At 70.5% G+C, this 95415-nt stretch carries 94 protein-coding genes, 3 tRNA genes, 2 pseudogenes and 1 riboswitch; of the genes and pseudogenes, 43 read left to right on the top strand and 56 right to left on the bottom strand.

Annotated elements, in window-relative coordinates:
* Both ABZ297_RS10770 and ABZ297_RS10765 read right to left on the bottom strand, forming a co-directional pair.
* Positions 1 to 205, bottom strand: a 205-nt coding sequence (locus ABZ297_RS10770) for a hypothetical protein (protein ID WP_355342745.1), incomplete at its 3' end; no start/stop codon positions are given.
* A 191-nt stretch (positions 206 to 396) separates the two neighbouring features.
* Positions 397 to 1434, bottom strand: coding sequence for a thiamine-phosphate kinase (locus ABZ297_RS10765; RefSeq protein ID WP_355342742.1), 1038 nt, complete (start codon positions 1432 to 1434; stop codon positions 397 to 399).
* 47 nt (positions 1435 to 1481) lie between these two features.
* On the opposite strand from ABZ297_RS10765, the gene ABZ297_RS10760 reads away from it, so the two are divergent.
* Positions 1482 to 1715: an Lrp/AsnC ligand binding domain-containing protein gene (locus tag ABZ297_RS10760; RefSeq protein ID WP_355342739.1), complete on the top strand. Its 234-nt coding sequence runs from the start codon at positions 1482 to 1484 to the stop codon at positions 1713 to 1715.
* 13 nt (positions 1716 to 1728) lie between these two features.
* A complete protein-coding gene (locus ABZ297_RS10755) occupies positions 1729 to 2166 on the top strand; it encodes a DUF3515 domain-containing protein (protein WP_355342736.1) in 438 nt (145 codons plus the stop codon).
* Positions 2167 to 2188: 22 nt separating this feature from the next.
* Here the strand turns inward: ABZ297_RS10755 and ABZ297_RS10750 are convergent, their stop codons facing one another.
* The 3 genes from ABZ297_RS10750 to ABZ297_RS10740 form a co-directional block, all read right to left on the bottom strand.
* On the bottom strand, positions 2189 to 3283 hold the full coding sequence (locus ABZ297_RS10750; protein WP_355342733.1) for a D-alanine--D-alanine ligase family protein: 1095 nt from the start codon (positions 3281 to 3283) through the stop codon (positions 2189 to 2191).
* 112 nt (positions 3284 to 3395) lie between these two features.
* On the bottom strand, positions 3396 to 4406 hold the full coding sequence (locus ABZ297_RS10745) for an NAD(P)H-dependent glycerol-3-phosphate dehydrogenase (protein ID WP_355342730.1): 1011 nt from the start codon (positions 4404 to 4406) through the stop codon (positions 3396 to 3398).
* 4 nt (positions 4407 to 4410) lie between these two features.
* Positions 4411 to 5073 (bottom strand): lysophospholipid acyltransferase family protein, encoded by a 663-nt coding sequence (locus ABZ297_RS10740; protein WP_355342727.1) that lies wholly within the window; start codon positions 5071 to 5073, stop codon positions 4411 to 4413.
* A gap of 120 nt (positions 5074 to 5193) precedes the next feature.
* On the opposite strand from ABZ297_RS10740, the gene cofC reads away from it, so the two are divergent.
* Positions 5194 to 5829, top strand: coding sequence for a 2-phospho-L-lactate guanylyltransferase (gene cofC, locus ABZ297_RS10735; RefSeq protein WP_350808465.1), 636 nt, complete (start codon positions 5194 to 5196; stop codon positions 5827 to 5829).
* On the opposite strand, the gene ABZ297_RS10730 is transcribed toward cofC, so the two are convergent.
* Positions 5804 to 7009: an MFS transporter gene (locus ABZ297_RS10730; RefSeq protein WP_355342724.1), complete on the bottom strand. Its 1206-nt coding sequence runs from the start codon at positions 7007 to 7009 to the stop codon at positions 5804 to 5806. The genes cofC and ABZ297_RS10730 overlap by 26 nt on opposite strands.
* Before the next feature lie 56 nt (positions 7010 to 7065).
* Here ABZ297_RS10730 and ABZ297_RS10725 point away from each other — a divergent pair, with 56 nt between their 5' ends.
* Positions 7066 to 7269 (top strand): hypothetical protein, encoded by a 204-nt coding sequence (locus tag ABZ297_RS10725; protein WP_355342721.1) that lies wholly within the window; start codon positions 7066 to 7068, stop codon positions 7267 to 7269.
* Positions 7270 to 7339: 70 nt separating this feature from the next.
* On the opposite strand, the gene ABZ297_RS10720 is transcribed toward ABZ297_RS10725, so the two are convergent.
* The 4 genes from ABZ297_RS10720 to leuC all read right to left on the bottom strand — a co-directional run bounded on the left by ABZ297_RS10720 (position 7340) and on the right by leuC (position 9946).
* Entirely contained in the window at positions 7340 to 7639 is a 300-nt protein-coding gene (locus ABZ297_RS10720; RefSeq protein ID WP_350808462.1) for an HU family DNA-binding protein, read from the bottom strand.
* 99 nt (positions 7640 to 7738) lie between these two features.
* Positions 7739 to 7978 carry a hypothetical protein gene (locus tag ABZ297_RS10715; RefSeq protein ID WP_355342718.1) on the bottom strand — a complete coding sequence of 80 codons (240 nt, stop codon included), beginning with the start codon at positions 7976 to 7978 and terminating at the stop codon, positions 7739 to 7741.
* A complete protein-coding gene (leuD, locus tag ABZ297_RS10710) occupies positions 7957 to 8544 on the bottom strand; it encodes a 3-isopropylmalate dehydratase small subunit (RefSeq protein WP_355342715.1) in 588 nt (195 codons plus the stop codon). The genes ABZ297_RS10715 and leuD overlap by 22 nt, the downstream gene beginning before the upstream one ends.
* 16 nt (positions 8545 to 8560) lie before the next feature.
* Positions 8561 to 9946: a 3-isopropylmalate dehydratase large subunit gene (leuC, locus tag ABZ297_RS10705; RefSeq protein WP_355342712.1), complete on the bottom strand. Its 1386-nt coding sequence runs from the start codon at positions 9944 to 9946 to the stop codon at positions 8561 to 8563.
* Positions 9947 to 10210: 264 nt separating this feature from the next.
* On the opposite strand from leuC, the gene ABZ297_RS10700 reads away from it, so the two are divergent.
* Complete coding sequence (locus ABZ297_RS10700; protein ID WP_355342709.1) at positions 10211 to 10927, top strand: IclR family transcriptional regulator; 717 nt, start codon at positions 10211 to 10213, stop codon at positions 10925 to 10927.
* Positions 10928 to 10985: 58 nt separating this feature from the next.
* The gene (locus tag ABZ297_RS10695) at positions 10986 to 12701 is read left to right on the top strand and encodes a hypothetical protein (RefSeq protein WP_355342706.1); all 1716 of its coding nucleotides are present in this window, start codon (positions 10986 to 10988) and stop codon (positions 12699 to 12701) included.
* A 121-nt stretch (positions 12702 to 12822) separates the two neighbouring features.
* On the opposite strand, the gene ABZ297_RS10690 is transcribed toward ABZ297_RS10695, so the two are convergent.
* From ABZ297_RS10690 to ABZ297_RS10675, 4 genes are all read right to left on the bottom strand, one after another.
* A tRNA-Glu gene (locus ABZ297_RS10690) sits at positions 12823 to 12895 on the bottom strand.
* A 19-nt stretch (positions 12896 to 12914) separates the two neighbouring features.
* A tRNA-Glu gene (locus ABZ297_RS10685) sits at positions 12915 to 12990 on the bottom strand.
* A gap of 257 nt (positions 12991 to 13247) precedes the next feature.
* Entirely contained in the window at positions 13248 to 13451 is a 204-nt protein-coding gene (locus ABZ297_RS10680; protein ID WP_355342703.1) for a hypothetical protein, read from the bottom strand.
* 41 nt (positions 13452 to 13492) lie between these two features.
* Positions 13493 to 13564 (bottom strand) — tRNA-Gln (locus tag ABZ297_RS10675).
* Positions 13565 to 13725: 161 nt separating this feature from the next.
* Here ABZ297_RS10675 and ABZ297_RS10670 point away from each other — a divergent pair.
* A complete protein-coding gene (locus tag ABZ297_RS10670; protein ID WP_355342700.1) occupies positions 13726 to 15693 on the top strand; it encodes a M3 family metallopeptidase in 1968 nt (655 codons plus the stop codon).
* On the opposite strand, the gene ABZ297_RS10665 is transcribed toward ABZ297_RS10670, so the two are convergent.
* Positions 15690 to 16877, bottom strand: a complete 1188-nt coding sequence (locus ABZ297_RS10665) for a cytochrome P450 (protein ID WP_355342697.1) — start codon at positions 16875 to 16877, stop codon at positions 15690 to 15692. The genes ABZ297_RS10670 and ABZ297_RS10665 overlap by 4 nt on opposite strands.
* A 392-nt stretch (positions 16878 to 17269) precedes the next feature.
* On the opposite strand from ABZ297_RS10665, the gene ABZ297_RS10660 reads away from it, so the two are divergent.
* Together ABZ297_RS10660 and ABZ297_RS10655 are read left to right on the top strand one after the other, a co-directional pair.
* Positions 17270 to 17758, top strand: a complete 489-nt coding sequence (locus tag ABZ297_RS10660) for a MarR family transcriptional regulator (RefSeq protein WP_355342694.1) — start codon at positions 17270 to 17272, stop codon at positions 17756 to 17758.
* Between the two features lie 388 nt (positions 17759 to 18146).
* Entirely contained in the window at positions 18147 to 18698 is a 552-nt protein-coding gene (locus ABZ297_RS10655) for a hypothetical protein (protein ID WP_355342691.1), read from the top strand.
* 154 nt (positions 18699 to 18852) lie between these two features.
* Here the strand turns inward: ABZ297_RS10655 and ABZ297_RS10650 are convergent, their stop codons facing one another.
* Positions 18853 to 19551, bottom strand: a complete 699-nt coding sequence (locus ABZ297_RS10650; RefSeq protein ID WP_355342688.1) for an alpha/beta hydrolase — start codon at positions 19549 to 19551, stop codon at positions 18853 to 18855.
* A 157-nt stretch (positions 19552 to 19708) separates the two neighbouring features.
* Here ABZ297_RS10650 and ABZ297_RS10645 point away from each other — a divergent pair, with 157 nt between their 5' ends.
* The 3 genes from ABZ297_RS10645 to ABZ297_RS10635 all read left to right on the top strand — a co-directional run bounded on the left by ABZ297_RS10645 (position 19709) and on the right by ABZ297_RS10635 (position 21908).
* On the top strand, positions 19709 to 19975 hold the full coding sequence (locus ABZ297_RS10645; protein WP_355342685.1) for a hypothetical protein: 267 nt from the start codon (positions 19709 to 19711) through the stop codon (positions 19973 to 19975).
* Between the two features lie 102 nt (positions 19976 to 20077).
* Positions 20078 to 21106 (top strand): CU044_5270 family protein, encoded by a 1029-nt coding sequence (locus ABZ297_RS10640; protein WP_355342682.1) that lies wholly within the window; start codon positions 20078 to 20080, stop codon positions 21104 to 21106.
* Positions 21107 to 21473: 367 nt separating this feature from the next.
* Positions 21474 to 21908, top strand: coding sequence for a nuclear transport factor 2 family protein (locus tag ABZ297_RS10635; protein ID WP_355342757.1), 435 nt, complete (start codon positions 21474 to 21476; stop codon positions 21906 to 21908).
* Between the two features lie 17 nt (positions 21909 to 21925).
* Here ABZ297_RS10635 and ABZ297_RS10630 read toward each other — a convergent pair whose 3' ends face one another.
* The 3 genes from ABZ297_RS10630 to ABZ297_RS10620 are packed head-to-tail and all read right to left on the bottom strand — an operon-like array spanning position 21926 to position 23764.
* Positions 21926 to 22375 carry a YdeI/OmpD-associated family protein gene (locus ABZ297_RS10630; protein ID WP_355342679.1) on the bottom strand — a complete coding sequence of 150 codons (450 nt, stop codon included), beginning with the start codon at positions 22373 to 22375 and terminating at the stop codon, positions 21926 to 21928.
* A gap of 13 nt (positions 22376 to 22388) precedes the next feature.
* Positions 22389 to 22937, bottom strand: a complete 549-nt coding sequence (locus tag ABZ297_RS10625; RefSeq protein WP_355342676.1) for a dihydrofolate reductase family protein — start codon at positions 22935 to 22937, stop codon at positions 22389 to 22391.
* Positions 22938 to 22987: 50 nt separating this feature from the next.
* Positions 22988 to 23764 carry an alpha/beta hydrolase gene (locus ABZ297_RS10620; RefSeq protein ID WP_061259861.1) on the bottom strand — a complete coding sequence of 259 codons (777 nt, stop codon included), beginning with the start codon at positions 23762 to 23764 and terminating at the stop codon, positions 22988 to 22990.
* Positions 23765 to 23863: 99 nt separating this feature from the next.
* On the opposite strand from ABZ297_RS10620, the gene ABZ297_RS10615 reads away from it, so the two are divergent.
* Both ABZ297_RS10615 and ABZ297_RS10610 read left to right on the top strand, forming a co-directional pair.
* A complete protein-coding gene (locus ABZ297_RS10615) occupies positions 23864 to 24505 on the top strand; it encodes a TetR/AcrR family transcriptional regulator (protein WP_355342672.1) in 642 nt (213 codons plus the stop codon).
* Between the two features lie 304 nt (positions 24506 to 24809).
* Entirely contained in the window at positions 24810 to 25289 is a 480-nt protein-coding gene (locus ABZ297_RS10610) for a hypothetical protein (protein WP_355342669.1), read from the top strand.
* Here the strand turns inward: ABZ297_RS10610 and gltX are convergent.
* Complete coding sequence (gene gltX / locus ABZ297_RS10605; RefSeq protein ID WP_355342666.1) at positions 25183 to 26556, bottom strand: glutamate--tRNA ligase; 1374 nt, start codon at positions 26554 to 26556, stop codon at positions 25183 to 25185. The genes ABZ297_RS10610 and gltX overlap by 107 nt on opposite strands.
* Positions 26549 to 27325 carry a fumarylacetoacetate hydrolase family protein gene (locus ABZ297_RS10600; RefSeq protein WP_355342663.1) on the bottom strand — a complete coding sequence of 259 codons (777 nt, stop codon included), beginning with the start codon at positions 27323 to 27325 and terminating at the stop codon, positions 26549 to 26551. Before ABZ297_RS10600 ends, gltX begins: the two co-directional genes overlap by 8 nt.
* A 204-nt stretch (positions 27326 to 27529) precedes the next feature.
* Between ABZ297_RS10600 and ABZ297_RS10595 the strand changes: the two genes are divergently transcribed.
* The 5 genes from ABZ297_RS10595 to ABZ297_RS10575 are packed head-to-tail and all read left to right on the top strand — an operon-like array spanning position 27530 to position 29841.
* Positions 27530 to 28021 (top strand): Asp23/Gls24 family envelope stress response protein, encoded by a 492-nt coding sequence (locus ABZ297_RS10595; RefSeq protein ID WP_355342660.1) that lies wholly within the window; start codon positions 27530 to 27532, stop codon positions 28019 to 28021.
* On the top strand, positions 28018 to 28311 hold the full coding sequence (locus ABZ297_RS10590) for a hypothetical protein (RefSeq protein ID WP_355342657.1): 294 nt from the start codon (positions 28018 to 28020) through the stop codon (positions 28309 to 28311). The genes ABZ297_RS10595 and ABZ297_RS10590 overlap by 4 nt, the downstream gene beginning before the upstream one ends.
* On the top strand, positions 28308 to 28703 hold the full coding sequence (locus ABZ297_RS10585; RefSeq protein WP_355342654.1) for an Asp23/Gls24 family envelope stress response protein: 396 nt from the start codon (positions 28308 to 28310) through the stop codon (positions 28701 to 28703). Before ABZ297_RS10590 ends, ABZ297_RS10585 begins: the two co-directional genes overlap by 4 nt.
* Positions 28700 to 29272: a DUF6286 domain-containing protein gene (locus tag ABZ297_RS10580; protein WP_355342651.1), complete on the top strand. Its 573-nt coding sequence runs from the start codon at positions 28700 to 28702 to the stop codon at positions 29270 to 29272. Before ABZ297_RS10585 ends, ABZ297_RS10580 begins: the two co-directional genes overlap by 4 nt.
* Complete coding sequence (locus ABZ297_RS10575) at positions 29269 to 29841, top strand: alkaline shock response membrane anchor protein AmaP (RefSeq protein WP_355342648.1); 573 nt, start codon at positions 29269 to 29271, stop codon at positions 29839 to 29841. The genes ABZ297_RS10580 and ABZ297_RS10575 overlap by 4 nt, the downstream gene beginning before the upstream one ends.
* 53 nt (positions 29842 to 29894) lie before the next feature.
* On the opposite strand, the gene ABZ297_RS10570 is transcribed toward ABZ297_RS10575, so the two are convergent.
* Positions 29895 to 30491, bottom strand: a complete 597-nt coding sequence (locus ABZ297_RS10570; RefSeq protein ID WP_355342645.1) for an HD domain-containing protein — start codon at positions 30489 to 30491, stop codon at positions 29895 to 29897.
* Between the two features lie 108 nt (positions 30492 to 30599).
* On the opposite strand from ABZ297_RS10570, the gene ABZ297_RS10565 reads away from it, so the two are divergent.
* Positions 30600 to 32234: a heparinase II/III family protein gene (locus tag ABZ297_RS10565; RefSeq protein ID WP_355342642.1), complete on the top strand. Its 1635-nt coding sequence runs from the start codon at positions 30600 to 30602 to the stop codon at positions 32232 to 32234.
* Between the two features lie 39 nt (positions 32235 to 32273).
* On the opposite strand, the gene cimA is transcribed toward ABZ297_RS10565, so the two are convergent.
* Both cimA and ABZ297_RS10555 read right to left on the bottom strand, forming a co-directional pair.
* Positions 32274 to 33851 carry a citramalate synthase gene (gene cimA, locus ABZ297_RS10560; protein ID WP_355342639.1) on the bottom strand — a complete coding sequence of 526 codons (1578 nt, stop codon included), beginning with the start codon at positions 33849 to 33851 and terminating at the stop codon, positions 32274 to 32276.
* Positions 33852 to 34031: 180 nt separating this feature from the next.
* Positions 34032 to 34676: a thioredoxin domain-containing protein gene (locus ABZ297_RS10555; RefSeq protein WP_355342636.1), complete on the bottom strand. Its 645-nt coding sequence runs from the start codon at positions 34674 to 34676 to the stop codon at positions 34032 to 34034.
* A 114-nt stretch (positions 34677 to 34790) separates the two neighbouring features.
* Here ABZ297_RS10555 and ligD point away from each other — a divergent pair, with 114 nt between their 5' ends.
* Together ligD and ABZ297_RS10545 are read left to right on the top strand one after the other, a co-directional pair.
* Entirely contained in the window at positions 34791 to 35780 is a 990-nt protein-coding gene (gene ligD / locus ABZ297_RS10550) for a non-homologous end-joining DNA ligase (protein WP_355342633.1), read from the top strand.
* A gap of 37 nt (positions 35781 to 35817) precedes the next feature.
* Positions 35818 to 36462: a class I SAM-dependent methyltransferase gene (locus ABZ297_RS10545; protein WP_355342630.1), complete on the top strand. Its 645-nt coding sequence runs from the start codon at positions 35818 to 35820 to the stop codon at positions 36460 to 36462.
* A 21-nt stretch (positions 36463 to 36483) separates the two neighbouring features.
* Here ABZ297_RS10545 and ABZ297_RS10540 read toward each other — a convergent pair whose 3' ends face one another.
* Both ABZ297_RS10540 and ABZ297_RS10535 read right to left on the bottom strand, forming a co-directional pair.
* The gene (locus tag ABZ297_RS10540; protein ID WP_355342627.1) at positions 36484 to 37581 is read right to left on the bottom strand and encodes a branched-chain amino acid aminotransferase; all 1098 of its coding nucleotides are present in this window, start codon (positions 37579 to 37581) and stop codon (positions 36484 to 36486) included.
* 175 nt (positions 37582 to 37756) lie between these two features.
* Positions 37757 to 38803: a 3-isopropylmalate dehydrogenase gene (locus tag ABZ297_RS10535; RefSeq protein ID WP_355342624.1), complete on the bottom strand. Its 1047-nt coding sequence runs from the start codon at positions 38801 to 38803 to the stop codon at positions 37757 to 37759.
* 99 nt (positions 38804 to 38902) lie between these two features.
* Positions 38903 to 39039, top strand: a riboswitch (cyclic di-AMP (ydaO/yuaA leader).
* Positions 39040 to 39091: 52 nt separating this feature from the next.
* Here ABZ297_RS10535 and ABZ297_RS10530 point away from each other — a divergent pair.
* The gene (locus ABZ297_RS10530; protein ID WP_355342621.1) at positions 39092 to 39649 is read left to right on the top strand and encodes a C40 family peptidase; all 558 of its coding nucleotides are present in this window, start codon (positions 39092 to 39094) and stop codon (positions 39647 to 39649) included.
* Between the two features lie 12 nt (positions 39650 to 39661).
* Here ABZ297_RS10530 and ABZ297_RS10525 read toward each other — a convergent pair whose 3' ends face one another.
* Positions 39662 to 40825 (bottom strand): ROK family transcriptional regulator, encoded by a 1164-nt coding sequence (locus ABZ297_RS10525; RefSeq protein WP_355342618.1) that lies wholly within the window; start codon positions 40823 to 40825, stop codon positions 39662 to 39664.
* Between the two features lie 100 nt (positions 40826 to 40925).
* Here ABZ297_RS10525 and ABZ297_RS10520 point away from each other — a divergent pair, with 100 nt between their 5' ends.
* Genes ABZ297_RS10520 through ABZ297_RS10505 form a run of 4 tightly spaced genes read left to right on the top strand, consistent with a single transcriptional unit; the run spans position 40926 to position 44805 of the window.
* Entirely contained in the window at positions 40926 to 42011 is a 1086-nt protein-coding gene (locus tag ABZ297_RS10520) for a sugar ABC transporter substrate-binding protein (protein WP_355342615.1), read from the top strand.
* Positions 42012 to 42731: an ATP-binding cassette domain-containing protein gene (locus ABZ297_RS10515; protein ID WP_355342612.1), complete on the top strand. Its 720-nt coding sequence runs from the start codon at positions 42012 to 42014 to the stop codon at positions 42729 to 42731.
* Complete coding sequence (locus ABZ297_RS10510) at positions 42728 to 43912, top strand: sugar ABC transporter permease (RefSeq protein WP_350808423.1); 1185 nt, start codon at positions 42728 to 42730, stop codon at positions 43910 to 43912. The genes ABZ297_RS10515 and ABZ297_RS10510 overlap by 4 nt, the downstream gene beginning before the upstream one ends.
* The gene (locus tag ABZ297_RS10505; protein WP_355342609.1) at positions 43909 to 44805 is read left to right on the top strand and encodes an ROK family protein; all 897 of its coding nucleotides are present in this window, start codon (positions 43909 to 43911) and stop codon (positions 44803 to 44805) included. Before ABZ297_RS10510 ends, ABZ297_RS10505 begins: the two co-directional genes overlap by 4 nt.
* A 598-nt stretch (positions 44806 to 45403) precedes the next feature.
* Here the strand turns inward: ABZ297_RS10505 and serA are convergent.
* On the bottom strand, positions 45404 to 46993 hold the full coding sequence (gene serA / locus ABZ297_RS10500; RefSeq protein WP_355342606.1) for a phosphoglycerate dehydrogenase: 1590 nt from the start codon (positions 46991 to 46993) through the stop codon (positions 45404 to 45406).
* Positions 46994 to 47231: 238 nt separating this feature from the next.
* Between serA and ABZ297_RS10495 the strand changes: the two genes are divergently transcribed.
* A complete protein-coding gene (locus ABZ297_RS10495) occupies positions 47232 to 48086 on the top strand; it encodes a hypothetical protein (RefSeq protein WP_355342603.1) in 855 nt (284 codons plus the stop codon).
* A gap of 199 nt (positions 48087 to 48285) precedes the next feature.
* Here the strand turns inward: ABZ297_RS10495 and ABZ297_RS10490 are convergent, their stop codons facing one another.
* The 3 genes from ABZ297_RS10490 to ABZ297_RS10480 are packed head-to-tail and all read right to left on the bottom strand — an operon-like array spanning position 48286 to position 52039.
* Entirely contained in the window at positions 48286 to 50853 is a 2568-nt protein-coding gene (locus ABZ297_RS10490) for an FtsX-like permease family protein (RefSeq protein WP_355342601.1), read from the bottom strand.
* On the bottom strand, positions 50850 to 51530 hold the full coding sequence (locus ABZ297_RS10485; RefSeq protein WP_355342598.1) for an ABC transporter ATP-binding protein: 681 nt from the start codon (positions 51528 to 51530) through the stop codon (positions 50850 to 50852). The genes ABZ297_RS10490 and ABZ297_RS10485 overlap by 4 nt, the downstream gene beginning before the upstream one ends.
* Positions 51527 to 52039: a PadR family transcriptional regulator gene (locus ABZ297_RS10480; protein WP_355342595.1), complete on the bottom strand. Its 513-nt coding sequence runs from the start codon at positions 52037 to 52039 to the stop codon at positions 51527 to 51529. Before ABZ297_RS10480 ends, ABZ297_RS10485 begins: the two co-directional genes overlap by 4 nt.
* An 88-nt stretch (positions 52040 to 52127) precedes the next feature.
* Here ABZ297_RS10480 and ABZ297_RS10475 point away from each other — a divergent pair, with 88 nt between their 5' ends.
* From ABZ297_RS10475 to ABZ297_RS10465, 3 genes are all read left to right on the top strand, one after another.
* Positions 52128 to 52679, top strand: a complete 552-nt coding sequence (locus ABZ297_RS10475) for a DUF1707 and FHA domain-containing protein (protein WP_355342592.1) — start codon at positions 52128 to 52130, stop codon at positions 52677 to 52679.
* 131 nt (positions 52680 to 52810) lie between these two features.
* Positions 52811 to 54355, top strand: coding sequence for a D-alanyl-D-alanine carboxypeptidase/D-alanyl-D-alanine-endopeptidase (gene dacB, locus ABZ297_RS10470; RefSeq protein WP_355342588.1), 1545 nt, complete (start codon positions 52811 to 52813; stop codon positions 54353 to 54355).
* A 145-nt stretch (positions 54356 to 54500) separates the two neighbouring features.
* A complete protein-coding gene (locus ABZ297_RS10465; protein ID WP_355342585.1) occupies positions 54501 to 54911 on the top strand; it encodes a hypothetical protein in 411 nt (136 codons plus the stop codon).
* Positions 54912 to 54925: 14 nt separating this feature from the next.
* Here the strand turns inward: ABZ297_RS10465 and ABZ297_RS10460 are convergent, their stop codons facing one another.
* From ABZ297_RS10460 to ABZ297_RS10435, 6 genes and pseudogenes are all read right to left on the bottom strand, one after another.
* Positions 54926 to 55324: an STAS domain-containing protein gene (locus tag ABZ297_RS10460; protein WP_355342582.1), complete on the bottom strand. Its 399-nt coding sequence runs from the start codon at positions 55322 to 55324 to the stop codon at positions 54926 to 54928.
* 280 nt (positions 55325 to 55604) lie between these two features.
* Positions 55605 to 56588 (bottom strand): ketol-acid reductoisomerase, encoded by a 984-nt coding sequence (gene ilvC, locus ABZ297_RS10455; RefSeq protein ID WP_355342754.1) that lies wholly within the window; start codon positions 56586 to 56588, stop codon positions 55605 to 55607.
* 22 nt (positions 56589 to 56610) lie between these two features.
* Entirely contained in the window at positions 56611 to 57135 is a 525-nt protein-coding gene (ilvN, locus tag ABZ297_RS10450; RefSeq protein ID WP_355342579.1) for an acetolactate synthase small subunit, read from the bottom strand.
* A pseudogene (locus ABZ297_RS10445) lies at positions 57132 to 58886 on the bottom strand (acetolactate synthase large subunit); the annotation flags it as partial. The pseudogene ABZ297_RS10445 and the gene ilvN, both read right to left, overlap by 4 nt.
* A 190-nt stretch (positions 58887 to 59076) precedes the next feature.
* The gene (locus ABZ297_RS10440) at positions 59077 to 61707 is read right to left on the bottom strand and encodes an EAL domain-containing protein (RefSeq protein ID WP_355342576.1); all 2631 of its coding nucleotides are present in this window, start codon (positions 61705 to 61707) and stop codon (positions 59077 to 59079) included.
* A 213-nt stretch (positions 61708 to 61920) separates the two neighbouring features.
* A complete protein-coding gene (locus tag ABZ297_RS10435; protein ID WP_355342573.1) occupies positions 61921 to 62829 on the bottom strand; it encodes a 2-hydroxyacid dehydrogenase in 909 nt (302 codons plus the stop codon).
* Between the two features lie 38 nt (positions 62830 to 62867).
* Here ABZ297_RS10435 and ABZ297_RS10430 point away from each other — a divergent pair, with 38 nt between their 5' ends.
* Entirely contained in the window at positions 62868 to 63941 is a 1074-nt protein-coding gene (locus ABZ297_RS10430) for a PQQ-dependent sugar dehydrogenase (protein ID WP_355342570.1), read from the top strand.
* Here the strand turns inward: ABZ297_RS10430 and ABZ297_RS10425 are convergent.
* The 3 genes from ABZ297_RS10425 to ABZ297_RS10415 all read right to left on the bottom strand — a co-directional run bounded on the left by ABZ297_RS10425 (position 63931) and on the right by ABZ297_RS10415 (position 68270).
* The gene (locus ABZ297_RS10425; protein WP_355342567.1) at positions 63931 to 65922 is read right to left on the bottom strand and encodes a VanW family protein; all 1992 of its coding nucleotides are present in this window, start codon (positions 65920 to 65922) and stop codon (positions 63931 to 63933) included. The two genes, ABZ297_RS10430 and ABZ297_RS10425, sit on opposite strands and share 11 nt — an antisense overlap.
* Positions 65923 to 66015: 93 nt before the next feature.
* Positions 66016 to 66690 (bottom strand): response regulator, encoded by a 675-nt coding sequence (locus ABZ297_RS10420; RefSeq protein WP_355342564.1) that lies wholly within the window; start codon positions 66688 to 66690, stop codon positions 66016 to 66018.
* The gene (locus ABZ297_RS10415; protein ID WP_355342561.1) at positions 66687 to 68270 is read right to left on the bottom strand and encodes a sensor histidine kinase; all 1584 of its coding nucleotides are present in this window, start codon (positions 68268 to 68270) and stop codon (positions 66687 to 66689) included. The genes ABZ297_RS10420 and ABZ297_RS10415 overlap by 4 nt, the downstream gene beginning before the upstream one ends.
* 137 nt (positions 68271 to 68407) lie before the next feature.
* Between ABZ297_RS10415 and ABZ297_RS10410 the strand changes: the two genes are divergently transcribed.
* From ABZ297_RS10410 to ABZ297_RS10400, 3 genes are read left to right on the top strand one after another with little or no spacing between them, the layout of a single operon-like run.
* Positions 68408 to 69379, top strand: a complete 972-nt coding sequence (locus tag ABZ297_RS10410) for a tripartite tricarboxylate transporter substrate binding protein (RefSeq protein ID WP_355342558.1) — start codon at positions 68408 to 68410, stop codon at positions 69377 to 69379.
* Positions 69379 to 69888 carry a tripartite tricarboxylate transporter TctB family protein gene (locus ABZ297_RS10405; protein WP_355342555.1) on the top strand — a complete coding sequence of 170 codons (510 nt, stop codon included), beginning with the start codon at positions 69379 to 69381 and terminating at the stop codon, positions 69886 to 69888. The genes ABZ297_RS10410 and ABZ297_RS10405 overlap by 1 nt, the downstream gene beginning before the upstream one ends.
* Positions 69889 to 71424, top strand: coding sequence for a tripartite tricarboxylate transporter permease (locus tag ABZ297_RS10400; protein ID WP_355342553.1), 1536 nt, complete (start codon positions 69889 to 69891; stop codon positions 71422 to 71424). It begins immediately after the preceding gene.
* 315 nt (positions 71425 to 71739) lie between these two features.
* On the opposite strand, the gene ABZ297_RS10395 is transcribed toward ABZ297_RS10400, so the two are convergent.
* Positions 71740 to 73026 (bottom strand): ATP-binding protein, encoded by a 1287-nt coding sequence (locus ABZ297_RS10395; RefSeq protein ID WP_355342551.1) that lies wholly within the window; start codon positions 73024 to 73026, stop codon positions 71740 to 71742.
* Positions 73027 to 73357: 331 nt separating this feature from the next.
* Here ABZ297_RS10395 and ABZ297_RS10390 point away from each other — a divergent pair, with 331 nt between their 5' ends.
* Positions 73358 to 73840 carry a hypothetical protein gene (locus ABZ297_RS10390; protein ID WP_355342549.1) on the top strand — a complete coding sequence of 161 codons (483 nt, stop codon included), beginning with the start codon at positions 73358 to 73360 and terminating at the stop codon, positions 73838 to 73840.
* Positions 73841 to 73950: 110 nt separating this feature from the next.
* On the opposite strand, the gene ABZ297_RS10385 is transcribed toward ABZ297_RS10390, so the two are convergent.
* On the bottom strand, positions 73951 to 74856 hold the full coding sequence (locus ABZ297_RS10385; RefSeq protein WP_355342546.1) for a TIGR03564 family F420-dependent LLM class oxidoreductase: 906 nt from the start codon (positions 74854 to 74856) through the stop codon (positions 73951 to 73953).
* Between the two features lie 56 nt (positions 74857 to 74912).
* On the opposite strand from ABZ297_RS10385, the gene ABZ297_RS10380 reads away from it, so the two are divergent.
* Positions 74913 to 75275 carry a hypothetical protein gene (locus tag ABZ297_RS10380; RefSeq protein ID WP_355342544.1) on the top strand — a complete coding sequence of 121 codons (363 nt, stop codon included), beginning with the start codon at positions 74913 to 74915 and terminating at the stop codon, positions 75273 to 75275.
* Between the two features lie 25 nt (positions 75276 to 75300).
* On the opposite strand, the gene gatB is transcribed toward ABZ297_RS10380, so the two are convergent.
* The 9 genes from gatB to ABZ297_RS10335 form a co-directional block, all read right to left on the bottom strand.
* On the bottom strand, positions 75301 to 76788 hold the full coding sequence (gene gatB, locus ABZ297_RS10375; protein WP_355342751.1) for an Asp-tRNA(Asn)/Glu-tRNA(Gln) amidotransferase subunit GatB: 1488 nt from the start codon (positions 76786 to 76788) through the stop codon (positions 75301 to 75303).
* Between the two features lie 8 nt (positions 76789 to 76796).
* Entirely contained in the window at positions 76797 to 78287 is a 1491-nt protein-coding gene (gene gatA / locus ABZ297_RS10370) for an Asp-tRNA(Asn)/Glu-tRNA(Gln) amidotransferase subunit GatA (RefSeq protein WP_355342542.1), read from the bottom strand.
* Entirely contained in the window at positions 78284 to 78583 is a 300-nt protein-coding gene (gatC, locus tag ABZ297_RS10365; RefSeq protein ID WP_355342539.1) for an Asp-tRNA(Asn)/Glu-tRNA(Gln) amidotransferase subunit GatC, read from the bottom strand. Before gatC ends, gatA begins: the two co-directional genes overlap by 4 nt.
* A gap of 97 nt (positions 78584 to 78680) precedes the next feature.
* Positions 78681 to 80117, bottom strand: a complete 1437-nt coding sequence (locus ABZ297_RS10360; RefSeq protein ID WP_355342536.1) for an ATP-binding protein — start codon at positions 80115 to 80117, stop codon at positions 78681 to 78683.
* A 106-nt stretch (positions 80118 to 80223) separates the two neighbouring features.
* Positions 80224 to 82296, bottom strand: coding sequence for an EAL domain-containing protein (locus ABZ297_RS10355; RefSeq protein ID WP_355342533.1), 2073 nt, complete (start codon positions 82294 to 82296; stop codon positions 80224 to 80226).
* A gap of 204 nt (positions 82297 to 82500) precedes the next feature.
* A complete protein-coding gene (locus ABZ297_RS10350) occupies positions 82501 to 82644 on the bottom strand; it encodes a hypothetical protein (RefSeq protein ID WP_355342530.1) in 144 nt (47 codons plus the stop codon).
* Between the two features lie 16 nt (positions 82645 to 82660).
* Positions 82661 to 84805 (bottom strand): NAD-dependent DNA ligase LigA, encoded by a 2145-nt coding sequence (gene ligA, locus ABZ297_RS10345; RefSeq protein ID WP_355342748.1) that lies wholly within the window; start codon positions 84803 to 84805, stop codon positions 82661 to 82663.
* A gap of 277 nt (positions 84806 to 85082) precedes the next feature.
* Positions 85083 to 85502 carry a hypothetical protein gene (locus ABZ297_RS10340; protein WP_355342527.1) on the bottom strand — a complete coding sequence of 140 codons (420 nt, stop codon included), beginning with the start codon at positions 85500 to 85502 and terminating at the stop codon, positions 85083 to 85085.
* A gap of 14 nt (positions 85503 to 85516) precedes the next feature.
* On the bottom strand, positions 85517 to 86509 hold the full coding sequence (locus ABZ297_RS10335; protein ID WP_355342524.1) for a methionine synthase: 993 nt from the start codon (positions 86507 to 86509) through the stop codon (positions 85517 to 85519).
* Between the two features lie 23 nt (positions 86510 to 86532).
* Here ABZ297_RS10335 and ABZ297_RS10330 point away from each other — a divergent pair, with 23 nt between their 5' ends.
* Positions 86533 to 87165: an MBL fold metallo-hydrolase gene (locus ABZ297_RS10330; RefSeq protein WP_355342521.1), complete on the top strand. Its 633-nt coding sequence runs from the start codon at positions 86533 to 86535 to the stop codon at positions 87163 to 87165.
* A gap of 3 nt (positions 87166 to 87168) precedes the next feature.
* Here ABZ297_RS10330 and mnmA read toward each other — a convergent pair whose 3' ends face one another.
* A complete protein-coding gene (gene mnmA / locus ABZ297_RS10325) occupies positions 87169 to 88230 on the bottom strand; it encodes a tRNA 2-thiouridine(34) synthase MnmA (RefSeq protein WP_355342518.1) in 1062 nt (353 codons plus the stop codon).
* Positions 88231 to 88319: 89 nt separating this feature from the next.
* On the opposite strand from mnmA, the gene ABZ297_RS10320 reads away from it, so the two are divergent.
* Positions 88320 to 89372, top strand: a complete 1053-nt coding sequence (locus ABZ297_RS10320) for a DUF695 domain-containing protein (protein WP_355342515.1) — start codon at positions 88320 to 88322, stop codon at positions 89370 to 89372.
* Positions 89373 to 89446: 74 nt separating this feature from the next.
* Here the strand turns inward: ABZ297_RS10320 and ABZ297_RS10315 are convergent, their stop codons facing one another.
* Complete coding sequence (locus tag ABZ297_RS10315; protein ID WP_355342512.1) at positions 89447 to 90610, bottom strand: cysteine desulfurase family protein; 1164 nt, start codon at positions 90608 to 90610, stop codon at positions 89447 to 89449.
* A 53-nt stretch (positions 90611 to 90663) separates the two neighbouring features.
* Between ABZ297_RS10315 and ABZ297_RS10310 the strand changes: the two genes are divergently transcribed.
* The 4 genes from ABZ297_RS10310 to ABZ297_RS10295 all read left to right on the top strand — a co-directional run bounded on the left by ABZ297_RS10310 (position 90664) and on the right by ABZ297_RS10295 (position 93001).
* Positions 90664 to 91182 carry a TetR/AcrR family transcriptional regulator gene (locus ABZ297_RS10310; RefSeq protein ID WP_355342509.1) on the top strand — a complete coding sequence of 173 codons (519 nt, stop codon included), beginning with the start codon at positions 90664 to 90666 and terminating at the stop codon, positions 91180 to 91182.
* A gap of 92 nt (positions 91183 to 91274) precedes the next feature.
* Positions 91275 to 92462: an MFS transporter gene (locus ABZ297_RS10305; protein ID WP_355342506.1), complete on the top strand. Its 1188-nt coding sequence runs from the start codon at positions 91275 to 91277 to the stop codon at positions 92460 to 92462.
* Between the two features lie 71 nt (positions 92463 to 92533).
* Entirely contained in the window at positions 92534 to 92674 is a 141-nt protein-coding gene (locus tag ABZ297_RS10300; RefSeq protein WP_355342503.1) for a hypothetical protein, read from the top strand.
* An 84-nt stretch (positions 92675 to 92758) separates the two neighbouring features.
* The gene (locus tag ABZ297_RS10295; RefSeq protein WP_355342500.1) at positions 92759 to 93001 is read left to right on the top strand and encodes a hypothetical protein; all 243 of its coding nucleotides are present in this window, start codon (positions 92759 to 92761) and stop codon (positions 92999 to 93001) included.
* A gap of 3 nt (positions 93002 to 93004) precedes the next feature.
* Here the strand turns inward: ABZ297_RS10295 and ABZ297_RS10290 are convergent, their stop codons facing one another.
* The 3 genes and pseudogenes from ABZ297_RS10290 to ABZ297_RS10280 all read right to left on the bottom strand — a co-directional run.
* Positions 93005 to 93958 (bottom strand): electron transfer flavoprotein subunit alpha/FixB family protein, encoded by a 954-nt coding sequence (locus ABZ297_RS10290; protein ID WP_355342497.1) that lies wholly within the window; start codon positions 93956 to 93958, stop codon positions 93005 to 93007.
* 19 nt (positions 93959 to 93977) lie between these two features.
* The gene (locus ABZ297_RS10285; RefSeq protein ID WP_355342494.1) at positions 93978 to 94757 is read right to left on the bottom strand and encodes an electron transfer flavoprotein subunit beta/FixA family protein; all 780 of its coding nucleotides are present in this window, start codon (positions 94755 to 94757) and stop codon (positions 93978 to 93980) included.
* A gap of 237 nt (positions 94758 to 94994) precedes the next feature.
* Positions 94995 to 95415: pseudogene (locus ABZ297_RS10280) on the bottom strand (hypothetical protein); the annotation flags it as partial.

Genomic DNA, 95415 nt, shown 5'->3' with positions numbered 1-95415 from the left:
GACCGGTGTCCGGGCCGGCGCCCGCGCGGGGCGGCGGGGCGAAGGCCCCGGTGGTCTCGAACGGGTCGGGCTGCGGCCGCTGCGCGACAGGCTCGTCGCGGCGCGGCATCGGCGCCCACTGGCCGGTCACCTCGACCTGGTCGGGAAGCGCTGGCCAACCGGGCTCTTCCGGCAGGTGCTCGTCCGGCCCCCAGAAGGCGCTCACCGAGTCGTTCGACTCGTCGTTCCCCTGATCGCGCCCGTCTTCGGATCCACCTGTGCCGTGGCGGCCCATGGCTGCCCTTTCTCCCGGTTGCAGTGGCCGCCAATCTTCATAACACCTTTGCTACGTCTTTGTCTCATCAATCCCGCGAGTCACACCCCAATTCAGGAAAATTTTACGCAAATCCGGACAAGTCAGCTGCGGAAGTGGTCCCAGCCGCCGGGCCCGGCCTCCCGTCCCGGCACCACCACGCCCCGGCCTGCCAGGACCCGCCCCACCACGTGCCAGGACGGCGGCAGCCGGACCTCCTCCGGGAAGGTCGCCGCGAGCGCGTGATCCTCTCCGCCCGTGAGGACCCAGTCGAGCGGATCGGCCCCCAGTTCCTCGGCCGCGGCCGCCACCGGCTCCCCGATCTCGAAGGCGCCGGGGTCGAGCTCGATCCGCACGCCGCTCGCCTCCGCGACGTGCCCGAGGTCCTGCAGCAGGCCGTCGCTCACGTCCAGCATGGCGCTCGCCCCGAGCCTGGCGGCCTCGGGCCCGCACGGATAAGGAGGGCACGGCCGCTGGTGGGCCGCCACCGCCGCCTGCAACGCCGCCTCCCGCTCCGGGGTCTCCCGGGCCGTCGTGCCGTTCCGCGTTCCCGGCGCGTGCCCCTGCCGGGCCGGAGCGGGCAGCACGCCCGCCTCCAGGAGCGCCAGCCCGGCGGCGGCGTGGCCCAGACGGCCCGCCACGGCCACCACGTGGCCGGGACGGGCTCCCGCGCGGGTCACGGCCGGCCGGCCGCCCAGGTCGCCGAGCGCGGTCACGCCGAGGACCACCAGGTCGCCACGGGTGGTGTCGCCGCCCACGACGCTCGCCCCGACCATCGCGCACTCGTCCCTGAACCCCTCGGTGAGCGCGTCGAGCCAGGACACCGGCACGTCGGCGGGCATCCCCAGGCCGACCACGATCGCGGTGGGCACGGCACCCATGGCGGCGACGTCCGCGAGGTTCTGCGCGGCGGCCTTGCGCCCGATGTCGTACCCGCTGGACCAGTCGCGCCGGAAGTGCCTGCCCTCGATCAGGAGATCGGTTGAAACCACCACACGCCCGTCGGGCGCGCTCACCATGGCGGCATCGTCTCCCGGGCCGAGTAGAACCGCCCGACCTTGGGGTAGACGTCCGGATATGCGAGAAACTGCTCCGAATTCGCCGAGATCTCCGACTGTGATGACACACCTCCTGACGCACACAGGGTACGGTGGCCCTTCTGCGTGATCCAACCGCCTGGGAGGACGTAATGGTGCAGGCCTACATCCTTATTCAGACCGAGGTCGGCAAGGCCGCGAACGTGGCCCAGGAGATCTCCGGGATACCCGGGGTCACCCAAGCGGAGGACGTGACGGGCCCGTACGACGTGATCGTGCGCGCGGAGGCCCGCAACGTCGACGAACTGGGCAAGCTGGTCGTCGCCCAGATTCAGGCCGTGGAGGGCATCACACGTACGCTTACCTGTCCGATCGTGCATATCTGAAAGTAGATCTTCCATGCGTGCCGCCGCCGTCCTGATGGTCCTGCTCGCGCTCGCCGGGTGCGGCGGCACGGTCCAGGTGGAGCCGCCCACCCCGCAGGGCGAGGTGGCGGCGGCCTGTGTCAAGCTCGCGGGGCTGCTGCCGAAGACGCTCGACGGCGTGGAACGCGGCACGTCCACGCCCGAGTCGCCATACGTCGCCGTCTGGGGCGAGGCCGACATCGCGCTGCGCTGCGGCGTGCCGCGCCCCGCGCGCATGGCGGCCACGGACCAGCTCCAGGAGATCGACGGCGTGGGCTGGTACGCCGACCCCGAGAAACCCACCCTCTTCACCGCCGTCGCCGCTCCGCTCTACGTCGAGGTGACGATCGCGGGGACACACGTCGCGCCGGAGGTCCTGGCCGATCTCTCCGGCGCGGTCGCCAAGGTCAGCAAGGGCCTGACCGGCAGCTGAGCGCGCAGGTCCAGCGGGTAGGTCAGCGGAGACCGGGCGAGCGGTTGAGCGCCAGCTGGATGAGCCGCTCGACCAGGTCCGGGTACGGCAGCCCCGACGCCGCCCACAGCTGCGGCGCCACCGACAGCGAGGTGAACCCGGGCATGGTGTTGATCTCGTTGCAGACCAGCTTCCCCTCGGGCGTGTAGAAGAAGTCGACCCGCGACAGCCCCTCGCAGTCGAGCGCCTCGAACGCGCGCACGGCCATCGCCCGCAGCTCCTCGGCCACCTCCTGGGGGATGTCGGCCGGGACGGTCAGCGACATCTGGTCGGGATAGTACTTGGCCTCGAAGTTGAAGAATTCGTGACCGCCCTCGACCCTCACCTCGCCGGGCATCGAGGCGACGGGCGGCTCGTCGCCCAGCGACTCCAGCACCGCGCACTCGATCTCGCGCCCCTCGATCGCCGCCTCGATCAGCACCTTCGGGTCGTGCTGCCTGGCCAGCTCGACGGCCTCCTCCAGCGACGCCCTGTCGTGCGCCCTGGAGATGCCCTGCGACGACCCGGCCCTGGCCGGCTTGACGAACACCGGCCAGCCCAGCGCCTCGGCCTCCTTGACCACCCGGTCGCGGTCGAGCCGCCAGTCGCGCTCGCGGACCACCACGTGGCGGCCCACCGGCAGCCCGGCGGCGGCCAGCACGGTCTTCATGTACGCCTTGTCCATGCCGACGGCGCTGGCGAGCACGCCCGAGCCCACGTAGCGCACCCCGGCCATCTCCAGCAGGCCCTGGATCGTGCCGTCCTCGGCGAACGGGCCGTGCATCACCGGGAAGACCACGTCCACCGCGCCGAGCTCGACCGGGATGCTGCCGGGGGCGTAGGCCACCAGCGAGCCCTCGCCGGAGGGCAGCGCGAGCGCCGTGCCCGAGGTGTCGACGGCCGGAAGCTCCCCGGCCTCGATGGCGTACCGCTGGTCGGACGCGGCCAGCACCCACCTGCCGTCCTGGGCGATCCCGATCGGGATCACCTCGTACCTGCTCCTGTCGATCGCTTCCAGCACGCTGCCCGCGCCCATCAGGGACACGGCGTGCTCCGAATTGCGACCACCGAAAACGACGGCGATGCGTGGCTTGCTCATGTCGTCCGAATCTACCGGCGTGTCCTCAGGACAGCGAGCCGAGCACGCGGGTGATGTCCGCAATGCTCGGCCAGATGTCCGTAATCGGCGTCCAGAAGGGCGGCAAAACCGCTCAGACCCCGTACCGCTCAGGCTTGGGCGAACGGGACATCAGCAGCATGCCCGCCTCGGCCGGCGACATACCGTCGTGCACCACGCCCACCACGACCTCGGTGATCGGCATCTCCACGTCGTGCTTCCTGGCCAGCGCCAGCACGGACTCGCAGGACGTGACACCCTCGGCGGTCTGCCGGGTGATCGCGACGACCTCGGCCAGCGTCATGCCGCGCCCCAGGTTCTCGCCGAACGTGCGGTTGCGCGCCAGCGGCGAGGTGCAGCTGGCCACCAGGTCGCCCATCCCGGCCAGCCCGGCGAAGGTGTGCGGGTCGGCGCCGAGCGCCGCACCGAGGCGGGAGATCTCGGCCAGCCCCCTGGTCATCAGCATGGCGGCGACGTTGTCGCCCATGCCCATGCCCACCGCGACGCCGACGGCCAGCGCGATCACGTTCTTGACCGCGCCGCCCAGCTCCACGCCGACGACGTCCGGGTTGGTGTACGGCCGGAACCACGGCGGCAGGTGGCAGGCCTTCTGCAGCCGGGCCGCGACGGCCTCGTCGGTGCAGGCCACGACGGTGGCTGCGGGCTGCCGCATGGCGATCTCCTTGGCCAGGTTCGGCCCCGACACGACGGCCACCCGCTCCTCGGGCACCCCGGCGACCTCGCGGATCACCTCGCTCATCCGCTTGGTCGTGCCGAGCTCGACGCCCTTCATCAGGCTGACCAGGACCGCGTCGGGCGGGATGTGCTCCCGCCAGGCCGCCAGATTGGCCCGCAACGACTGCGACGGCACGGCCAGCACCACGAAGTCGGCCCCGTCGAGCGCCTCGGCCGGGTCGGTGGTGGCGCGCAGCGAGGTGGGCAGCGAGATGCCGGGCAGGTAGTCGGGGTTCGTGTGGGCCCGGTTGACGGACTCGACGATCTCCGGGCGCCGCCCCCACAGCGTGGTGCGGTTCCCGGCCTCGGCCAGGATCATCGCGAACGTGGTGCCCCACGAGCCGGTGCCGAATACGGCCGCGTTGGTCATGCCATCACCGCCTGGCGGGGTCGTAGGGAGTGTCGGGCGCCTTCTCGCCGCGCAGCTCGGCGAGCTGCGCGGTGATCGCCGCCATGATGTCGGCCGTCGCCTCGCGCAGCACGTCCGCGTGTGGCGGCCTGCCCTGGTACTTCGACAGGTCGACCGGCGGGCCCACCTTCACGCGGAACGTCTTGCGCGGGAACAGCCTGGGCCTCTTCTCGCCGTACGGCAGCAGCTCGTGGGCGCCCCAGTGCGCCACCGGGATCACCGGCGCGCCGCTCTCCAGCGCCAGCCGTGCGGCGCCCGTCTTGCCCACCATCGGCCACAGTTCGGGATCTCTGGTGCAGGTGCCCTCAGGGTAGAACAGGATCGCGCCGCCGTCGCGCAACCGCTCCTCCGACTCCTGCAGCGAGTTGATCGCCTCGCTGCTGCCCCTGGCGACGGGGATGGCCCGCAGGGAGCGCACGGCGTGGCCGAGGAGGGGTACGCGGAACAGCCCGGCCTTGGCCAGGATGATCGGCCAGCGCCCGCGGTTGTACAGGAAGTGTGACAGCAGGACGGGATCGGTCCACGACAGGTGGTTCGTCGCGATGATCACGCCACCGGTGCGCGGGATGCGCTCGCCTGACCGCCAGTCGTGCTTGACCAGAAGCCGCGACAGTGGTTTCACGATCACGACGGCCAGGGTCTCCCAGAATCGCGATGGTCGCGTGGGGCGCCTCATGCTCTCCTCCATCGGTTGAGCCCCAAGTCTCCCGGTTGGCCGCGCGGGATGTCGAGGCGCGATGCTTAGCCTATGAGCATCCGCTGGTCACTGGTCATTCCAGTGAAGACGCTGGTCGCGGCGAAGACCCGGCTGGCCGCCGCCACGGGCCCGCACCGCACGCGGCTCGCCGTCGCCGTCGCCTGTGACACCGTCTCGGCGGCGCTCTCCTGCCCGCTGGTGGCGCGGGTAGTCGTGGTGACGGCCGATCCCGCCGCCGCGGGCCCCCTGGCGGCCCTGGGCGCGGACGTCGTCCACGACCCCGACCGCGGCCTGAACACCGCCCTGCGGACGGGCGCCGCGCACGCCGTGGAGGTCGCGCCCGGCGACGCCGTCGGCGCGCTCCAGGCCGATCTACCCGCGCTGCGCCCCGGTGAGCTGGCCACGGTGCTGGCCGCGGCGGCGGAGTTCGACCAGGCGTTCGTGCCCGACGCGCTCGACGTCGGCACCACCTTCTACGGGGTGCGGCCCGGCCTGCCGTTCACGCCGCGTTTCGGTGGCGAGTCGCGGGCCAAGCACCTGGCGGGCGGCGCCAAGGAGCTGTGCCTCGACGGCGTCGACTCGGTCAGGCGCGACGTCGACACCCCCGACGACCTGCGCGCGGCCGTCGCCCTCGGCCTCGGACGGCACACCGCGGCCGTGGTCAGCCAACTGTGGCCAGCGTCCTGATCCTGGGCGAGGTGACGACCGCCAGGTGCGACAGGCCGAGGACGGCCGCGCCCACGGCGAACGCCGCGTGCGCCCCCAGCCACTCCCCCAGTACGCCCCCCGCCAGCCCGCCCACCGGCCCCGCGCCCCACATGAGGAAGCGCATGCTGGCGTTGACCCGACCGAGCAGGTGCTCGGGGGTGACGCGCTGGCGGTAGCTGAGCTGGGTGACGCCGAACATCACGCTGGCCGCCCCGAACAGCAGGGAGGCCAGCGGGAAGAGCAGCAGCCGCCAGCCCGGCCCCGTCGCCAGGGCCGGGAGGTAGAGGAGGGTGGCGAGCACGGCGGAGCCGTACAGGGTCCTGCCGGTGCCGAAGCGGGCGGTGACCCGTCCGACGAGCAGTGCGCCCACGAGGGAGCCGACGGCCGAGGCCGACAGCAGCAGGCCGTACTGGGCGGCGCTCACGCCCAGCTCCCTGATCAGGTAGAGCGGGAGGGCGACGGAGATGACGCCGTTCGCCGTCATGACGAGCGCGCCGCCGACCGCGATCCTGCGCAGCACCCGGTCGCGGACGACGAACCCGACGCCTTCCGCGACCTGCCTGCGCAGCCGGCCGTCGCCGCGTCCCGGCGTCTCGGTGGCGCGCACGCCTGACAGCAGCAGCGCGGAGAGCAGGTAGCTGGCCGCGTCGGCGAGCAGCGCGATGGGCGCGGTGAGCAGGTTGACCAGCCAGCCGCCGAGGCCCGGCCCGGCCAGGAGGGAGACCTGCCGGGTGACCTCCAGCGTCCCGTTGCCGCGTTCGAGCCCCTCCCTGGGGACGACGGCAGGCAGGAAGCTCATGTGCGCGACGTCGAAGAAGACCGTCCCCAGGCCCAGGATCAGGGCGACCGCGAAGAGCTGCGGCAGGCCGAGCACGCCGAGCCAGGCGGCGACGGGGACGGTGAGCAGCGCCAGGCCGCGCACCACGTCGGACCAGATGAGGATCGGCCGCCGCCGCGCCCTGTCCACCCACACGCCCGCGGGGAGCCCGAGCAGCAGGAAGGCGGCCACCTGGGCGGCCGACAGCAGGCCGAGCTGGAAGGCGCCCGCGTCCAGGGTCAGGACGGCGGTGAGCGGCAGGGCGACGGTGGTGACCTGTGTGCCCATCTGGGTGACGCCGTTCGCCCAGACGAATCGCCGGAAGTCCCTGTTTCGCCGCATGACTGGCGATCCTCGCCCCTCGCTGGCCGGGGGGCAAACCGTTTACGCTGGTCTGCGTGCAGGCGACGGTGCGTAGTTTCGACGAGGCGACACGGTCCGGCTCGGTCTTCCTCGACGACGGGACCGTGCTGGAGTTCGACCCGCCCGCCTTCGACGCGGGCCCGCTGCGGCTGCTGCGCACGGGCCAGCGGGTCAACCTGGGAATGACGGGCGACCGGATCACCTACGTCACCCTGTCGACGTTTCCCGTCCCCGACTGAACGGGGAGCCCCTGGAAAGGCGAACGCCCGAGCGCCATTAAGGCGGCTCGGGCGTCGGCTTCCGCTGCGCTTACTTCTTCTTAGCGGCCTTTTTGCCGCCGGCGTTCACCATTTCCTTGAAGTCGGAGCCGGGGCGGAACTTCGGCGCCCAGCTCTCGACCACCTTGATTTCCGCGCCGGTTGACGGGTTCCTGGCCGTCCTGGCCGGCTTGTGCGCCATCTCGAACGCGCCGAAGCCCGTGATCGAGACCTTGTCCCCATTGGCGACAGCCTTCTGGATGGCGTCGATGACCGCGTTCACAGCCTCCGTGGCCGTCTTCTTGTCGCCCACCCGGTCCGCGATGGCGTCGACGAGTTCCCGCTTGTTCATGAAAGTTGTGCTCCCCCAGTTACGGCGCGGGGTTCCAGCTCACAAGTTCGACGTAGAAACCCCTTACGCGCTCGAAAGTAGGCGGGATTGCGGGGGAACTCAATCACCTAGCGTGTTTTCGGGTGCGCGTGGCGTGTCTTCCATGGAAGCGAGAAAGACCGCCAGCCGGGCCGCCGCCCTTTCCGGGTCGCGCTTGGCCAGGTCGCAGATCGCGAGATAGCGGCGGGCCGGCCGCTCCCTTTCGGCGGCGGGCAGCGCTTTGACGCGGCGGTGCGCCTCACGCAACCGCCGCGCCAGCTCGTCGTCTTCGAGGTCGACTAGACGGTCTTCGGCAGCCATGGCTGCCGACCATTCTCGTACGCCGCCACCTCGTCGGCGTGACGCAGGGTCAGCCCGATGTCGTCGAGGCCCTCCATCAGCCTCCAGCGGGTGTAGTCGTCGATCTCGAACGCGACGACCTCGCCGGCCCAGCGCACCTGGCGGTTCTCCAGGTCGACGGTCACCTGGACTGCCGGGTCGGCCTCCACGGCGGCCTGCAGGGCCTCGACCTTCTCGCCCGGCAGGACGACCGGCAGCAGGCCCATCTTGGTGGAGTTGTTGCGGAAGATGTCGCCGAACCTGGCGGCGATCACGGCGCGGAAGCCGTACTGCTGCAGCGCCCACACGGCGTGCTCGCGCGAGGAGCCGGTGCCGAAGTCGGGGCCGGAGACGAGGATCGAGCCGCCCTCGTAGGACGGGTCGTTCAGCACGAACGTCGGGTCCTCGCGCCAGGCGGCGAACAGGCCCTTCTCGAAGCCGGTGCGGCTGACCTGCTTGAGCCAGACGGCCGGGATGATCTGGTCGGTGTCGACGTTGCTGCGGCGCAGCGGCACCGCCGTACCGGTGTGGGTGACGAATGCGTCCATCGGAGCGGTTCTCCTGTCAGAGGTCGGCGGGGGCGGTCAGGCGGCCGGTGACGGCGGTCGCGGCGGCGACCTGCGGCGACACCAGGTGGGTGCGGCCCCCCTTGCCCTGCCGGCCCTCGAAGTTGCGGTTGGACGTGGACGCGCTGCGCTCTCCCGGCTGCAGCGTGTCGGGGTTCATGCCGAGGCACATCGAGCAGCCCGCCTCGCGCCACTCGGCGCCGGCGGCCTTGAACACCTCGTGCAGCCCCTCCTGCTCGGCCTGCAGCTTGACCAGCATCGAGCCGGGCACGATCAGGGTGCGGGTGGTCACCTGGCGTCCGCGCAGGATCTCGGCGGCGGCGCGCAGGTCCTCGATGCGGCCGTTGGTGCACGAGCCGACGAAGACGGTGTCGACCTCGATCTCACGCAGCGGCGTGCCCGCGGTCAGCCCCATGTACTCCAGCGCCCGCTCGGCGGCGGCGCGCTCGATCGGGTCGCCGAAGCTCTCGGGGGCGGGCACGGACTCGCCCAGCGGCAGACCCTGGCCCGGGTTCGTACCCCAGGTGACGTACGGCGTGAGCGTCGAGGCGTCGATCTCGACGACCTTGTCGAACACGGCGTCGTCGTCGGTGCGCAGCGACTTCCAGTACTCGACGGCCTGGTCCCAGTCCTCGCCGGACGGCGCGTGGGGGCGGCCCTTGAGGTACTCGAACGTGGTCTCGTCCGGCGCGATCAGGCCGGCGCGGGCGCCCGCCTCGATCGACATGTTGCAGACGGTCATGCGGCCCTCCATGGAGAGCTTGCGCACGGCCTCGCCCCGGTACTCGACGATGTAGCCCTGGCCGCCGCCGGTGCCGATCTTGGCGATGATGGCCAGGATCAGGTCCTTGGCCGTGACGCCGGTGGGCAGCTCGCCGGAGACCTCGATGGCCATCGTCTTCGGCCGGTAGGCGGGCAGGGTCTGGGTGGCCAGCACGTGCTCGACCTCGGAGGTGCCGATGCCGAACGCGATACCGCCGAAGGCGCCGTGCGTGGACGTGTGGGAGTCGCCACAGACGATCGTCATGCCCGGCTGGGTCAGGCCGAACTGCGGGCCGATGATGTGCACCACGCCCTGCCCGGCGTCGCCCATCGGGTGGAGCCGGATGCCGAACTCGGCGGCGTTCTTGCGCAGGGTCTCGACCTGGGTCTTCGACACCGGGTCGGAGATCGGGCCGAGCACCGTCGGCACGTTGTGGTCTTCGGTGGCGATCGTGAGATCGGGCCTTCGCACGGTCCGGCCGGCGAGACGGAGACCGTCGAACGCCTGCGGGCTGGTCACCTCGTGGATGAGGTGCAGGTCGATGTAGAGCAGGTCGGGTTCGCCGTCGGCACGGCGCACGACGTGCTGCTCCCAGACCTTCTCGGCCAGTGTGCGGCCCATGATCTCCTCCTGCTTATTTGCGATGCTCCGCATCGCGGTTCGGTCGCTCGGACCCGGTCTCTTCCCTCGTCGCTTCGGTCGCTGCGCTCCCTACACTCCTCAGTCCAGAGACCGGCGCTCCCTCACGGCATATGTGCGATGCTCCGCATCGCGGTTCGGTCGCTTCGACCCGGGTTCTTCCCTCGTCCAGAGACCGGCGCTCCCCCGCGTGTGGAGTTTGCCTCCGACTTGCTTTCTCATATGTCGAGACGGCAGTATCGGTCTATGGACAACTCTAGCGGAGTCGGAGTACTCGACAAAGCCGTTCTGGTTCTCAACGCCCTCGAAGCCGGCCCGGCGTCGCTTGCTCAGCTGGTCCAGGCCACCGGTCTGGCCCGTCCGACGGCCCACCGGCTGGCCGTCGCTCTTGAGCATCACCGCATCGTGACCCGCGACACACAGGGCAGATTCGTCCTCGGCCCGCGTCTGTCGGAGTTGTCCACGGCGGCCGGAGAGGACCGGTTGCTGGCGGTCGCCGCGCCGGTGCTGATGCAGCTTCGTGACCTGACCGGCGAGAGCGCGCAGTTGTATCGCCGCCAGGGCGACGAGCGGGTCTGCGTGGCGGCGGCCGAACGGGCCAGCGGCCTGCGCGACACCGTCCCCGTGGGGTCCGCGTTGCCGATGGTGGCGGGGTCGGCGGCGCAGATCCTGCTGGCGTGGGAGGAGCCCGACCGGCTGCACCGCGGGCTGCGCGGCGCCAAGTTCACGGCCGCCACGCTGGCGTCGGTGCGGCGCAGAGGGTGGGCGCACAGCGTAGGCGAGCGCGAGCAGGGCGTGGCCAGCGTGTCGGCGCCGATAAGGGGCAGCGGGGGCAAGGTGGTCGCCGCCGTCTCCGTGTCGGGGCCGATCGAACGGCTGACCAGGGCGCCCGGCAGGCTGCACGCGGTACCCGTGATGGCAGCGGCCGAACGTATCACGGAGGCCATGCGGCGCACGTCATGATCAGCAAAACCGCTTATTTGGGGAGCCGACAGCCTCGCGGGCGCACTAGCCTGAGTGGGTGACCGATCGCATCGAGGTAGCCGCCACTGAGCTGCGACCCCTGCTCGAAGAGTTCATCATGTGGGCGCGTAAGCACGCGCCCGACAGCGACCCCGAGCTCGTGGGGCCGGCCGCACTCTGGCACCGCCTCGCCTTCTCGCAGGACCTCGGCACGTGGAAGCGTGCCGACCTGCGCAACCTGCTGCTCGACCGCATCCCGAAGGTCGTCGACGACCCCGACGCGGCCGCCGACGGGATGCTGCCCGCCGTCGACGCGTACCTGACGTTCCTCGACCAGACGGGCCGGCTGAGCAAGGGCTCGCACTCCCTCGCGGAGCTGCGGGCCGAGCTCGACGACGTCGAGGACGAGTTCGTCGAGCTCATGGAGGACCTGCTCGACGAGGGCGACGACGACGGCGACGGCGACGAGGAAGCCGGCGACCTCGGCGACTTCGAACCGTTCGCCGACGAACTGGCCGACCTCGACACGATCAGGCTGCGTCCCGACTCCGAGTTGGCGGCGGCGGCCCGCGAGGCGCCGCTGATCGCCAAGGCGCGCGACCTGGCCCTCTGGGTCGGCTCGGGCCGCAAGGTGGGTGAGGAGACCCTGCTCTCCGACGCCGAGGTGGAGGACGCGCTGACGGCGGTCGGCCTGCCGAAGCCCGAAGCCGACGGGGCGCTGGCCGAGGCCGTGCCGCAGCTGTGGAACATCTGGAACCTCGCCGTCGATCTGGAGTTCCTGGAGCCCGGCGAGGCCAACACGGTCGCCGTCCAGGACGACACGGCCGAGTGGCCGTTCGACGACGACGAGGACGTCCTCGACGCCTGGATGCTGGGCCTGCACTCGGTCGACTACGGCGACCCCGAGCTCGACGACGAAGATCTGACGATGGCGCTGACGGGGCTCACCCGCGGCGTGCTGGTCAGGTTGCTGCTGGCAGGTGGCTCGCGCGAGCGCGCCGAGCTGGAGCAGGAGCTGTCCGAGGCGGCGGCCGACCTCGACGAGCTGGGGTCCGACGCCTGGGAGGCCGCGGGCGACCCGCTGGCCACGGCGATCGACTGGCTGGTCGGCTACGGCATGGCCGAGGTCTCCGGCACCACCGTCAGTCTCACCGCGCTGGGCACGGAGGGCGTGGTCCACCTCGTCGACGACTCCGACATCGAGCTCGACGCGCGTCCAGCGATCGAGTCGATGAGCGCGCACGAGCTGCTGGCGCTCAGCGCCGAGCTGCCGGAGGAGGAGGCCGACGCCGAGTTCGCCGCCTGGATGCGGCTGCGCGAGCCCGGGAAGGCCGCCGAGGAGCTGCTGGCGGCCGCCTCCGAGGACGAATCGGACGCGCTCATCCGGGTGCAGGCGGCCAGCGTGGTCGGCACGCTGGGCGAGGCGGCCGTCCCCGCCTGGCAGGAGGCGCTGAAGGTGTCGTCGCTGCGCCCGTACGCGGCGACGCATCTGAGCCAGCTGGAGGTGGAGGGCGCTCCCGAGCCGACGCAGGACGACACGCACTGGCTGATTCTCGACATGTGGACGATCTCGGCCGGGCTGGGCCGCTCCGAGTTCGTGAGCAGCCTGCGCGACATCGGGCCCGAGCTGCTCAACAACCTGCTCGAGGTGATCTGGAAGATCCCGCACGCGCATGTGGAGGAGCTGCTCGACCTGATCTCGCAGGTCCATCCCGACAAGCAGGTCGCCAAGGCGGCCCGCCGGGCGCTGTTCAAGGCTCGTTCCAACGCGTGAGCCCGTGGGGGGCTGGAGGCGAACTCGCGCCCAGCCCCCCGGCCGGGTCGCTCCGGGAATCGGCGGCAGGAAAAAGAAAAACCGCCCGGCGAACAACGCTGGGCGGTGATGAGAAGAGACGTAGTCCCGACCGGATTCGAACCGGCGCTACCGCCTTGAGAGGGCGGCGTCCTGGGCCACTAGACGACGGGACCTTCGCAGCTTGTTGGACAGTGGTAGTCCCGACCGGATTCGAACCGGCGCTACCGCCTTGAGAGGGCGGCGTCCTGGGCCACTAGACGACGGGACCCTGTCCACAAGCGATTTTGCCGGGCCTCCCCGGCAACGGAGGTAACTCTACCGCACCCCATGGAGCACTCCAAACCACTATCAGGCCAGCAGATCGGGCCTGTGGCCGCGCACCCAGCCGCCCATCGGCCCGCGCTCCCAGAGCGGATCGACGGCGCCGAGCGGGATGCCGAGCCACTGCAGGCCGGTCTCCGGTCGACGGGCACGCGGGCGAGGTGGTCGCGCATCCAGCGGGGCATGCGGGCGGGGACGTCGCGCTCACCCCAGCCGACGAGCCCCACCGACCACCAGGACGGCGCCGAGCGCGGCCGTGGCGGCCACGGCGATCAGCAGGCCGGCGATCGAGCTCTGCGTGAGGAGCGCACCGAGCAGCAGGCAGACCGGGAAGAAGAGCACCAGCGGGGGGACGAAGGTGGCGGTGAAGGAGAGGAACGAGCCTCTTCTGCTCCGAAATTCATCCATAAACCAAAAAGCGGACATCTCAATGAGATGTCCGCTGCAAGCTGGGGTACCAGGACTCGAACCTAGACTAACTGAACCAGAATCAGTCGTGCTGCCAATTACACCATACCCCACCGTTCCGAACCCCTTGGGGCGCGTTCGGCGACGCTCGAAAGAATAGCCCAGCTTGGCGACATCACCAAAACGATTAGCCAACGAGCTCTCCACGGCGCGCCGCGCGTGCCCGGCATGCGAAGCTGAGGAGGACAAAACACCACGTGGAGGAGCTCAAGCGTTGGCCGAGAACCCGTTGTTCGCCCCCAGCAGCCTTCCCTACGAACTGCCGCCGTTCGAGGAGATCCACGAGGACCACTTCCTGCCCGCCTTCGAGCGCGGCATGGCCGAGCAGCTCGCCGAGGTCGACGCGATCACCTCCAACGCCGAGGCGCCCACCTTCGACAACACGATCGCGGCCCTGGAGCGCTCCGGGCGGACACTCGACCGCACGGCCACCGTCTTCTACAGCCTGTCCGCGTCCCACGCCACCGACGGCATCAGGGAGATCGAGAAGCGGATCTCGCCCGAGCTGGCCAAGCACAGCGACGCCATCAGGCTCAACCGCGCACTGTGGGCCCGCGTCAAGCAGGTGAGCACGGAGGACGCCGAGGAGGCGTGGCTGCTGGAGAAGTACCGCGAGGACTTCGTCAGGGCGGGGGCCGACCTGTCGGAGGACGAGCAGGCCAGGCTGAAGGAGCTCAACGAGGAGCAGTCGAAGCTCTCCACCGAGTTCTCCCAGAATCTGCTCGCGGCGCTCACCGGCTCCGCGCTGGTCATCACCGACGCCAAGGAGCTCGACGGGTTCGACGAGGCCACGATCGAGTCGCTGCGCAAGGACGGCGAGTACGTCCTGCCGCTGCTCAACTTCACCAACCAGCCCGCCCTGGCCCAGCTGACCGACCGCGACGTGCGCCGCAGGCTCTACACGCTGAGCGTCGAGCGGGCGCCGGAGAACTTCGAGCTGGCCGTCAGGCTCGCCACGCTGCGGGCCGAGCGGGCCGCGCTGCTCGGCTTCCCGACCCACGCCGCCTACAAGGTGGCCGACCAGACGGCCAAGACCGTCGAAGCGGTCGAGGCCATGCTCGGGCAGCTCGTCGGCCCGGCCGTGCGCAACGCCCACAAGGAGGCCGAGGCGCTCAGCGAGCAGGCCGGGTTCGCGATCGAACCGTGGGACTGGTCGTTCTACTCCGAGAAGGTGCGGCAGGCCCGCTACGACTTCGACGCCGCCGCGATGCGCCCGTACTTCGAACTCGACCGCGTCTTCCGCGACGGTGTGTTCTACGCGGCGACCCGCCTGTACGGGGTGACGTTCACCGAGCGTCCCGAGCTGAAGGGCTACCACGAGGACGTCAGGTTCTTCGAGGTCCGCGACGAGGACGGCGGCGAGCTGGGCCTGTTCGGGCTCGACCCGTACGCCAGGCCGACCAAGCGCGGCGGCGCCTGGATGAACAACCTGGTCGACCAGTCGTACCTGTTCGGGACCAAGCCGGTGGTGCTGAACAACCTGAACGTCACCAAGCCGGCCTCCGGGCCGACGCTGCTGACGTACGACGAGGTCAACACCGCCTTCCACGAGTTCGGGCACGCGCTGCACGGGCTGTTCTCCGCGGTGCGCTTCCCGCGCGTCTCCGGCACCCGCGTGCCGCGCGACTTCGTGGAGTACCCGTCGCAGGTGAACGAGATGTGGGTGACGTGGCCGGAGGTCCTGGCCAACTACGCCAAGCACCATGAGACGGGCGAGCCCATGCCCGCCGAGCTGGTGGCGAAGATGAAGGCCGCCGAGCAGTTCAACCAGGGCTTCATGACGGTCGAGTACCTGGCCTCCACACTGCTCGACTGGGCCTGGCACAAGCTGACCCCCGGCCAGAGCGTCGAGGACGCCGAGGCGTTCGAGACGGCGGCCCTCCAGGCCGCCCAGATCGACGTCCCGCTCGTCAGGCCGCGTTACCGGACCAACTACTTCCAGCACGTCTTCTCCGGCGGCTACAGCGCCGGCTACTACTCCTACATCTGGAGCGAGGTGCTCGACGCCGAGAGCGTGGAGTGGTTCAAGGAGAACGGCGGGCTGAAGCGGGAGAACGGCGACCACTTCCGGCGGGAGCTGCTGTCGCTCGGCGGCAGCCTCGACGCGCTGACGGCCTTCCGTAACTTCCGCGGCCGCGAGCCGAGCATCCAGCCCCTCCTGGAACGCCGCGGCCTCCTCTAACCTCGCAGCGTGATCGGGAGGGCGGTCAACCGGCTTCCCTGGATCCCGCCGACGCCGACCTGCCGGAGTTCGGCGAACGGCACCGCGAGGCGCGCACCGGGAAAGTCGTTGCGCAGGACGTCCACGATCGCGCCCAGCTCCAGCTGGGCGAGCTGCGCACCGGTGCAGTAGTGCGGGCCGGCGCCGAAGGTGAGGTCCGGCCCGGACGACCTGCCGGGGTCGGTGTTGATGCCCTGGATGTCCACGAGGACGGGCGACCGGGCGGGCAGCCGCACCCCGGCGAGCTCGATGTCGGTGGCGGTGAACCGCCAGAGAGTGAAGGGCGCGGGCGGGTGCCGTCGCAGCGCGTCCAGGACGAGCTCGCCGGTCGCGATCCTGTCCGATATGTCACGGTCGGCTCTGTCACGGTCGGCTCTGTCGCGGTCGGCGTCCAGGACGTACGCGAGCAGGAAGCCCAGCGCGGCGTCGGTGGTGAGCTGACCGGCGTAGATCAGCGTGAAGAGCAGGTAGTGCACCTGCGCATCGGTGAGCTCGTCGGGGACCCGCTCACGCAGCTCGACGGCGAGGCCGTCCCGGCCGCCCTGGAGCGCGGCGGCGGCCAGTTCCGCGAACATGGCCATGGCCATCCCCACTTCCTCGGGGTTGTCGCTGTACATCCGCCGGCAGGCCACGATGGCCTGGTCGACCCTGTCGAGCGGCACGCCGAGCAGGTCGCAGACGACGCTGAGGGGGAAGCGCGTGGCGAAGTCCGCCATCAGGTCGACCGTCCCGCCGGCCGCGGCGAGCCCGGTCAGCAGCTCGCGGGCGATCGTGGTGATCCGCGCGGAGTAGTCGTGCATCCGCCGGGCGGTGAAGAGCGGGGCGTGCGCGCGGCGCAGCGCCTCGTGCGCCGCGCCGTCGAGGGTGGTGAGGGACGGTTGCGCCGCGGCGGCCGGTTCGAGACCCGCGGTCCGCGGGTCCCACTCGACCGGCGCGTAAGCAGGGTCTTTGACGATGCCCGGGTGAGTGAGCACCTCGCGGGCCAGGGCGTAGTCGGTGACGATCCACACCTGGCCGCCGGCCGGGGCGTCGGCGCGGACGATCGGGCCCAGGGCACGCAGGGCGGCGTGGGCGGGATGGGCCTCGCCGATGCCGCGGACGGTGACGGCGAACGGGTCGATGCCGGCGTGCGGCGCGTTGAACATCAGGCTCCTTGAACAGTTCGTGGGCACTGCAGAGAGTCAGCGGGCCGGTTCCGTCCGGGAAGCGGCGGGATGGCGGCGGTGGCGAGGAGCCCGAGGACGAGCACGGCGTCCGAAGACGGTCGGGCGCCGCGACCCCACCGGCGGTTACGGCCGCCGACGCCCGCGAGGAAGACCCTCCTGGCGCCGAGGAGGTCCGCCAGCCGGCCGGCCAGCAGGTGCGGCGCCGCGACGACGATCAGCCCCAGCCATCGGCGAGCGGGAGATGGACCACGCAATCGAGATACCTCCATGGTGAAGTAATTCCATGGTGAAGGTATATTTGGAGGCGATAGGTTGTCAAAACGTGCCGCTGGCGGGAGTCGCCGGCACGAGAAGGGAGATCGGAGGGCCAGATGGAGAAACCGATGGCCGGCGGCGTCGCGGCGCAGCGTGAACGGCTGGCGAAAGGACTCAGGGCCTACGGCGCGAGCTTCACCGAGTTGGGCCGCCGCTTCGCAGCTCTGCTGGGCGTGCACTCCACCGACGCCTTCGCCCTCCTGGAGATCGCTTCGTCCGAGGCGAGGGGCGCCCCGCTGTCGCCCGCCCTCCTCAGCAGGCGCATCTCACTGTCCTCGGGCGCCATGACCGCACTGCTCAACCGCCTCGAACAGGCCGGGTACATCACCCGCAGCCGCGAACACACCGACCGGCGGATCGTCACCCTGCGCAGCAGCGCACGCGTCAGGGAACTCGCCGACGACTTCTTCAGGCCTGTCAACGAACGCCAGGACGCGATCCTGTCCCAGTACCCGCCGGAGCTGCTCGAACAGTTCGAAGCGGTACTCGACCAGCTGAGCACCACCATGGACGACGCCCTCGCCGAACCTCCCCCCGGCTCCTGACCCACCGCCCAGCCCACCTCGCCCCGCCCGGCGAGCCGCCCGCCCAGCCCACAGCACTCGCGAGCGAACTTCACACTCCGGTTCGAGTACGGACGAGGTCGTGGAGGATTCGCACGATTCGCAAGCGGTCAACGGCCGGGAGGTCAGGAGGCTTCCGTACTCCACGGCCCGAGCCGATACGCGTGGCGCTGCCGGCGCGGTCTTGGCTGATCTCCCGAGCAAGGTCGGCGTCGTGACCGTCGAGATCGAGATCCTGCGCGAGGCGAGCGACGAGGTGATGGCCGCGTTCGGCCGGCTGCTCGCACGCGCCGGTCAATCGCGTGAACCCTCCACGAGCGGCCCCACACCCGAACTATGGTGTGGAACTCTCGATCATGGAGGAAGCACTATGAAGCACACGATTACCCTGCGTATCGGTCGTTCGGCACTGGTGACCGCGCTGGCTGGAGGGGTCGCGCTGGCCGGCGTCGCACCCGCGGCGAACGCCGCCGCCTCAGCCGCCCCCACCGCCTCCGCGGCCCAGCAGATGACGATCGGGCCGTTCGGGTACGGCCCCCTGAAACTCGGGATGTCCGCCGCGCGGGCCAAGGCGACCGGGAAGATCGTCCGCAAGACCATCAACGCCCCCACCACGTGCTCGGCCTGGGACCTGAAGGAGCAGAAGTACGACGGCGACCGGGCGGGGGTGTTCATCTCCAAGACGCAGGGCGTGGTCACGATCTCCGCGCCCGGCAGCGTCAAGACGCCCCAGGGCATCGGCAGGGGCTCCACGCCCGCGCAGCTGAAGGCCGCCTACCCCAACCTGAAGCAGAGCCGGCTGTACGGCACCCCCGTCGCCGCCGTGCCGGGCAACCCGAAGGCGATCTACGTCTTCCTCGCGTCGAAGAACATGGTCGTCGGTGTGACCCTGGTCCTGACCGCACAGACCTGCCTCAGATAGTGGCCTGTCGCGCGAGTTAGGCGGGCGTCTTCGGCACCAGTTCGCAGGACGCCACCGGGCCTTCCAGTGCTGCTCCACCTGTAGACGGGATCTTCGAGAGCCCGATCACATGTGTTCGACACGAACGGGATGCGCCCGCGTCAGCGCGAAACGATCACACCGCCGCGGCGTCGAGCAGGATCCGCGCCAGCTCGCGCGGCTGGGAGAACATCGGCCAATGACCGGTGTCCATCTCCACCAGCCGCCAGCGCTCGCTGGTCAGCAGCTTGGCGACGTCGCCGTTCGGCTCGTCGCCGTCGAGCAGGCACTTGACGTACGTCGCCGGAAGCTCGCCGAGCGGGCGTGCCAGCACGGCCGGCTCGGTCAGCGTGGCGCCCGGGTGCGGCGTCGAGCCGCCCACGATCCGCGCGATCTGCTCGTCGGTGAGCCCCTGGCCTTCGCAGTCGGCCGCGGTCAGCGGGGCCCAGAAGCCCCCGTTCTCGGCGATCGAGGACTCCACCATCGCCCGCCCGTCAGGCCAGGGGGACACGAACGACTCGCCGTCGGCCGGCACGTTGGAGTCGACGAAGACCACCCGAGCCAGCCGGTCGCCGATCCGCTCGGCGGCCTGCCCGACCGGGATGCCCGAGTAGCTGTGCCCGACCAGGATGACGTCGCGCAGATCGTGCCGTTCGACCTCGTCGACGATGTCCTGCACGTGGGCCTGCTGCCCGGCCGGCACACCCTGCTTTTCGGCGAGACCGGACAGCGTCAACGGGTGGACGCTGTGGCCTGCCGCACGCAGCTCCGGCACCACCTCGTCCCACGCCCACGATCCGAGCCACGCGCCTGCTACAAGTACGTATTCCGCCATGGCGGCAACCTAGCGAAGACGTCCGACAATCTCAGGCCCGGTTGCTACGCGAGGCCCCACGCGGCCAAGTCCGCACGGGTTCGTGGGAACCGGGGGGCTGGTGCGGGTGAGTTAGGGGTGAAGGGTGCGAACGCGCCCTGTGGAAGGACTTCCCCCTATGAGAGGACTCACCCAAGTGGCGGTGATCACTGACGCCGCCCTCATCGAGGAGTCGATGGCCGACCCTGAACGGTTCGCCTGCCTCTTCGACAGGTACGCGGATGAGATCCACCGCTATGCCACCAGGCGCCTCGGACAGCAGAACGTCTCCGCGGCCGACGACGTGACGGCGGAGACGTTCCTGGCGGCGTTCCGCAAACGTTCCGCTATGACCTGTCCAGACTGGACGCCGCGCCCTGGCTGTACGGCATCGCCTCCAACCTGATCGCCAAGCACCGCCGTACCGAGCTGCGCAGGCTGCGGGCCCTGGCCAGGCTTCCCAGCGACGAGGACCACCCCTTCGAGCAGCGCAGCATCGACAGGATCGATGAACGAGTTCGACCTGATCAACGAGGCGCGGCCCGAAGTGACGTCCTACGACCCCGCCACCAAGGCCATGGCCAGGGACCGGCTTCTTACGGCCGGCAGGGCCCGGTGGGCCTGGCGCAAGCCGTACACCTTCGCCGTCGCTGGAGGGCTGGCGCTGGCCGTGGGCTTGGTCGTGGTGCAGGTCCCGCCCGCCTCGAACCCGCCTCACGAGCTGACGCTGCTGTCGGCCGCCGAAGTACTCCACCGCGCGGCGGGGGCCGCTGTTGACGAGATCGAGCCGCGCGACGACCAGTACATCGTGGTGAAAACGCAGGAGACCGCCGACTACTCGCTGGCGCCCTTCGACAAGTCCCGGCAGCACTACTACCGGCGCGTCAAGGACACCGTCTGGTTGCGCACCGGCGAAAGACAGCAGGGGCAGCTCGCCGACGGTGTGCACGAACGGACGACCATCGAGCCCCTAGCCTACGCCGGCCAACCGATCCCGAAGTCCGCCTACAAGGACATGGGCACCAGGGTCGACCCCGTCGTCTACTGCAAGGGCATGAAGAGCGACTACGCGACAATCAGGAGGCTGCCCACCGACGTGGAGGGCATGCGTGCCCACCTCGACGCCATGTGGAAGCCCAAGGCGGACAAGCTGACACCGTTTCTCGCCTTCCTCGCGGCACGTGAGTTGCTGTGGCAGACGTACTTGCCGGCCGCGCAGCGCAGTGCGCTGTACGAGGCGCTGAGCACGTTCCCCGGCATCACCCTCGACGAGGAGGTGCAGGACGCGGCGGGCCGCAAGGGCATCGGCGTGGGCTTCGTGAGCCCGGACGGGGTGCGCTGGGAGCTGATCTTCGACAGGGACACCTACGCGCTGCTCGGCGACAGGACCGTCGTGGTCGACGCTGAGGCGGCCAAGTCGCCGGTCGGCACCGTGGTGGGGGCCACGGCGCAACTCGAGATCTCGGTCGCCGACTCAGCGCCCAAGGTCAAGGTCGACGACCGCTTCAAGGACGGGAAAGGGTGCACCGGTGACTGAGCCGTCTTCTTGATGTGCCCCAGCCGGCACCTGATCCCGCAGAGGCACAGGAGGTTCGCTGGGTCGCGCCCGACGATCTCGCGCGGTACGACATCCATCCAGCGATACGTCTGCGAATCGGCCGGGGTCTCGAAGACGGGGCGGAGCCCTATCTCGGTTGAAGCCCGCGCGCCCCACGATCAGACACGGGTGCCTGAGAGCGGCCGCACCTCCCACGGTGGCGACCGGCAACTAACCTACTCTCCGGCGATAGGCCCTGGCCGGCGTCCAGGACGCCGGGTGAGGCATGTGGCCGGGGTTCGAGGCAAGAGCGGGTGCCGAAATCTCGGGCGGCGAATCGCAGCAAAGGTGTAGGAATTAGCGCGTGATGATGGCTGAGCACGCTCAATCCCTGTCCCCGGTCAACTCGCAGGTGCGGCGGAAGGCCCTGCGGCCGCAGGATCTCCAGCCGCTCTTCGTCGAGCGGGTCAACGCCCGCGATCTGGAGGGGCTCGAAGAGCTCTACGAGCCTGACGCGGCACTGCACTATCCGGCCGGGCACATCGCCCAGGGGATCGAGGAGATCCGGCTGGTGTTGAGGGATTTCCTGGCCGCCGAGCCCCTCATGACGGCCGAGCCCGTCAGCGCGGTCCTCGCTGGTGACCTGGCACTGACCTCGGGGGTGTGGACCATGGAGATCGCCGGGCCCGATGGTCGGCCGTTCCACGCGACGGGGCAGACGGCCGAGGTCGCGCGCCGCCAGGCCGATGGGACATGGCGGATGATCATCGATGATCCGGACTTCGTCAGGCCTCAGGACTGACATGGCGCCCTGCTCCGTCAGCGGGTACGCCCGTCCCGGAGCAGGGCGATCGTCTCGATGAGACGTCGCTGCCTGGTCTCGGGCTTCTTGGCTCCCTCGACGGAGAGAACGAACCACTGCTTCTTGGTATAGGAGAGCGTGTCGAAGAACCTCTTGGCCTCGGCGTCGCGGTCGAGGGCCTCGGCGAGATCGGCTGGCACGGCGACCTCGCGGGGTTCGGTGTCGAGTTCGAGGTTCACCACGACGTCGTCGCCCGCGGAGACCTCCGCGTGTGTGCGGTTCTCCGCGCTGATCCCGACCATGTATCTGCCGCCCATGGACGCCACGGTCGAGCGGTAGGTGTGACCGTTGATCGTGACGCGGACGGGGGGCCGCTTGCCCGCTCCGAGGTCGGCGACGACCTCGTCGGGCACCTGGAACCCCGTGGCGGTTTTGCCGGCCAGCTCGAGTGTGACTCGGAATCTCATCACTGTCGTCTCTCTACGGGTGGAGCTCGGGCTGATAGGTCAGATGAACGACACCGGTGCTGAAGGTCGCGGAGTCGATCAGCCGCAACGGTGTCTGCCGGTCGTCGTCGAAAAGGCGCCGGCCGCGGCCCAGGACGATGGGGTGGACCAGCAGCTGGAGTTCGTCCAGGACGCCCTGACGCAGCAGTGACCGGACCAGGGTGGGACTGCCGCTGATGGTGACGTTGTTTCCGGGTTCCTCCTTGATCTTGGTGAGCTCGGCGGCTACGTCGCCGCCGAGCAAGGTGGTGTTGTGCCACCGCACCGTGTCCAAGGTCGTGGAGGCGACCAGTTTGGGCATCGTGTTGATCCGCTCTGCCAGCGGCACCTCGCTGCCGCGCTGCGGCCAGGAGGCGGCGAACACCTTGTAGGTGGTCCGCCCGAGCAGCAGGATGTCGGACTCGTGGAATTGTGCGGCTACCACCTCGCCCATCTGCTCGTTGTAATAGGGGAAGTGCCAGTCCTCAGGTGCTTCCATGACACCGTCCACGGACACGAACAGCTGCGCGACGATCTTCCTCATGACCTCTCCTCGGTGGGTGGTGTCTCTGGGGATGCCTGGGCGACGCGGTCTCAGGCGGCGAAGAACTCCGCCAGGACGGGGGCGATGGCCGCCGGGTCGACGTTGTGGGGCTGACCGTGCAGGGTGCGGCGCTGGGGGGTGGGCAGGGCCGCGGTGATCGCCTCGGCGGCGGTGCTGACCCAGGGGATCGTCCCGCCGTCGATCACGATCGTGGGAACGGTGATGGAGGCCAGCTGGTCGGCGGGCAGGGAGAAGTCACCGGCGACCTCGGCGTCGTAGGCCAGGGCGGGCGCGGTGGAGCCCATCGCCTCCCAGAACGGGCCGGCCTTCATTCCGGCGACGAACTCGGCGGGCATGAGCACGGCCTCCAGGAAGAACAGTTCGAGCATGTCGCCGTGACGGCCCTGCTCGCGCAGCGCGAACTGCTGGTCGCGATAGTCGGCGGGGACGGCCGGGCGGGTGCCAGGGAGGATGTAGGGCACCTCCCACAGCGCCAGCCTGGTGATGGCCAGACCACGAGCCGCGGCCTGGACGGCGAGGATCCCGCCGCCGGAGGTCCCGTACACCATCGCCGATCCGCCCGCTTCGGTGATCAGGGCCTGGATGTCCTCGAACTCGCGGTCCACTGAGTACGGCGCGGCGTCGCCGCTCTGGCCCCGGCCGCGCCGGTCGTAGTTGTACACGGTGTAGTCGCCCGCAAGCAGGTCGGCCACCGGCGCGTTCGCCGATCGGTCGGTGGGTCCGCCGCCGATCAGGATGACTGCCGGTCCCGAGCCGATCCGGTCGTACGCGATGGGGGTCCCGTCCGTGGAGATGACCTTGTTCATGGCGTTTCCTCTCGAGTTCGTTCGGTACTGGACCGTACAGTACTTGTTTGAGTACTGGGCCGTCTAGTACTAAACTGAAAATGAGGAGAGGAGCGGACGATGACAGACGTGGCACAGACGACGCCGCAGGTGGAGGGCCGTTCAGCCCGCAAACGCAGGGCGATCATGGAGGCGGCCACCGGGCTGTTCCTGCGTAACGGCTATCAGGGCACCAGCATGGACGAGGTCGCCGCCCTCGCCGCAGTGTCCAAACAGACCGTCTACAAGAACTTCACCGACAAGGAACAGTTGTTCCGCGACATCATCCTCGGCGCTACCGACCGAGTCGGCGAGTTCACCGAGGTCGTCGCCCAGCTCGTCGGCACCGAGGACCTGAAGGAGGACCTGGGTGAGCTCGCCCGCCGATACATCACCGTGGTCATCCAGCCGCGAACGCTGCAGCTGCGCAGGCTTCTCATCGCCGAGGCGGGCCGCTTCCCAGCGGTGGCGCGTGACTATTACCAGCGGGCGCCGGGACGCACGATCGACGCGTTCACCGACTGCTTCCAGAAGCTGGCGGACCGGGGGCTGCTGCGGATCGACGATCCGTCCCTGGCCGCCAGCCACTTCGCCTGGCTGATCTTGTCCCAGCCGATGGACAAGGCCATGTTCTTCGGGGACGAGCAGCAGTACACCCCCGCGGAACTCCACCACTTCGCGGACGAAGGGGTCCGCGTGTTCCTCGCCGCCTACCGGACCTGAGCGAGACGGCCCGCCGGACCTCGACGGCTGAGCGGCGCCGGAGTCGCGGTCGCTGCGCCAGCGCGGGGTGGCCGTGCCCGACATCGCCCTCAAGCTGGTCATCCCCACGGGCAAGAACAAGGGTCGGCATCCCTCCGTCGCCAGCGATTATCGGGTGCTGGCCGACGCCGACGGCGGCTAAGGGGGGCCCAGTCGGGCCCCGAGGACTCGGGGCCGGGCAACGGCCTTCATAACGCCCACCAGTCCCATCAACCAACTGCCGAACCACCACGACAAGAGCGCGGCAGAAACAGCGACCTCAATCGTGGCACGTCACAACCTGGGGGTCCGGGGTGCCGCGCTGGCCACCGTGCTCGCCCGCGCCGTCACGCTCGCGATCTCCCTGGCGACCATGGGACGGGTCCGCGACGCGGGCCCGTCCTTCCCGGCCACGGCCATCCTCAGGACCGGCCTGCCCATGTCCGCGGCCGTGAGTTTCCTGCGCTGGATGACGCTCTACCTGGTGCCCTTCGGCGGCCTGATCGCCGTCGGCGGGGCGCTCCAGGCGAGCGGGAGGGGCGGCCGCCTGCTCGCCGCCACGCTGGCGGGCTTCGCCGTGCAGCTGCCCCTCGCGTACCTGCTGAGCTCGTGGCTCGGGATCGAAGGCGTGTGGCTGTCGATGGCCGCCGGGGCCTCGATCAGCCTCGCAGGCGCGCTAGGGCGGTCCGGATCCGCTCTTCGGTCCGCTCCCGACCCAGCACCTCGATCGACTCGAACAGCGGCAGGCCGACAGTGCGGCCGGTGACCGCGACGCGGACGGGCGCCTGGGCCTTGCCGAGCTTGAGCCCGTGGGCGGCGCCGACCTCCTCCAGCGCCTCCTTGAGCGACTCAGGGTCCCAGCTGAGCGCGGGGAGGCGCTCCAGATAGCCGGTGAGGATCTCCTCGGCGGCGGTCTTCATCGCCTTGTCCCAGGACGCCTGGTCGAACACCGGCTCGTCCAGGAAGAGGAAGTCGACGTTGTTCCTGATCTCCGACAGCACCGAGATGCGGGTCTGGGCCAGGGGGGCGACCTTGCTGAACAGCTCGCGGTCCCAGTCGGCGTCGAGGTAGGTCGCGCAGCGCTCCTCGAACGTCTCGACCGGCAGGGCGCGGATGTACTCGCCGTTGAACGCACGCAGCTTCTTCTCGTCGAAGAAGGCGCTGGACGCGTTGACGTCCTCCAGCTTGAACAGCGGGACCATGTCCGACCACGGCATGATCTCGCGGTCGTCGCCGGGACCCCAGCCGAGCAGCATGAGGTAGTTGACCATGGCCTCGGCCAGGTAGCCCTCGGCGCGGTAGTCCTCGAGCGCCACCTTGTCGCGGCGCTTCGACAGCTTCTTGCGCTGTTCGTTGACGATCACCGGCAGGTGCGCCCAGACCGGCGCGCTCGCGCCCAGCGCGGGCCACAGCAGCTCCTGCTTGGCCGCGTTGCCCAGGTGCTCCTCGCCGCGCACCACGTGCGTGATGTTCTGGGTGATGTCGTCGACGGCGTTGGCCAGCACGTACAGCGGGGAGCCGTCGGTGCGGGCGATGACGAAGTCCTCCTGGGCCTCGTTCGGGAACTCCACGCGGCCGCGGACGACGTCGTCGACCACGGTGACGCCCTCGTCGGGGGTGCGGAAGCGGACCGCGCCCTCGGTCAGGCCGCGCTCGCGGCAGTGGCCGTCGTAGCCCTTGTGCTCGGAGCCGGTGCGGGCGACGAGCTGCTCACGGGTGCAGTCGCAGTAGTACGCCTTGCCGTCGGCGAGCAGCTTGGCCACGGCCTCGCGGTGCTGCGGCTCGTACGCTGATTGGAAGTACGGCCCCTCGAAGGCAGGGTTCGTGCCGTTGATGCCGATCCAGTCGAGTGCCGAGATGATGCCCTCGGTCCACTCGGGACGGTTCCTGGTGGCGTCGGTGTCCTCGATGCGCAGCACGAACCTGCCGCCGGACTGCTCGGCCAGCGCCCAGTTGAACAGCGCGGTGCGGGCGCCGCCGACGTGGAACATGCCGGTGGGAGACGGGGCGAAGCGCACCCGTAGATCAGTCACGGGAGACCACCTTGTTCGTGAGAGTGCCGATGCCTTCGATGCCGACGCTGACCTCGTCGCCGACCTCGAGCGGGCCGACGCCGGCCGGGGTGCCGGTCAGGATCACGTCGCCGGGGATCAGCGTCATGACCGCGCTGACGTAGGCGACCAGTGCGGGGATGTCGTGGATGAGCTGGTTGGTGCGCCCGCTCTGCCGCACCTCACCGTTGACCGTGGTGGTCAGCGCCAGGTCGCTGGGGTCGAGGTCGGTGCGGATCCACGGGCCGAGCGGGCAGAAGGTGTCGAAGCCCTTCGCCCGGGTGAACTGGACGTCCTTCTTCTGCAGGTCGCGAGCGGTGACGTCGTTGGCGCAGGTGTAGCCGAAGATGACGTCCTTGACCCGCTCGACGGGCACGTCGCGGCAGAGCCTGCCGATCACGACGGCCAGCTCGCCCTCGAAGTCGACGCGGTGCGACAGCGCGGTCGGGTACGCGATCGCCTCGCCGTGGCCGATCACGGAGGTGGACGGCTTCATGAACAGGAGCGGCTCTTCGGGCACCTCGTTGCCCAGTTCACGGGCGTGCTCGGCGTAGTTCCGGCCGATGGCGACGACCTTGCTCGGCAGCATCGGCGCGAGCAACTTCACCTGGGACAGCGGCAGCCGCTCCCCCGTGAGCTGCACGTCGCCGAACGGGTGACCAGACACGCCGGAGACGAACTCCTCGCCCGGGCCGCCCTCGACCACGCCGAACGACACGCCTTCGCCTGTGGAGTACCTCGCTATACGCACCCGACAAGGCTATCGCCGCCGCCACTCGAGTCGGCCCATCGCACGCCCTCGTCATCGGAAGGCCGCTACCGCGACACCTGAGTAACACGCAAGTCAGAACGTCCCAAAATCACCCCTAAAGTCTGTTTTGTCGGACATTATCCCTGGTCGGCCGGATATCTCGTCAGATGAGGGGCAAACGGCGAACGCTGGAGGTGACGGATCGTGGCGGACACGGTACTCAAGAATCAGACGTCGACCGTCCCGAAGCAGGCAGGCGGCCCCGGCAGCGCGCTCGTCACCGACAAGGGCACCACCAGCATCGACGACGTCGTCGTGGCGAAGATCGCCGGGCTCGCCGCGCGCGAGGTGTCCGGCGTGCACGCCATGGGCGGCGGCGCGGCCAGAGCGCTGGGCACCATGCGCGGCATGGTCGGCGCCGAGACCAGCGTCACGCAGGGCGTGTCGGTGGAGGTAGGCGAGCGGCAGGCGGCCGTCGACCTCGACCTGGTGGTCGAGTACGGCATCGCCATCCCCGAACTGGCCGCGGCCGTGCGCAGGAACGTCATCAACGCGATCGAGCGCATGTGCGGCCTGGAGGTCACCGAGGTCAACATCAGGGTGGACGACGTCAACCTGCCCGGCCAGGAAGAGGCCAGGAAGAAGGAGCGCAAGAAGGAGGAGCCGGAGCCGGAGCAGGAGTCGAGGGTCCGATGACGGACGCCCGGAAGATCGCCGACCGCGCCCGCTCCTGCCCCGGAGTGGCGGGGCTGTCGGGCGGCCCCTTCGGGGTGGTGGCCACGTACCTGCCCGGCGAGCGAATCACCGGCGTCTCCGTGACCGACGACGAAGTGGACATCGCCATCGTGGCCCGCCTCACCGAACCGCTCCTCGAAGCCGAGCCGTTCCCCGAGACGGCGGACCGGCTGCGCCAGGCGATGGCGGACCTGACCGGGGACCGCCGGGTGAACGTGCGGATCCACGACGTGGTGGAGGAGCCCCGATGACCACCCCGTCCACCGCAGACCCGCGCGCCGCGGCCCGGCCGCAGGTGCCGGTGCAGCGACCCGCTCCTGCGCGCCTTCCCGAGGAGCGACGGGGACGCACCGAGGTGAGCGACAGGGTCGCCGCGAAGATCGCCTGCCGCGTCGCGAGAGAGCTGCCCGAGGTGCTCGACGTGGGCGAGCGCGGCGGTCTGCCGTGGACGCGCTCGCCCGGCGCCGAGGTACGCGACGACCACGTGACGATCGCCCTGGACGTGGTCGTCGCCTACCCGGCGCCGCTGCGCTCGACCACAGGACGGATCAGGCGGCACGTGGCCGCGCGGGTCGGCGAGCTGACGGGGCTGCGGGTCCGGCGCGTGGACGTGGCCGTGACCGACCTGCGGGTGACGCCATGATCGCGCCGGTGAACCGGGCCGCCGACCGGGCGGCGGTGCGCGCCTTCCGCCCGCAGCGGACGATCCCGGCCGTCGTCGTGGCCGTGCTGCTCACGCTGCTCGGGCTGGCCGTGGTCGTCGAGACGATCTCGGCGCTGGCCGGTCACCCGCTGCGGTGGATCCCGTACGACCGGATGCTCGCCTGGGCCACCACGACGCCGTGGCGGTCACCGGCCTTCCTGTCGATCGCCGCGCTCGTGACCCTCGTCGGCCTCGCGCTGCTGGCCCTCGCGGTGGTGCCCGGACGGCCGCGCATGGTCCCGGCGCGCACCGGCGACGCCGACCTGATCATCGGGATGCGGCCCAGGAGCTTCACCAGGGCGCTGGCCCACGCCGCCGAGGAGGTGTCCGGCGTCCACTCCGCCACGGCCAGGATCCACGGCCGCGCCGTCGCAGTCACAGCGACCACGTCCGGCTGGGACGAGCAGCACTTCGAGGCGGCCGTGCGCGACGCGGTCCTGACCAGGATGGCGGCGCTGAGCCCGGTCGAGCCGTACCAGGTCAAGGTCAAGCTGAAGGAGCACAGGTGAACCGCAGGACGGGACGCGGCAACAGGCTGGGCCTGGCCCTGGTCGGGCTGGTGCTGACCATCCTGGGCGTGCTGGCGTTGATCAGGGCGGCGTCCGCGCCGACGGGCACGCCGGTCGTGTACGGCGGTGCCACGGGGCCGTTCTTCGCCGCCGCCTCCCCGTGGATCTGGTGGGCCGTCGCCGTGCTGTCGATCGTCGTGGCGCTGCTCGGCCTGCGCTGGCTGGTCGTCCAGGGGCGCGGGCAGGCGCCCCGCGCGCTGCGGCTGGAGAGCGGCCCTGGAGGCGTCACGGACGTCTCAGCCGGCGGCGTGGCGCACGCGGTCGCCGCCGACCTGACGTCCAGCCCTGCCGTGCTGCGCGCCGACGCGGACCTGGCGGGCACGGGCCGGCGTCCGGAGGTGCGGCTGCGCCTGGTCACGGACGAGCAGGCGCCGATGCGCGCGCTCACCGACCACCTGGCCGGGGTGACGCTGCCACGCATGCGCAGCGCTCTGGAAACCGACCGGGTGCCGACCGTGGCCCGCGTCACCCTGGAGCCACCGCAGACCCCCTACCGCATGGTGCGCTAGCTAGCGCCAACGCGCCGATCGCTGGGATGTGTCCTCGAATCCGAGAGCTGGAACTACCGGTCGAGGGGGTTGGCGGCGATGCGCTCGACGATGCCCGCGCGGACGAACTGGCCGGCCAGGCTCGACGGCTTGCGCATGCCCTGCTCGGTGACGCAGGCCGTGAACTCCTTGGCGATCTCCAGCCGGGGGTGGCGTTCCAGGACCTCCTCACGCAGCGGCGTGGGGATCTCCTCGGTGCGGCGGCCGGAGATGTCCATGCCGGTCGAGAGCTCCAGCAGGTGGCCCTCCGGGTCGTCCTCCAGCGGCACCTCGTCCCACATGTGGCGGACGATCACCTCGGCGGCCCTGACCCGCCGCTCGACGGACCAGCCCGCGCCCGCGCAGAACGCCCACGCGACGTACCCGCCCGCCTCCTCGAACGGCACCGTGTGGCTGTCGAACTCCGCGGTCAGGCCGAGGTCGTGCAGCATCGCCGACACGTACAGCAGCTCCGCGTCGAAGGTGATGTCGTGCGTCGCGGCGTAGGCCGCCGCCCACAGGTAGGCCCGCACGGAGTGGTTGAGCAGCGAGGGCGAGTGGAAGCGGGTGGCCACTTCCAGCGCGCCGCGGCACGCCGGGGTGTCGGGAATGACGAGGTCGTCGAGCTTCATGCGTCAAGCATGTCGTGGAATGCTAACGATCTGGAACTCAACTTGACCAGTTGATCGCGATTCGTACAGCATGTTCCGCCCCCATCTTTTGGTCCGGAAGGAACTGGCGTGCGCCGCGTCGCGATCCCCCTTGCTCTTACGCTCGTCCTAGGCGGCGTGGTGAGCCCAGCGCAGGCCGACACGTCGGTGAAGCGCACCGCGCAGTGCCAGGGCGACTGGATCCCCGGGACACCGACCGCCGATGACGTGATGCGCGGCGAGATCTCCCTCGTCGGCCTGCCCGAATACAAGATCGGCAAGACGATCAACTGGGGGGCGAGCCCGTACCACAACCGCTCCTGGGAGTTCGTCTTCCAGTCGCTGCGCTGGATGGGGACGCTCGTCGTGGCCTACGAGAACACCGGCGAGGAGCGCTATCTCGACCGGGCCAAGGAGATCGCCAAGGACTGGGTCACCCACAACAGGCGCGGCGCCAAGGGCACCAAGCCGTACGTGTGGAAGGACCACCCGGTCTCGCTCCGCTCGCAGGCGCTCGTCTGCCTGAGCATGCACGTCAAGGACGACTGGCTGAAGCAGAGCCTGGCCGAGCACGCCAAGCTGCTGTCCGACCCGAGGCTCTACAAGAAGGGCCACAACCACGGGATGGACCAGGACATCGCGCTCATGGGCATCGGCTGCCGCTACGGCCGCAAGGACTGGGCCGACCTCGCGTCCCGGCGGCTGACCGGCACGGTCAAGCTGGACGTCGACTCGCAGGGCGCGCTCATGGAGCAGGCGCCGCGCTACGCCGTCTACGTCCACGGCAGGCTCCAGGTGGCGATGGCCAACATGAAGGCGTGCGACCGCAAGGTGCCCGGCGAGATCGCCAAGCGCGCCGACGCGCTGAAGGACTTCGTCGCCCACTCGACCGAGCCGAGCGGCTACATGGCGCCGATCGGCGACGGCAGCGCCGAGACCGAGCCCAAGATGGAGACGGGCACGCCCAAGGAGAAGGTCAAGGTCTACAAGGCCGGCTACGTGTACGGCCGGACCGAGTGGGGCAAGCCCGACTCCGCGTACTACACGATCAGGTTCGGCCCCGGCATGAAGTTCCACGGCCACGAGGACCACCTGGGCGTCACCTACTACGCCCAGGGCCGCGACATCCTGGTGGACGCCGGGTTCCACTCCTACGAGAAGAGCGCCTACCGGTACTGGACGCTCTCCCCCGAGGCGCACAACGTCCCGATCGTCGCGGGCGAGCGCTTCCGCCCCCGCACGGCCAGCAAGCTCACCAAGACCAGGTACGGCAAGGACCAGCAGGCGTTCCAGCTCACCGACAAGGCGTACGGCGCCGCCCGCACCCGCTCGGTCCTGGTCGACCACGGCCAGGACCTGATGGCCGTGCTCGACACCGCGTCCGGTGGCAAGAAGATCAGTAACCTGTGGCGGTTCGACCCGTCGCTCAAGGTCGTCTCCAACCGGGGCGGCCGGGTCGTCCTCGGCGACGGGAAGTTCAAGGTCACGCTGGTGCAGCTCACCGCTTCCTGCTCGCCGGTCGGCGGGCAGAAGGTGGAGCGCGGCGGCAAGCTCGGCTGGGCCTCGCCGACCTACCTGTCGAAGCAGCCCGCCACCGTGGTGGTCTCGCCGTCCGCCGAGTCACTGCTCACCGTGATCGTGCCGGGGACGGACGCGCCGAAGGTGTCATGCTCCGGCTCGAAGATCGAGGTCCAGGGCGTCACCTTCTCCACCAGGCTCCTCTGACCGGTACGGCCCGCACCGTGCGGGCCGTACCGGGCGGGATCAGGTGGTCTCGCGGCCCGCGCGCAGCAGGCCGTACGTGACCGCCTGCTCCAGCGCCTGCCAGGACGCGTCGATGACGTTCTTGCCGACCCCGACCGTGGCCCACTCGGCCGTGTCGTCGCTGGACGTGATGAGGACGCGGGTGATCGCCCCCGTGCCGTGGGTGCCTTCGAGGATGCGCACCTTGTAGTCGACCAGCTCCAGCCTGGCCAGCTCCGGGTAGATCTTCTCCAGCCCCAGCCGCACGGCCCGGTCGAGGGCGTTGACGGGGCCGTTGCCCTCGCCGGTGGCGACGATCCGCTCGCCCTTGGCGTGCAGCTTGACCGTGGCCTCGCTGACGAGGTCGCCGCCCTTGGTGCGCTCGACGATCACCCGCCAGGACTCGACCTCGAAGTGCCGCCTGCGCTCGCCGTGGACGGTGTCGCGCAGCAGCAGCTCGAAGGAGGCGTCGGCGGCCTCGAACGTGAACCCCTGGGCCTCGAGGTCCTTGACCCGGTCCACGAGGGTCTTGGTGGACTCGGGAGTGAGCTCGTAGCCCAGCTCGCGGCCCTTGAGCTCGACGGAGGCGCGGCCCGCCATGTCGGAGACCAGCATCCGCATGTCGTTGCCCACGGCGGCGGGGTCGATGTGCTGGTAGAGGTTCGGGTCGACCTTGATGGCGCTGGCGTGCAGCCCGGCCTTGTGCGCGAACGCGGACGTGCCGACGTAGGGCGCGTGCGAGTTCGGGGTGACGTTGGTGACCTCGGTGATCGCGTGGGCGATGCGGGTCATGTCGGCGAGGGCGGCGGGCGGCACGAGGTCGAAGCCGCGCTTGAGCTGGAGGTTGGCGACGACGGTGAACAGGTTGGCGTTGCCGGAGCGCTCGCCGTACCCGTTGGCGCAGCCCTGCACGTGCGTGGCGCCCGCCTTGACGGCGGCGAGCGTGTTGGCGACGGCGCAGCCGGTGTCGTCGTGGCAGTGGATGCCGACCCTGGCGCTGGTCTCGACGGCCCGCGCCACGACCTCGCCGAGTTCGTCGGGGAGCATGCCGCCGTTCGTGTCGCACAGGGCGATGACGTCGGCGCCCGCCTCGGCGGCGGTGCGCAGGACCTCCAGCGCGTAGGCTGGGTTGGACTTGTAACCGTCGAAGAAGTGCTCGGCGTCGAGGAAGACTCGCTGCCCCTCCGCACGGAGGTGAGAGACCGTGTCGCGGATCATCGCGAGGTTCTCCTGGAGAGTCGTGCGGAGGGCCAGCTCCACGTGCCGGTCGTGACTCTTGGCGACAAGGGTCACGACCGGCGCGCCGGATTCGCGCAGTGCGGCCACCAGTGGGTCGTCGGCTGCCTTCACACCGGCCCGGCGGGTCGCGCCGAACGCGGCTAGCTGCGCGTGCTCCAGGTGCAGCTCTGTTCGAGCGCGCCTGAAGAACTCGGTGTCCTTGGGGTTGGCGCCGGGCCAGCCCCCTTCGATGAAGCCGACGCCCAGTCCGTCCAGATGGCGCGCGACGGCGAGCTTGTCGGCGACGGTGAGGTTCAGGCCCTCCTGCTGTGCGCCGTCACGCAGCGTCGTGTCATAGACGTGAAAGCGGTCGTCGGCCATGGTGGTTCGTCTCCCTGGAAACAAAAAGACCCCTCACGGACGTGAGAGGTCTGCGCGCTGGCGGTGCCCTTTGTCAGCCAGCGCGCCTGCCGATAATGAGCAGACCGTAGAACATGGTGCTTGTGAGTCTGCCATACGAACTCACCATTTGGCACATCGATCTCATGCTCTGGGACACCCTCAGACCGTGACGCCGTCTCCGCCGGTGATGGCGCGCTCCAGCGCGACGGGGTCGAAGGCCAGCTCACCCAGCATCTGACCGTTGAGCAGGACGGTCGGCGTGCCGTCGATCTTGATCTTCGCCGTCTCCTCGAGGTGCGTCTTCGCGTACGACTGCGAGGTGACGCAGTCGTCGACCGAGGCGCCCGCCCTCCTGGCCGCGCCGACCAGCTCCGTCACGGTGAAGCCCGAGGCGACTCCGTGCGGGGCGGGCTGCATCGCGAACAGCTCGTCGCGGAAGCGCAGCCAGTTGGCCTCGGGCACGCACCTGGCCGCCGCCGCGGCCCTGATGGAGTTCGACCGCATGGGCTCGTCCTGGAAGATCGTGACGGTGTGGAAGACCACCTTGACCTTGCCTTCCAGGGCCAGCTTCTCAAGGGTGGCGTTCACCCTGGAGTGCAGCTCCTTGCAGACCGGGCAGTCGAAGTCCTCGTACAGGTCGAGCACCGGCGCGCTGCCGCCCTTGTCGGCCAGCACCATCGTCCCGTCCGGTTGCCGGGTCAGCCTGACGCCCTGCGCCGACTCGCCCGGCTGCGTGAAGGCCATCACCACGACCACGGCCAGCACCGCGATGGCGGCCACCACGGCCGCCAGCCTCTTCGTCATCCGCCGCCCCTTCGTTGATCGCGCAGACCCTATCCGAAACGCGGGACAGCGGGCATGACGGGGTATTCACCGAGCTTTGCCAAAAACTGACTTTCGCCGGGGTATGCCGGGTTCATGGCGCACCTGCCCGCCTACCAGCCCATGCTGGCACAGCTCGGAAGCCTGCCACCGCCCGCCCAGGAGGACAGGTGGTGCACCGAGATGAAATGGGACGGGGTCAGGGCGCTGGCCTACGTCGAGGGGCGGGCGCTGCGGCTGACGTCCCGCAACGGCAAGGACATCACGCCCGCCTACCCCGAGCTGTACCCGATCGCCGGGGCGGTCGGCGGGCACGACGTGGTGCTCGACGGCGAGATCGTGGCCTGGGACGAGCAGGGCAGGCCGTCGTTCGGGGCACTCCAGCCGCGCATGCACCAGCGCAACCCCGCCCAGGTGGCCGAGCTGGCCAGGTCCACGCCCGTCACGTACCTAGTGTTCGACATCCTGCACGTGGACGACACGCCGTCGGTGCGCAGGCCGTACACGGAGCGGCGCGAGTTGCTGAAGACCCTGGTGATGCCGGGGTACCGCTGGGAGGTCCCGGTCGAGTTCGAGGACCACGCGCAGCAGGCGCTGGAGGCGAGCATGCGGCTGGGGCTGGAAGGCGTGGTGTGCAAGCTCCGCTCGGCCCCCTACCGGCCCGGCAGGCGCTCCGCCGAGTGGACGAAGGTGAAGAACGTCCGGACGGCCGAGGTGGTGATCGGCGGCTGGAAGCCCGGGGCCGGGCGGCGCTCCGGCATGATCGGGTCCCTGCTGCTCGGCGCGTACGACCCCGCCGGACGGCTCGTCTACGTCGGGCACGTCGGCACCGGCTTCACCGAGGCGATGCTGCGTGACCTGCGGGAACGGCTGGCGCCGCTGGAGCGGCCGGACTCGCCGTTCACCGTGCCCGTGCCGCGCGAGTTCGCGAGGGACGCGCGCTGGGTCGAGCCGCGCCTGGTCGGCGAGGTGCAGTTCATGGAGATCACCGAGGACCACCGGCTGCGCCACCCCTCCTGGCGTGGGCTGCGGCCCGACCGGCTCCCGTCGGAGGTCGACTGGGCCGAGCGGCGCGACGTGGGATGAGCTCGCTTCACCCCCTCGCGCGGACGACAATGATCCGATGAAGGGAAACCTGCTCGGCCCCAATGTGGCCCAGTACATCCTCGACCACACCACCAAGCCTGACCCGCTGCTCGAAGCCCTGGCGAAGGAGACCGTCGCGGCGACCGGCGACAGCGCCGGCATGCAGATCACCGCGGATCAGGGCAGGCTGCTCACCATGATCACGCAGCTGGTCGCGCCGGACGTCGCCGTCGAGGTCGGGACGTTCACCGGCTACTCCTCGCTCTGCATCGCCCGCGGGCTGTCAGGTGGCACCCTGCACTGCTTCGACGTGAGCGAGGAGTGGACGTCGATCGCCCGCCGCTACTGGGAGACGGCGGGCGTGGCCGACCGGATCACGCTCACGATCGGCCCCGCGCGCGACACGCTCGCCGCCTTCCACGAGCGCGTCGACCTGGCCTTCCTCGACGCCGACAAGCCCAACTACCCGGCCTACTACGAGCTGCTGGTGGATCGGCTGCGGCCCGGAGGGCTGCTCATGGTCGACAACACCCTCTGGAAGGGCCGCGTCGCCGACCCGGCCGACAACGAACCGGCCACCGTGGTGATGCGCGAGTTCAACGACCTGGTGGCCGAGGACCCGCGGGTGACGGTCGTCGTGCTGCCTGTCGCTGACGGGCTCACGCTCGTCCGCAAGAACTAGCCGCCACCCGCGCGGCCCGGGTCAGCTGATCTTGTGGACCCAGCCGTGCTTGTCCTCCCTGGTGCCGTACTGGACGCCGACCAGCTCCTCGCGGATCCGCATGGTCACCGGGCCGGGGGCGCCGTCGGCGATGGTCCAGGCGCGGTCGGCGCCCTTGACCGAGCCGACCGGGGTCACCACCGCGGCCGTGCCGCACGCGAACACCTCGGTCAGCTCGCCCGACTCGCTCGCCGCCTGCCACTCGTCGGTCGAGATGAGGCGCTCCTCGGCCTCCAGGCCGAGTTCGGCGGCCATGGACAGGATGGAGTCGCGGGTGATGCCCGGCAGCAGGGTGCCGGTCAGCGCGGGGGTGACGAGCTTGTCGCCGAAGACGAAGAACAGGTTCATCCCGCCCATCTCCTCGACGTACTTGTGCTCGTGCGCGTCGAGCCAGACCACCTGGTCGCAGCCCTGCTCGACGGCCTGCCGCTGCGCGACGAAGGCCGCCGCGTAGTTGCCGCCGCACTTGGCGAAGCCGGTGCCGCCGGGCGCGGCGCGGGTGTACTCGGTCGACAGCCACACCGAGACGGGCTTCACACCGCCGGCGAAGTACGAGGCCGCCGGTGAGGCGATCACCATGTACCTGTATTTCCGCGAGGGGTAGTTGACCCCCAGCCCGACCTGGGTCGCGATGATGAACGGCCGCAGGTACAGGCTGTGCCCCTCGGCGGTGGGCACCCAGTCGCGGTCGGTCTGGACGAGCACTTCCAGCGACTCGACGAACGTCTCCTCCGGCAGCTCCGGCATGGCCATCCGGACGGCCGACTGGTTGAAGCGGGCCGCGTTGGCGTACGGGCGGAACGTCACGATCGAGCCGTTGCCCTGCCGGTACGCCTTGAGCCCCTCGAACAGCTCCTGCGCGTAGTGGAAGACCGCGGTGGCGGGGTCGAGCGAGAGCGGCCCGTACGGCTGGAGCCGCGCGTCGTGCCACCCCTCGCCCTCGGTGTAGTCGATGGTGACCATGTGATCGGTGAAGACCTGTCCGAATCCGGGACTCACCAGTGCCTGCTCCCGCTCGGCCACGGTGCGCGCGTGGTCGGATAGCTGCACGTCGAAGCTGAGCTTCTGAGCAATGGTCATGGCGAAGGTCCTTCTCTCTGCGATCTCGACAGCACTGCGCGGGGCAGTCCGTACTTCCTATTGTCTCGCTATTTGGGATGGCAAGGGGTAGGTGGGGTGTTTTGACCGTGCGGACACCAAAAAGCGCCCGGCAGTCCGTCACCGGACCGCCAGGCGCTTGCGGAGCTAGGCGGCCCTAGCTCGATACTCGCGCGGTGATGTCGTCGCCGATCTCGTGCGTGGTGCGGCCCGCCCACCCGGTCAGGCGCTCCAGGATGTCGTCGGCGACGGCCTGCTCGACCTTGGCCGCCTCGGCGTGCAGGCCGAGGTGGTCGAGGAGCATGGCGGCCGACAGGATGGTCGCGGTCGGGTCGGCCTTGCCCTGGCCGGCGATGTCGGGGGCGCTGCCGTGCACCGGCTCGAACATGCTGGGCGCGGTGCGCTCGGGGTTGATGTTGCCGCTGGCGGCCAGGCCGATGCCGCCGGCGATGGCCGCGCCGAGGTCGGTGATGATGTCGCCGAAGAGGTTGTCGGTGACGACGACGTCGAAGCGCTCGGGCTGGCTGACGAAGAACATCGAGGCCGCGTCGATGTGGTAGTAGTCGGTGCTGACCTCGGGGTACTCCTCCGCCACCCGGTTGACGGTGCGCTGCCACAGGTCGCCGGCGAAGGTCAGCACGTTCGTCTTGTGGATGAGGCTGAGCTTCTTGCGGGGGCGCGACTTGGCCTTCTCGAAGGCGTACCGCACCACGCGCTCCACGCCGTAGGCGGTGTTGAGCGACTCCTGGGTGGCGATCTCGTACGGGGTGCCGCGGCGCATGACGCCGCCGGTGCCCGCGTACAGACCCTCGGTGCCCTCGCGGACCACGATCATGTCGATGTTCTCGGTCGGCGTGTCGGCCAGCGGGGTCTCGACGCCGGGGAAGAGCTTGACCGGGCGCAGGTTCACGTAGTGGTCGAACGCGAAGCGCAGGCGGAGCAGCAGGTCGCGCTCCAGGATGCCCGGCGGGACGCTGGGGTCGCCGACGGCGCCGAGCAGGATCGCGTCGTAGCCGCGCAGCTCTTCGAGCACGGAGTCGGGGAGCGTCTCGCCGGTTCGGTGGTAGCGGGCGGCACCCAGGTCGTAGTGGGTGGGCTCCAGCTTGACGCCGACCGCTTCGAGGACCTTCAGCCCCTCTGCCACGACTTCGGCGCCGATGCCGTCGCCGGGGATGACCGCCAGGCGGATGTTACGCGACTCCATGGACGGTACCTTACCGGCTCGTCTCGGCTGACGAACACACCATCTCACTGTCCGGACAGTCCAATTTAGGCTATTTGCGACCTTTTGACCGTTTCGTTAGAGTCCGTCAGGCCTAATCCACGCAACGGCTGCGTGGAGCCGGGGACCCACTTCACCTGGGGCGAGTCGGCATCGCCGTAGGGCTACTTCCAGGCCCGAGCCCGTCAGCTAACCCGGTCGGCCAGATGGAAGGACACTCCCCTGTCTCGCATCGCCGTCCTCGTCGTCCTGGGAGCAACAGCCGCCGGAATGGCCCTCGCCTCCCCTGCCAACGCCGACACCGACACCCCCGACAGCATCCCCAGTTCCTCTCCCACCTCTACCCTCACCGGCCCTCAGGTCAAGCAGCTCCAGCTCAAGAAGACCCCCAACCCGGCCTGGAAGGTCGCCCTCAACTTCGCCATGAAGAAGCGCGGCATCCCCTACGTCTGGGGAGGGACGAGCGACAGCGGCTACGACTGCTCCGGGCTCACGCTCCGGGCGTACGAGAAGGCGGGGATCGAGCTGCCGCGCACCGCCGCCGAGCAGTACAACGCCTTCTCCAAGAAGATCAGCTGGGACCACCTCAAACCCGGTGACCTGGTCTTCTTCCACGGCCTCGGCCACGTGGGCATGATCTCCCGCCCCGGATACATGGTCCACGCCCCGCACACGGGCGACGTCGTGAAGGAGGAGCAGCTGTCGGACTGGCGCAAGGACTCCTTCGTCGGCGCCGTCCGTCCCGACCCCAAGGGCGTCAAGCTCTGGAAGGAGATCAGCAAGCAGCGCGCAACGCCGGCCCCTGCCATGCCCACGGCGACGTTCTGACCCGTAGCGGCCTCATCCCCTGCGAGCGTCGAAGATGAGGTCCCAAGCGCGGGCGCGCGCGTGGGCGACAGCGCCGAGCAGGACGCCGCTGTCGCCCAGCGCGCTCGCCACCACCACCGGCCGCAGCGGCCCCAGCTCGGCCACGCGGCTCTCGATCGCGGCCCCGAGCAGGTCGAGGTTGCGCCCGACGCCGCCGCTCAGCACGATCACCTCAGGGTCGAGCACCGCCGCCACCGCCACCAGCAGGCCGCCGATCCGCCGCCCCTCGGCCTCCACGACCGAGCGGGCCACCGGATCACCGGTCGCGGCGGCGGAGAACACCTCCTTGGCCGTGGCGAGGTCGAGCCCGGCCGCGCTGGCCGCCCGCACCACGCCGGGCGCGGCGGCCACGGCCTCGGTGGCGCCGTGCGCCAGCGCGTCGTCGGACGGGATCGGGTCTTCGGCCGCTGGGACGTACGACACCTCACCGGCGGCGCCCCGCGCCCCGACGTACAGCTCGCCGTTGACCACGATCCCCATGCCGACCCCGGTGCCGATGGAGACCAGCGCGAAGTTCGCCTTGCCCTGCCCCTCGCCGTAGGCGTGCTCGCCCACGGCCGCCAGGTTGATGTCGTTCTCGATGACGAGATCGACCTCCAGCGCCGAGCGCAGCCGTTCGGCCAGGTCGGGGCCCGGCAGGTTGGGGGCGAACTCCAGGCGTCCGAGCGCCGGGTCGTACACGCCGGGCGAGCCGACGACCGCGCAGGTGATCGAGGACCAGTCGAGCTCGGCCTTCCCGGCAGCAGCCCTGGCCAGGTCGCCCACCAGCACGGCCAGCTCCGCCGAACTGCGCGCGGTGTTGCGGCCGTCGGTGCGGCCGGCGAACGTGCCGCGCAGGTCCGCCACCGCCACCCTGATCCAGTCGCGGCCGATGTCGACGCCCGCCACGTGCGCGGACGCCGCGTTCATGTCGTAGAGCGAGGTCACCGGCCCCGGCCTGCCCGACACCTCGCCGACCAGGTGCACCAGGCCGTCCTCTTCCAGCCCGGCGAGCGCGGCCGAGACCGTGGGCTTGGACAGCCCGGTGATCTTGGCCAGGTCGGCCCGCGACGCGGGGCCGTGCTCGTGGAGGTGGTCGAGCAGACGGCGCTCGTTCAGCACCCGCAGCAGCCGCGGATTACCCAGCTCACCTCGCATGTGACGTCCTCCTCCAGGCAAACTCTAGCCAACACGCTGGTAGTAAACTACCTTTCTTACCAGCACCGGGGGCCGGCACACTCGAAAGGGACGATGTGCGATGCACCGAGCCTGGCGACTCCTCCCCGCCGCAGCGGTCCTGCTGGCCGCCGCCTGCGGGAACACCACGACGACAGCGAACCAGAAACCCCAGGACCAGCAGGGCGGCAAGACCATCGCGCTCTTCCTGCCCGAGTCGAAGACCACGCGCTACGAGGCCTTCGACCGCCCGCTGTTCGAAGCGAAGGTCAAGGCGCTCTGCGCCGACTGCAAGATCCTCTACAGCAACGCCGAGCAGGACGCCGCCAAGCAGCAGCAACAGGTCGAGGCCGCGCTGACCCAGGGCGCGAACGTGCTGGTGCTCGACGCCGTCGACGCGAACGCGGTGGCCCCGCTGGTCAACCAGGCCAGGCAGAAGAAGATCCCGGTGGTCGCCTACGACCGGCTGATCTCCGGCATCGACTACGCCTACTACGTCTCGTTCAACAACGTCAGGGTGGGCGAGATGCAAGGTCAGGCCCTGCTCGAGGCGATGAACGCCAGGGGCACCACGGCCAAGGGCCAGATCGTGATGATCCACGGCTCCCCCACCGACCCCAGCTCGGCCGACTACAAGAAGGGCGCCAAGAACGTCCTGGACGGCAAGGTCAAGGTCGGCAGGGAGTTCGACACCCCCGACTGGAGCCCCGACAAGGCCCAGCAGCAGATGGAGCAGGCGATCACCGCTATCGGCAAGGACAACATCGTCGGCGTGCTCTCGGCCAACGACGGCATGGCGGGCGGCGCGATCGCGGCCATGAAGCGCGCGGGCTACAAGCAGCTGCCGCCCATCACCGGTCAGGACGCCGAGCTGGCGGCCGTCCAGCGCATCCTCACCGGCGAGCAGTACATGACCATATATCTGGACATCAGGGCTGAGGCGGAGAAGTCCGCCGAGCTGGCCGTCTCCCTGGTCAAGGGCGAGCAGCCGGCCGCCACCAGCGAGGTCAACAACGGCACGGCCGACATCCCCGCCTTCCTCCTCGACCCCATCGCCGTCACCGCCGACAAGGTCAAGGACACCATCGTGAAGGACGGCTTCTACACGGCCGACCAGATCTGCACCGGCGAGGTCAAGGCCGCCTGCGCGAAGGCGGGCATCCAGTAAATGCTCTCGGCGACAGGCATCTCCAAGCGGTACGGCGCGGTCCAGGCCCTCGACGGCGCGAGCCTGGACCTGCGCGCAGGCGAGGTCACGGCCCTCATGGGCGACAACGGCGCCGGCAAGTCCACCCTGGTCAAGACCGTCTCCGGGGTCGTCGTCCCGGACGAGGGCACGATCACGCTCGACGGCCGGCGCGTCAGGATCACCAACCCGCACGACGCCCAGGCGCTCGGCGTCTCGACCGTCTACCAGGACCTCGCGCTCTGCGAGAACCTCGACGTGGTGGCCAACCTGTTCCTCGGCACCGAGCGGCGCCGCTGGTCGCTGCTGCGGCACATCACCATGGAACGCGCCACCCGCGAACTGCTCGACCAGCTCGACGTCCGCATCAGGGACATCAGGGTGCCCGTGGCCATGCTGTCGGGCGGTCAGCGCCAGTCGGTGGCGATCGCCAGGGCGCTGATCGGCGAGCCGCGGCTGGTCATCCTCGACGAGCCGACCGCCGCCCTCGGCGTCGAGCAGACCGCCCAGGTGCTCGCCCTCATCGGGCGGCTGCGCGAGCGCGGCCTCGCGGTGCTCGTCATCTCGCACAACCTGGCCGACGTGCGAGCGGTCAGCGACCGCGTGGTGGTGCTGCGCCTGGGACGCAACGCGGGCGACTTCAGCACGGCCGAAGCCTCGCAGGAGGACATCGTGGCCGCCATCACGGGAGCAGGGGCATGACCGACACCTTGGTACGCAAGCCGTACACCCCGAAAGCCACGGTCGAGCGGCTGCGACAGGGCGACGTCGGCGCGTGGCCCGTCGTCGGCGGGCTGGTCGCCATCGCGATCGTGTTCAGCCTGCTCAACGAGCGCTTCCTCGCGCCGGAGAACCTCACCAACCTGGCCCTGCAGATGGCCGCGACCGGGACGATCTCGCTCGGCATCATCATGGTGCTGCTGCTCGGCGAGATCGACCTGTCGGCGGGCTCGGTCAGCGGCCTGTGCGCGACCGTGATGACCATCGTGCACGTCAAGCAGGGCTGGAACCCCCTGCTGGCCATCGGGCTCGCGCTCGCGGTCGGCGCCGGGATCGGCCTGGTCCACGGGCTGATGTTCACCAAGCTGCGGATGCCGTCGTTCGTGGTCACGCTGGCGGGGCTGATGGGCTGGCTCGGGCTGCTGCTCTACCTGCTGCGCGAGGGCGGCACGATCAACCTGCCGTTCACCGGGTTCATCTCGAAGCTGAGCGACACCTGGTTGCCGTCCTGGCTGTCGTGGGTGCTGGTCGCGGGCCTGGTGGCCGTCTCGGGAGGGGTGGCGCTGGCGTCGCGGCGGCTGCGGCTGGCCGCCGGGCTGTCGGTGACGCCGCTGTGGTGGCTGCTCGTCCGGACGGGCGGGCTGCTCGTGCTGCTGGCCGCCGCAGTGGTGATCATGTCGGCGGACCGGGGCGTGCCCCTGCTGCTGATCATCTTCGGCGCCCTGGTCGTGCTCTTCGACCTCATGCTCAGGCACACCGTGTTCGGCCGCCACCTGTACGCCGTCGGGGGCAACGCCGAGGCCGCCAGGCGCGCGGGCATCAACGTGACGCGGATCAGGATCCTGGCGTTCATGCTGGCGTCCACGCTGACGGCGGCGGGCGGCATCCTCGCGGCCAGCCGCCTGTCGGCGGTCAACCAGCAGTCGGGCGGCAGCGACATCCTGCTCATGGCGATCGCGGCGGCGGTCATCGGCGGCACCTCCCTGTTCGGCGGGCGCGGGCGCGCCTACGACGCGCTGCTCGGCGTCCTAGTCATCCAGTCGATCACCAGCGGCATGTACCTGCTCAGCGTCGACTCCTCGGTGCGGTTCATGGTGACGGCCGCGGTGCTGGCGCTGGCGGTGGCGATCGACTCGCTCGCCCGCAGGGGCGCCGCCCGGTGAGCCGGGTCCTGGGCATCGACGTGGGAGGCACCAAGGTCGCCATCGGCCTGTCCGGCTCCGACGGGCCGGCGTTCTCCGAGCGCGTCCGGCTCGACACGGGGGCCGACACGCTCGCGCGGGCGCTCGCCGCCGCCCGCGCGCTCGACGCCGCGCCGTCCGCCGTGGGCTTCTCGACCTGCGGCGTCATCCGGAACGGCGTGGTGCGGCTGGCGCCGAACGTCCCGGGGTGGGAGGGGCTGGAGCTGCCGAGGCTGCTACGGGAGGAGTACGGCGCCGTCCCGGTGGCCATCGACAACGACGTCAACGCGGCGGCGGCGGCCGAGCTGAGGTGGGGGGCGCTGCGCGGCGTCTCGACCGGCGTCTACCTCAACCTGGGGACGGGCCTGGCGGCGGCGCTGGTGGTGGACGGCCGGGTGGTGCCGGGTGCGCACGGCGCGGCGGGCGAGATCGGGTACCTGCAGGTGGCACCCGGCGAGCCGGCCTTCGCCGACGGCCGCGTCCCCTTGGAGGAGCGCATCTCGGGCAGCGCACTGGCCGCCCGCGGCACCGCCCTCCTCGGCCGGACGACGACGGCGGCGGAGCTGCTCCACCTGTCCGGCCGACCGGTCTCAGCGCCGGCCACCGGACGACAGGCGCAGGCCGTCGCGCTCGTGGACGAGGCGCTGCGGACGCTGGCCATGAGCGTGGCCAACCTGTGCGTGGCGCTCGACCCCGAGCTGCTGGTGGTGGGGGGCGGGATGATGGGGGCGGCCGAGCTGATCCTGCCGCGGCTCACCGCCGAGCTACGCAGGGCGGTCCCGTTCCCGCCGGAGGTGCGGGCCGCGCGGTTCACCGACGACGCGCCGCTCCTCGGCGCCCTGGCCCTCGCCCACGCTGCCGCACCGTCGGCCTGATCAGTGGCGGCCTGATCAGCGGCGAACCTCGCACAGCCCGCGCGGACACGGGTCGGCCGAAGGTCGACGAGCGGGCTGTGCCGGTCGGGACGGGCGGCTGGTCGGCCGCCCGCTGCCCGCGGAAGCTCCGGAGGACGCGCTAGCGGACAGAGTCCTGGGGGGCGCCGCCGTTGTCGCGGCGGTCCAGCGCGGTCTGCAGCGCCTCGGTGGCCTCGTTCTCGTGGTCGTCGGCGTGGTTCCAGGAGTACATCTCGTACATGGTGTGACTCGTCTCTTCTCGCGGAGGCGTCATGGGAGAGCCGGACTCCGGTCGCGACTCCAACCGGGCCTGAACTCGTGAGGTCCGGATCACGGACCGGACGAAAGGGACTTAATGGCCGACGCAACGCCGCAGCACCGCGGCGGGTCGTCGACCTGCCCTAACAGGCCCCGCCGCGGCAGGTAATAAGTACGAGAACCTGGCGCATTTCTCGTAACAGTACCTGGTGGGTGCGAGGCTGTCTCGTAGGATGTCCAACTATCTCGCATGCTGAGACAAGAAACGGCTGCCGCCCGGGACGATCCGGGCGGCAGCCGTGGGCGTGAGCGGAGGAGGCGGTCAGTCCTCCAGGTCCACCGAACGGCCGCTCTCGGCGCCGATCTCGGCCACGATCTGCTCGGTCACGTCGGCGGGAATCGCCGAGTCGACGGTCAGCGCGATCAGCGCCTTGCCGCCCTTGACGTCGCGGGCCACCTGCATCGAAGCGATGTTGATGCCGTGCTCGCCGAGCAGCCGGCCGACCACGCCGACGATGCCGGGACGGTCGGTGTAGGTCAGGAACGACAGGTGCGCGGTCGGCTCGATCTCCATCTCGTAGCCGTTGACCTCGACGATCTTGGTGATCTGCCGGGGGCCGGAGAGCGTGCCGGAGACCGAGACCTGGCGGCCGTCGGCGAGCACGCCGCGCACGGTCACCACGTTGCGCCAGTCGGGGCTGTCCGAGCTGGTGACCAGCTCGACGGTGACACCGCGGTCCTTGGCGAGCAGCGGAGCGTTGACGTAGGTCACGGAGTCCTCGACCACGTCCGTGAAGACGCCCTTGAGCGCGGCCAGCTCGATCACCCGCACGTCGTGGGAGGCGATCTCGCCGCGCACCTCGACGTCCAGCTTGGTCGCGACCTCGCCCGCCAGCGCGGTGAAGACCCGGCCGAGCTTCTCGGCCAGCGGCAGGCCGGGCTTGACGTCCTCGGCGACCGCGCCGCCCTGGACGTTCACCGCGTCGGGCACGAACTCGCCCGCCAGCGCCAGCTTGACACTCCTGGCGACCTGGGTGCCGGCCTTCTCCTGGGCCTCGTGCGTGGAGGCGCCCAGGTGCGGGGTGACGACGACCTGGTCCAGCTCGAACAGCGGGCTGTCGGTGCAGGGCTCCTTGGCGAACACGTCAAGCCCCGCCCCGGCGACGCGCCCCTCCTTGATCGCCGAGTACAGCGCGCCCTCGTCCACGATGCCGCCGCGGGCCACGTTCACGATCCGCACGCTCGGCTTGACCTCGTGCAGCTCCTTGTCGCCGATGAGCCCGATCGTCTCCTTGGACTTGGGCAGGTGCACGGTGATGAAGTCGGCCTGCTTGAGCACCTCGTCGAGGCTGAGCAGCTTGACGCCCATCTGCGCGGCGCGGGCCGGCGGCAGGTACGGGTCGTAGGCGATCAGCTCGACGCCGAACGGCTGGAGGCGCTGGGCCACCAGCTGGCCGATCTTGCCAAGGCCGAGGATGCCCACGACCTTCTCGTCGAGCTCCACACCGGTGTACTTGGACCGCTTCCACTCGCCGTTCTTGAGCGCGGCGTGGGCCTGGGCGGTGTTGCGCGCGCTGGCCAGGATGAGCGCGATCGTCTGCTCGGCCGCGCTGGTGATGTTGGAGGTCGGCGCGTTGACGACCATGACACCGGCCTTGGTCGCCGCCTCGACGTCGACGTTGTCCAGGCCGACACCGGCGCGGGCCACCACGCGCAGCTTGGGCGCCGCGGCGATCGCCTCGGCGTCCACCTGAGTGGCGGAGCGGACGATCAGCGCGTCCACGTCCGCGAGGGCGGGCAGCAGCTGGGAACGGTCGGCGCCGTCGGTGTGGCGGACCTCGAAGTCGGTGGCCAGCACAGCCAGGCCAGCCTCGGACAGCTCTTCTGCGACCAGTACGACGGGCTTGTTCACGGGTGTGGATCCTTAGGGCATGCGGCGGGCGGGAGGGACACGGCGACGGGTCCCTCGGATCCCACCGATTCTATCCGCGCTTGTGAATGTGTTCACGAGGGACCCCAGGATTGGAGACGGCCTGGGCCGTACCCAGACGAGAGCAAAGTCATCCACTCCGCTCCCATCTTTGTCTTGATCGGGAGATTTATTAACCATTAGCCTGATAAGCCGTGACCGACTACCTATGGTTCGTCATATGAGCATCGGGAATCCTGCGCTTGCCGACGTGCTCGCCCAGCACGGCGGCCCGCACCGCCTGCTGGCAGCTCTTGCTGACAGCGGAGTCCTGGTGGCCGTGCGACCAGACCGCTCCGTCGTGCTGGGAACGACCCAGGCCGGCGATCGTGTGCTGCTCGGCTACACCAGCTTGGCCACCTACGCCAGGCACCGCGGCAGTCATTCCCTGTCGGCCTGCGACGCCGACACCATCCTCGACATCCAGCGCGTCACCGGCGTGCGGGAGATCGTGATCGACGCCGCGGGGCCGGCGGCCGCCGCCGTCCCCATCGACGACCTCCAGCGCTTCCTCACCACGACCAGGACGGGGCCCACGCCGGTCCTGTCGGGCGCCGCCCCCGCCGCCTACGCGACGGGCGCGATGGCCACGGTGTCGCGGGGAGGCACGCTCGCGCAGGTCGCCCCGCCCACCCCGGACGCGCCCGCGCTGCCCTGGATCCCGGCGCCCCGGCCGCACCTGTCGGGCCCGATGCAGCAGGTGGACCCCGGCTACCGGCGGTGCACGCACCCGATCCTGCCCGCGCTGCGCCAGGCGATCGCGCAGTTGCTCATGGACTACCCGCTGGTGCACCACATCTGGATCTCCGAGGCCCGCACCGCGTCCGGCGTCACCGGCATCATGCTGCACGTCAAGGTGCACATGTCGGCCGCCGAGGACGTGGTCCGCGACCTGCACCGCGGCGTCCGCGCCCGGCTGCCGCAGTTCGCGGCGAGCGGCGCGCCGATCCTCATGGCGCGGGTGGCGGACTCACGCAGCGAGCGCCGGATGATCGAGATCGGCGCTCACGTGGTCTGCGCGAACGTCTGCGACTAGCCAGGACGACGGCGACACCCCGGCGGTTTCGGACCGACGGCAGTGCGGCGACCCCAGGCGGTTTCCGGCGGAAGGCGGTACGGCGCTCCAGGCGGGCTCACCGCTGACGGCTGTGCGCGGACAGCGCGACGACCGCGGCCCTGATGGCGGGCCGCGGTCCTCGCGCCGGTCGTCTCTCTGGCGTGCCGGTGCCGCCGCGTCACGCCAGGCGGCGTCCCAGCACCAGGCGGGTCCGCGTGAACAGCCCGGCCACCAGCGCCGCCAGGACGGGCAGGCCCAGGACGACCCCGGCCAGAAACAGCCAGGGCACGGCGATCGTGGTGGACTCTCCGGGGGACCCGCCCATCCGCGTCATGGGCCAGGTGAGCGCGATCCCCACGGCCCCGCCCGCGACCGTCCCGACCAGCGCGCCGAGGCCCGCGACGTAGCCGGCCTGGGCGGCCACCACCAGCCTGCGCGTCCGTGACGGACCGCCGACGGCTGACAGGGTGTCGAGGTCGCGGCGCATGTCGGCCGCCGCCAGGCCGGTGGCCGCGAACGTGCCGCCCAGCACCAGGACGAGCGCCCCGCCGAGCAGCATCCAGAGCTGCGGGATGCTGATGTCGTCGGGTCTCTCCTGCAGATAGACGGACGCCTCGGCGCTCACCGCCCTCAGGTCGCGCTGGAAGCGCGGCATGTCGACCGGGCGGTAGTGGACATGGAGGGTCCGTTCGGCCAGGCTCAACCCCGCCGACTTCACGGGTGCCGCCGGGAGCACGGCGCCGAGCTGCCTCGGCTCGGCTCCTGGGGCGACGACGGCGGGGATCCGGATCTGGGCCGGCTTCCGGGGAGGACTGTCATAGACGGGCAGCACGTCCATGATCAGGACGCCGTCGCGCACCATGCCGGGATCGAACACGACGGCCTTGCCCGCCGCCAGCGCCGCCGCCGCCTGCGGATCACGCCGTCCCTGGAGCAGGGCGAGCAGCCGCTCGTCACCGATCCGCAGGGGACCGATGAAGTACCGGCCGGCTGAGGCATGGTGCACGACTTTTAAGGCGACTGGATGTCCCTTCTTGTCGTATGCGTCCAGCGCGGGGGTGAGAGGCAGACCCGGCAGCTTCTGCTCGACCGCCTGGCGAAGCCGGGCCCAGCCCCGGTCGTCGAGATCGAGCCCGCCGACCGCGAGAGTGCCCTCAGGCGCGGACGGGCCGGCCACCTTCTCGAAGGCGGCGGAGAAGCTGGTGACGCCGATGCCCATCGCGACCGCTCCCATGGTGGCCGCCATGACGGCGGCCGTCGCCGAGGCGGTGCGGACCCGGTGGCGGGCGGCGTCCCTGATCGACAGGCGCGCGGGCAGCGGGAAGCGGGGGGCGAGGCGCGCGGTGACACGGATCAGCCACGGCGTCAGGGCGATCAGCCCGAACACGACGGGCACGGAGGTCACCAGGATGGCCACCTCGTCCCTGCGAGCGGCCAGCGCGGTCGCGGCGAGCCCGAGCACCAGCAGGGCAGCTCCGACGACCGGCAGCCCGGCGCGGTCGCGGACCTCGCTCTCCCGTCCCGCCAGCACCTGGGCCGGGCTCTGCCTGGCCGCCTGCACGGCGGGTACGACGGCCGCGACCAGCCCGCTGACCAGCCCGAGCGCGGCGACACCGAGCACCTGGAGCCATGGCACGTCCGGCGGGCCGAGCGAGCCCAGCAACCGGGCGGTGAGGGGCGCTCCGAGCAGCGCGGCGCCGACGCCCAGCGCGGCCCCCAGCAGGGCCGCCGCCCCGCCCAGCACGAGGCCGTCGGCCAGCACGATCCTCCGCAGCTGCGCGGGCGACCCGCCCTGGGCCGCGATCACGGCCAGCTCCGTGCGCCGCCGCCGCAGGCCCACGGCGAAGGCGGGCCCCGCCAGCAGGACAGTCTCCATCACGATGAACAGCACGCCGACTCCGAAGCCGACGACGGTGGAGCTGGAACCGTTGCCGCCCAGCTCGATGGGGACCGTCACGCGCGCGTTCCCCACCCGCACCCTCGGGGCGGGAGCGGGCGGGTTCTCGATCACCGCGCGGGAGCTGACACGCAGCCCCGCGTCGTTCAGCCGCCGCACGTCCTGCCACATGACGGGGGCGGGCGTGTCGGCCAGCCAGCCGGTGCCGGCCCCGTCGGTCTTGTCGAGCAGCAGCACGTCCCGCAGGCTCACGGCCTCCGGCCGGTGCGGATGGTGCGGGTGTTCGACGACGCCCACCACGCGGACGGGTCGGTCGCGCCGGGTCACCTTGATCGTGTCGCCGAGGCGCACACCCCGGTCGAGCAGCGCGGGCGTGACCGCGACCTCGTCGGACGTGGCGGCGAACCTGCCCTGCACCAGGCGGCGGATCCCGCGGGTCAGCGGGTCGCGCAGGTCCAGTTCCAGCGCGCTGACCTCGTCGTAGCCGTCGGCCAGGTGGATCTCCACGCTGCCCTCGTCGTAGGGGATGAGGCGCCCCCGGAGCAGGGCGTTGATCTCGGCCGCCGTGTAGGGCGGCTGCTGCCGCTGGGGCTCGTCACCGTAGGTGGTGTAGAACCTGCCGGCCGCGTCCTGGTTGACGGGGGCGCGCTGCCTGATCGTCTGGACCAGCGCGTCGGCCGTGCCCAGTGTGGAGGTGAGGCCCTCGCGCGGGCTGACGTCCGCGGTGGAGGCGGCGGTGAGCAGGGCCGAGATGACCAGCACAGGTAGGCCGATCATCACCATGATGAGCGCGCTGCGGCCCCTGAAACGCAGCGCGTCCCTCCCGGAGATACGCAGGAAGACGCTCACCGGGCGCTCTCCAGCCCCGCCGAGGCGGAGTCGGTGAGCTGCCCGTCGCGCAGGAACACCACCCGGTCGGCCCAGGCCGCGTAGCGCGGCTCGTGCGTGACGAGCAGCGCGGCGGCGCCCGCGTCGCAGCGGTCGCGCAGCAGTTGCAGGATCTCGTCGCCCGTCGCCGTGTCGAGCGCGCCGGTCGGCTCGTCGGCCAGCACCAGGCGGCGCTCCCCGACCAGCGCCCTGGCGATCGCCACCCGCTGGCGCTGGCCCCCGGACAGCTCCGGCGGGAAGCGGTCGGCGACGTGGTCCACCCCGACCGCCGACAGCACGTCCAGCGCCTCCTGACGGGCCTGCCTCGTTCGCACGCCGCCCAGTTCTCTGGGCAGCATCACGTTCTCCACCGCCGTCAGGGACGGGATCAGGTTCAGGTCCTGGAACACGTACCCGACGCTGCCGCGTCTGAGGGCGGCCAGGTCCTTGACAGTCGCGAGGTCCTTGCCTTCGATCGTCACCCGGCCCGAGGTGGGCCTGTCGAGGCCGCCCGCCAGGTTGAGCAGCGTGGACTTGCCCGACCCCGACGGGCCCATCACCGCGACCAGCTCGCCCCGTGCGACCTCCAGGCTCACGTCCCGTAACGCCTGCACCTGGCCGTGTTCGCGGGTCACGGCCTCCAAACTCACCACAGTCATGTCTTCTCCTTGAGAACGGCCTCGCAGTGGTCCAGCCAGCGCTGTTCCGCCTCGGCCTTGAAGATCATCGAATCGAGGACGAGCCGCTGGGCCAGCCCCTCCTTGGCGGCGGTCCGCTTGGCCCTGGTCAGGTCCTGGAGGGCACGCATGGTGGCGGCGCGCTGGGTCTGGACCACCGCGGCCAGATCCGCGTCGCCGGCCGCGATGGCCATGGCCAGCTTGATGGCCAGCTCGTCCCGAGGCCGGTCGGACTGGTCGACGGGGGTGCTGAACCATCGCTCCAGTTCCCCCCGACCGGCCTCGGTGATCGTGTAGACGGCTCTGCCCTGGTCGTCGGCCCCTCCGGGCTCGACCAGCCCGTCACGTTCCATGCGCGACAGCGTCGTGTAGACCTGGCCGATGTTCAGCGGCCAGGTCGCCCCCGTGGACGCCTCGAACTCCACCCGGAGCTGGTAGCCGTAACGCGGCCCATTGCTCAGCAACGCGAGCAGTCCGTGTCTGATCGACATGAATACTGAGTATGCATACTCAGTATGCTCATCGCAAGAGAACGCCGTATTCTGGACAGGACCCGCCGTTCAGGCCGATACTCTGGACATGAGCTCGACGCAGCCGCCGTTTCGCGCATCCGACGGGGAACGTGATCGTGCGATCGACGAGCTTCGCGACCGCGCCGTAGAGGGCCGCATCTCCCACGACACCTTCGTCGGCCGAGTGGACCAGGCGCTGCGGGCACGCAACCGGCACGAGCTGGACCAACTGGTCGCCGACCTGCCGCGGCGCCCCACCGTCAGGCAGCGGCTGACCGAGATGGTCTCCTCCGTCTCCGACTTCACCACCCGGATGCAGGCGGCCTGGCGCAGGCCGCGGCTGCCCCGGCTGGCCCTGCCGGACGACGACCGCGTCCGCTACGTGGTCGGGCGCGGCGCCGCCTGCGACCTCGTCCTGTCGGACCTGACCGTCTCCCGGGTGCACGCCGAGCTGCGCCGCGCCGACGACGGCGAGTGGACCCTGGTGGACCTGGGGTCGCTGAACGGGACCCGGCTGAACGGCTGGCGGCTGGTCGGGCCCGCCAGGATCAGGTCGGGGGACGAGGTCTCCTTCGGCGACTGCGGCTTCCTGCTCACCTCGAGCCTGCAGTCCCTCTGACCCTCGAAATCCCCCGGATGGGACGTGCCGCCACACTTCGGCCCGCCCAAAGATACGAATATTTGCGGATTACAAGCCGCTCGCGCTGACTCATGATCCGAGGCGAGACCCCCCAGTCCCTTGGAGACCCCATGCGGCGCACCTCAGCCTCCCTCGTCGCGGGCTCGCTCGTCGCGGCCCTCGCGTGGGCGTCCAGCCCCTCCTCCCCCGCGGTCGCGCTCGAACCCTCAGCGGGCGTGGCCGACCTGACCCAGGACATCAACCAGATACTCGCCGACTCCCGGCTCACGATCGCCAGGGCAGGAGTGGTCGTCAAGAGCGCCGCCAACGGCGAGGAGCTCTACGCCACCGACGCCGGGAAGCTCATGACCCCCGCGTCCAACACCAAGCTGTTCACCTCCGCCGCCGCAGCCGAGGCGCTCGGCCTCGACTACCGCTTCCCCACCACCGTGCTGAACACCGGGCGCAAGGCCGGCTCGGTGCTGACCGGCGACCTCGTCCTGCGCGGCACCGGCGACCCGACCATGTTGGCCGAGGACTACGACGCGCTGGCCGCCAAGGTCGCCGAGGCGGGCGTCAAGGTCGTCACCGGCAAGCTGGTCGCCGACGACACCTGGTTCGACTCCGTCCGGCTCGGCACCGACTGGGCCTGGGACGACGAGACCGCGTACTACGCGGCGCAGATCTCGGCGCTGACCGCGTCCCCCGACAGGGACTACGACGCCGGGTCGGTGATCGTGTCGGTGGCGGCGTCGGGCGACAAGGTCAAGGTCACCACCACGCCGGAGACCGACTACCTCAAGATCGTCAACAAGGCCACGGTCGGCTCCGAGACCGACGTGCTCATCGAACGGCAGCACTCCACCAACACGGTCGTGATCACCGGCACCGTCGCCGACCCGTACCAGGAGTGGGTCGCCGTGGACGACCCCACCCGCTACGTCTCCTCCCTGTTCCGCAAGGCGCTGGCCAAGCACGGTGTCACGGTGCTCGGGCCGACGGTCACCGGCGCGGCCCCGGCCGGGGCGTCCGAGCTGGCCAAGCACGAGTCCATGCCGCTGAGCGAACTGCTCGTGCCGTTCCTCAAGCTGAGCAACAACATGCACGCCGAGATCCTCACCAAGGCCATGGGGCGCAAGGTCGCCGACCAGGGCACCTGGGCGGCCGGGCTCAAGGTGTCCACGGACTTCGCCAAGGCCAACGGCGTGCAGGTGCTCAACATGCGCGACGGCTCCGGCCTGTCGCGCCGCGACGGCTTCTCGCCCGGCTCGATCGCGCAGCTCCTGACCGCCGTACGCGGCAAGCCGTGGTTCAAGACCTGGTACGACGCGCTGCCCATCGCGGGCAACGCCGACCGCTTCGTCGGCGGCACGCTGCGCAGCCGCATGCGGGGCACGCCCGCGGCCGGCAACGTGCACGCCAAGACCGGGTCGCTGACTGGCGTCACGTCGCTGTCGGGGTACGTCACGAGCGCGGAGGGTGAGCCGCTGGTGTTCTCCATCATGCTCAACCAGTACCTGTCGGGCTCGCCGAAGGACATCGAAGACAAGATCGCGGTGCGTCTGGCCCAGTTCTCCCGCAGCGCCGCCGTCAACGCTCCCACGCAGCTCCGCGAGGCGCCCGCCTCGACCTCGTCCGACCTCGAATGCTCCTGGCTCAAGCCCGCCGAGTGCTGACTACCCAGCCCTGGACGGCCTGGCACGCCTAGGCCGTCCGGACAGTCCGACCGCGCCCTCCCGGCAGGCCCTCACCTCCGGCCTCGTGATCAGGCCCCCGTACAGGGGAAGGACTCCTACGAGCGCACGCACTCGTAGGGGGCCCATGCACTGGCACGCCTACACCTGGACAGGCGACGGCGAGGAGCAGGAGAGGGAGGACGAGCGCCGTCCCGACTCGCCGGACTTCCTCAGTTCGCCGCTGCCGCCGATGCGCACGGGCGACTGGCTGGCGAAGCCGTCCTCGCGGATCGTCGCCACCTTCGACGAGGTGGAGCCCGCCGTGGACTGGCTGGCCGCGCAGTACGCGAAGCTGAGCGCCGCACTCCTCCACCCGAACGGCGTCGGGCTGCGCACCCGCCTGGAGAACGCGTCCGACGCGCTGCCGCGCGGCGTGGACGTGCAGTGGGGCGAGTGGCTGTCAGGCGGCCGGTTCACCACGGTGGCGATGATCTGCTGCCCGAACAGGCACACCGACCATCGCTGCCCGGTCCGCCGGTCCAGAGTCCGCCGCTGATCGGCCCGCGGCGGTCAGGACGGCGGCGCGTCGCGGCCGGAGGCCGGCTGCCGCGGGGTTTCCACGGTGGACAGGGCGGCCGTGAGCGCCTGGTCGACGGTGCCGTGCACAGGGAGATGCTCCTCGACCCGGGTCACCCGGACGAGCCTGGCGGGCATGGGTTGCAGCACGGCCAGCCGGACGGTGCCGCCGTGCCTGCCGGCGAAGGCGTGCACGTTCAGCAGCGCCCGCAGCCCGGCGCTGTCCATGAAGCGCACCTCGGCCAGGTCGAACACCAGGTGGTCGCCCGGCCGCTGGCGCGACTCGCTGACGAAGACGTCGAACTGACCGACGGTCGTGTGGTCCAGGTCTCCGCCCGCGGCGATCACGGTCACGCCGGGCAGGTGCTGGCAGGTACAGGTCAGCCCGGCCATCAGAACTCCCAGCAGGCAGGGGAGGTGAGCGTTTTCGGATCTTCCCGCCCATCGTATGCGCTGGGTCGGCCGCGCGGAACGATACTCGCGGTTCGACCGCTCTCCTGCCGGGGCACGCCACCCGATCGTGGCCGGGCGGTCAGGTCCAGAGCTCCGCGATGCGGGGTGCGAGGGCGAGGCCCTGGGCGTGTCCGGCCGGCTCGGGGGCCGGCCTTCTTCCCCGTCGCGACGCTCGCCTCGCCACGGGGCGGGGCAGGCGCCCCGTGGCGAGAGCGGGTGGTCAGGCCTTGAGCCAGCTCATCATCGGGCGGAGCTTGGCGCCGGTCTGCTCGATCGGGTTGTTCGCCAGCTCCTCGCGGTGACGCTTGAACTCGGTCTGGCCGCTGTCGAACTCCTCGACGAGCTGCCTGGCGAACGTGCCGTCCTGGATCTCGCCCAGGATGCGGCGCATCTCCTGACGGGTCTCGTCGGTGATGACGCGCGGGCCGCGGGTGTAGCCGCCGTACTCGGCGGTGTCGGACACCGACCAGTACATCTTCGAGATGCCGCCCTCGTACATCAGGTCGACGATGAGCTTCATCTCGTGGAGGCACTCGAAGTAGGCGACCTCCGGCTGGTACCCGGCCTCGATCAGGGTCTCGAAGCCGGCCTTGATGAGCTCGGACACGCCGCCGCAGAGCACGGCCTGCTCGCCGAAGAGGTCGGTCTCGGTCTCCTCGGTGAACGTGGTGCGCAGCGCGCCGGCCCTGGTGCCGCCGATGCCCTTCGCGTACGAGAGCGCGAGGTCGAGGGCCCTGCCCGAGGCGTCCTTCTCGACGGCGACGAGACACGGCACGCCGCGCCCGGCCTCGAACTGACGGCGGACGAGGTGGCCGGGGCCCTTGGGGGCGACCATGCAGACGTCGACGCCCTCGGGGGCCTCGATGAGGCCGTAGCGGATGTTCAGGCCGTGGCCGAAGAACAGCGCGTCGCCCTCAACGAGGTTGGGGGCGACGTGCTCGGCGTACAGGTGGCGCTGGATGTGGTCCGGCGCCAGGATCATCGTGAGGTCGGCCTCCTCCACCGCCTCGGACGGAGTAAGGACGCGCAAGCCGTCGTTCTCCGCCTTCTCGCGGCTCTTGGAGCCCTCGGGAAGGCCGACGCGCACGTCCACGCCCGAGTCACGCAGGGAGAGCGCGTGGGCGTGGCCCTGGCTGCCGTACCCCAGCACGGCCACGTGACGCCCCTGGATGATGGACAGGTCGGCTTGGTCGTCGTAGTAGATCTCGGTCACTTGCATATACCTTTCAGGCGGTACGGTCCAGTGCCCTGAGGGACCGGTCGGTAATGGATCGGGCGCCGCGGCCGATGGCCACCATGCCCGATTGGACTAGTTCCTTAATACCGAACGGCTCGAGTACCTTGACAAACGCCTCGAGCTTGTCGGTGGTGCCGGTGACCTCGATGGTCACGGCGTCGGCCGCCACATCGATGCAGCGGGCGCGGAAGAGCTGGACGAGTTCCAGCACGCTGGACCGGTTCTCGGCGTCGGCCTTGACCTTGATCAGCATCAGCTCGCGCTGGACGGACTGCGCAGGGTCCAGCTCGACGATCTTGAGCACGTTCACCAGCTTGTTCAGCTGCTTGGTGACCTGCTCCAGCGGCAGCTCCTCGACGCTGACGACGATGGTCATGCGGGAGATGTCGGAGTGCTCGGTCGGCCCGACCGCGAGCGAGTCGATGTTGAAGCCCCGCCTGCTGAAGAGCGAGGAGACCCGGGCCAGTACGCCGGGCTTGTTCTCCACCAGCACGGAGAGCGTGTGCCTGCTCATGAGTCCTCGCTGTCCCAGACCGGGGCCATGTCCCGGGCGATCTTGATGTCGTCGTTGCTCGTGCCTGCCGCGACCATCGGCCAGACCATCGCGTCCTGGTGGACCACGAAGTCGACCACGACGGGCACGTCGTTGATCTCCATGGCCTTCTTGATGGTCGCGTCGACGTCCTCGGGGCGCTCGCATCGCAGGCCGACACAACCATAGGCCTCCGCGAGCTTGACGAAGTCGGGGATGCGGCGTGTCGTCTGCAGGTCGGTGTTGGAGTAGCGCTTGTCGTAGAAGAGGGTCTGCCACTGCCGGACCATGCCGAGGTTGCCGTTGTTGATGACGGCGATCTTGATCGGCACTCCCTCCAGCGTGCAGGTGGCCAGCTCCTGGTTGGTCATCTGGAAGCAGCCGTCGCCGTCGATGGCCCACACCGTGGACTCGGGGCGGCCCATCTTGGCGCCCATCGCGGCAGGGACCGCGAAGCCCATCGTGCCGAGCCCGCCGGAGTTGATGAACGTGCCGGGGTTCTCGTAGCCGATGAACTGCGACGCCCACATCTGGTGCTGCCCCACACCCGCCACGTAGTACGCCTCGGGGCCGGCGATCGCGCTCAGCCGCTGCATCACGTACTGCGGGGCCAACGAGCCGTCCTCGAACTCCTCGTAGCCGAGCGGGTAGGTCTTCTTCAGCCCGTTGAGCAGTGCCCACCAGTCGCTGTAGTCGCCCTTATCACCGGCCGCCTCGACCGCGCCGATCAGGTCGCCGATGACCTCCTTGCAGTCGCCGACGATCGGCACGTCCGCGTGGCGGTTCTTGGAGATCTCGGCCGGGTCGATGTCGGCGTGCACGATCTTGGCGTTCGGCGCGAACGACGAGAGCTGCCCGGTCACCCGGTCGTCGAAGCGCACGCCCAGCCCGATGATCAGGTCGGACTTCTGCAGCGCGCCGACCGCGGAGACGCTGCCGTGCATGCCCGGCATGCCCATGTGCTGGGGGTGGCTGTCGGGGAACGTGCCGCGCGCCATCAGGGTGGTGACGACCGGGATGTTCGTCAGCTCGGCCAGCCGCAGCAGCTCCGGCGAGGCACCGGCCTTGTGCACGCCGCCGCCGACGTACAGGACGGGCCGCCTGGACTCGGCGATCAGCTTGGCCGCCTCGCGGATCTGCTTGGAGTGCGGACGCGTGACCGGACGGTAGCCCGGGAGCTGCATGGTGGGCGGCCAGGTGAAGGTGGTGTCGGCCTGGAGCGCGTCCTTGGCGATGTCGACCAGCACGGGCCCGGGGCGCCCGGTGGAGGCGATGTGGAACGCCTCCATGATCGTGCGAGGGATCTCCTCCGGGTCGGTGATCAGGAAGTTGTGCTTGGTGATCGGCATGGTGATGCCGGAGATGTCAGCTTCCTGGAACGCGTCCGTACCGATCATGGACGTGGCCACCTGCCCGGTGATCGCCACGATCGGCACCGAGTCCATGTAGGCGTCGGCGATCGGGGTGACCAGGTTGGTGGCGCCTGGGCCGCTGGTCGCCATGCAGACCCCGACCCTGCCGGTCGCCTGCGCGTAGCCCTCGGCCGCGTGACCGGCGCCCTGCTCGTGCCGTACGAGCACGTGCCGGACCTTGGTCGAGTCGTAGAGGGGATCGTAGGCGGGGAGGATGGCGCCGCCCGGGATCCCGAACACGGTGTCGACTCCCACGTGCTCCAGCGCCCTCACCAGGGCCTGTGCACCTGTCATCCGTTCGGTCATCGGCTCGTTCCTTGCGTGGCTGCTCTCGCGTTCAGGACATAAAAAATGCCCCTTCCCACGGCGGTGGGACTGGGGCGGCGCGCAGGTCGAAGTGCTTCGCTATCGGCCCGCGCGCCGGCGAAGTACTACGAGAATCTCACTGCGAAGCATGGCCACACTGTAGCCGCACATCAGGCCATGATGTCAACTTGGTGGGACACAGGTCTCACACAGTGAGACTCGTCCGCATCAGCGAGTCCACCCCTCGGGCCGCCATCGGCCGGGCCACGAGGAAGCCCTGGCCGCGCGTGCAGCCCATCTCCCGCAGCAGTTCGAGCTGCTCCGGACGCTCGATTCCCTCGGCCACCACGATCAGCCCGAGGTCGTGACCGAGCCGCACGATCGTGCGGGTGAGCAGCGACAGGGTCTCGTCGCGGCCGAGCCCCGAGACGAACGACGGGTCTATCTTGATCATGTCGACCGGGAGCTGCCGCAGGAAGGCCAGCGAGGCGTAGCCGGTGCCGAAGTCGTCGATGGCCAGCCGCACCCCGAGCTCCCGCAGCTCGGTCAGCCGCTTGATCGTCTCTTCCGCGTCCTCGACCAGCATCTCCTCGATCACCTCGAGGGTCAGCGCGGACGCGGGCAGGCCGCTCTCCGCCAGCGCCTCCTCGACGGTCTCGACGAACCTGGGCGCGGTGATCTGGCGCGCCGACAGGTTGACCGACAGCCCGATGTCCCAGGACGAGGCCCGCCAGGCGGCCACCTCGCGGCACGACTCGCGCAGGATCCACTCGCTCAGCGGCACGATCAGCCCGGTGTCCTCGGCCGGGCCGAGGAACTGCTCGGGAGGCACGAAGACCGACCCGCGCCACCACCGCACCAGCGCCTCGACCGCCGTCACCCGGGACGTCGCCAGGTCGACCACCGGCTGGTACTCGATGGCGAACTGCTGCTCGATCAGCGCCCGCTGCAGATCTGCGGCCAGTTCCAGCCTGCGCACCACGTCGGCGTGCATCTGCGCGGCGAACACCTCGACCCGGCGTCCGCCCAGCTCCTTGGAACGCGCCATGGCGACGTCGGCGTTGCGGATCAGGTCGCCCGCGGGCATCTCCTCCTCGGTGAAGGCCACGCCGACGCTGGCGGTGAGCGCCACGTCGCGGTCGGCCACCCGGAACGGCTCCTGGGAGACCGCCCTGACGAGCCGCTCGGCCAGGTCGACCGCGAGCTGCGCCTCGCCACCCGTCTCCAGCAGCACCGCGAACTCGTCGCCGCCCCACCTGGCCAGCGTGTCGTCGGGACGTACGGCGCCGCGCAGCCTGCGGGCGGCCTGCCCGAGCAGGTAGTCGCCGCTGGCGTGCCCGACCGAGTCGTTGACCGAGGTGAAACCGTCGAGGTCCAGGAAGATCACCGCGACGTGCCCGGCCGTGCGCCCCGACAGCACCTCGCGGGTGCGCTCCTCGAAGTAGGCGCGGTTGGGCAGCCCGGTGATCCCGTCGTGGAAGGTCAGGTGCGCGACCTGGTTGCGCAGCGCCTCCTCGTCGCTCACGTCGCGGGTGGTGACGAGCAGCATCTCCTCGCCGCCCACGTGCCAGGTCGCCACCGACTCCGTGGGCCGCCAGGTGCCGTCGGACGCGCGCACCCGGCAGGCGATCATGCAGGCGCCAGGGGGCGCGCCCTCGTCGTCGAGGCCCATCGCGCGCAGCGCCGCCTGGATGCCGGGCACGTCCTCCGGGTGGATGTAGTCGAAGATCGTCCCGCCGACGAGCTCCTCGGGACGGTAGCCGTACATGGCCTCGACGCCCGGCCCGATCTCCCGCACGATCCCGTCGTAGTCGCAGCGCAGCACGACGTCGCCGGTGCTCTCGGCCAGCTCTCGCAGCTGCCGGTCGCCGAGCGAGACGAGCCTGCGCAGCCGTATGGTCGCCCCCTCCAGCACGAACACCCGGACGATCAGGAGCAGCACCGTGGAGGCGGCCAGGACGACGACGCCGGTGACGGGCTCCCGCTCGCGACCGCCCGCCAGGTGGACGAGCATCGTGCAGGTGGCGACGGCGACCAGCGCCAGCGGGACCATCGCGACCAGGTTGCCGACGGCCGGCCCGAACGGGCTGCGCGATTCCAGGACGCGCCGGCCCCAGGGAACGGCGGCCAGCAGCAGGAACGCCACCGGCGCGAGCATGAGGCTCCACACCTGCGGGGTCGAGCCGTCGAGCCGCGCGATCGCGGCGCCCGCCTCCGCCACCGTGGTGGTGGCGAGGACGCCGAGCCCGGCCAGGCTGAGCAGCCACGAGTTCGACCTGCCCGTGGCCACGGACGGGACGATCGCGCAGGTCACCAGCAGCGAGATCATCGGCGGCAGCATGGCGAAGGTGAACACGGCCGGGTCGGCGGCGTCGGCGTAGACGTGCCGCAGCGTCACCACCCAGCCGATCAGGAAGAGCGAGGCCGCGGACAGATAGGAGTCGGTGACCTGCCGGAAGACGACCCGGGCGGCCGGGGTGCCGCGGCCGGCCGCGATGAGCGCGCCGCCCGCCAGCATCACGGTGCCGACCAGCACGAGCAGGTCGGCGAAGTTCACCCCGAAGCTGGAGCTCTCCGCGGCGGGCCTGACGCCCACGCCCGCGGCCCACACGACCGCGCCGCCGCCCATCCAGCGGGCGCCCGTCGCGGCGCGGCTCCCCGCCTGCCTGACCGAGGCGACCAGCAGCGAGACTGCGGCGAGCAGCGCCGCGAACAGCCCCGCGATCGCACCGGTCAGCAGGGCCGGGCCGCCCGCTAGGAGCGCGGCCGCGAACCCTGCGGCACCGGCCGCCGCCGCGGCGGCCAGTGGTGCCCGTGGATCACGCGAGCGGATCACAGTCGTTGCCCATCCCGTCTCGATACCGGCAATTGACATCGCCAGTGTGTGCGGTTGCGGGTGCGCGAGTGGTGATAACGCCGATGTCGTCACCGATCTGATAACCACACAGACCATTTGTCACGAAGATTTACTTGACAGTGAGTCAGGAATTCTCAGTAGAAGCAACCGTACGCACCGCAGGTCACGGACCAGCCACGGTCCGGAATCCTCTCAGTACGCTTCGGTGATCACGTTGTTGAGCTGCTCGCCGGCGAGGTAGCGCAGGAGCTGCGAGCGGATGAGCCGCAGCTGGCGCCGGGCGGAGGCAGGGGTGCTGCCGGCGACGTGCGGGGTGATCAGGACACCGGGAGAGCTCCAGAGGGGGTGGCCCTCGGGCAGCGGCTCCGGCTCGGTCACGTCCAGCGCTGCGCGCAGCCTACCGGTCTTCAGCTCAGAAACCAGGGCATCCGTGTCGACGATCCCGCCCCTGGCGGCGTTGACGAGCACGGCGCCGTCCTTCATCCGGGTGAGGAAGGCGGCGTCGACCATGCCGGCGGTGTCGGGGGTGGTGGGCACGAGCAGCACCACGACGTCGGCCTCCGGCAGCAGCGCGGGCAACTCGTCCATGCCGTGGACGCCCTCGCGCGCGCTCCTGGCGACCCTGACGACCTCGACCTCGAACCCGTCGAGCCGCCTCTCCAGCGCGGCCCCGATGGACCCGTAGCCGACGATCAGCACGGTGGAGTCGGCGAGCACGCCTGTGTGGTGGTAGGTCCACTGGCCGCGCCGCTGCGCGTCGAGGAAGCCGGGGAACTCCCGCAGCACCGCGATCATCGCCCCGACCGCCCATTCGGCGGTTCCCGCGTCGTGCGCGCCGCGCGCGTTGCACAGGACCGCGCCCTCGGGCAGGTACGGCCGGTACGGCTCCACGCCCGCGGTGACGGTCTGCAGGAGCCGCAGCGAGGCCATCCTGGCCAGCGTTCCAGGCACGTCGGGCACGGTGAGGAGCGGCGGGATCCAGACCTCGACCTCGTCGATGCCGTCGGGCAGCGGCCCGGTGCCGTCGTAGACGGCGCACTCGACGCCGGGCAGATCAGACAGGACTTCGGCGAACGCGTCAGAGGGGACCCAGATCTTCATGCCGAGAACCTTACGACTCCGGGGGAAGTATGGTGCACATGAGGACACTCTTGATGATCATGCTTCTCGCCGGGGTCACCGCCTGCTCCACCGCGGGCGGGGTGACGGCCGACGCCACAGCTGACGCCCACCCGGACAGCACGGTGCCCGCCGCGCCGCCGCCGGGCGAGCCGAGATCCGTGGCGACCGGGCTGGCCGTGCCGTGGGGGATCGCCTTCCTGCCCGGCGGCGACGCGCTGGTGACCGAGCGCGACTCCGCCCGGCTGCTCAGGGTGAGCCAGGCCGGCAAGGTGACCGACCTGGGCAAGGTCGCCGAGGTCAGCCCCGAGGGCGAGGGCGGCCTGCTCGGCGTGGCCGTCAAGGGCGAGCAGGTCTTCCTCTACCTCACCGCGGCCGACGGCAACCGGATCGTCCGCTATCGCCTCACCGGCGACCGCCTGGGCGAGGCCAAGGTCATCGTCCACAGCATCCCCAAGGGAGTCATACACAACGGCGGGCGGCTCGCCTTCGGCCCCGACGGCTACCTGTACGCGGGCACCGGCGAGACCGGCCAGGACGGGCTCGCCCAGCAGCGCGACTCACTCGCCGGCAAGATCCTGCGCATGACCACCGACGGCGCGCCCGCCCCCGGCAACCCCTTCGGCACGCTCGTCTACAGCTACGGCCACCGCAACGTCCAGGGGCTCGCCTGGGACCCGTCGGGCAGGATGTACGCCTCGGAGTTCGGCCAGAACACCTACGACGAGCTCAACCAGATCAAGCCGGGCGGCAACTACGGCTGGCCGGAGGTCGAGGGGCGCGGCGACAACCCCGCCTACGTGAACCCGGTTCTCACCTGGCGGACGTCCGAGGCGTCCCCGTCCGGGCTGGCCTACGCCGACGGCTCGCTGTGGATGGCCGCGCTGCGCGGCGAGCGCCTGTGGCAGATCCCGCTGGGCCGTGACGGCTCCGCCGGCACCCCGGTCGCGCACTTCACCGGCCGGTACGGCAGGCTCCGCGCGGTGACCCCCGCCCCCGACGGGACGCTCTGGGTGTCGACCAGCAACAAGGACGGCAGGGGCACGCCGCGGCAGGGCGACGACCAGATCCTGTCGGTCACTCCTAGCAGGTGATCTGCGCCTGCGGCCGGTACTTGGTGGTCTGCTTCTTGTCCCGCTTGGCTTCCTTGCCGTCGACGTACATCACGCGGGTGACGTCGATCGTGAAGCCCTGCTGCCCCGTCACGGGCCGGCAGGCCGGGCCGGTGCCCGACTCGCGACGGAACGGGGTGAAGTTCCGCTTGTCCGACTCGACCGCCTCGACCTTGTCGTAGCGCTTGGTGCTCCACAGCGTGACGGTGACCGAGGTGGCGGTCGACTCCGTCTTGATCAGCACGCCGTAGTCGGAGTCGTTGCGCCACTTCAGGTCCAGGTCCCGGTAGAGCAGCGCGGCGTCGCGTCCGGCCGGATAGCGGGTGTCGTGGTAGTCCATCGGCGTGTGCTCGACGTCCTCGAACCCGGCGAAGTAGGCCGCGTTGTACAGGGCCGTGGCGAACTGCGAGCCGCCGCCGCCGACGATCTGCACCTGTCGGCCGCCGACGATCTGCGGGGCCATGACGTAGCCGCCCTCGACCGTCCGCTCACCCAGCACCTCGTTGAGTGAGAACGTGTCGCCCGGCTTCACCATCTGACCATCCAGCTGGGTCGCCATCTGCCTGATGTTGGTGACGCGCGGCTGACAGCAGTCGAAGGGGGTGGTGAAGTCGGCCACCTTCTCCTTGATGCCGAGGCCGCTCACCTCCTCGGTGGTGACCTCGGGTGTGACGGCGGCGAGCGCGACAGGGACGACACGGTTGCCGTCCGCGGTGAGCGCCTTGGCCATGTCGCGGGCGAGCTGCTTGTCGTCCACTCCCCTGCCGCGGCGGGCGGAGACGAGCGTCGGCCTGCCGTTCACGATCTCGTACGTGGCGTCGCGCGGCGCCTGGGCGGCGTCGATCAGGCGGCTCTCCACCGTGGCGATCGCGCCCTTGGCGTCGAACTGAGGCTCCAGGCCGCCCTTGCCGTCCGAGACGAAGGACAGGTGCTTCGCGATGGTGGCGGCGGGCAGCTGGACCTGCTTGGTGCCCGCGGTCAGCGTGACCGGCCGGGCGACTGCCCGCTCGGCGTCCGCCTGTGCCCGCCTGACGGCGGTGAGCGTGGTCTCGGGCTTGGCGGGCCTGAGGGTGAGCGCGGCCGTGTCGCGCGCGTGCAGGAACGCGTCGCTGATCACCCGGACCGCATCAGCCCGGTCGAGCAGGACGCCGTCGTGGGGGGCGCGCGCGACGGGGGTCACGCCGTTGAAGGCGACGCGGCCCTCGCGAGGGGCCTTGTCGACGGACTCCGCGATCCCCTCCACGGTCCTGGTGAGCTGGGAGGAGTCGATGGTCACCTTCGGGTCCAGATCGGTGGTGCCCGTCAGCCCGCGCCACACCTCCATGGGAGAGGGGAAGCCACTGGACGCCTGCCCGATCGTGGCGACGACGTCGAGTTCGAGGCCCGCCTCGTCGGCCTGGATGGTGTCCTTGCGCCCGCCGATGTCGACGACGACGGGCTTGTTGAGCTTGGTGGTCAGTTCGCTGCGGAGCTTGTCCGCGGCCTGCGTGACGGTCAGCCCGCCGATGTCGACGCCCGCGACGCGGGTGCCGCGCAGCACCGAGCCGGACATGAGCACCGCGGGCACCACGTACGCCAGCGCGGCCAGCGCCACGACCAGCAACGCGATGGCGGGCAGCAGGCGCCGGCGGCGCGGCGGCTCGGGGTCGATGAAGGCGGGCAGCCGCTCCGGCGAGCCCGACAGGCCGAACACGGGGGTGGGCGCAAGCGGCTCCTGGGCCTGTCCCTCGCGCATCGGCCACGGCTGCGGCGGCGGGGCCACGGGTGGCAGCCCGCCACCCTGGCCGCTCTGGCCGCCCGGGGCCCGCGACGGCGGTTCCGGCTGGCCGTTCGGGCCGAAGATGTCGCGCGACACGCCCGGCGGAAGGCCCTCGGCCTTCGGTTTCCTGTTGGTGCCGCGCGTGGGCAGCGGCACGGAGGAGAACGGGTCGGTCGGCGATTCGATCGGTCCGGCGTTACGCACGCCTCAATCTCCTCCCGCTCCGCAGCCACATCTCCAGGCAACAGTAAGGCAGAAGCATCCCTCTATGTCACCAGAAATGGCTACGGGTATGTGTCAACCTAGCCACCGATAGCGATGTTCGGGCCGTCCGGCGGTTCCGTACCTGGGCCGGAGCTCCGCGCGGCCCGCCACGCACAGGTACTCCAGATAGCGGCGCGCGCTCACCCGGGACAGCCCGGCGAGCTCCGCCGTCTCGGACGCCGACAGGTCGCGACCGGCCTCCCGCAGCGTCTGCGCCACCAGGGCGCACGTCGCCGGGGACAACCCCTTGGGCAGCGACGCGGCGGCCGTGTGCGTGCCGAAGAGCCGGTCCACGTCGTCCTGGCGGGCCTCCGGGCCGATCGCGGTGAGCTGCTTCCTGGTGTCGGCGTACTGCTTGAGCCGGTCGGCGAGGGCGGTGGCGGTGAACGGCTTGATCAGGTAGCCGACCGCGCCGCCGCGCATCGCCTCCCTGACCGTCGGCACGTCACGGGCGGCGCTGATCATCAGGACGTCCACGTCGTGCAGCGCCTTCAGCACCTCCAACCCGGACATGTCGGGCAGGTAGATGTCGAGCAGCACCAGGTCGGGCCGGAGCTCGGCCGCCGCGGCGAGCGCGTCCTCGCCGTTGTGCGCCGACGCCACCACCCGGAAGCCCGGCACCCGCGCCACATAGCCGCTGTGGATGCGGGCCACCATGAAGTCGTCGTCCACGACGAGCACCCGCACCTCGCTCACGTGGCTGCTCACGGGGTCACCGCCCCGACCGGCGCCGGCAGCAGGGCCGTGAAGACCGCGCCGTCGGCGTTGCGCACCCGCACCCAGCCGCCCCTGCGCAGGCACGCCTGCCTGGTGAGGGCCAGGCCGAGGCCGCGCGGGCCCGAATGGGCCGCCTTGGTGGTGAAGCCCTCCCTGAAGACCTCCTCGACCAGCTCGGGCGCGATGCCGGGGCCCGAGTCGCCGACCCGGACGTGCAGGCCCTCCGCGCCGGCCCGCACCGACACCTCGATCGTCCCCTCCACGCCGTCGAGCGCGTCGATCGCGTTGGCCACCAGGTTGCCGACGACCAGGACCGCGTCCTGCGGGTCACCGAGCGCCCCTCGCGGCACGTCCGAGTCGTCCGAGAGGACCAGCCGGGCGCCGCGCTCCGCCGCCTCGGCCGACTTGGCGAGCAGCAGCGCGGCCAGCGTCGGGTCCTGGACGCGTTCGCGCAGGCCGGTGGCGTACGCGCTGCGGGTGGTGCGGGTGATGAAGCTGATGGCGGCCTCGTGCTCGCCCAGCTCCAGCAGGCCGACCACGGTGTGCATACGGTTGGCGAACTCGTGCGCCTGGGCGCGCAGGGCCTCGGTGGCGCTGCTGGTGTCGTCCAGCTCGCGGGCCAGCCGCACCAGCTCGGTGCGGTCGCGCAAGGTCACCACCCAGCCGCGGTGCTGGCCGCGTACCGACACCGGGGTGCGGTTGAGCACCAGCACCCGGTCGCGGTGCAGGACGACGCGGTCCTCGCCGGGGTCGGCCCCGCCCAGCACGTCGCGCATGCGGTCGGAGACCGGCATCTGGGTCAGGTCGGCGCCGACGTCGCCGAGCAGCTCACGGGCCGCGTCGTTGACCAGCGTCACCCGGCCCGCGAGGTCCAGCGCGAGCACGCCCTCCTTGACGCCGTGCAGCACGCCCTCGCGCTGCTCCAGCAGCCCGGCGATCTCACGCGGCTCCAGGCCGAACGTCTGCCTGCGCACCCGAGCGGTGATCAACGCGGCTCCCGTCAGCCCGACGAGCAGGACGGCCAGCGCGGTCCAGAACAGCGGCGGCAGCGCCCCCGCGACCTGACTGTTGACCGTGGTCTGCAGGACGCCGACCGACACCAGGCCGACGACCCGCCCGTACTCGTCGAAGATCGGCGCCTTGCCCCTGACCGTGGTACCGATCGTGCCCGTTTCGGTGCCGACCCAGCTCCTGCCGCTCCTGAGCACGGTGGTGCCGTCAGTCGACAGCTTCTTGCCGATCAGGGCGGCGTTGGGGTGGGCGTAGCGGGTCTGCGAGGCGTTGGCGATGACCACGTAGTCGGCGTCGGTCTCGTCCTGGACGCTCATGGCGAGCGGCTGCAGCACCGTTTCCGGATTTTTCATGTCGAAGGCGTCGCGCACCTGAGGGAGCCCCGCCACCGCCTGCGCGATGGCCAGCGCCCGCTGCTGGTGCAGCGAGTCGAGCTGGCTGCGCGTGTGCTTGGCCCACACGCCGGCCGTGCCGCCGACGGCCAGCAGCACGATCACCATCTGGAGGACGAACAGTTGGGTCCCCAGGGAGGCGTCAATAACCCGTCTCACCTGGCTCATGGAAACATGCCCAGGTCACGGCGGGGTCGCGACCAATACGAACTATATGGCGGCAATCACACAAACCCTCGACTCCGTGGGGGTGCTCACCTCACCATCCAGATTTCACAACGTGAAAATCCCCCCTTGGAGTGATCATGCGTCTGCGCATACTCGCCGCCCTCGCGGCGCTCTCCGTCGCCGCGCTGACCGGCTGCGGCGACACCGGCTCCTCCGGCGGCGGCACCAGCGCGCTGCGCATCATGGCGCCCGCCGCGCCCGGCGGCGGCTGGGACCAGACGTCGCGCACCGCCGAGCAGGCCTTCAAGACCGCCGACCCCAAGCGCAAGGTCGAGGTCTTCAACGTGCCCGGCGCCGGCGGCACGATCGGCCTGGCACAGCTCGCGGGCGAGAACGGCAACGGCAACCTGCTGATGACCATGGGCCTGGTCATGGTGGGAGCCATCGAGCAGAACAAGTCCAAGGTCACGCTGGCGCAGACGACGCCGATCGCCAAGCTGACCGAGGAGTACGAGCTCGTCGTCGTCCCGGCGAACTCGCCGCTGAAGTCGCTGGCCGACCTCGTCGCCGCCTGGAAGGCCGACCCGAAGAAGGTCTCCATCGCGGGCGGCTCTGCAGGCGGCACCGACCACATCCTGGCCGGTCTGATGGCCAAGGCCGGTGGCGTGGACCCGAAGCAGGTCAACTACATCGCGCACTCCGGCGGCGGGGAGGCGCTCAACGCGCTGCTCGGCAACAACGTGACAGCGGGCATCTCGGGCGCCGGCGAGTTCGCCGAGCACGTGAAGTCCGGCAAGCTGCGCGCGCTCGGCGTCAGCTCCGCCCAGCGCATCGCCGAACTCGACGCGCCCACCCTCAAGGAGGGCGGCCTGGACGTGGAGCTGGCCAACTGGCGCGGTTTCGTCGCCCCCAGCGGGCTCAGCGACGCCGACAAGAAGGCGCTGACCGACCTGGTGACCAAGATGCACGACTCGCAGACGTGGAAGGACGCGGTGGCCAAGAACGGCTGGATCGACTCGTTCCAGACCGGCCAGCAGTTCACCGACTTCCTCACCTCCGAGGAGACCCGGGTCAAGGGCATCATCGCCGAACTGGGCGTCGTCTCCTGATGTCCACGCCTCAGGACGTCGCGAAGCGGCGATGGTGGCGGCCCGAGCTGGGGCTGGCGCTGGTGGTGCTCGGCCTGGGCGTCTTCGTCGTGCTCGGCACGCTGGACGTCTCCGCCGCCGCCTCCCAGCTCGGTCTCGGGCCGCGGTTCTTCCCGATGCTGGTGGGCGGTTCCATGATCGTCATCGGCCTGTTCTACGTGGCCGACGTGCTGCGCGGCGGCCGGGGCGACCCCGAGGAGAGCGAGGACGTGGACGTCGACGCACCCGCCGACTGGCGCAGCGTCGGCCTGGTGAGCGGCATCTTCCTGGCCTTCACGGCGCTGCTGAACCCGCTCGGCTGGGTCCTCGCCGCCAGCCTGCTGTTCTTCGGCCTGTCACTGGCCCTGGGCGCCGAGCACAAGGTGCGCGCGGCGGTGGTCGGCGTGATCGTCGGGCTCGTCACGTACCTGCTGTTCGTGAAGGGCCTGGGCGTCACGCTGCCCGGCGGGCTGCTGCAGGGGGTGCTCTAGGTGCAGTCGTTCCAGCTCCTGATGGACGGGTTCGCCGCGGCGCTCACCCCGGTCAACCTGATGTACGCGCTGATCGGCGTCACCCTCGGCACGCTCGTCGGCGTGCTGCCCGGCATCGGCCCGGCCATGACCGTCGCGCTGCTGCTGCCGATCACCTTCACCGTCCCTCCGACCAGCGCCTTCATCATGTTCGCCGGGATCTACTACGGCGGCATGTACGGCGGATCCACCACGTCCATCCTGCTCAACACGCCCGGCGAGTCGTCCTCGATGATCACCGCGCTGGAGGGCAACAAGATGGCCAGGCGCGGCAGGGCGGCACAGGCCCTGGCCACGGCCGCCATCGGCTCGTTCGTGGCGGGCACCATCGCGACCGCCCTGCTGGTCGTGGCGGCGCCCGCAGTGGTGAGCTTCGCCATCTCGTTCAGCCCCGCCGACTACTTCGCGCTGGCCATCCTGGCCTTCACCGCGGTGTCGTCGGTGCTGTCGCGCTCCATCGTGCGCGGGCTGGCGTCGCTGGGGATCGGCCTGGTCATCGGGCTGATCGGGATCGACCAGCAGACCGGGCAGGCACGCCTGACCCTGGGCGTCCCGCAACTACTCGACGGCGTGGACGTGGTGATCGTCGCCGTCGGCCTGTTCGCCCTCGGCGAGGCCCTGTACGTGGCCTCGCGGCTGCGGCACTCGACACCCGAGGTGGTGCCGGTGGGCCGGGCCTGGATGGGCAAGGCCGACTGGCGCAGGTCGTGGCTGCCGTGGCTGCGGGGCACCGCCCTGGGCTTCCCGTTCGGCGCGCTGCCCGGCGGCGGCGCGGAGATCCCCACGTTCCTGTCGTACGCGGCCGAGCAGCGGCTGGCGCGCGGCGTCGCCCGCGAGGAGTACGGCAAGGGCGCCATCGAAGGCGTGGCAGGGCCGGAGGCGGCCAACAACGCCTCCGCCGCGGGCACCCTGGTGCCGCTGCTCACGCTGGGGCTGCCCACGTCCGCGACGGCCGCGATCATGCTCGCCGCCTTCCAGCAGTACGGCCTGCAGCCGGGCCCGCAGCTGTTCGACCACAACCCGGCCCTGGTGTGGGGCATGATCGCGTCGCTGTTCATCGGCAACACGATGCTGCTCGTGCTGAACCTGCCACTGGCGCCGCTGTGGGCGCGGGTGCTGCGCGTCCCCCGTCCGTACCTGTACGCCGGGATCGTGCTGTTCGCCGCGCTCGGCGTCTACGCGCTGAACGGGACGGTCGTCGACCTGATCGTGCTCTTCGTGCTCGGCATGCTGGGGTTCGCGATGCGGCGCTTCGGCCTGCCCGTCGCGCCCGCCGTGATCGGCCTGATCCTCGGGCCGATGGCGGAGATCCAGCTCAGGCGGGCGCTGGCGATCGGCGCGGGCGACGCGACCGTCCTGGTCAGCAGCCCGATGGCGGTGATCCTGCTGCTCCTGGCCGCGGGGGCCCTGCTGACCCCGGTCTTCAGGAAGCTCCTGGCCCGCCGAACCCCCGAAGCGCCTGCCCCCGCGTCCCGAGAGGAGACCAACCAGCACTGACGCCCCCGGCCCCTCGGTTGGAGGCCGGGGGGCTCAACGGCGATACCGCCGGCCTCAGCACCGGCCGACCCCGCCTGCAGCGTTCCAGCGCGCGCTCCACCACTTCGTGAGGCTTCAGGCCGTTGCGCTGCCAGATGACCTTGATCTCGAAAGCGCGGGGATCGCCCGCGAACCTGGTCTCCAGGTAGTCCAGATAGTCCCGTTCGGTGCTCTCGCCTTCGACCACAGCGTAGATCACCTGGCGTCTGCGTCCCTCAGAGACGGCACGGGGCGCTCGCGCAGCACCAGTCGGCGGGCCTTTCCTCCTGACCCGGCTCACTCCTCGGCCCCAGCGGCGCACTTCTCGATCTCCACCGCCATCCCGTTGAGCCCGATGTGGGGCACTCCGCCGTATCGGCCGCGCAGGTATCCGCGGTCCAGACTCTCGTCAGCCCGCACACCGACCTCGGTGAGCGGGTAGAGCTCGGACTCACCGCTTCGCCGCTTCTCCGTGATCCACACCTGCTCGCGATCCAGCGGACGCTGAACATGTGCCTTGCTCAGCAAGGTCGCGTCGTGCCCGGTGAAGATGAGTTGCGCTCCTCGTGGGTTGGCCACCGGGTCCTCGAAGAGCCGGACGACCTCTGCCACCAGCAGTGGATGGACGCTGGAGTCCAGCTCGTCCACCAGCAGCACCGCGCCGTCGTCGAGGGCCTTGAGCAGTGGCCCCAGGAACGCGAACCAGGCGAGGGTGCCGAAGGATTCCTGATGATGCATGTCGAAGGGCACGGGCCCGTCCTTGCCCTGGTGCACCAGGAAGACCTCGGGCGTGTCCTCGCCTCGGTCCTCGACCACCACTCCGGTCACTCCCAGGTCAGCCACTGACAGCAGGCCTTCCACCCGGTCACGGAACTCGGGTTTCAGAAGCTCCCAACGGGTGTAGGCGTCGCGCTGCCGTAGATCGTCGCCGGGGCTGACCTGCCACAAGTTGTCTTTGAACCAGTCATGGACGGGGACCAGCTGCTTCAGCTGGAGTGATGCCGCAGCCGTAAGGAAGAGGGCATCGGATCTGGTGTAGTCGATCACGGGCTTCTTCGCGCCCCTGAGGCGATCGCTTGGGAACCGGTACTCGTCCTCCCCTCGTTCAGGCCGTTCGGCGTCCCGATCGAACCAGACCTGCCGTCGTCGGCTCCCTTTGGGGAAGACGTGGAGCCACTCGGTCTCCACGCGCTGGTCGGATACCTCAAATCCGTAGACGTACCGGTCTCCGCTGATCAGGATGTCGACCTCGAACAGAGAAGCTTCTCGCGTCGCCTCACGGTCGAGCGCGAACGGCCGCCTGGGCACGCCTTTGGCGCGCGCCCAGGCTGCGACCGAGTCCAGCACGGCGTGCCGCATCCAGCACATGGCCGACAGCACGTTGGTCTTGCCGGACGCATTGGCACCGAAGATCGCCGCAACGGGAGAGACACGCAGGCCATCGAGTGATCTCGCGGCCCGATCGCCTCCGTCCGGAGCGAGCAGGGACAACTCGAACTCTCCGCGAAACGACAGGACGTTCGCGGCTCGGAATCCCACCAGCAAGGCCGAGCCTCCGCATCTAGATGAGGCACCTATCGGCATCTTATGCCCTCTCAAGGGAAAAACCCACGTTGAGCAGCCCGAAATCAGGTTCTCGAGCCTACTCGGAAGCACGCCGCCCTCGACACCCATTCAGCCCCCGCCCCGGCGAAGTACCGCCTGCCAACGTCGCAACGAACGGTGTGGGAGCCGTGCGGAACCCGGCCATACCGCGTCCGAGCGCTCACCACCCGGGCGCCGCCACCGTGGCGTCCCTCACGGTGACGTCACGGTGATGTGACCTGGACGTGCCGACAAGGAAGGCGGGCCGCAGGCGCACGGTCAGTGCCGCTTACGCTAGCCGAGACGAACGAGAGCAGCTCTGGGGGCGACCGTGAAGCCGAAGACCTATGTCTGCGCTGGTTTAGGCTTGCTGGTCGTCGCCTTCTCGGCTCTGTACTATCCGGCCGTCGGCGAGTTCACCGGCCTTTACTGCGCTCCTCGAAAGCTGCACGACATTCGGCCACCAGCGGAAAGCGCCTCTCCCGAAGAGGTCGTGAGGGCCTACCTCAGAGCGGTCATGGCGAGAGATCTCGACACTGCCCGCCACTTGTCCACCTCCGAGTTCGCCGACCGCGAGGAGTCCGTCTACGACAGCTCCTTCTGCGACTGGACCTCTCTCGGGGCCGTGACCGTCTGGCCGGCCCATCCCGATGTGGACGGCACGGGCAGGTACACGACAGTCATGCGGGTGTCCGTGGAACTCGAACTGCAAACGCGCGGCCGAGATGCGTCAGAGGATTTCAGCTGGGGTTACTTGCTCGAGAGGGCCTCTCCAAAGGAGAGGTGGCGCATTTTCGACTCGGGAGAGGGGTAGCCCGCACGCGGTCGACGCGCACCCGGCAGGCGCGGCCTTCCACCTGGCCCACCAGCCGACCAGGCGACAGATCCACGTCCGAGCGCTTCCGCCCCTGTCCGGGCGCGGGGTCACAGGAGGGCGGCGAGCGCGCGGGTGGTGCGGTCCTGCTCCTCCGTGGTGCCGAACGGCGAGGCGAGGCAGTCCGTGACGCCGGCGTCCGCCAGCCTGGCGAGCTGGACGGCCACAGCCGTCTCGTCCCCCACGATGACGACGTCCTGAGGCCCGGCGACGCCCTCCCTGTCCAGCATCGCCCGGTACTCGGGCACCTGCCCCGCCAGCGCGAACGCCTCCGCGACACGGCCCCGCACCCCCGCCTCGTCGCCCGTGACGCAGACGACGAGCCCGGCCACCACGCGCGGTGCGGGACGTCCCGCGGACTCGGCCGCCTTGGTGGCGGACGGCACGATGTGCTCGGCGAGCGTCCTGGGGCCGGTCATCCAGGTCACGACGCCGTCGGTGTGCTCGCCCGCCAGCCGGAGCATGGCCGGGCCGAGCGCCGCCAGGAGCACCTGCGGCGGCTCGGCGCCGGGCACCGCCGCACCTCCGGAGGCGGTGAGCAGTTCGCCCCGGTGCTCGACGCTTTCGCCGCGCAGGAGCGGCGCCAGGACGGTCAGGTACTCCCGCATGCGGGCGACGGGACGGTCAGCGGGAAGCCCGAACATCGTCCGGACCATCGCCCCGATACCCGCCCCGATGCCGAGCGTGAGGCGGTTGCCGGTGGCCGCCTGGACGCTCAGGGCCTGACCGGCCAGCACGAGCGGGTGCCGCTGTGGCACGGGGACCACGGCGGTTCCCAGCGAGATGCGCGGCACCTGGCTGCCGACGACGGCGAGCGAGGTGAGGGCGTCCCAGCCGAACGCCTGGCTCGACCAGGCGGTGTCGAAGCCCAGCTCGGCCGCCGTACGCACCTGCGCGGCCAGCTCGTCCAGCGTCGCGGGGCCGCGCACGTCACCGATGGAGATTCCGATGCGCATGAGGTCTCCTCCCTCGAAGACAACAGGACCTGCTGGTCGCGGTCATCAGGGAGGACGTGGAGGCGCTCTGCGCCCGCGGACGGGAACTGCTCGAACACCCCATGCCGGACGAGGCCCTGCGGACCTGGCTGCGGGCGGTGGCGGTGCACGCGACGGCGATGCGCGGGCTGGTCGCGATCGAGATGGCGGGCGCGGCCCCCGCGCTGGCGGCCTGCCATGACGACATCCTGGCGACCGGCGAGGCGCTCCTCGCCCGCACAGCCCCCTTGGACGTCGCCGTCGCCGACCTCCTCAAGCTGGCCAACGCCATCGGCTGGGCCGCGGAGCAGTCACCGGAGGACGAACACCTCATCGACCGCCTCCTGGCCCTGGTGACCATCCAGCCGGAGAAACGTGAAGGGGCCCCGCCACCGAAGTGACGGAGCCCCTGAAAGTGGCGCGACCCTACTCGGAGACGCCCAGCTTCTCCAGGATCAGCACGCGGGCGCGGGCCGCGTCGGCCTTGCCACGGCTGGCCTTCATCACGCCTCCGACCAGCGCGCCCACCGCGGCGATCTTGCCGGAGCGGACCTTCTCGGCCGCGTCGGCGTTGCCCGCCAGGACCTCGTCGATGATGGCCGCCAGCTCGCCCTCGTCGTTGACGATCTGCAGGCCGCGCTTCTCGACCACCTCGTCGGGCGTGCCCTCCCCGGCCAGCACGCCCTCGAGCACCTCGCGGGCGAGCTTGTCGTTGAGCGCCCCGGAGGCCACCAGCTCGGTGACGCGGGCGATCTGGGCGGGCGTGATGGGCAGGTCGGCCAGCGCCACGCCGGTCTCGTTGGCGCGCCGCGCCAGCTCGCCCATCCACCACTTGCGCGCGTCGGCGGCCGGCGCGCCCGCGGTGACCGTGGCCTCGACCAGGTCGATCGCGTCGGCGTTGTGCATGGCCTGCATGTCGAGGTCCGACAGACCCCACTCGGCCTGCAGCCGCTTGCGCTTCACCGACGGCAGCTCGGGCAGCGTCGCCTTCAGCTCGGCCACCCAGGCGGTGTCGGGCGCGATCGGCACCAGGTCGGGCTCGGGGAAGTACCGGTAGTCCTGCGCCTCCTCCTTGGACCGGCCGGACGTGGTGGTGCCGGTGTCCTCGTGGAAGTGCCTGGTCTCCTGGAGGATCCGGCCGCCGTCGGCGAGGATGGCGGCCTGCCGCTCGATCTCGCTGCGCACCGCCCGTTCGACGCTGCGCAGCGAGTTGACGTTCTTGGTCTCGGTACGGGTTCCCCACTCGGACGAGCCGCGCGGCATGAGGGAGACGTTGACGTCGCAGCGCAGCGACCCCTCCTCCATCCGCACGTCGGAGACGCCCAGCGAGCGCATGATCTCGCGCAGCTCGGTGACGTAGGCCTTCGCCACCTCGGGCGCCAGCCGGTCGGTGCCGGGGATGGGCTTGGTGACGATCTCGACCAGCGGGATGCCGGCCCGGTTGTAGTCGACGATCGAGTAGTCGGCCCCCTGGATGCGCCCGGTGGCGCCGCCCACGTGGGTGGACTTGCCGGTGTCCTCCTCCAGGTGGACCCGCTCGATCTCGATCCGCACGGTCTCGCCGTCGATCTCGACGTCGAGGTAGCCGTCGAAGCAGAGCGGCTCGTCGTACTGCGAGATCTGGTAGTTCTTCGGCATGTCCGGATAGAAGTAGTTCTTCCGGGCGAAACGGCACCATTCGGCGATGGAGCAGTTCAGCGCCAGGCCGATGCGGATCGTCGACTCGATCGCCTGAGCGTTGGCGACGGGCAGCGACCCGGGCAGCGCCAGGCAGGTCGGGCAGACCTGCGTGTTGGGCGGCGCGCCGAACGTCGTGCGGCAGCCGCAGAACATCTTGGACGCGGTGCCGAGCTCGACGTGGGTCTCCAGCCCGAGCACCGGCTCGAACCGGTCGAGCGCCTCGTCATAGGCCATCATCGTGGTCACAGTGCCGGAGCCTCCTTCAGCAGCGGGCCGCCCCAGCGGCTCTCCAGGGCCTTCTCGACGGCGGCGCCGACCCGGTAGCAGCGGTCGTCGCCCAGCACCGGGGCCATGATCTGCAGGCCGACCGGCAGGCCGTCCTCGTCGGCCAGGCCGCACGGCACCGAGATGGCCGCGTTGCCCGCCAGGTTGGACGGGATCGTGCACAGGTCGGCGAGGTACATGGCCATCGGGTCGTCGGCACGCTCGCCGATCGGGAACGCCGTGGTCGGGGTCGTCGGCGAGACCAGGACGTCCACCTGATGGAAGGCGGCCTCGAACTCGCGGGAGATGACCGTACGGACCTTCTGCGCCTGCCCGTAGTAGGCGTCGTAGTAGCCGCTCGACAGCGCGTACGTACCGAGCATGATGCGCCGCTTGACCTCGGGGCCGAAGCCGGCGGCCCGGGTCAGGGCCATGACCTCCTCGGCGCTGCGGGTGCCGTCGTCGCCGACGCGCAGGCCGTACCGCATGGCGTCGAAGCGGGCCAGGTTGGACGAGCACTCGGACGGCGCGATCAGGTAGTAGGCCGGCAGCGCGGTCGCGAACGACGGGCAGGAGATCTCGACGACCTTCGCCCCGAGCGACTCCAGCAGCTGGACGGCCTCGTTGTAGCGGGCCAGCACGCCGGGCTGGTAGCCCTCGCCGCCGAACTCCTTGACGACGCCGATCCGCATGCCGGCGATGTCGGCGTTCCTGGCGGCCTCGACCACCGAGGGCACCGGCGCGTCGATGGAGGTGGAGTCGAGCGGGTCGTGGCCGGAGAACGCCTCCTGCAGCAGCGCCGCGTCGAGGACGTTCCTGGCGAACGGGCCGGGCGTGTCGAGCGAGCTGGCGAACGCGATCAGCCCGAAGCGGGACGAGCCACCATAGGTGGGCTTCATGCCCACGATGCCGGTGACCGCGGCGGGCTGCCGGATGGAGCCGCCCGTGTCGGTGCCCGTGGACAGCGGCGCCTCGTAGGCCGCCACCGCGGCGCTGGAGCCGCCGGAGGAACCACCGGGGATCCGGCTCAGGTCCCACGGGTTGCGGGTCACCTGGTAGGCGGAGTTCTCCGTGGAGGAGCCCATCGCGAACTCGTCCAGGTTCGTCTTGCCCAGGATGACCAGGCCGGCCTCGCGCAGGCGGCGGGTGACCGTCGCGTCGAACGGCGGGCGCCACCCCTCCAGGATCTTGGACGCGGCCGTGGTCGGCATGTCGTTGGTGGTGAAGATGTCCTTGTGCGCGATCGGGACGCCGGCCAGCGGCCCGAGCTGCTCCCCTGCCCGCAGCCGCGCGTCGACGGCCCGCGCCTGGTCGAGCGTGATCTCGCGATCGACGTGCAGGAACGCCTGAATCTTGGGCTCGACCTCGGCCATCCGGTCGAGGTGGGCCTCGGCGACCTCGACGGCGGACACCTCGCCCTTGGCGATCAGCTCGCCCAACTGGGCGGCGGTCTTGTTGATCAGACTCATGCCTCCTCCCCCAGGATGCGCGGCACCCGGAAGCGGTCGTCCTCGACGGCGGGAGCGCCGGACAGGGCCTGCTCGGGCGTCAGGGACGGTCGCACCTCGTCGGCACGGAAGACATTGGTCAGCGGGAGCGCGTGCGACGAAGGCGGGACGTCTTCGGCGGCGACCTCGGCTACCTTGGCGACGGACTCGATGATGGCATCGAGCTGCGTGGCGTAGTGGTCGAGTTCGTCGTCGTTGAGCGCCAGCCGGGACAACCGGGCCAGGTGCGCGACCTCGTCGCGGGTTATGGCGGACATGAGTCGTTGAACCCGTTTCGTGGATGGAGTTTGGACACTCACATCCTAGGGGCCTTGACGGGACGCCTCCGAACCATTAACCACCTGGAAACACAGGTCACCCGTACAACTCCCCCAGCCCGACGCACCGCACGTCCCGTTCCGACCGCAGCGCACCGTCGAAACCGGTTCCGCTGAAGCAGGCCAGGACGGTGTCACGCACGTCGTACCCCTTGGTCTCGAGCAGTTCCTTGGCCCTCCTGAGGCGCGAGACGTGCGCGAGCCCCATCTCCCTGCCCCATTTCACCTCGCCCAGCGAGACGATCCGCCGGGGCTCGCCGGGCAGGGCGGGAGCGAACACGACCACGTCCACCTCGATCTGCTCCCGGCGCGCCGAGTCAGTGACCACGCCCGCGCCCACCTCGCCGGGCAGCTCGCCGAAGACGTCCTCGACTCGGGCGAACTGGCGGCACAGCTCCTCGAAGTGCGGCCCGAGCACCTGGACGGCGAACCGGGTGCGGGAGTCCTGCCACACGGCGGCCGACCTGCCGCTCTCCAGCAGCCCCCAACGGGGGCGCATGACCACCTGGTAGAAGTTGATCAGCGGTTCGCCGACGTGATAGACCGCGCGCCCGGTGCGGAAGGCGTCCGGCTCCCTGCGCAGCAGACAGCTGTCCTCCAGCACGTTGAGGTGGTGGCCGATGTCGGCGGCCTTGCGTCCGATGTAGGTCGCTATGCCGCCCCGAGTGCCGTTGCCGTTCGCCACGGCGGCGAGCACGGAGTGATAGAGGGCGGAGTCGCGCACGTCCGCCTCTTCCTCCAGCAAGTAGCGGGCTTCGCGGAACAGCGGTGTGCCCGGGTCCAGAACGGTCCGCTGCACCCAGTCGTCGAAATCGTCTGGGCCTTCCGGCGTGTCGCCGTCGACGAACCGGAGGTAGGCGGGGGTTCCGCCGACGATCGCATGAGCTCGTACGGCCAGCCGTGCGTCACCCAGCCCCCAATATCTCGCCGCGAGACGGTAGTCGAACGGACGCACCACAAGCTCCAGCGACGCGCGACCACGTAGCGGGGCGTTTCCAGCGAGCAGGCGGCCCATGACGGACCTCGCCGACCCGCACAGCAGCAGGGAGACCGGAGAGCCGGTCGCGTTCGCCCGGTCGATCTCCCGCTGGATGATCGAGGGCAGCGCGGGCGACACCTTGCTGAGGTAGGGGAACTCGTCGATCACCATGAGGTCACGCCGCTCGGCGCTGATCGCGAACAGCTGCCGGATCGCCTCGTCCCAGCTCGCGAACCGGAACGGCGCCGGGGCCTGGACGTGCTCGGCCAGCGCGGACGAGAACAAGCTGAGCGACTCGGTCTCCGTCGCCTCCGTCGCGCCGAAGTAGAAGCCCTTCGTCTCCCTGGCGAGCGCCTCAACCAAGAAGGTCTTTCCCTGGCGGCGCCGCCCGCTGATGACCCCCAGCTGCGGCTGCTTCCCCACTCTCGCGGCGAATCTGGCCAGATGCCGCCATTCGAAGTCACGGGCGAAAATGCGCTCAGGCTTCGCGATCACTGGAGCCGCCCATAGAAGTAGGAGTGTACTTCGACGAAGTGTAGTCCTACCTTTCAAGCGTCTGGCGGCACGTGCGGCCGGGATCCTGATGACCGCCTTCGCGCGCTCACGCCGACCGGCTGACCTCCGGGCGGTAGCCGTACTCCGACTCGGAGCCGGCCTTGAAGCGCTCGCGCAGCCAGACCGTGGCGTCGGCGGAGGGCATCGCCTCGCAGAACAGCCAGCCCTGGCCCAGGTCGCAGCCCATGTCCGCCAGGCGCACGGCCACCTCGTCCGACTCGACGCCCTCGGCGACCGAGCGCAGCCCCAGGGAGCGGACGAGGTCGACGATGGAACGGACGATGCGGTCGTCGTCCTGGGACTCGGCGATGCGCCGGACGAACGACGAATCGATCTTGACTTCGGAGACGGCCAGCCGTTGCAGCCTGATCAGGGAGGAGTAACCGGTGCCGAAGTCGTCCAGGGCCAGGGAGACGCCGAGCGCCGCCAGGGCCTTGATCGTCTCGTGCGTGTAGGCCTGGTCGCCCATCAGGATGCGCTCGGTGACCTCCAGCTGGATCGCCTCCGGCGGCAGCCCGAACTTCGTCAGCCCCGCCTCCAGCTGCTCGGGCAGGGCCGAGCCGAGCAGGTCGCGGGCGGAGATGTTGACCGAGATCGGCACCCGCAGGCCGGCGTGCCACCAGCGGGCCGCCTGACCCAGGGCCGCCTCGATGACGTACTCGGTGAGCTGCCGCATCAGGTACGACTGCTCAGCCAGCGGGATGAACTCCGACGGCGCGATCGGCCCGTGCACCGGGTGCCGCCAGCGCAGCAGCGCCTCCACACCGTGCACGGCGCCGTTGGTGAGAGCGACCTTGGGCTGGTAGTGCAGCTTGAGCTCGCCGTTGTCGACGGCGCGGCGCAGGTCGCCGAGCAGGTTGAGCCGCTCGGGCGAGTTGCGGTCCTTGTCGGGCTGGTACAGCTCGACACCGGTCCGGCCCTCCTTGGCCAGGTACATGGCGACGTCAGCGCGCTGGAGCAGCAGCTCGAAGTCGGGCGCGTGGTCGGGGTAGAGCGCGATGCCGACGGAGGCGTCGAGGTCGAACGTCATGCCCTCCAGGCGTACCGGCTCGGTCAGCGCTGCCCGCAGCCTGGCCGCCACCTCGCGGGCGGCGTGCGCGTCCCTGATCGAGGGCAGCAGGACGGCGAACTCGTCGCCCCCGAGGCGGGCCACGACGTCGCCAGGACGCACGGAGTGGGTCAGGCGGTGCGCGACCATCTGCAGCAGCCGGTCCCCCACCGGATGCCCCATCGTGTCGTTGACCTCCTTGAACCGGTCGAGGTCGAGCAGGAACAGCCCGACCCGCTCGTCGTGGCGCGACTCGGCCAGCGCCTCCTCGGTGCTCACGATGAGCATCTTGCGGTTGGGCAGCCCGGTCAGCTCGTCGTGCAGCGCCTGGTGGTCGCGGCGCATCGACAGCGTGGCGGTGAAGTAGACGGCGAGCAGCGGCGCCACGAAGAGGGGCACCAGCCCCGGCGAGTGGTTCATGACCACGACGACCACGGGGGCCAGGCCGAGCAGCGCGGTGTAGACGAGGCTCTGCGGCCCGACGGTGGCCTTCAGCACCCGCGCGATCGACCTGCGCTCGTGCAGCGCGACGGCCCCACAGACGAGTGCGGCCCTGGTGATGAAGTAGGCGACCCCTGCCAGCGCGATCGCGAGCAGGTCGCTCCCCTTGGGCACCCACGGCTCGGCGGGGCTGGGCGCGATCCCGAAGAGGCCGAGCACCACGGTGGCGGCGGTCAGCGCCAGCGTCGACTGGCCGATGTTGAACATCACCCGATGCCAGGCCCTGCGGGTCACGACACCGTTCATGGCGACGGCCACCGCCTGCATGAGCACCGCGACGGGCAGCCCGAAGTGGAGGAGTACGGCGAAGGTGAACATGGCGGACGGGTACGTCCCGCCGACCGCGCTGGCGGAGGAGACCATCACGGGCCTCAGCTCGCCCAGGATGACCAGGACCGCCAACACCCAGAACAGCGGCCCCCTGGCCAGTTCCAGCAGGTCGGCGAGGTCCAGCCGCAGCATCGCCACGACGAGGGCGGTGCAGCCGATCGCGATGACGCCCGCGAGGAACGCCCACAGGGGCGTGCCGACGCGTGGTCCTGTGTCGCGGGTGTCGCTTGGGTCAGTCATCAGTAACAGAACCCCCATTAGGTCACTATGGGAGGGTACGACCTTCACCCCACTTCGCGAAACCAAGCGCGTACGTTCCGTCACTTCTCGTTTCGGACTTATACCCATAAAACACCCACAGTAGCCTTCACGCAACACTCCGTAGACCGTCCGGGGCGTAAGGCGGGCGCTCCCGGAGTCCGGAAGCGCCCGCGGCCCGGCCGGCTAGCCCGTCATGATGAACTCGTCGGGGCACATCACGACCGGCGACTCCACGTAGAGGCTGCGGTACTCGTCCTGGATGCCGCTGTTGTGGATCTGGATGGCCAGCGGGCCGACCCGGCCGGCGGTCCTGTCCAGGCTGATCAACAGCCTCGAGGCAGCCTTACTCCTCAGGCCTGGCCGCGACCTCGGCGGCCGCCTCCGGCCCCTTGTCGAGCAGGACCCCGAAGCCCGCCTCGTCGAGGATCGGGACGCCCAGGCTGACCGCCTTGTCGTACTTGGAGCCCGCGTTCTCTCCCGCGATCAGGAACGACGTCTTCTTCGACACCGAGCCGGCCACCTTGCCGCCCTGGCTGGTGAGAGCGTCGGCGGCGGAGTCGCGGGTGAACCCGCCGAGGGTGCCCGTCACCACGAAGGTGAGGCCCGCCAGGGTCTGCGGGCCCTTCTCCGGAGCCGGTTCGTCGGCCATCCGGACCCCGGCCGCCCGCCACCGCTCGATGATCTCGCGATGCCAGTCGACCTCGAACCACTCGCGGATCGTGGCCGCCACCCGCGGCCCGATGCCCGGGACGGCCGCCAGCTCCTCCTCGGAGGCGTTCATGATGACGTCGATCGAGCGCATGGCGTTGGCCAGATCGCGGGCCGTGGCCGGGCCGACGTGGCGAATGGACAGCGCCAGCAGAACCTGCGCGAGCGGCCGCTCCTTGGCCTCCTCCAGTTGCTGGATGAGCGTCAGGGCGTTCTGGCTCGCCTCTCCGTCGGCGTTGGAGAAGAAGGTGACGACCTTCTCCTCGCCGGTCTTCGGATCGATCTTGGGCAGCCCGTTGGCGAGGTCGCGGACCACGGACCTGATCGGGATGAGCTGCTCCAGCGTGAGGTCGAACAGGTCGGCCTCGGTGCGGACGACCGGATCCTGCGGCGGGAGGGGCTGGCTGAGCGCCGTCGCGCCGACGTACCCGAGGCCGTCGATGTCGAGAGCGCGGCGGTCGGCCGCGAAGTAGAGCCGCTCGCGGATCTGCCCCGGGCAGTAACGCGCGTTCGGGCAGCGCAGGTCGGCGTCGCCCTCCTTCTCGTAGGCCAGCTCGGTGCCGCACTCGGGGCAGTGCGTGGGCATCACGAACGCGCGCTCGGTGCCGTTGCGCAGCGCGGTGACGGGCCCGACGATCTCGGGGATCACGTCTCCGGCCTTGCGCAGCACCACGGTGTCGCCGATGAGCACGCCCTTCTTGACCACGATCGCGGCGTTGTGCAGGGTGGCCCGCTCGACCTCCGAACCCGCGACGACGATCGGCTCCATCACCCCGTACGGCGTGACGCGGCCGGTGCGGCCGACCCCCACCTGGATGTCGAGCAGCTTGGTGTTGACCTCTTCCGGCGGGTACTTGTACGCGATCGCCCACCGGGGGGCGCGCGAGGTGGAGCCCAGCTCGCGCTGCGTGCGGAAGCTGTCGATCTTGACCACGACCCCGTCGATCTCGTACGGCGGGTCGTGCCGGTGCTGCCGGTAGAACTCGATGAACCCGTTGATCTCGGTGAGGCTGCCGACCACCTTGTACAGGTCGCTGACCGGCAGCCCGAACTCGCGCAGCCGGTCGTACACCTCGGACTGGGCGCGCGGCTCCGCCGCCCCCTCCCACACGCCGATGCCGTGGACGATCATGCGTAGCGGGCGCTGGGCGGTGACCCGCGGGTCCTTCTGCCTCAGCGTGCCCGCCGCGGAGTTGCGCGGGTTGGCGAAGGGCGGCTTACCCTGCTCGACCAGCTGCTCGTTGAGCTTCTCGAAGTCTTTGACCGGGATGTAGACCTCGCCCCTGACCTCGACCAGGCCGGGGACGCCGGCGCCCGCCAGCCGGTGCGGGACGCCCTTGATCGTGCGGACGTTCGCCGTCACGTCGTCGCCCGTGCGGCCGTCGCCCCGGGTGGCGGCCCGCTCCAGCTTGCCGTCGCGGTAGACGAGCGCGATGGCCAGCCCGTCGATCTTCAGCTCGCACAGGTACGGGCCGGGGTCGCCCTCGGCCAGGCGCTCGGCGCGCACCTGCCAGGCCGCCATGTCGGCGTCGGTGAAGGCGTTGTCGAGGCTCTCCATCCGCGCCAGGTGCTGCACCTTGGTGAAGTCACCCGAGACCGGCGCGCCGACCTTCTGCGTCGGCGAGTCGGGGGTCTGCAGCGAGGGATGCCGCTCCTCCAGGGCGAGCAGCTCGGCGAACCACGCGTCGAACTCGGCGTCGCTGACGGTGGGCTGGTCGAGCACGTAGTAGCGCCAGCGCGCCTCCTCGACCAGCTCGCTCAGCTCGGCGTGCCGCTTCATCGCGGCCACCGGCGTGCCCCCGACGCTGGGCTCGCTCGCGGGGACGCCCTCGACGCCAGGCTCGGTCACCGCACCCTCCATCTCGGTGCTTCGCTCGCTCACGCGGCGCCTCCTTCCGTACGACCCGTACGACACCCCCGTACGACACCCTGGGAGAACGCTATCGCCGCGCACCGACAGGAACACCTCCCGTCAGCCCCACCCTCGCCCTGGACATATCCAACTTTTTGCCGAAATTTCCAGTCATGAGATGTGCGAGCGCGGGATCCACGCAGACTCAGCCGCCCTGAGCCCAGACACCGTCCCAGGACGAGCACCTACCGGTGATCTTCTTGGAGTCGCCCCGGCACACCTGGCCCTCGATGGAGAGCATGTAGCCGGTGCCGAAGGAGAACTCCTTGGCGCCGGAGCAGGTGTGGAGCGTCTTGGCGCCCTTGCCGCTGTCCTCCTTGACCCAGCGGAACCTCAGCCACGAGCAGCCCTCGCGCCCGGGGAGGTCGTAGAGCTTGCCGCTGACCACGAACCCGGGCCGGTCGAGAACGACCTTGCCCTTGGCCTTGCCCGCCCGGTCGGCGGACTGGATCGGACCCCAGCTCCAGATCTCCGGGTTGGCGGAGGTGGAGGCCGCGGCGGGCAGGGCGACCGCCGCGGACGCGATCAGCAGGGTGACCCCCACGGCTACGGTGCGAAGAATCATGAACCGGAGACTACTCAGCCAGATTGCATCCCGCTTGCGGGATCGTCCCGGAGCACCCTGGCGGCCTTTCTGGCCGCGGCCAGCGCCGCCCTCGCGTACCTGGGCGAGGCCCCGGCCAGCCCGCAGGCCGGTGTCAGCACCATCTGCTCGGCGAGCCGCTCGGGCGGGAACCCGAGCCGCCGCCACAGCTCCAGCGCGGGCTTGGCGACCACGCCCGTGTCGAGCAGCCGCGCGTCGGTCGCGGGGACCACGCCGAGGAACAGCAGCAGGCCCGCCTCGACGGCCTCCCCGACGCCGTCCTCGTCGCGCCGCCTGAGCAGCGAGGAGTCCACCGACACGCCGCGCACGCCCCCCCTGCGGAGCAGGCCGAAGGGCACGCCGGGCGCGCAGCAGTGCACGACGGGCGCGGGGAACGCGCCCAGCGACTCTTCCACCCGCGACCCCTCCACGGCGGCCAGCCGCCCGAACCCGGACGCGGTCGGGACGGTGCCGGCCAGCACCCCCGGCAGCCCCGGCTCGTCGAGCTGGAGCACCACCTCGGTCACGCCCGGCAGCCGCCTGCGCACCTCGGCGAGGTGGTCGCCGACCCCCTGGGCCAGCGAGGCGACCAGGTCGCGGACGGCGCCCGCGTCGGAGAGCATCTTGTCGCCGTGCCGCAGCTCGAGCGCGGCCGCGAGGGTCCACGGCCCGCAGACCTGCACCTTGAGCGGGCCCTGGTAGTCGTTCCCGACCTCCTCCAGCCCGTCGAGATCACGCCTGAGGTGGTCGACCGCCCGCCGGTGGTCGCGTCCGGGCCTGTCGGCCAGCCGCCACCCCGACGGCTGCACCTCCACGGGCAGGTCGACGAGCAGCGCGGCCGTCCGGCCGATCATGTCCGCGCCGACTCCCCTGGCGGGCAGTTCGGGCAGGTACGGCAGCTCGGGCACCTCTCCGAACACGACCCGCAGCGCTTCCAGATGATCCTCGCCCGGATGCGACCCGACTCCGGTGGCTCCCCACGTCAACATGGGACAAGCGTAGGCTCTGGTGAATGGAGCTCACCAAGTACGGCCATGCCTGCGTGCGTCTGGAGAAGGACGGCAAGGTTCTGGTCGTCGACCCGGGAACGTTCACCGAGGGCTCGGTGCTCGACGGCGCCGACGCCGTCCTGATCACCCACGCGCACTTCGACCACGTGGACGTGGACCGCCTCAGATCAGCCTCTCCCGACCTGGAGATCTGGACGTGCGAGAGCGTCGCGGAGGCGCTGTCGGACGTCCCGGCCAAGGTCCAGGTGGTCAGGCACGGCGACGACTTCCAGGCGGCCGGCTTCTCGGTGCGGGTCTTCGGCGAGTGGCACGCCAAGAACCACCCCGACGTGCCGGTCGCGCAGAACGTCGGGTTCCTGCTCGACGACGAGCTCTTCTACCCCGGCGACGCCCTGACGGTGCCCGGCGTCGACGTCCCGACCCTCCTGGTGCCCACCAACGCCCCGTGGCTGAAGCTGTCGGAGACCATCGACTACCTGCGCGCGATCCGCCCGGCGCGGGCCTTCTCCACCCACGACGGCCTGCTCAACGAGGTCGGCCTCGGCCTGGTCGACAACTTCCTGAAGATGGAGTCGGACAAGCAGGACGCCGAGATACGCAGGCTCGCGGTCGGCGAGTCGGTCACGCTTCCCTAGCGGTCAGGCCGCGCCGGTGATGGTGGCGGAGCCGATCACGGTGCGGCCCGAGTACAGCACGGCGGCCTGACCCGCGGCGACGCCCGTCGCGGGCCGGTCGAGCTCGACACGCAGCTCGCCGTCGGCCTCGGTGAACCGGCAGCCGTAGACCTCGCCGTGCGCCCGGAGCTGCACCGTCAGCTCGCCGTCGGCCGCCGAGGGCCCGTTCCACACCGGCCTCCGGCAGGTGATCGAGGTGACCTCCAGCGCCGAGCGCGGCCCCACGGTGACCGTGTTCGAGACGGGCTCGATCGACAGGACGTAGCGCGGCCTGCCGTCGGCGGCGGGCCGGTCGATGTGCAGGCCCTTGCGCTGGCCGACCGTGAACCCGTGGGCGCCGTGGTGGCTGCCGACCACCTCGCCCGCCTCGTCGACGATCGGCCCCTCGGCGGCGCCGAGGCGCTGCGCCAGGAAGCCGCGGGTGTCGCCGTCGGCGATGAAGCAGATGTCGTGGCTGTCGGGCTTGTCGGCGACGGTCAGGCCGCGCCTGGCGGCCTCCGCGCGCACCTCGGCCTTGGTCGAGTCGCCCAGCGGGAACATGGCGTGGCCGAGCTGCTCACGGGTGAGGACGCCCAGCACGTACGACTGGTCCTTGCCCTGGTCGACGCTCCTGGACAGGACGCCGTCGACGAGCCTGGCGTGGTGGCCGGTGGCGACCGCGTCGAAGCCGAGCGCCAGCGCCCGGTCGAGCACCGCCGCGAACTTGATCTTCTCGTTGCAGCGCAGGCACGGGTTCGGGGTGCGCCCGGCCGCGTACTCGGCCACGAAGTCGTCGACCACGTCGCGCTGGAAGCGTTCGGCCATGTCCCAGATGTAGAAGGGGATGCCGATCACGTCCGCGGCGCGGCGCGCGTCGCGGGAGTCTTCGATCGTGCAGCAGCCCCTGGCACCCGTACGGTGCGACTGGGGGTTGGCCGACAAGGCCAGATGCACGCCAGTGACGTCGTGACCGGCCTCGGCGACCCGGGCGGCGGCCACGGCGGAGTCGACGCCGCCCGACATGGCGGCAAGCACACGCAGTCCCATGACCTTTCCAGAGTACTGTCCTGGAGGGGATGCCCATCGCCGGGTTCCGCGGACGCGACCGGGTCCTGAGTCTGAGAGGATGCACGGCTATGCGACTGTTCGGGCGCAAGGACGACGAGGAAGAGGCCGGCGAGCCGGGCGACGGCATCGCCGGGTTCTGGGTGTGGTGGCAGGAGTCCAGGCCGCGGGTCGACGCACTGGTGGCGGCGGGCGAGGCCGAGAAGCTGTCGGAGTTGATCGCACCGGCCGTGAACGCGGTTCATCCCGGGCTGGTCTGGGAGGTGGCGCCCGGCAGGAACGCGGCCCACGCGCTGGTGGTGACCGCCGCGGGCGACGCCGAGCTACGCTCCCGGGCGCACCGCTGGGCCAGGGCCGCGCCGCCCGCCGACCTGCTGTGGGAGTTCCACCCGTCGCGCCAGGCCAACCCGCAGGCGATCGACCTCACGCTGGACGTCGGCGGCTTCGAGTTCGCCCTCGACAAGCTGATGCTGGGGTTGCGCGTGCCGCGCAGCACCCCGCGGGTGGACATCGCCGCCTACCACCCGATCTTCGGCGAGCTCGACGACGACACCCGGATGGACGCCGCGCTGCTCGCCCTCGACTGGCTGCTCGGCGAGGACGACGTCGCCAGGTGGGTGGGCGAGATCACGCCCGCCACGTTCCAGCCGATCGACGCGGTGGCGGCGGCCCACCTGCCCGCCGTGGTGGCCGACGTGGCGTCGGGCTACGCGGAGGAGCAGTGGGCGCTGCTGGAAGGCCAGACGGCCAGCGGGGCGCCGCTGGTGGCCACCGCGCGCTATCCGCTGCGTCCGGTCGACTACCCGCTGTTCGACCAGCACATCGCGATCACCCTGCCGTACGCGCACCGCGACGAGTTCGGCCTGCCCGTCGGCGACTCGGTGGCGGCGCTGCGCGACTTCGAGGAGCGACTGGGCGCGCGGCTGCTCAAGCTGCGCGACGACGCGGTGCTCGCCACCCACCTGAGCGCCGAGGGCCACCGGGTGATCCACATCTACGCCGACCCGACCGGCGACGCGGCGATCCACGCCAAGGAGCTGATCGTGAGCTGGGAGGAGGGCGAGCCGCGCGTGGACGTCGCGAGCGACCCTTCGTGGAGCGCCGTGGTGGCCTTCGTCAACTGACCTCGGCCCTGCGTGGGCCGTTAACGCCGACGTTCAGCTGAGCCCGGCCCTGCGCGGGCCGTTCGTGTTGGCGTTCAGCTGAGCCCGGCCCTGCGGGCGCGTTCCACGGCGCCGGGCAGCACCTCGATCAGCCGGTCGACGTCGGCGCGGGTGGAGGTGTGGCCGAGCGTGAAGCGGAGCGAGCCGCGGGCCGCCGCGCTGCCGGCGCCCATCGCGAGCAGCACGTGCGACGGCTGGGCCACCCCCGCCGAGCAGGCCGAACCGGTGGAGCACTCCACGCCCCTCGCGTCGAGCAGCATGAGCAGCGCGTCGCCCTCGCAACCGGGGAAGGAGAAGTGCGCGTTGCCCGGCAGCCTGTCGACGGGATCGCCGTTGAGCACCACGTCGGGCACCGCCTGCCGGACGCGCTGGATGAGCTCGTCGCGCAGCGCGCCCAGGCGGCGGGCGTACTCCGCCTGCTCCTTGACGGCGACGCGGACCGCGGCGGCGAACCCGGCGATGGCGGGCGCGTCGAGCGTGCCGGAGCGCACGTCGCGCTCCTGGCCGCCGCCGTGCTGGACGGGCACCGGCGTGAGGCCCCTGGCGAGCAGCAGCGCGCCGACGCCCATCGGGCCACCGATCTTGTGGCCGCTCAGGGTGAGCGCGTCGGCGCCCGACTCGGCGAACGACACCGGCACCTGACCGATCGCCTGGACGGCGTCGGTGTGGAACGGTATGCCATGGTCGCGGGCGATCGCCGCCAGGACGTGGACGGGCTGCACGGTGCCGACCTCGTTGTTGGCCCACATCACGCTGATCATGGCGACGTCGTCGGGGTCGCTCTCGACTGCGGCCCGCAACGTCTCGGGGCGCAACCGGCCGAGCTCGTCGACGTCGAGCAGTTCCACCTGCGCGCTCTGGCTGTCGGCCAGCCACTGGGCGGGGTCGAGCGCGGCGTGGTGCTCGACGGAGCTGACCAGAAGGCGCCGCCTGGGCCGGCGCGCCCAGTAGAGGCCCTTGATGGCGAGGTTGTCGGCCTCGGTGCCGCCCGAGGTGAACACGACCTCGCTGGGCCTGGCGCCGAGGGCGTCGGCGATGGTCTCGCGCGACTCCTCGACCACCCTGTGCACCTGCCGGCCGGATGCGTGGAGGGAGGAAGCGTTGCCGACCCTGCCGAGTTGCTCCGTCATGGCCTCGATCGCCTCGGGGAGCATCGGCGTGGTCGCCGCGTGATCAAGATAGGCCGCCGGATCGCTCACCTCGTCAGGGTATCTCGTTTGCTACTGTACCGTCCGGACGGTACAGTAGTCTCGTGAGACGAGAAGAGCTACTGGACGCCGCGGAGGACCTCCTCTGCGACCAGGGCTCCGCCGCGCTCACCCTGGCCGCCGTGGCCGACAGGGCAGGTGTCAGCAAGGGTGGTCTGCTGTACCACTTCAGCACCAAGGAAGCCCTGATCAAGGCCATGGTCGAGCGTCTGATCGACGAGTTCGACGAGCTCATGGCCGCCCAGCCGGACGACACCTACACCGAGCGCTACCTCGGGGCCACACTGGCCGCCGTGCGCTCCAGCAAACTGCGACGCTGGGCCGTCGTCACGGGCGCCTCGGGCAACCTCTTCCTGCTCGCGCCGCTGCGCGAGGCGATGGCCAGATGGCATCGCGAGGGGCTGGCCGAGGAGCCTGACCAGGTGGCGTCCCAGATCGTCCGGCTGGCCTGCGAGGGCCTGTGGGACGTGGCGAGCCACGACCCCGACCTCAACTCCGAGGACGATCTGCGCGCCCTCGAGGCGCGCATGCGAGCGCTGCTCAAACCCGCCGCCGCGTCCTGACCCCCCTCCCCTCCCCTCCCCCCGTTTCCTGCCTGTTCTCGCGGCCGCGTGCCCGTGGGCGGCTCCCTGCACGACTTTGAGAGGTGTCCTTCATGACCCGCGACCTGAGGATCGCCCGCTACGGGGCGGTCCTCACCTTCGTCCTCAGTGGCCTGATGGTCGGCACGATGACCGTGCGCATCCCCGCGCTGACCGACAAGCTCGGCCTGTCCGAGTCCACGATCGGCCTGATCCTGCTCGCGTGGGGGCTGGGCGCGCTGGTCACGATGCAGTCGATGCGCCGGATCATGGCGCGTACGGGCAGCAGGGCGGTTCTGCGGGTCGGCGGTCCCCTCACGGCGGCCGGCCTGGTGGCGCTGGCGTTCGCGCCGAACCTGCCGCTGCTGCTGGCCGCCGCGGCCTTCTTCGGCATGGCGTTCGGCACCGTGGACATCGCGATGAACGCCCAGGGCTCCACGGTCGAGCGCGCCTACCGGCGCCCGCTGATGAACGGCCTGCACGCCGGCTGGTGCGTCGGCGCGATCTCGGCGGGCGCCGTCGGCAGCCTGTCGATCGTGCTCGGCCTGTCGTTCACCGCCAACGTGGCGCTGGTCGGCCTGGTCTCGCTGCCGGCGATGCTGCTCATCGGCCGCACGTACCTGCCCGAGCCCCCGGCCAGGGAGTCGGCGACGACGACGGCCCGCCGGCTGCCGCCGATCGTCTACCTGCTCGGCGCGATCATGTTCTTCGCCTTCATGGTGGAGGGGACGGTCGCCGACTGGAACGGCCTGTTCATGCGCAACACCCTGGGCGCTCCCGAGGCCCTGGCCGCGCTCGGCTACCCGGTCTTCGAGGTCGGCATGCTGCTGGCGCGGCTCACCGGCGACCGGCTGCGGGCCAGGTTCGGCGTGCGCGGCATCATGACGCTCTCCGGGCTGGCCACGGCCGGGTTCTTCACGGTCGTGCTGGTCGCGCCCGCCCCGCTGGTCGCGGTGTTCGCGATGTTCTTCGTCGGGCTCGGCGTCGCGACGGTCTCGCCGATGACGCTGTCACTGGCGGGCACGGCCACCGCCACGCCCGGCCCGGCGATCGCCCAGGCGGGCGCGATGGGCTACGCGGGCCTGCTGATGGGCCCGGTGGTGATCGGCTTCCTGTCGGACGTCACGTCGCTGCGCACTGCGCTCGGCATCGCCGTCGTCCTCGGCGTGCTGATCACGGTCGCCGCCCGGTTCCTGCCCCGCGAGGAGCCCGCCGCGGTGACACCGTTGCCAACCAGAGAGCGCGAGCCCATCGCCGCCTAGGACATTTGTCACGCCTGATGCTGTACATCTGGATCTGCCCAGATGATGGCGGTCGATGGGAGGCTTGGCGCATGTCCAAGCCGATCGCCACCGGCGTGCTCCTCACCGTGACGGCGGTGCCGAGTCTCCTGCAGTTCGCCGTCCCCGGGCTGGAGCCCGCGCTGCGGCGCGACCCCGCCGCCATCGCCGGCGGGGAGTGGTGGCGGTTCTGAGAGGAGTGTCCGCTTCGACGCCGCTGCCTGCCTACACAGCCCGCGTGAGAAACGGCCCCTGCTGAGGACTCCTCCCTCGACCTGATGCGGCTGGTCAGGCGGGTGGCGCTGGCAGTCGAGGCGGTGGCGCCGTCGGAGCGCACCTACCTGCTCACGCTCGGCAGCCAGCAGGGCAACGCGCATCTGCACTGGCACGTCGCCCCGCTGCCGCCGGGAACCCCCTACGAGCGCCAGCAGTACCACGCGCTCATGGGGGAGAACGGGCTGATCCCCTGGACCCGCGACCAGGCAGCCGACCTGGCCGCGCGGATCAGGAGCGCCCTGTGAGGGCTACTTCCGCTTCTTGATCTCTTCGGTGAGCTGCGGGACGATCTGGTGCAGGTCGCCCACCACGCCGTAGTCGGCGAGCTCGAAGATCGGAGCCTCCGGGTCCTTGTTGATCGCGATGATGGTCTTCGCGGTCTGCATGCCGGCCCGGTGCTGGATGGCGCCGGAGATGCCCGCCGCGATGTAGAGCTGCGGCGAGACCGTCTTGCCCGTCTGACCCACCTGGAACTGGTGGGGGTACCACCCGGCGTCGGTGGCGGCACGGGAGGCGCCGACAGCGGCGCCCAGCGCGTCGGCCAGGCCCTCGATGACCGCGAAGTTCTCGGCGGAGCCCACGCCGCGCCCTCCGGAGACCACGATCGCGGCCTCGGTCAGCTCGGGGCGGGCGCCCTTCTCCTGCTTCACGCGGTCGACGATGCGGGCCGCCCGCGCGCCCTCGCTGAGCGACAGCGACACCTCCTCCACGGTGCCGGACGCCGCGGCGGCCTCGGGGGCCGTCGAGTTCGGACGCACGGCGACGATCGGGGTGCCCTTGCTCACCTTCGAGTGCACGTTGACGCCGCCGCCGAAGATGGACTGGTCGGCCACGAAGCCCTCGGACAGGCCCACGGCGTCAGTGATGACCCCGGAGTCGGTCTTGACCGCGAGGCGGCCCGCGACCTCCTTGCCCTCGGCCGTGGCGGCCACGAGCACGGCGGCGGGCGACTTGGCGGCCACGAGCTCGGCGAGCAGCTCGGCCTTGGGCGCGACCACGTAGTCGACGACGTCGTCGGAACCGGCGACGTAGATCTTCTCCGCGCCGTACTCGGCCAGCCTGGCCTTGGCGTCGTCCGTGATGCCGGGGCCGGCCCAGACGGCGGCGGGGGTGCCGAGCGAGCGGGCCAGGGTCAGCAACTCCAGCGTGACCTTCTTGACCGCGCCGTCGACCTGCTCGACGAGAACGAGAATCTCCGACATATCAGCAAAACCCCCGTTCTCAGATGAACTTCTTGGACGCGAGGTAGTCGGCGGCCTTCACGCCACCGTCGCCCTCGTCCTTGACGATCGTGCCGGCGGCACGCGGCGGGGCCGCGGCGAAGTCGACGACCTCGGACCAGGCGGCGCCTAGGCCCACCTGGTCGGCGGCGATCTCCGCGTCGGCGACGGCCAGCGTCTCGACCGGCTTCTTCTTGGCTGCCATGATCCCCTTGAAGGACGGGTACCGCGGCGTGTTGATCTTCTCGACCACCGAGACGACGGCGGGCAGCGTGGCCTCCACCTTGTCGTAGCCGTAGTCCGTCAGCCGCTCGATGGTGATCGACGAGCCCTCGACCTCCACCTTCCTGGCCAGCGTGAGCTGCGGCGCGCCGAGGCGCTCGGCCAGCATCGCGGGCAGCACGCCGGTGCGCGCGTCGGTGGACTCGGAGCCGAGGATGACCAGGTCGAACCCGATCTTCTTGAGCGCCTGCGCCATCGCGTAGGAGGTCGAGAGCGCGTCGGAGCCGTGCAGGGCGTCGTCGCTCAGGTGAACCGCCTTGTCGGCGCCCATGGCCAGGGCCTTGCGGATGGTCTCGGTCGCCTTGGCGGGGCCCATGGTGAGCACGGTGACCTCACCGCCGTGGGCCTCCTTGAGCTTCAGAGCCTCCTCGACCGCGTACTCGTCAAGCTCGTTCACCACGCCGTCGACGGCGTCGCGGTCGAGCGTCTTGTCATCGGACCGCAGCTTGCGCTCGGTCGCCGTATCGGGGACCTGCTTCACGCAGACGACGATGTTCATGGCCGGTGGCCGACCTCCCGTGATCGCATGCTCGGAAATCGTGCTGTCCAGACTGCCAGGTGCCCTGTGGGCTCGTGACAGTGGGTGGCCTGGGAGCTGCCCCTGGTCCCCGCCGACATGTTACCCATCAGTAGCTTTCGCGCAAACCTGCAGCTGACCGGGCTCGCACGAAAACGTGGCAGCACGTCCCAGCCTACCGAACTTTGTTCCGTTTCCTGCCGTGGACACGGGCGGACGTCAGGCTGAGACCAGGAAGACGATCCCCACCACCAACGCCGTGCCCGCGAACAGTGCCAGTGTGAACGTGCTGAACACCGCGCTCAGCCCGAAACAGAGCCCGGCCACCCCCGCGACACTCGCGAGATCGATGACCATCCGGCTGGTGCGGTACGGGCCACGGGAGAACAGCGCGACCCCGGCGTCGGCCAGCGCCCCCAGCCCGAACGCGGCGACCAGGAAGAGCGCCACCTCGGGCAGCGGCCACCGGGCCGCCGCCGCCAGCAGCGACACGAACAACCCCGAGCCGACCAGCCAGCGCCTGCGCACCTTCTCCCGGTGCTTGGCCGCGGCCTCCGGCACCCGGTTCCGCTCCCCCGTCCGCGAGCCCGCGTGGCCCGGCGTTCGCGCGACGGTGACCTGAGCGCCCTGGCCACCCGCG

Origin of the sequence: Nonomuraea sp. NPDC005983 (assembly GCF_040614375.1) — a bacterium.
Classification (GTDB): domain Bacteria; phylum Actinomycetota; class Actinomycetes; order Streptosporangiales; family Streptosporangiaceae; genus Nonomuraea.
The sequence above is the reverse complement of the archived record's forward strand: the minus strand, read 5'-3'. Positions and strand labels throughout refer to the sequence as shown.

Bases quoted from the DNA above. Each gene is read 5' to 3' on its own strand.
- ABZ297_RS10355 (WP_355342533.1), bottom strand. From the start codon at position 82,296: ATGACTGACCCAAGCGACACCCGCGACACAGGACCACGCGTCGGCACG.
- ABZ297_RS10720 (WP_350808462.1), bottom strand. From the start codon at position 7,639: ATGAACAAGCGGGAACTCGTCGACGCCATCGCGGACCGGGTGGGCGAC.
- ABZ297_RS10745 (WP_355342730.1), bottom strand. From the start codon at position 4,406: ATGACCAACGCGGCCGTATTCGGCACCGGCTCGTGGGGCACCACGTTC.
- ABZ297_RS10475 (WP_355342592.1), top strand. From the start codon at position 52,128: ATGAGCTCGACGCAGCCGCCGTTTCGCGCATCCGACGGGGAACGTGAT.
- ABZ297_RS10465 (WP_355342585.1), top strand. From the start codon at position 54,501: ATGCACTGGCACGCCTACACCTGGACAGGCGACGGCGAGGAGCAGGAG.
- ABZ297_RS10340 (WP_355342527.1), bottom strand. From the start codon at position 85,502: ATGATTCTTCGCACCGTAGCCGTGGGGGTCACCCTGCTGATCGCGTCC.
- ABZ297_RS10385 (WP_355342546.1), bottom strand. From the start codon at position 74,856: ATGCGCATCGGAATCTCCATCGGTGACGTGCGCGGCCCCGCGACGCTG.
- ABZ297_RS10395 (WP_355342551.1), bottom strand. From the start codon at position 73,026: ATGCCGATAGGTGCCTCATCTAGATGCGGAGGCTCGGCCTTGCTGGTG.
- ABZ297_RS10295 (WP_355342500.1), top strand. From the start codon at position 92,759: ATGCGGCTGGTCAGGCGGGTGGCGCTGGCAGTCGAGGCGGTGGCGCCG.
- ABZ297_RS10650 (WP_355342688.1), bottom strand. From the start codon at position 19,551: ATGGCGGAATACGTACTTGTAGCAGGCGCGTGGCTCGGATCGTGGGCG.
- ABZ297_RS10305 (WP_355342506.1), top strand. From the start codon at position 91,275: ATGACCCGCGACCTGAGGATCGCCCGCTACGGGGCGGTCCTCACCTTC.
- dacB (WP_355342588.1), top strand. From the start codon at position 52,811: ATGCGGCGCACCTCAGCCTCCCTCGTCGCGGGCTCGCTCGTCGCGGCC.
- ABZ297_RS10755 (WP_355342736.1), top strand. From the start codon at position 1,729: ATGCGTGCCGCCGCCGTCCTGATGGTCCTGCTCGCGCTCGCCGGGTGC.
- ABZ297_RS10630 (WP_355342679.1), bottom strand. From the start codon at position 22,375: ATGAGATTCCGAGTCACACTCGAGCTGGCCGGCAAAACCGCCACGGGG.
- ABZ297_RS10485 (WP_355342598.1), bottom strand. From the start codon at position 51,530: ATGACTGTGGTGAGTTTGGAGGCCGTGACCCGCGAACACGGCCAGGTG.
- ABZ297_RS10525 (WP_355342618.1), bottom strand. From the start codon at position 40,825: ATGCGAGGTGAGCTGGGTAATCCGCGGCTGCTGCGGGTGCTGAACGAG.
- ABZ297_RS10760 (WP_355342739.1), top strand. From the start codon at position 1,482: ATGGTGCAGGCCTACATCCTTATTCAGACCGAGGTCGGCAAGGCCGCG.
- ABZ297_RS10405 (WP_355342555.1), top strand. From the start codon at position 69,379: ATGTCCACGCCTCAGGACGTCGCGAAGCGGCGATGGTGGCGGCCCGAG.
- ABZ297_RS10290 (WP_355342497.1), bottom strand. From the start codon at position 93,958: ATGTCGGAGATTCTCGTTCTCGTCGAGCAGGTCGACGGCGCGGTCAAG.
- ABZ297_RS10480 (WP_355342595.1), bottom strand. From the start codon at position 52,039: ATGTCGATCAGACACGGACTGCTCGCGTTGCTGAGCAATGGGCCGCGT.
- ABZ297_RS10435 (WP_355342573.1), bottom strand. From the start codon at position 62,829: ATGAAGATCTGGGTCCCCTCTGACGCGTTCGCCGAAGTCCTGTCTGAT.
- leuD (WP_355342715.1), bottom strand. From the start codon at position 8,544: ATGGACGCATTCGTCACCCACACCGGTACGGCGGTGCCGCTGCGCCGC.
- ABZ297_RS10300 (WP_355342503.1), top strand. From the start codon at position 92,534: ATGTCCAAGCCGATCGCCACCGGCGTGCTCCTCACCGTGACGGCGGTG.
- ABZ297_RS10715 (WP_355342718.1), bottom strand. From the start codon at position 7,978: ATGGCTGCCGAAGACCGTCTAGTCGACCTCGAAGACGACGAGCTGGCG.
- ABZ297_RS10330 (WP_355342521.1), top strand. From the start codon at position 86,533: ATGGAGCTCACCAAGTACGGCCATGCCTGCGTGCGTCTGGAGAAGGAC.
- ABZ297_RS10580 (WP_355342651.1), top strand. From the start codon at position 28,700: ATGATCGCGCCGGTGAACCGGGCCGCCGACCGGGCGGCGGTGCGCGCC.
- cimA (WP_355342639.1), bottom strand. From the start codon at position 33,851: ATGGCCGACGACCGCTTTCACGTCTATGACACGACGCTGCGTGACGGC.
- ABZ297_RS10620 (WP_061259861.1), bottom strand. From the start codon at position 23,764: ATGAACAAGGTCATCTCCACGGACGGGACCCCCATCGCGTACGACCGG.
- ABZ297_RS10515 (WP_355342612.1), top strand. From the start codon at position 42,012: ATGCTCTCGGCGACAGGCATCTCCAAGCGGTACGGCGCGGTCCAGGCC.
- gatA (WP_355342542.1), bottom strand. From the start codon at position 78,287: ATGAGTCTGATCAACAAGACCGCCGCCCAGTTGGGCGAGCTGATCGCC.
- ABZ297_RS10665 (WP_355342697.1), bottom strand. From the start codon at position 16,877: ATGTTCAACGCGCCGCACGCCGGCATCGACCCGTTCGCCGTCACCGTC.
- ABZ297_RS10555 (WP_355342636.1), bottom strand. From the start codon at position 34,676: ATGACGAAGAGGCTGGCGGCCGTGGTGGCCGCCATCGCGGTGCTGGCC.
- gatB (WP_355342751.1), bottom strand. From the start codon at position 76,788: ATGGCCTATGACGAGGCGCTCGACCGGTTCGAGCCGGTGCTCGGGCTG.
- ABZ297_RS10655 (WP_355342691.1), top strand. From the start codon at position 18,147: ATGAAGCACACGATTACCCTGCGTATCGGTCGTTCGGCACTGGTGACC.
- ABZ297_RS10660 (WP_355342694.1), top strand. From the start codon at position 17,270: ATGGAGAAACCGATGGCCGGCGGCGTCGCGGCGCAGCGTGAACGGCTG.
- ABZ297_RS10585 (WP_355342654.1), top strand. From the start codon at position 28,308: ATGACCACCCCGTCCACCGCAGACCCGCGCGCCGCGGCCCGGCCGCAG.
- ABZ297_RS10535 (WP_355342624.1), bottom strand. From the start codon at position 38,803: ATGGAGTCGCGTAACATCCGCCTGGCGGTCATCCCCGGCGACGGCATC.
- ABZ297_RS10570 (WP_355342645.1), bottom strand. From the start codon at position 30,491: ATGAAGCTCGACGACCTCGTCATTCCCGACACCCCGGCGTGCCGCGGC.
- ligD (WP_355342633.1), top strand. From the start codon at position 34,791: ATGGCGCACCTGCCCGCCTACCAGCCCATGCTGGCACAGCTCGGAAGC.
- ABZ297_RS10335 (WP_355342524.1), bottom strand. From the start codon at position 86,509: ATGTTGACGTGGGGAGCCACCGGAGTCGGGTCGCATCCGGGCGAGGAT.
- ABZ297_RS10640 (WP_355342682.1), top strand. From the start codon at position 20,078: ATGAACGAGTTCGACCTGATCAACGAGGCGCGGCCCGAAGTGACGTCC.
- ABZ297_RS10285 (WP_355342494.1), bottom strand. From the start codon at position 94,757: ATGAACATCGTCGTCTGCGTGAAGCAGGTCCCCGATACGGCGACCGAG.
- mnmA (WP_355342518.1), bottom strand. From the start codon at position 88,230: ATGGGACTGCGTGTGCTTGCCGCCATGTCGGGCGGCGTCGACTCCGCC.
- ABZ297_RS10430 (WP_355342570.1), top strand. From the start codon at position 62,868: ATGAGGACACTCTTGATGATCATGCTTCTCGCCGGGGTCACCGCCTGC.
- ABZ297_RS10540 (WP_355342627.1), bottom strand. From the start codon at position 37,581: ATGACCATTGCTCAGAAGCTCAGCTTCGACGTGCAGCTATCCGACCAC.
- cofC (WP_350808465.1), top strand. From the start codon at position 5,194: ATGAGCATCCGCTGGTCACTGGTCATTCCAGTGAAGACGCTGGTCGCG.
- ilvN (WP_355342579.1), bottom strand. From the start codon at position 57,135: ATGAGCAGGCACACGCTCTCCGTGCTGGTGGAGAACAAGCCCGGCGTA.
- ABZ297_RS10495 (WP_355342603.1), top strand. From the start codon at position 47,232: ATGAGCATCGGGAATCCTGCGCTTGCCGACGTGCTCGCCCAGCACGGC.
- gatC (WP_355342539.1), bottom strand. From the start codon at position 78,583: ATGTCCGCCATAACCCGCGACGAGGTCGCGCACCTGGCCCGGTTGTCC.
- ABZ297_RS10645 (WP_355342685.1), top strand. From the start codon at position 19,709: ATGAGAGGACTCACCCAAGTGGCGGTGATCACTGACGCCGCCCTCATC.
- ABZ297_RS10410 (WP_355342558.1), top strand. From the start codon at position 68,408: ATGCGTCTGCGCATACTCGCCGCCCTCGCGGCGCTCTCCGTCGCCGCG.
- ABZ297_RS10545 (WP_355342630.1), top strand. From the start codon at position 35,818: ATGAAGGGAAACCTGCTCGGCCCCAATGTGGCCCAGTACATCCTCGAC.
- ligA (WP_355342748.1), bottom strand. From the start codon at position 84,805: ATGAAGCGGCACGCCGAGCTGAGCGAGCTGGTCGAGGAGGCGCGCTGG.
- ABZ297_RS10415 (WP_355342561.1), bottom strand. From the start codon at position 68,270: ATGAGCCAGGTGAGACGGGTTATTGACGCCTCCCTGGGGACCCAACTG.
- ABZ297_RS10625 (WP_355342676.1), bottom strand. From the start codon at position 22,937: ATGAGGAAGATCGTCGCGCAGCTGTTCGTGTCCGTGGACGGTGTCATG.
- ABZ297_RS10615 (WP_355342672.1), top strand. From the start codon at position 23,864: ATGACAGACGTGGCACAGACGACGCCGCAGGTGGAGGGCCGTTCAGCC.
- ABZ297_RS10700 (WP_355342709.1), top strand. From the start codon at position 10,211: ATGGACAACTCTAGCGGAGTCGGAGTACTCGACAAAGCCGTTCTGGTT.
- ABZ297_RS10680 (WP_355342703.1), bottom strand. From the start codon at position 13,451: ATGGATGAATTTCGGAGCAGAAGAGGCTCGTTCCTCTCCTTCACCGCC.
- ABZ297_RS10750 (WP_355342733.1), bottom strand. From the start codon at position 3,283: ATGAGCAAGCCACGCATCGCCGTCGTTTTCGGTGGTCGCAATTCGGAG.
- ABZ297_RS10510 (WP_350808423.1), top strand. From the start codon at position 42,728: ATGACCGACACCTTGGTACGCAAGCCGTACACCCCGAAAGCCACGGTC.
- ABZ297_RS10520 (WP_355342615.1), top strand. From the start codon at position 40,926: ATGCACCGAGCCTGGCGACTCCTCCCCGCCGCAGCGGTCCTGCTGGCC.
- ABZ297_RS10320 (WP_355342515.1), top strand. From the start codon at position 88,320: ATGCGACTGTTCGGGCGCAAGGACGACGAGGAAGAGGCCGGCGAGCCG.
- ABZ297_RS10635 (WP_355342757.1), top strand. From the start codon at position 21,474: ATGATGGCTGAGCACGCTCAATCCCTGTCCCCGGTCAACTCGCAGGTG.
- ABZ297_RS10590 (WP_355342657.1), top strand. From the start codon at position 28,018: ATGACGGACGCCCGGAAGATCGCCGACCGCGCCCGCTCCTGCCCCGGA.
- ABZ297_RS10460 (WP_355342582.1), bottom strand. From the start codon at position 55,324: ATGGCCGGGCTGACCTGTACCTGCCAGCACCTGCCCGGCGTGACCGTG.
- ABZ297_RS10730 (WP_355342724.1), bottom strand. From the start codon at position 7,009: ATGCGGCGAAACAGGGACTTCCGGCGATTCGTCTGGGCGAACGGCGTC.
- leuC (WP_355342712.1), bottom strand. From the start codon at position 9,946: ATGGGCCGCACACTGGCCGAGAAGGTCTGGGAGCAGCACGTCGTGCGC.
- ABZ297_RS10530 (WP_355342621.1), top strand. From the start codon at position 39,092: ATGGCCCTCGCCTCCCCTGCCAACGCCGACACCGACACCCCCGACAGC.